Here is a 111788-nt window from a genome sequence, read left to right as displayed (position 1 = left end):
CAACGCCTTGTCCTGCGGGAGCGGCTCCAGCGGCCGTACGAACTCCCCCGGCACACCCAACGGCTCCCGGCTCGTCGCAAGCACCGTCACCCCCGGACACCGGGCGAGCAGCACCTCCACCAACTCCGCCGCCGCACCCACCACATGCTCACAGTTGTCCAGGAGCAGCAGCAGCCGACGCGACGCGCAGTGCTCCACCAGCCGGGTCAGCGCGTCGTCGGCGGTCCTGAGCCCTTCGGCGCCCGCGCCGCGCAGCACGGTCTCGCGCGCCCCGACGGCCCCGAGCACGGCCTCGGCGACGGCCTCGGGATCGGTGACGGGCGCGAGTTCGGCCAGCCACACCCCGTCGGGCCAGTCCGCCCCGGCGTCGGCGGCCCGCTCGGCCGCCTCCTGGGAGAGCCGGGTCTTGCCGGCTCCGCCGGGCCCGAGGAGGGTGACGAGCCGGCTGCCGCGCAGGTCCTGCTGCAGCCGGGCGATGTCCTGGTCGCGCCCAACGAAACTGGTCAGCCTGGCGCGCAGGTTGCCGGGGCGGACGGGCCGGGCGGGGGCCTGCGGCGGCGGGCCGGCCGGCGGTGGGCCGGCCGGCACGTCCGGCGCGTCCGGCTCCTGGGCGAGCAGCTCGCCGTGGAGGGCGCGCAGTTCCGGGGAGGGGTCGGTGCCGAGGCTGTCGGCGAGGGCGCGGCGGAAGGACTCGTACGCGGCGAGCGCCTCCGCCGCGCGGCCCGTGGCGCGCAGGGCCCGGATCCGCAGGGCCTGGAGCGGTTCGTCCAGGGGGTGGGCCTCGCAGAGGGCGGCCAGTTCGGGCAGTGCGGACGCGGCCTCCCCCAGCGCGAGCGCCGCGGTGTGGCGGGCTCGCCGGGCGTCGAGGCGGCGGGCCTCCCAGCGGGCGGCCTCCGCCGTGCGGTCGGGCAGGTCCGCGAGCGCGGGTCCGCGCCACAGGCCGAGGGCCTCGTCGAGCAGCCGCGCCGCCCGTGCCGGGTCGCCCGCTTCCAGGGCGCCTGCGCCCTCGGCCGCGAGCCGTTCGAAGCGGCGCGCGTCCACGTCGTCGTCGGCCGCCGCGAGCCGGTACCCGCCGGGCCCGGACACCACGGCCTCACGGCCGAGCACCCGGCGCAGCCGGCCGATCAGGGCCTGGAGCGCGGCGATCTCGTCGGCCGGCGGGTCGTCGGGCCAGACCTCCGCGACCAGGGAGCCGACCGGAACCGTACGGTCCGCGCGCAGGGCGAGCGCGGTCAGCAGGGACCGCAGCCGCGCGCCGCCGAGGGCGACGGGGCTGCCGTCGGCCGAGTGGACCTGGGTGGGGCCGAGGACGGAATAGCGCACAGGCCCTATTCTCCGTGAGCCGGGGATCTCCGCAGGAACTCACCCCCGCCCCGGCACGTTTCCCGCACACACGCCGCCGCGCCTTGAGGAGTCCCACCGATGACGACGGCCACCAGCCGTAGACACGAGCGCCGGATCAGCCCGGTCTTCCTGGCGATCCTCGCCGTCATGGCGGTCACCGGCTGGGCGGTGTGGAGCGGCTTCGCGTCCAACGCCGGCGTGGCGATCTTCCTCTTCGTCACCTCGGCCTGGATCGTCTCGCTCTGTCTCCACGAGTACGCGCACGCCCGCACGGCGCTGCACAGCGGGGACATCACGATCGGGGCGAAGGGCTATCTCACGCTCAACCCGCTCGCCTACACCCACGCCGTCCTGAGCGTCATCCTGCCGGTGCTCTTCGTGATCCTGGGCGGCATCGGTCTGCCGGGCGGCGCGGTCTTCATCGAGCAGGGCCGGATCCGGGGCCGCTGGAAGCACAGCCTGATCTCGGCGGCGGGCCCGCTGACGAACGTGCTGTTCGCGATCGTCTGCACGGCGCCGTTCTGGCTGGACGCGCTGGACGGTGTGCCGCTCGCCTTCCAGTACGCGCTGGCGTTCCTGGCGTTCCTCCAGGTGACGGCGGCGCTCCTGAACTTCCTGCCGGTACCCGGCCTGGACGGCTACGGAGTGATCGAGCCCTGGCTGTCGTACAAGATCAAGCGGCAGATCGAGCCGTACGCGCCGTACGGCTTCTTCGTGGTGATCGCGCTGCTCTTCGTCCCGGCGATCAACGGCGCGTTCTTCGACACGATCGACGCGCTGATGCGAGCCCTCGGCGTACCGGAGATCTCCCGCTACTGCGGCTCGAACCTCTACCGCTTCTGGCAGGAGACGCCAGAACTCTGCCAGGACTAGGGCCGGGCTCCGGGGCCGGGCTCAGGCGGTTTCGGCGGCCCGGGTCGCGGCCTCGGTCTTCGCGCGGCGGAAGTAGTACCAGGCCATGTTGGAGGAGAGGCCGGCGAGGAGGACCCAGACGATCCCGAGCCAGCTGCCCGCGGCGAAGGAGATGACGGCCGCGACGACGGCGAGGATGCAGACGGCGAGGGCGTACAGAGCGAGGCGGGGCATGGGGGTCGGCTCCTGTCCGGGTACGGCGATGGTGCCCGTCCAGTGTCCCCCATGCGCCGCCTCGCTCCGTCGCGGGTCGTCCGTCGGCTCGGACGTCGGCTCAGACGTCGGTGACCCGGAGCCCCGCGTGGGCCTTGTAGCGGCGGTTGACCGAGATCAGGTTGGCGACGAGCGCCTCGACCTGGTGGGCGTTGCGGAGGCGGCCCGCGAAGACCCCGCGCATGCCGGGGATGCGGCCGGCCAGGGCCTGCACGATCTCGACGTCGGCGCGCTCCTCGCCGAGGACCATCACGTCCGTGTCGATCTCGTCGATCGCGGGGTCCTGGAGCAGCACGGCGGACAGGTGGTGGAAGGCGGCGGCGACCCGGGAGTCGGGGAGCAGCGCGGCGGCCTGCTCGGCGGCGGAGCCCTCCTCGGGCTTGAGGGCGTAGGCGCCCTTCTTGTCGAAGCCGAGCGGGTTGACGCAGTCGACGACGAGCTTGCCCGCGAGTTCGGCGCGCAGCGACTCCAGGGTCTTGGCGTGGCCGTCCCAGGGCACGGCGACGATCACGATGTCGCTGCGGCGGGCGCACTCGGCGTTGTCGGCGCCCTCGACGCCGAGGCCCAGCTCGTCGGCGGCGGTCTGGGCGCGCTCGGCGGCCCGGGAGCCGATGATCACCTTCTGGCCGGCCTTGGCGAGGCGGTAGGCGAGGCCGCGGCCCTGGTCGCCGGTGCCGCCGAGGACGCCGACGACGAGACCGGAGACGTCCGGGAGGTCCCAGGGGTCCTTGGGGGCGGGCTTGCTGTCAGTCGTAGTCATGGCCTCGACATTACTGGCCGGTCGCCCCTTCCGATCCCGTACGGGTGGAACCTCCGCGACCGGCGCGCGGACCGCGCCCGGCTGGGGCAGGATGCGGCGCCATGGATGCCGTACGGGTCGCGCTGCTGCGCGAGGTGCTCGCGGGGACGGAGTGGCCGAGGGAGGCCCGCCGGTTCGCGGGTGCGCTCCGCTCCTCCGTCGTCCCTCGCGGGGGCGGGCTGTTGCTCGTGGGGACGGACGGCTACGAGCCCTGGCACCTGGCGGCGCACCTCGTCGACGAGGCCGCCTGGTCGGGCCAGCCGGAGCTGGCGCCGACGCTGGTACGGCACCGGGTGCGGCCGGGCGACCCGGCGCATCTGGCCGTCGGCCTCGGGCGCCTGGAGGCGGCACGCACGGGGGCGACGCTGCTGCTCGTGGCTCCGGAGCGGCCCGGCGCGGGGCTCCTGGAGCGGGTCCACGACGCGCGCCGGGCTGGGGCGACGGTGCTCTCGCTCGACGGCGGCGACCCGGAGGTGCACGGCCTGGCGCACGAGACGCTGACGGTGCGGGCGGGCGCGGAGGTCGACCTGGACACGGTCCAGCACCTGGTGAGCGCGGCGGCCGGGGAGAACAGCCTGCCGCCGCCGCGCGGCCGGCGTCGGTTCCGTGACCGCCTCTCGCTCCTGGCGGACCACCTGACGTCACCGCCGCCGACGGGCTGGTGACCCGAGTCACCTCCCCCTTAATTGGGTTGCCCCGCGCCGAGCGGCCGCCGGAGCATGGCCTTTCGTGACCTCCAAGCTCTCCGCCGTGCTGCCCGATCTCGCGCCCTGGCGCTCCTCCCGCGACTTCCGGCTGCTGTGGATCCAGGGCCTGGTGACCGTCTTCGCGAGCTTCATGGCGCTGATCGCGCTTCCGCTGCAGATCATGGAGCTGACGGGTTCGCCGCTCGCCGTCGGGCTGATGGGCGCCGTCGAGCTGGTCCCGCTGGTCGTGTTCGGGCTGTACGGCGGCGCGCTCGCGGACGCCGTGGACCGGCGGAAGGTGATCGTCGCGACGGAGGCGGGGCTCGGGCTGCTCGCCCTGGTCCTGCTGCTCAACTCGCTGCTCTCGGAGCCGCTGCTCTGGCCGCTCTACGTCGTCGCGGCCTTTGTCTCCGCGCTGTCCGGGCTCCAGCGGCCCGCGCTGGACTCGCTCCTGGCGCGGATCGTCCCGCACGACCAGATGACGGCCGCCGCCGCGCTCAACGGGCTGCGCTGGCAGATGGGCGCCATCGCGGGGCCGGCGCTCGCGGGCCTGGTCGTGGCGTACGCGGGGCAGGCGACGGCGTACGGCGTGACCCTCGCCGGTTTCGCGCTCTCCGTCCTGCTGTGCCGGCGCCTCTCCCCCGCCCCGCCCGCGCACGACGCCGAGAAGCCCTCCCTGCGCGGTATCGCGGAGGGCGCGCGGTTCGCCTGGTCGCGGCCGGTGCTCCTTGGTACGTACGCGATCGACCTGGCCGCGATGTTCTTCGCCTTCCCGAACGCGATCTTCCCGTTCCTGGCGGCCGAGCTGGACGCGGAGTGGTCGCTGGGCCTGATGTACGCGGCGGGCTCGGTCGGCTCGCTCGTGCTCGGCATGACCAGCGGCTGGACCGCGAGGATCCGCCAGCACGGTCTCCTCGTGGTGTTCGGGGCGGCGGGCTGGGGGCTCGCGATCGCGGCGGCCGGCTGGTTCGGGAACGTGTGGCTGGTGCTGCTCTGTCTGGCCTTCGCGGGCGCGGGCGACATGCTCAGCGGCCTGGGCCGTTCGACGATCTGGAACCAGACGATCCCGGAGGAGCTGCGGGGCCGGCTCGCCGGGATCGAGGTCCTGTCCTACAGCGTCGGCCCGCAGCTCGGCCAGGTCAGGGCGGGCGCGATGGCGGGCTGGACGGGCACGCGGGCGGCGGTCTGGAGCGGCGGTGTCGCGTGCGTCGCCGCGGTGGGGCTGCTGTGCCTGACACTGCCGAAGCTGCTCACGTACGACGCCGACACGGACGAGGACGCCCTGCGCCACAAGGCGGCGCAGGAGGAGCGCGAGGCGCGGGCGGCGGAGACGCGGGCCGACCGTGAGGGGGCCGGGGCCACGGGGGCCCCGGCCTGACCGGTCACCGGGCCCGACGTCTGACCGGTCACCGGGTCAATGCGTCACCGCGTCATCCCGTCACCGCGTCACACCGTCACGCCGTCACCCCGTCACCGCGTCACCGCGTCACCGGGTCACTGGCCGGAGGTCCCGTCCGTCTTCGGGTCGTCCTTGGGGGCGTCGTGCCACTTCGGGTCGGTCTCCCACTCCAGGTTGCGCTCCCGCGCGGTCTCCATGGCGTGGGCCGCCTCCTCGCGGCTGGCGTAGGGGCCGAATCGGTTCTTCGCCGGGCAGTCGGGCCCTTCCTCGACCTTCTTGTGCTCCAGGCAGTAGTACCACTCACCCGGCTTGCCCACCGTGCGCTTCTTGAACAGGGCCATCGTCGGCTCCTTCCTCTGGGGCCATGCTGCCCCACCTGCGGTCGTTAGACTCGCTGACATGTCTGGCCAGTCGCTGCTCGTACCGGGGGAGCTCTCTCCCCATCGCTCCGTTCCCGGAGCCATCCGCCGTCCCGAGTACGTCGGGAAGCCCGCGCCCACCCCCTACACCGGGCCCGAGGTGCAGGACTCCGACACCGTCGAGCGGATGCGGATCGCCGGCCGCATCGCCGCGCAGGCGATGGAGGAGGCCGCCAAGCACATCGCTCCCGGGGTCACCACGGACGAGCTCGACCGGGTCGCGCACGAGTTCATGTGCGACCACGGCGCGTACCCCTCGACCCTCGGCTACCGCGGCTTCCCGAAGTCGCTCTGCTCCTCGGTCAACGAGGTCATCTGCCACGGCATCCCCGACTCCACCGTCCTCAAGGACGGCGACATCGTGAACCTGGACGTCACGGCGTACATCAACGGCGTCCACGGCGACAACAACGCCACGTACCTCTGCGGCGACGTGGACGAGGAGTCCCGACTGCTCGTCGAGCGCACCCGTGAGTCGCTGAACCGCGCGATCAAGGCGGTCAAGCCGGGGCGGCAGATCAACATCATCGGCCGGGTCATCGAGTCGTACGCCAAGCGCTTCGGCTACGGCGTCGTGCGCGACTTCACCGGACACGGCATCAACTCGTCGTTCCATTCCGGGTTGATCATCCCCCACTACGACTCCCCGCACGCCACCACGGTCATCCAGCCCGGCATGACGTTCACCATCGAGCCGATGCTGACGCTGGGCACGCACGAGTACGACATGTGGGAGGACGGCTGGACGGTGGTGACCAAGGACCGCAAGCGGACGGCGCAGTTCGAGCACACGCTCGTGGTGACGGAGACCGGGGCCGAGATTCTCACGTTGCCCTGACCCTTCCACGGGGTACCTTTTTACCGACAGGACGTCGGGAACCAGTTGACTTAGGTAAGCCTAAGTAGCAGTATCTCAGCAGGTTCCCGTCCCCATCGGCCTCGGAGGCACGCCTTGGACACGCCCTTCTCGACGCTCATCCGCACGGCCTCGCACGAGCAGCACACCGAGGCCGAGACGTCGACGTTCATGAGCGACCTCCTGGGCGGCCGGCTCGCCGTCGACGCGTACACGCGGTACACGGAGCAGCTCTGGTTCGTGTACCGCGCCCTGGAGGACGGTGCGGAGGCGCTGCGCAACGACCCGGTGGCCGGGCCCTTCATACAGCCGGAGCTCTTCCGCACGACCGCCCTGGAGCAGGACCTCGCCCATCTGCGGGGCCCGGACTGGCGCGCCGGTCTCTCCCCGCTGCCGTCGACCGCCGCGTACGCCGCGCGGGTGGCCGAGTGCGCGCGGGAGTGGCCGGCCGGCTATGTGGCGCACCACTACACGCGCTACCTCGGCGACCTCTCGGGCGGCCAGATCATCCGGGACAAGGCGGAGCGCACCTGGGGCTTCACGCGCAAGGGCGACGGCGTCCGCTTCTACGTCTTCGAGGAGATCGCGAACCCGGCGGCCTTCAAGCGGGGTTACCGGGAGCTGCTCGACGGGGTGAACGCGGACGACCTGGAGAAGCAGCGGATCATCGACGAGTGCAAGCGCGCGTTCGACTTCAACGGCGCGGTGTTCCGGGAGCTGGGCGGCGAGTTCCCGCTCAGCGCGTAGGAGCGCTCAGCATGTAGGTGCTCTCCGCACATGGGGACGCTCGGCGCGTCGGGACCCCCAGCGCGTAGGGTCCTCAGCGCGCGAGGGTGGCGGTCCGCTCCAGGCGGACCCTGCCACCCAGCTCTATCACTCCACCGGGGCCGGGGGCGGTCAGGATCTGCGACCCCCGGCCCTGAGTGATGTTCAGGGCCCGGCCTAGCTCCGCGGTGAGCAGCAGGGCCGCCGCGCCGGTCGCCTCGTCCTCGTCGATGCCGTCCCCGCGCCCGGGGAAGGCGCGCGCCCGGATCCGCCCGGCGGCCTCGTCCTCCCAGGCCCAGGCGTAGATCCACTCCCCCGGCTCGGGCACGTCGAGCGCGTCGACCTCGGCGGCCGAGCCGTACCGCCGCACGGTGCGCGGCGGGGCCCACTCGGCACGGGCCTCGATCCAGGTGAACTCGCCGTCCCCGCGCACCCACACCTCGCCCGCGGGCGGCCGGACGACCTCCAGATCGAGCAGCCAGGCCGCGCCGACCAACGGGTGCCCGGCGAACGGCAGCCGCACACCGGGCGTGTAGATGTCGACGATCCCCCGCTCGGGATCGTCCACGAACACGGTCTCGCTGAACCCGAGTTCCTTGGCGACCATCTGCCGTGCCGCCTCGTCGGGGTGGAGACGCCCGTCCCGCACGACACCCAGGGCGTTGCCGTACCGTCCGTCGCCCGCGCAGAAGACGCGGAGGACGTCGATGTCGGCGGCGCTACTCGTCACGGTCGTGTTCATGGCCGCATTCAAGCATCCATGGGTCCCACTCCGCCGGTCCACCGGGAACGGTGGGTCGCATGTCCGGCACCGTAGCCGGGCATGCGGCAGGGCCGCGCCGCCGGTTTTCGGGGGTGCGGCCCTGCCTGTGGGGGGTGGCGGTTTCGGGGGTGCGGGTCAGGACTCCGTCGTGGTGCGGCGGCGGGCCGCGAAGACGACGGCCGCGCCCGCGAGGGCGGTGGCGCCGGCCAGGCCGAGGAGGATGCCGGTCGGGGTGTCGGAGCCCGTCGCGGCGAGGGAGCCGGAGCCGCCGACCGTGCCGCCGCCGGTGGTCGAACCGCCCGCGGTCGAGCCGCCGGTGGTCGAGGTGCCGCCGGTGGTGCCGCCGGTCGTGGACGGCAGCGTGGCGTCCTTGTCCACGGTGAGGGCGACCGTGACCGGGTCGATCGCGGTGCCGGCCTTGTAGAAGGCCTCGCCGTTCGGGCCCGCGAACTGGGCGGCGCCGTCCTTGGTCAGCTTGGCCGGGACGTTCAGAAGCGTGACGACGCCGTTCTTCGCGGAGTAGTCCGCCTTCGCCAGGTCGAGGTCGGCGAAGGTCACGTCGTTCCTGGTGCCCTTGGCGGTCGTGACGTCCACGACGACGGTGCCGGTGGAGCCGTTCGCCTTGACCTTGACGTCGCTGATCGCGAGGTCGATGGTGTGCGCCGCACACTCGAAGCGGACCGTGCCCTTGAAGACCGCGTCGGCCTTGCGGGCCTTCGCGTCCCACGTGGCCGAGCCGAGGCCGAAGTCGTACACCGAGCCGTTCTTCGCCGCGCCGCCGGTCGTGGTGACCTTGCCGCCGCAGGTGCCCCCGACGTACGAGCGCCAGGACTCCTTCACGCCCCAGGTCAGCTTGCCGCTCAGGACGGACGGCGTGCCGGTGGTGGGCGGCGCGGTCGTGGGCGGCGCGGTGGTGGGGGCGGTCGTCGGCGGGGCCGTGGTCTTCGTCGGGGTCGGAGTGGGCGTCGGGGTGGGAGTCGGGGTCGGGGTCGGCTTCGGGGCGCCTCCGGCCTTCACCGACAGAGTGGCCGGGTCGAGCGCGTCGCCCGCCTTGTAGAAGCCCGCGAAGGCCTCCGCGCCGCCCTTGGTCAGCTTCGCCGGTATGTCCTTGAAGACCATCGCGCCGCCCGCGCCCTGGCCGGGCCGCACCGCGCTCATGTCGAGCGCGGCGATCGCGATGTCGTTCCGGGTGACGAACTTCCCGTCGTTGCCCTTGGTGACCACGTCTGCCGTGATCTCGCCGGTCGGCGCCGCCGTGCCCCTGGTCGACAGCTTCACGTCGGAGAGCGTGATGTCGAGGACGCCGTGGTGGGCCTCGAAGTGGACGCTCCCCTTGAAGGAGTTGGCCGTGGCGTGCGTCCCGGTGTCGTACGTACCGGTGCCGTCGACGAAGGTGAACACCCCGTTCCCCGCCGCCTGCTTCGCGCCGTCCGCGACCGTGGTCTTCCCGGACGCCATCGGAGACGCGAGGTACTTGCGGAAGGACTCCTTGAAGCCCCAGTCCAGCGTGCCCTCCTTCAGCTCCGTCACGGGGGCGCCGGCCGCCTTGTCCGGTCCGTCCGCGGCGAGGGCGGGCAGGGCGAAGACGCTCGCCCCGAGGGCGGCGGCGGTGGCGACGGCCGCCGCGAGGGCGACGGAACGACGGGGTGTTGTGGCCATGGTGGGTGGTCTCCTACGGAAGACGGATCGGGGGTGAAGAGGGGGGAGGAAAGGGAGTAAGGGGAGGAATCGGGGTGAAACGCTGGCTTGAGGACGTGTTCGAGTAGAGAGGTGGCGCGGGTTCGTGAGGCCCTGGCTCAGGCCGAGGGGTCGGTCGTGGCGGTGCGGCGGCGCCTGACGGCGACGAACACGGCGATCGACGCCGCGAGGAGCACGCCCGCGCCGAGCGCGAGGTACGTGGCCGTCGGCGGGGAGTCCTCCGCCACCGCGGCCTTGGCGGGGGTGGCCGCGGCCGAGGAGGACGTCGAGGCCGAGGGCTTGGTGTCGCTGCCCAGGTCGGGCAGGGCGGGGAGCTGGGCCTTCGCGTCGACCGCGACCGCCAGCGAGACCGGGTCCATCTCCGTACCCGCCTTGTACATCCCGCCGAACGCCTTCGCGCCGCCCTCCGTGAGGGTCGCGGGCGCCTCGGTCAGGACGGCGAGGCCGTTCTTCGGGGCGAAGTCCCGGGCCGTGAAGGTGACCAGGGGGACGGCCTTCTCCGTCTTGCCGGCGCTGGTGACATCGGCGCTGAGCGTGCCCTTGCCGCCGGTCACCGTGACCGAGACCGCGCCCAGGGTGAGGTCGACGTGGGTGCCGGTGAAGCGGACGGAGCCCGCGAAGTCGGCGTCGAGGGTCTGCTTCCCCGGGTCGTACGTGCCCTTCCCGCCGGGGAAGCGGAACAGCGCGCCGCCGTCCTGGGCACCGGCGGACAGGCTCCACCCGCCCTGGGCGATCGAGCCGGTGACGTACTCGCGGAAGGTGCGCCGTACGCCCCAGTCGACGGCACCGTCACGGAAGCCGCCGGGGGCGGCGGAGTTCGCGGCGGAGGTCGTCGAGGACGGCTGGGCGGACGGGGTGGCGGTCGGCGTGGCCGCGGGCTTGGCGGCCGCCGCCCGCACGTCGACGGTGAGGCTGACCGGGTCGAGCGGGGTACCGGCCGTGTAGTAGCCGGCGAAGGCGCGCGCGCCCTGCGCGGTCAGCGCGGTGGGCACATTGGTCAGCGAGACCGGGCTGCCGCCGCCGCGCATGTCGATGCCGGACAGGTCGAGCAAGGCGAGCGGCACCTGGGAGGAGGTCGTGACCCGTCCCGAGCCCTTGGCCTTGCTCGCCATGTCGGCGTGGAGCGTGCCGCGCCCGCCCTCGATCCGCACCGTGGGCCGGCTGACCGTGAGGTCCAGCTCGTGGGTGCCGTCGCTCTTGCGGTGGCCGAGGAAGCGGACCCCGCCCGAGAAGCCGGCGCCGAGCGCCCCGCTCCGCGGGTCGTACGAGCCCTGCGCGGAGTGGAAGCGGAACTGGCTGCCTCCGACAGTGGCGGCGCCGCCCGTGAGGCTCCAACTGCCCTGGGCGATGGGTCCCGTGACATAGCTCTGGAACGAGGACTTGATGCCCCAGTCGAGCCTGCCGCCCTGCACGGTCCGGCCCTCGGCCCGGGCGGCGGTGGCCGGGAGCAGGGACCCGAGGATCGCCGCGAAGAGCAGGACGGCGAACGCCCGGGCGGGTCTGGACAGCAGCATGGAACCCCTCCGAGGGCTAGCAAGTGAGGTAAGGCTAACCTAAGGTACCCGCAGGCAAAGCGACAGACCGCTGCCCAGAACGAACAGGACGGTGCTTCCCCGTGCAGAGAACTCGCCTCGCGGGTGTGCTGATGTCCGCGCTCGCGCTCGCACTCCTGGCGACCGGCTGCGGCGACGGAAGCGCCCCACGACAGGCCGCTCCCCCGGCGGGCTCCTCCTCGCCGGCGAAGGCCGCCGCCGACCGGGTCGAACCCCTGCCCGGCGCCCCGAAGTCCACGCTCCCCGTGACCGTGGACTCGGCGGACGGCCGGAAGGTCACCGTCACGTCCACCGAGCGGATCGTCCCGCTCACCGGCTCCCTCAACGAGATCGTCTTCACCCTCGGCCTCGGCGACCGGGTCGTCGCCCGGGACATCACGGCCACCTTCGAACAGGCCGCGAAACTCCCGGTGGTGACCCGCGCCCACGACGTCTCCGCCGAGAGTGTGCTCTCCCTGCGGCCCACCCTCGTCCTCGCCGACACCTCCACAGGACCGGCCGAGGCGATCGCCCAGATCCGCGACGCCGGCATCCCGCTCGTCGTGGTGAAGCCCGCGAAGGCCCTCGCGGACGTGTCCGCCCGGATCGACACGGTCGCCGCCGCGCTCGGCGCACCGGAGGCGGGCACCGCGCTGAAGCGGCGCACGCAGGACCGGATCGACGCCGTCCGCAAGGACATTCCCGCCCGGAACGCCCAGGATGGCGCGAAGGGCAAGCCCCGGGTGGCCTTCCTCTACGTGCGCGGCTCGGCGGCCGTCTACCTGCTCGGCGGCGCCGAGTCCGGTGCCGCGTCGCTCCTGGAGGCGGCGGGAGCGGTCGACGCGGGCAAGGAGTCCGGCCTGACGAAGGACTTCACGCCCATCACCAGCGAGGCGCTCGCCGCCGCCGCGCCGGACGCGATCCTCGTCATGACCAAGGGGCTGCAGTCGGTCGGCGGGGTCGACGGTCTGGTGAAGGTCCCGGGCGTCGCGGAGACCCCGGCCGGGATGGACCGCCGGGTCGTCTCGATCGACGACGGCGTCCTGCTCAACTACGGCCCGCGCACCGACGAGGTGCTGCGGTCGCTGGTCGACCAGCTGTACGGGGGGACGAAGTGACCGCCGTCGACGACACGCGCCCCGGGGAGCACCAGGCCCAGGAGAGCACGAAGGCCTCGGGCACCCCGAGTCCGGACGCGCCGGACGCGCCGAGTCGGCGCGGGGCGCGGGGTGGTGCCGCCACGCTCACCCTCGTGCTGCTCGCCGCGCTGGGCGTCCTCGCGCTGCTCTCGGCCGGGATCGGGGCGTACGAGATCCCGCTCGGGGACGTCCTCGCCTCCGTGCAGCACCGCCTCGGCCTCGGCGGCCACGCGCTCGAGCGTTCCGCGGAGAGCGTGCTGTGGAACATCCGGTTCCCCCGGGTGGTGCTCGCCATCCTCGTCGGCGCCTCGCTCGGCTGCGCGGGCGCCCTGATGCAGGGCGTGTTCGGTAATCCGCTCGCCGAGCCCGGAGTGATCGGCATCTCGGCCGGCGCGGCCGTCGGCGCGGTCGGGGCGATCGCGCTCGGCCTCAGCTTCTTCGGCAACTGGACGGTGACGGTCTGCGCGTTCGTGGCCGGGCTCGCCACGGTCCTCCTCGTGTACGCGATGTCCCGCGCGGGCGGCCGTACGGAAGTGGTGACGCTGATCCTCACCGGTATCGCGGTGAACGCCTTCGCGGGCGCCCTGATCGGCCTGTTCATCTTCTTCGCCGACAACGCGCAGATCACCCAGATCACCTTCTGGCAGCTCGGCTCGCTCGCCCAGGCCACCTGGCCGAAGGTGCTCGCCGTCCTGCCGTGCGCGCTGATCGGGCTCGCCGTCGCCCCGTTCCACGCCCGCAAGCTGGACCTCCTCGCGCTCGGCGAACGGCCCGCACGGCATCTGGGCGTGGACGTCGAGCGGCTGCGGATCGCCCTCATCCTGGTCGTGGCGCTGCTCACGGCCGCCGCCGTCGCGGTGGCGGGGATCATCACCTTCGTGGGCCTGCTCGTTCCGCATCTGCTGCGGATGGCGAACGGCCCCGGCCACCGCTTCCTGGTCCCGGGCAGCGCGCTCGGCGGCGCGGTGGTCCTCGCGGCCGGCGACCTGGCGGCCCGTACGGTCGCGGCCCCCGCGGAACTCCCCCTGGGCGTCCTCACCGCCCTCTTCGGCAGCCCGTTCTTCTTCTGGTTGCTGCGCAGGACCCGTCGTAGGCAAGGTGGTTGGGCATGATCAGCGGTCTTCTGCGGTTCGCGGGCAGGTCCCGCGAGCTGCCTGTCCGGCCGGAGCACGGCGAGGTCGTCGCCGAGGCCCGGGGGCTCCGGGTCGACCTCGGTGGGCGGGAGGTCCTCGGTGGGGTGGACACCCTCGTACGGGCCGGTGAGGTGCTGGCTCTGGTGGGGCCCAACGGGGCCGGGAAGTCGACGCTGCTCGGCGCCCTCGCCGCCGACCTCGATCCGGCCGGCGGAGAGGTACGGATCTGCGGCCGGCCCGCCACCCGCTGGTCCGCCCCCGAACTGGCCCTGCGCCGGGCCGTGCTGCCGCAGGCGGCGGCGCTCGCCTTCCCGTTCCCGGTCGCCGAGGTGGTCCGGATGGGCCGGGCGCCGTGGGCCGGGACCGGGCACGAGGAGGAGGACGAGGCCGCCGTCGCCGAGGCGATGGCGGTCACGGAGGTCACGGAGTTCGCCGATCGCCCGTTCTCCGCGCTCTCCGGCGGTGAGAGGGCCCGGGTCGCCCTGGCCCGCGTGCTCGCCCAGCGCACCCCGCTGCTGCTGCTCGACGAGCCGACGGCCGCGCTCGACCTGCGCCACCAGGAACTGGTGCTGCGGGTCTGCCGCGAACGCGCCGCCGCCGGGGTCGCGGTGGTGGTCGTCCTGCACGACCTCGGTCTCGCCGCCGCCCACGCGGACCGGGTCGGGGTGCTGCACGCCGGGCGGATCGCCGCGGACGGCCCGCCGGCCGAGGTCTTCGACGAGGAGCTCCTGAGCCGGGTCTACCGGCAGCCGGTGGAGGTGCTCGCGCACCCGCGTACCGGCGTCCCGCTGGTCGTCCCCCGCCGCGCCGCCCCCACCACGGCGTCCGTCGACGACACCGCGCCCGAATCCGGCAAATCCGGCGCCTTGACCAGCACTTGACCCGGCCATGGCGCCGCGATGGGCGGGCCGTGACCCCTTCGCGACCGGGGCGGAAACGTGAGAGCGGAATCACTGGACGGCCCGTTTTGCGTGAGGTAAGCCTCGGTTAAGTTAGGCCCGCCTCACCCGTCCCCGTCCCATCTGGAGCCCCGTATGCGAGCCGTCCGCCTCTCCGTCGTCACCGCCGCCGTCACGGCCGCGGCACTGGCCGCCGTCACCGGCTGCACCGCGAAGAGCGACGCCAAGGGCGACGACGGTGCCGTCAAGGTCGTCGCCAAGGACGACTCCTGCGAGGTGTCGAAGAAGGAGTTCCCGGCCGGGCACGTGGAGCTCGCCGTCGAGAACCGGGGCACGAAGGTCACCGAGGTCTACATCCTGTACCCGGACGACCGGATCGTGACCGAGCGCGAGAACATCGGCCCCGGCACCAAGGCCACCATCACCGCCGAGGTGAAGGCCGGTGAGTACGAGATCGCCTGCAAGCCCGGCATGAAGGGCGACGGCATCCGCCAGAAGGTGACCGTCTCCGGTGGCGCCGCGGCCGCGAAGCGCTCGCCCGAGATGGACGCGGCCGTGGCCGCCTACCGCCAGTACGTGCAGGCGCAGGCCGACGAGACGCTGCCGAAGGTGAAGGTCTTCACCGACGCCGTGCGCGCAGGTGACGTCGAGGCCGCGAAGAAGGCCTACGCCGACTCCCGGATCGGCTGGGAGCGCACCGAGCCCGTCGCCGAGTCCTTCGGCGACATCGACCCGAAGGTCGACGTCCGCGAGGACGGCCTGGAGGCCGGCCAGGACCCGGCGAAGGACTGGACCGGCTGGCACCGCCTGGAGAAGGCGCTCTGGCAGGACAAGAAGATCGGCGACCGCGAGAAGGAGCTCGCCGACATCCTCGACAAGGACCTCGCGGACTGGGTGAAGCGGGTCGGCAAGGCCGACATCACCCCGACGTCGATGGCCAACGGCGCCAAGGAGCTGCTCGACGAGGTCGCCACCGGCAAGGTCACCGGCGAGGAGGAGCGTTACTCCCACACCGACCTCGTCGACTTCAAGGCGAACGTCGAAGGTGCGCAGAAGTCCTTCGAGCTGCTCAAGCCGGTCGCGTCGAAGAACGACCCGACGCTCGTCGCCGAACTCGACAAGCAGTTCGCGGCGCTGAACACGCTCCTGGACAAGTACCGCACGGACAAGGCGAGCTACGTCTTCACCTCGTACGACAAGGTCGGCCAGGCCGAGCGCAAGGAGCTGTCGGACGGCGTCAACGCGCTGGCCGAGCCGCTCTCCAAGCTCGCCGCCGCGGTCGTGAAGTAGGGGGCGCGGACATGTCCGAGGCCAACGAGAGCACTGTGCCGCAGAGCACCCCCGCCTCGCGGCGTACGGTCCTCGGCTGGGGAGGCGCCGGGCTCGCGCTCGGCGCCGCCGCGGCCGGCGGCGCCGTCGCCCTCGGCCGTACCGGGGACGCGCCCGTGCCCGCCGCCGACAGCGGCTCGGCCGTCCCCTTCCACGGCGCCCACCAGGCCGGGATCGCCACGGCCGTCCAGGACCGGCTGCACTTCGCCGCGTTCGACGTGAAGACGGACGACCGGGCCGAGCTCGTCCAGCTCCTGAAGGACTGGACGCGGGCCGCCGAGCGGATGACGGCAGGACACGAGGTCGGCGAGGGCGCCTACGGCGGTCTGCCGGAGGCCCCGCCGGACGACACGGGCGAGGCCCTCGGCCTCAAGCCGTCCCGGCTCACCCTCACCATCGGCTTCGGGCCCTCCCTCTTCGACGACCGGTTCGGGCTGAAGGACCGGCGGCCCGGTGCCCTGGTCGACCTGCCCGCGTTCCCCGGCGACAACCTGGACCGGGCCCGCAGCGGCGGCGACCTGTGCGTCCAGGCCTGCGCGGACGACCCTCAGGTGGCCGTGCACGCGATCCGGAACCTGGCCAGGATCGGCTTCGGCAAGGTCGCCGTCCGCTGGTCGCAGCTCGGCTTCGGCAAGACGTCCTCCACCACCCCCGACGCGCAGACCCCGCGCAACCTCTTCGGCTTCAAGGACGGCACCCGCAACATCGCGGGCACCGACACCGCCGGGCTCGACCGGCACGTCTGGGTCGCCGCCAAGGACGCCCCCGGCGCGGCCGCCTGGATGACGGGCGGCTCGTACCTGGTCGCCCGCCGGATCCGGATGAACGTCGAGACCTGGGACCGCACTCCGCTCCAGGAGCAGGAGGACATCTTCGGGCGCGACAAGAAGGAGGGCGCGCCCGTCGGCAAGGCCAAGGAGCACGACGAGCCGTTCCTGAAGGCGATGAAGCCGGAGGCCCATGTGCGCCTCGCGCACCCGGACTCCAACAACGGGGCGACGATCCTGCGCCGCGGCTACTCCTTCACGGACGGCACCGACGGCCTCGGCCGGCTGGAGGCGGGCCTGTTCTTCCTCGCGTACCAGCGGGACGTCCGTACCGGATTCATCCCGGTGCAGACCTCGCTGGCCCGCGCGGACGTCCTCAACGAGTACATCCAGCACGTGGGTTCGGCGCTCTTCGCCGTCCCGCCGGGCGTCCGGGACTCGGACGACTGGTGGGGCCGGGCGCTGTTCTCCTAGACGGGAAGGGACCGACGTGTTCGGCAACTATCTGATCGGGCTGCGCGAGGGCCTCGAAGCCGGTCTGGTCGTCTGCATCCTCATCGCCTATCTGGTGAAGACCGGGCGCCGGGACGCCCTGAGGCCGATCTGGATCGGCATCGGGGTGGCCGTGGCGATCGCGCTCGGCTTCGGCGCCGGCCTCGAGTTCGGCTCGCAGGAGCTGACGTTCGAGGCGCAGGAGCTGCTGGGCGGCTCGCTCTCCATCCTCGCGGTGGCCCTGGTCACCTGGATGGTGTTCTGGATGCGGCGCACGGCGCGGCATCTCAAGGCGGAGCTGCACGGCAGGCTGGACTCGGCGCTGCGGATGGGCACCGGCGCCCTGGTCGCGACCGCCTTCCTGGCGGTGGGCCGCGAGGGCCTGGAGACGGCGCTCTTCGTCTGGGCGTCCGTGCGGGCGTCCTCGGACGGCACGTCGGCGCCGCTCGTCGGGGTGCTGCTCGGCATCGCCACGGCGGTGCTCCTCGCCTGGCTGTTCTACCGCGGTGCGCTGCGGATCAACCTGGCGCGGTTCTTCACCTGGACCGGCGGCATGCTGGTCGTGGTGGCGGCCGGTGTCCTCGCGTACGGCGTGCACGACCTGCAGGAGGCGCGCTTCCTGGACGGTCTCGCGGACAAGGCCTTCGACGTCTCGGCGACGATCCCGCCGGACAGCTGGTACGGGACGCTCCTCAAGGGCGTCTTCAACTTCCAGCCGGACCCGACGGTCCTTCAGGTCACGGTGTGGGCGCTCTATCTGATCCCGACGCTCGCGCTGTTCCTGGCCCCGGTAGGGTCGGGTCCGTCCGTGCCGGTGGAGAAGCAGAAGGCGACCGATGAGAAGGCCGAGGCGCCCGTCGAGGGCACGAACTGAGCTGTCGACGGCACGCGCCGGTGCGGGGCAGCCGTCGAGGGTTCTCGTGGCGACGGCGGTCGCGGGCGCGCTCGCGCTGACGGCGAGCGGCTGTGTGACGGTGCACGGCGAGCGGGAGGTCGTCCCTGCGGCGACGAAGGCCGAGGCCGCGCAGGCGCTCGCGGACTTCATCGCCGCGTACAACAAGGCCGACAAGGAGCACGACCCCAAGCTGGACGCGGACCGGGTCACCGGTGCGTTCGGGGCGATCAACCAGGCCGCGATGAAGGCCCGTTCGGTCACCCAGCCGGACGGCAACCCGGAGCACCAGCCGCTGGAGCTCACCGACGCGACGTTCGTCGTGCCGAAGAAGGCGGGCTGGCCGCGCTGGTTCGTCGCGGACGCCGACTCCAACCGGGACACCGGCACGGAGAACAGCGACAACCGCTGGCTCATCGCCTTCGTGCGCAACGGCCCCGACCAGCTGTGGGAAGCCGCGTATCTGACGATCCTGACGCCCGACGAGCGCCCCGCGTTCAAGGCGGACGGCGGGTTCGCCGTCCCGGTCGCCGTGGACGCGACCGGCCTCGCGGTCGCGCCGAAGGACCTGGGCCGGAGCTACACCACGTTCCTCGGCGGCGGGGAGCTGGGCCCCTTCGCCTCCGGGCCGCACACCACCGGCTGGCGGGAGCAGCGGCAGAAGGAGGCGAAGCGGGTCGGCCTGGCGACGCAGTACGTCGACCAGCCGACGGACACCGGGGACTTCACGCCGCTGGCCCTGGCGACCGAGGACGGCGGGGCGCTTGTCTTCTTCGCGACGCGCTATTTCGAGCGGCAGACGGCGGCCCAGGGGTACCGGCCGAAGGTCGGCGACGAGGTGAAGGCGCTGATGACGGGCGAGGTGAAGAACACCGTCATGAAGGAGTGGGTGTCGAGCCAGTCGGTCCTGGTGAAGCCCGCGGGCACGACCGCGGACGCGGTCACGGTCGCGAGCCGGCTCCAGGGCGTCACGGCGGCGAAGGGCTCGTAGCCTCCGTACGTGTGTGCGTGTGCGTGCCTGGGCCGGGGCGACCCGCTCCCGCCCGGGGGCGGAACGGCGCGCCAGGCGGAACGGCCCTCGCGGAACCGCGCGCCCGGGCGGCGAACCGGTTCCTCAGCGGCGGCCCAGGGGCCAGGCGACCTCGGGTTCGGTGTGCTGGTCACCGCGCTCGGCCGCGTGCCGGGCGCAGGCGTCGGTGAGGGTCTCCAGGAGGTTCAGCGGGTCGGGCAGGGCGTGCTCGGGGCCGCGGACCCAGGTGACGGACGTCTGCTCGTCCTCGTCACCGATGAGCCGGGCCGGCGGTACGAGGACGTAGCTGCCGCGACAGTGCCAGCGCAGGCCCGGGTGCTCGTCCATGGTCTCGGGATGGCAGTCCAGCTCGCAGGGCCACCACTCGTCCTCGTCCTCGGGGGTGCCGCGGGTGGCGGTGAAGAAGAGCATCCGGCCGCCGTCGCCCGCGCTCTCGGCGGACTCGGCGACGGGTCCGACCTCCACGCCCTGGTCGAGGAGCCGCTCCAGGGCGGCCCGGCCGGCCGCGAGCGGCACGTCGAGGACGTCGTGGACCATGCCGGTGGCGGTGACGAAGTTCGCCTCGGGCTGGTTGCGGGCCCAGCGCTCGATCTGGGCGGCGTCGGTGGTCGACTGCGTCTGCCAGGCGAAGGAGACGGGGTGCCGGGCGGGGGTCGGACAGCCGATGCGCTCGCAGGAGCAGCGGTAGCCGACGGGGTACGCGGCGGGGGCGAGGGGAAGTCCGGCGGCGGCGATCTCCAGGAGCAGCGTCTCGCGGCGGTTCTCGTCCTCGGCCGCGGTGCGTTTCGGGCGCCTGCGCAGCCACTGCGCGAATCTGCTCTCCGTGCCGCGGTAGCGGCCGATACCGTCGCCCATCTATCCCCTCACACCTGTGCTCGCCCGTTCGGCTCTGCCCATCGTCGCATCTTCCCGTGGTCCAGGTGACCGGAGTACCCAACCGGGGTACGTGACGGGGTTACGCCCTGGGCGCGAGCCCGCGCAGCGCGTAGTCGACGACGGTGTCGGCGTAGGCGTGGGTGAGGGGCAGGGTGCGGTGGAGCCAGCGGTGGTTCAGGGGTCCGACGAGCAGTTCCACGGCGACGCGGGGGTCGACGGCCGGGTCGACGTCGCCGGCCGCCTGGGCGGCCTCGATGCGGCGTACGTAGTACTGGAGCTGGGGTTCGAGGAGTTGCTCGACGAACTGGGCGCCGAGTCCGGGGTTCACGACGCCCTCGGCGGCCAGCGCCCGGGAGGGCGCGTCGTAGGTGGGGTTGTTCAGCTCGTCGACGGTGGCGCGGAGCACGTACTTCAGGTCGGCGGCGAGGTCTCCTGTGTCGGGGATCTCACTGTCGGCGTCGCCACCGAGGGCCTCGTTCGCCTGCACGGCGAGGTCGAGGAAGGCGTCGAGGAGGACGGCTGCCTTGGAGGGCCACCAGCGGTAGATGGTCTGCTTGCCGACGCCGGCGCGGGCCGCGATGCCCTCGACGGTCGTCCTGGCGTACCCCACCTCGGAGACGAGGGCGAGGGCGGCGTCGAAGATGGCGCGGCGGGAGCGCTCGCTGCGCCGGGAGGCGTCGGGGGCCTTGGCGGTGGCCCCGGAGCTCTTGGCGCCGGGGCTCTTGGTGTCGGAGCTCTTGGCGCCGGGGCTCTTGGTGTCGGAGGTCTTGGCGCCGGAGCTCTTGGTGTCGGAGCTCTTGGTCGTGGGGATCCTGGAGTCGGGCATGGCCTCAATCTAGCAGCCAACGAGACGTTGCGTCTCGCCCAAGTGTTCCCTCCCGATGTTCCGTGGAACCACCCGAACGGTTCACTGCGCCCAGCCGGTCGAAGGCGGACCATAAGCACCGTCCGACGACCGACTCCCCGTCCGTGAGGAGCTCTCATTGCGCCAGACCCCGCGCGAGGCCTCGCCCCGCCGCTACCTCATGTGCCCACCCACGCACTTCGAGGTGACGTACTCCATCAACCCCTGGATGGACCCCACGAAACCGGTCGACCTGCCGCTCGCCCTCGCCCAGTGGGAGGACCTGACGGCCCGCTACCGCGCCCTCGGCCACACCGTGGAACTGCTCGACCCGCGCCCCGGCCTGCCGGACATGGTCTTCACCGCCAACGGCGCGACCGTGGTGGACGGCCGCGTGCTCGGCGCCCGCTTCGCCCACCCGCAGCGCACCGGGGAGGAGGCCGCGCACCTGGACTGGTTCCGCGCCAACGGCTACACCGAGGTGCGCGAGCCGGAGCACGTGAACGAGGCCGAGGGCGACTTCGCGGTGACCTCGTCGTGGATCCTGGCCGGCCGGGGCTTCCGCTCCACGCCGCTCTCGCACCTGGAGGCACAGGAGTTCTTCGGGCGCCCCGTCGTCGGCCTGGAGCTGGTGGACCCGCGCTACTACCACCTGGACACGGCGCTGTGCGTCCTGGACGCGGAGGCCGACGAGGTCATGTACTACCCCGGCGCCTTCTCCCCCGGCAGCCGGGAGGTGCTCGCGCGGCTCTACCCGGACGCCCTGCTCGCGACCGAGCGGGACGCCTCGGTGCTCGGCATGAACGCGGTGAGCGACGGCCACCACGTGCTGCTGCCACAGTCGGCGGTGGGGCTCTTCGAACCGCTCCGTGAGCGCGGCTTCGAACCCCTCGGCATGGACCTGTCGGAGCTGCTCAAGGGCGGCGGCAGCGTGAAGTGCTGCACCCAGGAGCTGCGCCCCTGAGCCGCCGGGCGACCCCTGCCCCCCCGGGGGCCGGCTACTCCGGGGGCCAGGGGTCGCCCCACTCGGCGTCCCTGGCCGCCTTGTACAGGGCGCCGTGCCGCTTCGTGACCGTCTCGCGGGTCAGCCCGGTCTCCTCGGCGCCGCAGAGGTCGAGCAGCACCTGGCCCTTGCGGATCTGCGGCTTCCGGGTCACCCGCGAGGCCGCGGGCGCGACGGGGAACCGGGTGGCCGCCACGTAGGCGAACTTCTCGTCCTCGTACGGCAGCGAGCCGCCCTTCACCTGCCGGTGCAGCGACGACCTGCTCACCCGGGCCGCGAAGTGGCACCAGTCCCTGCCCGGTTCGATCGGGCAGGCCCCGCTGTGCGGGCAGGGCGCGGCGACGGTGAAGCCCGCCTCGACGAGGAGGGAGCGCGCGGCGATGATCCGCTCGTAGCCGTCGGGGGTGCCGGGCTCGACGATCACGACCGCCTGCGCGACCCGCGCGGCCTCGGTCACGAGCGCCGTCCGGTCGGCCTCGGTCAGCTCCTTCAGGACGTACGAGACGGTCACCAGGTCCGTCGCGTCGAGCCGCAGCGCCCCGCCGATCCGGGCCCGGCGCCATTCCGCGGCGAAGACGCCGTCCGCGAGCTCCCGGCCGAGGGCGAGCGCGGGCTCGGCCCAGTCGAGCACGGCCGTGCGCGGGGCGCCGTCCCAGGCCTCCGCGACCGCCCAGCTCGCCGCGCCGGTGCCGCCGCCGACGTCGGTGTGGGTGGCCGGCTCCCAGTCGGGCGCCGCGTCCCGCAGGGCGTCGAGGCACGCCCGTACCGCCTCGAACGTCGCCGGCATCCGGTACGCGGCGTACGCGGCGACGTCGGAACGGTCGCGCAGCACCGGGGCGTCGGTCGGGGTGGTCCCCCGGTAGTTGGCGATCAGGCGGTCGACGGCCGAGGCCGCCTGGCGCGGCGGCAGACCGTCGAGGAGCCCGGCGAGCGCGGCGCGCAGCCCGTCGCCGGAGGCCCGGCCGGAGGAGAGGGAGGAGGCGTTCACCTCCACATTTTAGGCGGTCGGCGCGGGGCCTCGGGCGGCCTGCCGGGCGGCCTCGGGCGGGGGTGCTCAGGCGGCCTGCGCGGCCTGCGCGGGAGTGCTCAGGCGGGCGGTCGGGGGCTCCAGGGGCGGCAGAGGCCCAGGAAGCAGGCCAGTGCGCCGGCCGCGCAGACCAGCTGGACGACGGCCATCGGGACGGCGGTCGCCTCGCCGGCGATGCCGACGAGCGGCGACGCGATCGCGCCGATGAGGAAGGACGAGGTACCGAGGAGGGCGGAGGCCGAGCCCGCGGCGTGCGGGGTGCGCATGAGCGCCTGCGCGTTGGTGTTGGGCAGGACGAGACCCATCGCCGACATCAGGACGAAGAGCCCGGCTGCCACGGCGGCGAGCGAGGGCTTCCCGAAGACCCCGCTCGTCATGACGAGCAGCGCCGCCGCGGCGAGGACGATCACCCCGAGGCCCCAGGCGAGGACCTTGTCCAGGCTGACCCGGCCGACGAGCAGCTTGCCGTTGATCTGGCCGAGGGCGACGAGGCCGATGGAGTTGAGGCCGAAGAGCAGGCTGAAGGTCTGCGGCGAGGCGCCGTAGATCTCCTGCACGACGAACGGCGAGGCCGAGATGTACGCGAAGAGCGCGGCGAAACCGAGGCCGCCGGCCAGCGTGTAGCCGGTGAAGACCCGGTCGGCGAGCAGCGCGCGCATGGTCCGCAGCGCCTGGCCGACGCCACCCTCGTGGCGCCGCTCGGGCGGCAGCGTCTCGGCCAGCCACTTCCAGACCACCAGGGTGAGCAGGACGCCGATGACGGCGAGGACGTGGAAGACGCCCCGCCAGTCGGTGATCCGCAGGATCTGGCCGCCGATGAGCGGGGCGATGATCGGGGCGACGCCGGAGATCAGCATCAGGGTGGAGAAGAACCGGGCCATCGCGACGCCGTCGTACAGGTCGCGGACGACGGCCCGGGCGATGACGATGCCGGCCGCGCCGGCCAGGCCCTGGAGCAGCCGGAAGGCGATGAGCAGCTCGACGGTGGGCGCGAAGGCGCAGACCGCGGTGGCGGCGACGTAGACGAGCATGCCGATGAGGAGCGGACGGCGCCGTCCCCACTTGTCGCTCATGGGGCCGACGACGAGCTGGCCGAGCGCCATGCCGGCGAGGCAGGCGGTCAGGGTCAGCTGCACGGTCGCGGCGGGCGAGCGGAGCATCTCGGTGACCTCCGGCAGCGCCGGCAGGTACATGTCCATGGAGAGCGGCGGGAGGGCGGTGAGCCCGCCGAGGACGAGCGTGACGAGCAGGCTCGCGCGCCGGGTGGCGGCGGGACCGGCGGCGGTGCCGACGGGTATGTGTCCTGGGGTTTCCTGCTTCGTGTGCGGGCCGCTCTCCGGCATCGACTGCTCTCCATTTCGTTGAAACTTTCCCTATGCTCTCAGCTCGTCGGGGCGGGCCGGAACCTTTCGGGAGGGCGGGGCATGGGGAAGACCGTGCGGTGGGGCGTGGTGGCGACGGGCGGGATCGCCGCGAAGTTCGCCGAGGAGCTGCGGGCGGTGGACGGCGCGGAGGTGGTGGCCGTGGCCTCCCGTACGGAGGCGTCGGCGCGGGCCTTCGCCGACCGGCTCGGCATTCCGAGGGCGTACGGGGAGTGGTCCGCGCTCGTCGCCGACCCCGACGTCGACGTGGTGTACGTGGCGACCCCGCACCACGCGCACCGGAAGGCCGCCGGGCTCGCGCTGGAAGCGGGCAAGGCGGTCCTCTGCGAGAAGGCTCTCACCCTGAACGCGGGCGAGGCAGAGGAGTTGGTCGCGCTCGCCCGGGACCGAGGTCTCTTCCTGATGGAGGCCATGTGGATGTACTGCAACCCGCTGGTCCTGCGCCTCGCGGAGCTGGTCCGCGACGGGGCGATCGGTGAGGTCAGGACCGTCCAGGCGGACTTCGGTCTGGCCGGCCCGTTCGCCCCGGACCACCGGCTGCGCGACCCGGCGGTCGGCGGCGGGGCCCTCCTCGACCTCGGCGTCTACCCGGTCTCCTTCGCCCAGCTGCTGCTCGGCGAGCCCGACACCGTCCAGGCGCACGCGCTGCTCTCGCCCGAGGGCGTGGACCTGAACACGGGGATCCTCCTGGGCTGGTCGTCCGGGGCCTCGGCCCTGCTGTCCTGCTCGGTGGTGGCGGCCACCCCGATGACGGCGTCGGTGACGGGCTCGGCGGGCCGGATCGACCTGCCGCACGGCTTCTTCTTCCCGGACCGCTTCACGCTGCGGCGGGACGGCCGTGAGCCGGAGGAGTTCGTGCTCGACGGCGACGCCGACCGGCAGTCCCTCCGCCCGGAGGCGGAGGAGGTGATGCGCTGTCTGCGCGCGGGCCTGACCGAGTCCCCGCTGGTACCGCTGGACGGTTCGCTCGCGGTGATGCGGACGCTCGACGCGATACGGGACCGCGTCGGCGTCCGCTACCCGCAGGAACGGGCTACGCGGGCGTGAGCCCGGGGTTCCCCGCCTCCGTGACGTAGGACCCGGCCGTGGTGACCGGGGCGCCCGGGGTCGTCACGGCCGGGACCGTACGGAAGTCGGCGCGGGCGCTGTCCTCGCCGAGCGCGACCGTCACATAGCCGCGCCGCCCGTTGGTAGACCCTCCCTGGACGGATGGTGTCCGTGAGGCATTGGAGTGGCGCGGGACGGCGTGGGGTTGTCGCGTACAGAACATCCGCGTGTCGGACGGGTGAGTTCCCTGTGCATCGATCTCCCGTACGCTGCGCGCCCATGAGCACTGAGTCGCGGGTCGCGGTGGTGACGGGAGCGGGTTCGGGCATCGGCCGGGGGGTGGCCCTTGCCCTGGCCGAGGCGGGCTGGCGGGTGGCGCTCGCGGGCCGCAGGCGCGAGCCGCTGGAGGAGACGGCGGCGGGGTCCGACGCGCTCCTCGCCGTCCCGACGGACGTGACGTCACCGCAGGCGGTGTCGTCCCTCTTCGACTCCGTACGGGACCGGTGGGGCCGCGTGGACCTGCTGTTCAACAACGCGGGCACGTTCGCGGGCGGCGGGACCCCGGTCGAGGAGCTGTCCTACGAGACCTGGCGCTCGGTGGTGGACGTCAACCTGACGGGCGCGTTCCTGTGCGCGCAGGCGGCGTTCCGGACGATGAAGGAGCAGTCTCCGCAGGGCGGCCGGATCATCAACAACGGCTCGATCTCGGCGCACGTGCCACGCCCGCACTCGATCGCGTACACGGCGACGAAGCACGCGATGACGGGCCTGACGAAGTCCCTGTCCCTGGACGGCCGCCCGTACCGGATCGCCTGCGGCCAGATCGACATCGGCAACGCGGCGACGGACATGACGGCCCGGATGCAGTCGGGCATCCTGCAGGCCAACGGTCAGCTGGCGGTGGAGCCGGTGATGGACGCGGCGGACGTGGCGGCGACGGTGGTGCACATGGCGGCCCTGCCGCTGGAGGCGAACGTGCAGTTCGCGACGGTGATGGCGACGACGATGCCGTACATCGGCCGGGGGTGACGGGCGGAGGGGGCTCGCGCCCCCTCCTCTTCAGGCCTGTCCGGTCTCGAACCGCGCGACCTTCCCGCCCTCGACGACGAACCGCCAGGCGGTCCGCATCTCGCCCCAGGTGTCGTTGCGGTAGTTGGCGACGAGGGTGAGCCCACCGTCCTTCTCGGACTGGACGTCCATGTGGCCGCGCGAGGAGAAGATCTCCTTGTCGGTCCACTCGCGGACGTCCCGGTCCGAACCGTCGTCGGACATGGTCGCGTCGGGGGCGAGGGCCGCGAAGAAGGCCTGCTCGTCGTTGGCGTTGAGGGCGGCGACGAAGGTGCGCACGGCGGGGTCGCTGAGCTTGTCGACAGGAATCGTCATGGCCCTACCCGTACACCCCCCACCCCCGCACGGCACGGACCCGGGCCGCGGCTGTGCCGCGCGTCGGGAGGAGGACTCGGCCACCTGGCGGAGCTGGCAGGCTTCGGGCTCATGAGCGAGCACATGAGCGACCACACGGACGACGCGTGGCACACCGTCGAGCGCCTTGCCTCCTGGATCTCCGCGCATCACTCCCTGCCGCCGGAACAGGACGTCCTCCTGCGCGTCCTGAAGCTGTCGGAGGAGGTCGGGGAGGTGGCGCAGGCCCTCATCGGGGCCACGGGGCAGAACCCGCGCAAGGGGACGACGCACTCCTGGCAGGACGTCGAGGCCGAGCTGTGCGACGTGATCATCACGGCGATGGTGGCGCTCCGGACGCTGACCCCCGACGCGTCCGAGGTCTTCGCCGGGCACGTGCGGCGGGTGGCGGAGCGGTCGTTGGGGGAAGGAACCTAGGGACCTCGGGCTGCTGGGTCGCCCGGTTGTTTCCGTCGTGGACACCTCCGCGCAAGGCGCGGGCGGATAAAATCTTGCGGCGGGGGTGACGGTTTGGACGAGCGGGCCGTGTCGGCCGATGCCACACGCCGGGACGACGACGGGGTCCTCGACGCGGCCGTGACGCGTCGGGAGAGCGCCGGCGACTCCCCGGCTCTGCTGCGATTACCGGCAGCGCTCGCCGAACGGTTCGTGGTGGTACGGGAGTTACCGCACCAGGGCCGAGAGGCGGACGTGCTGCTCGTCCGCGACGCGGCGGGGAGCCGGTGCGTCGCGAAGGTGTACCGCAGCGGGGTCAGGGTCGCGCCCGAGGTCTGGGAGCGCCTGCGCGGCCTCGACACCCGCCACGTGGCGCGGGTGATCGAGACGGGGTTCTCGGACGGGCGGGACTACGAGGTCTCGGAGTACCTCTCCGCGGGGTCGCTGGACGAGTTGGTCGGCGACCGGGCCGCGGTGGCGCCCGAGGTCCTCGCCGGGGTCCTCGCCCAGCTGACGGACGCGGTGGCCCATCTGCACGACGCGGGGATCGTGCACGGCGACCTGAAGCCGTCGAACGTGCTCCTGCGCGGCAGGGAGCCCCTGGACCTGGCCCTCGCGGACTTCGGCGTGAGCAAGTCGCTCGACGCGACCTCGCGGTTCACCCAGCGCGTGTTCGGGACCCTGGCGTACTCGGCCCCGGAGTACGTGTTCGGGGCGGAGGTGTCCGGCTCGCAGGACTGGTGGGCCGTGGGGGTGATCGCCCGTCAACTCGCCACCGGGCGGGCACCGTTCGAAGGCCTGTCGGAACAGGCCGTCCGGCACCATCTGGCGACGCGTCCTGTGGACGTGTCGGACGTGCCGGACGAGCGGGTGCGGCTGCTGTGCGCCGGGCTGCTGGTCCGGGACCCGGAGCGCCGGTGGGGCGCCGCCGAGGTGCGCGACTGGCTGGCCGGCGGCACCCCCGACGTGGCCGAGGAGCCCCTGGAGCCCGCCTCGGGACCGGCGGGCGCGGGGGGCGGTCTCAGGCCCCTGCAGTTCCACGGCGTGCGGCACACGGGCCGGGCGGCGCTAGCCCGGGCCCTGGCCGCGGACTGGGAGACGGCCGCCAGCCGGTTCTTCGGCTCCATGGGGGAACGGGACGAACCCAGCCAGGCCTGGCGCCAACTGCGCGCCTATCTCGCCCAGTTCGACGATCCCGAGCGCGACGACCCGGAAGAGCTCCTGGAGCTGATCGACGTCCACCTCCCGGGCGACGACGAGCCCGACACGAAGCTGCTGCGGCTGCTGCGCTGGCTCGACCCGACGATGCCGCCGGTCTACCGCGGCACACGCATGCTCCCCGAGGACCTGCTCGCCCTCGCCGAACAGGCCTCGTCCACCCGGGACGACACCGAACGCCGGGCCGCGCGCGAGCTCGTCGACACGCTGTACGACCACGACCTCCTCGCCGCCCTCGCCGGCTTCGGCGACGGCGGCCGGCTGCTCGCCGACGTCGACCGGCGCTGGCGCGACCTGAACGCCCGCTGGGACGCGCTGCGGGAGTCGACCGTGCTGCCCCCCAGGATCCGACGGGAACTCGCCGACTCCGAGATCCGGGTCGAGGCGCTGGCCGTCGCCGTCGCCCCGGAGTGGGCGCGGGCACTGCGGCAGCGTGCCGAGGCGGGCGCGGCGGCCGTCCGGGGCGGGACCGGCTGGTTCGACGCGCTGCTGGCCGACGGCGGCGACCCCGTGCGCCACCTGGCGGCCGTACGGACCCTGCCTGCCGCCGAGGCCGAGGCCCGCCGCATGAACGAACTCCGGCGCGCGCACGCGGCGGCGGAGACCGCCGATCGGCAGGAGTGGCAGGTCGCGGAGGAACAGCGCCGGTCAGGCAGCGGAGAGGCGATGCGGCGCGCCGTCGGCGGAGTGGCTCTGCTGTTCGCCCTGCCGGTCGGTCTCCCGCTGGTCCTGGGACCGCTCATCGGCGACGGGGAGTTCCTGGGGCGGTTCCTGCCGGCGGCGATCGTGATCTTCGGGATCTCGCTCGTCTGCGAGCTGGTCCTGGCGGCGAAGCTCGGAGACATGTACCACCCGAGGTGGTCGGTCCGGTCCCGCCTCGCCGAGGGGATCCGCGGGCTGCCCGGCCGGCGGCGGGCGCTCGCGACCCAGCTGGCGCCCATGCGGAAGCGCACGATCGCCTGCGGCGGGGGGTGCCTGCTCTATCTGGCGCTCGCCACCGTGATCTGGGCGGTCGTCACGCTGGAGGTGTGGTCGCCGGTGCCCGTCGTGATCGCGGCGGGGTACGGAACATGGACGTTCGTCCGGTACCGGGACTGGCGCACGGCGCACCTGTCCCGGCGGACGCAGGCTCTGGGGGAGCGATGAGCGGGCCCAAATGCACGGCGTACCAGGTGGACGAGTCCCTCACCCCCGCGGAGTTGCGCGCGGCCGCGCGGGACGCCGCGGTGCGCGAGGCCACCCGTCGGCGGGCGGAGGCCGCCCGCGCGGCGGCCCTCCAGGCCGCGGCCGCCCGCGACGCGGCGGTGCGCGAGGTGAAGACGCGCAACGCGCGGATCACGGCGCTCGCCCGGTCCCGCGACGACCTGAGCGAGCGGTACGGAGCGGCCATCGCCGCCCGGCCACCCGCGCCGCTGCCGATCGGTACGCAGGCCACGTCCGAGCTGGAGGCCTGGTGCGCCCAGGTCGACCTCGAACTGGACGCGGTGGAGAGGGGGTTGCGGGAGCAGTCCGCACGGGCCTTCGCGACGGAGCTGTTCGCCGACGTGACCGGGGACCGCGCCGAGCGCCGCCCGGTCGACGCCGCCGCGCTGTTCGCGGACACCTCGGAGCCCTTGGAGCCCGCCGCGCCCGAGGACGTCGCGGCGACCCTGACCCGTGTCCTGGCGCGGCTCCTGCCGGACTGCTCCGAGGACCACCGGGCGCGGGCCCGGTCCGCCGCGGTGCGGGTGGCCGAGGCGCACACCCCCGACGAGGCGCGCACCTGGCTGACCGAGACCCGGCTGCGGGTCCAGCGCGCCAACGAGGCAGTGGAGGCCGGGCGGCGCGACGCGGACGAGGCGATCCGGCTCCTGCACGACCTGGAGGACCTCGGGAGCGCGACGGAGCCGGACGTGGACGCCGTCCGCGCCGGGCTCGCGGAGGTCGTGGCCGGACACCGTACCCTCGACGAAGCCCTGCGCAGGCGGGCGGCCGACTGCCGGGCCGCCGCCGAGGCGGAGGCGGAGCGGGCGTATGTGGTCACCACGGTGACCGACGCCCTCACAGACCTCGGCTACGAGGTCGGCGGGGCGTTCGAGACGCTCACCGTCGCCGACGGCGCCCTGCGCCTGTCGCGGGGCGAGTGGCCCGAGCACGCGGTCAACGTCGTCGTCGACCAGCGGAGCGGTCAGCTGCGGACCGCGCTGGTGCGCACCGCCCCGGGACGCGGCGACGACGACGCCCACCTCGACGTGGAGCGCGAGGAGCAGTGGTGCGCGGACTTCGACGCCCTGCGGGGCCGCCTCGCGCAGGCGGGTCTGACGACGGACGTCCAGGTCGCGGTCCCGCCCGGACAGGTGCCCGTGCCCCTGGCCGTCCCCGTGGCGGCGCCGCGACCGCAGGCCCGGCCCACCCACCGGGAGCGCGAGCGATGACCGGCCCGCAGGACGCCGAGGGCCCGCGCGGACAGGAAGCCCCGCGCGGCGAGGCCGGGCACGGACGGGAGGCCGCCCGGGCGGAGGGGCCGCCGTTCCTCCGGGAGTTCGAGGCGACGCTGCCCGTCCACGCGCAGTTCGTGCTGTGGGGCAACCGCCACGACAGTTTCCTCGTACGGGAGCCGGGGGGCGCCCGCCCCCGGCTGCTCTCCCTGCTCGACCTCCTCTGGGAGACGCTCCGTGCCGACGGGTACGCGTGCCTGCTCGTGCACGACCCCGTGGACGGGATCCAGCTGCATCTGCCGGCGGGTGCCACGGCCGAGGAGACCGAGCGGGCCGAGACGGCCGCCGGCCTGCTCCTCCCCCGGCTCCCGCGCCCCGGCACCCTTCCCTCGCTGGAGACCCTGCGCGGCCTGATGGCCGAACTGGCGCGTCCGGCACAGCAGATCCGGGCGGCGCTCGCGATCGAGGACGCCTCCCGCATCGCGCGGAGCGCGACGGAACTGGAGCCGAACGAACGGGACTTCTTCCGGTTCTGCGCGCGGCTCTCCCGGATCGCCGCCCCGGTGGGCGCGCCGAGCGGACGTACGACCCCGCTGTACAACCCGGTGATCTGGCTGGCGGACAGCGAGGGGGACCTGCCGGCCTGGTTCACCTCGGCCAACGACCAGATCCGGTCCATCGGCCTCCCGATGCCGGACCTGGGCGACCGGCAGGCGACCGCGCGGCTGCTGATGAAGCTCTTCGGTGTCACGGACCTCGACGCGGACGCGCGGGCGACCGAGGCGTGCGAGACGTTCGCGGCGCAGACGGACGGGCTGACGCTCCAGGCGATGATCGAGGTCACGCGGCTGGCCCGGGACCGCGGCCTGACGATGGCGGAACTCCCCGACGCGATCCGCGTCTACAAGCTGGGTGTCATGGACAACCCGTGGAAGCGGGAGTACGTCCGCCGGCGGATCACGGACGGCGAGCACTCGATCCCGCGGCGGGTCGTCGGCCAGCCGCAGGCGGTCACCAAGACCCTCGACATCCTGAAACGGGCCGCCCTCGGCCTGTCCGGGGCCCAGCAGTCCAGCTCCTCGGCCCGGCCGCGCGGCGTGCTGTTCTTCGCCGGTCCCACGGGCGTGGGCAAGACGGAACTCGCCAAGGCCATCTCGTCGTTGATCTTCGCGGACGAGTCCGCGTACCTGCGGTTCGACATGAGCGAGTTCTCCGCGGAGCACGCCGGTGACCGGTTGATCGGGGCGCCGCCGGGATACGTCGGTTTCGAGGCGGGCGGCGAACTGACCAGCGCGGTGCGTCAACAGCCGTTCCGGGTGATCCTCTTCGACGAGATCGAGAAGGCGCATCCGCGGATCCTGGACAAGTTCCTGCAGATCCTGGAGGACGGCCGGCTGACCGACGGACGGGGCTCGACGGTGCACTTCTCCGAGTCCGTCCTCGTGTTCACCTCGAACCTCGGGATGACCGCGGACGACGGCGCGGGGCGGCTCGTGCCCCATGTGCACCCCGAGATGCCGTACGAGGAGATCGAGGAGCGCGTGAAGGCCGCGATCGGCGACCACTTCACGCGCGTCCTCGGCCGCCCCGAGCTGCTCAACCGGTTCGGGGACAACATCGTGGTGTTCCACTTCATCGACGGCGAGGCCGCCGCCCGCATCTTCGATCTCCAGCTCGCCAACATCGTCTCCCGGGTCCACGAGGAGCAGGGCATCGTCCTGGACGTGGCCCCCGAGGCCCGGGCCGCCCTGCGAAAGTGGTGCACCGACAACCCGCGCATGGGCGGCAGGGGCATCGGCATGGCCCTGGAGTCACGGTTCGTCAACCCCCTCGCCCGGGCCCTGTTCGACCGCGACCCGGCGGCGGGCGCGCACGTCCGGGTCACCGGACTGCGGCGCGAGGGGGACATCGTCTCCGTGGAGCTGGCATGACGGCCGCCGCGGGCTCGGGCGGGCCCGTCGAGCTGATGCTGAACAAGGCGCACTATCCGGTGACGGCGCTCGGCCCCGGGACCCGGGCGGGCATCTGGACGCAGGGCTGCACCATCGGCTGCGTCGGGTGCGTGTCGCAGGACACCTGGGCGGCCGATCCCGCGATGCTCGTGGACGTCGCCGCGGTCCAGGCCTGGCTCGCGGGTCTGCCGGATCCCCTCGACGGGATCACGATCTCGGGCGGGGAGCCGTTCCAGCAGCCGGAGGCGCTCGCCGCGCTCCTGGAGTGGATCCGGGACTGGAGCCGGGAGCGGCCCGCTCCGCTGGACGTGCTCGTGTACAGCGGGTACTCCCTGGACCGGCTGAGGAGGGACCACGCGGCGCTCCTCGGCCTCTGCGACGCGGTGCTCACCGGCCCCTACGTCGAGCGGCTCAACAGCCCCGGCGGGCGCTGGCAGGGTTCGAGCAACCAGCGGCTGACCGCGCTGACCGAGCTGGGGCGCGCGCGGTACGAGGAGGAGTCCGGCACGGGCGCGTCGCCGCCCATGCAGGTCGCGGTGGCCGACGGCCGCGTCTGGTTCATCGGAGTTCCCCGGCGGGGCGACATGGACCGGCTCGGCGACCGGCTCCGGTCGGCCGGCATCACCCTGGACGAGGTGTCATGGCGCAGTTGAGCTGTGCGACGTGCGGTCTGGCCGCGGAGGACGACGATCTCGTCTGCCGGGGATGCTCGGGCAACCTCAGCCGTCCCGTCGTCGCCCGGCACACGGGCGCGGCGCGCGCGGACGGTCCGGCCGAGGAGCCGATGCTCTGCCCGCACTGCGGCGCACCGGTTCCGGTGCCGACCAACCAGGTGTGCGTGGCCTGTCAACGGCTGCTCCGCGAGGCGGGCGGGGGCACGGGCGCGGGCGCGCGGGCGGCCCGCCACGACGTGCCGGGCACCCTCCTGCGGATCCGGTTCGGCGCGGTGGAGCGCACGGTGACACCGGGCAGCACGCTGCTCCTCGGCCGCGACCCGGCCGCCCCCACCACACGCCCTCTGCTGCGGCGCTACGACAACGTCTCCCGCCGGCACGCGACCGTCGGTCTCGAACCGGACGGCACGGCGTGGGTACGGGACGAGCACTCCACCAACGGCACCTTCGTGAACGACAGTCCGGCGAGCGCCGGCGAGCGGACGCCCCTGCGGGACGGTGACGTCCTGAGGCTGGCCTCGGACTGCGTGCTCGGGATCTCCCTCGACCGGCCGAGGGGCGGGGAACGGCGCTGAACCGGACGCCGTTCCCCGCCCCCGTCTCATCCGTCACCCGTCCCCGTCAGTCGCATCCCTTGGTGCTGTGGGCGGTGATCGCCTCGGCCGTGTAGGGGCACTGGAAACCGATCCAGCGCAGTTCCTCCCACAGCTGCGACCACGGCTTCAGGGGGCCGCGGCAGACCATGAACTTCTGGCCGTCGTCGGAGACCGGGAGGGCGTTCTCGTACGCGCCGCGCGGCTCGCAGCTCTCGAAGAGCGCGCCGAACTGCTTCGGATCGGCGCCGATGGTGATGACGGTGGTCTTGTCGTCGCCGGGCCGGCCGAAGTCGGCGTACGAGTTGTGGCCGCTGTACGCCTTGGGCAGCCCGTACTCGGGGCCGTACTTGTCGATCGCGCCGGCCTGGCCGTAGTGGTTGCCGTAGATGACGGTGCGCGCCTGTTCGTCGGCCGGCAGCGAGCGGTACACGGTGCTCACCTGCTGCGTCATCGCGGGCCAGCCGACCTGGTCGAACTGGACGATGGCCATGCCGCTGAGGACGGGGTTGCTCGCGTAGACGTTGATCGGGAGCGTCGGCAGCAGCAGGATCGCGCAGCTCAGCGCGTTCAGTCCGGTCAGTCCGCCGACCACGCCGAGTCGGGTGGCGCTGCGGGCCCATCGGTCGGCGACCACGGCCCCGGCGGCGAGGAGGACGTACTGCAGGGAGGTCGTGTAGGCGCCCTGGCCGCCGACGACCAGGAGCACGACCACCATCAGGGGGTAGGCCCAGCCGACGAAGCGGTAGGGGCGCCACTCGGGGCGGCGCAGCAGCGCGACGAGTCCGGCGATCCACATCGGGCTCAGGAAGAGGCCGATGAGGAGGAGTTGCATGGGCAGGAAGGTGGTCCGGGAGAGGGACTCCAGTGCCTTGGAGAGCGCGGCGCTCATCTCCAGCTGCGGCATGCCGTGCGTCACCTGCCAGACCAGGACGGGCGAGGCGATGGCCACGGCCACGGCGACCGCGGCCGGGAAGCGCCAGGTCCTGAACACCCACCGCGGTCCGAACGCCAGCAGCCCGGCCCCGAGGCAGAGGAGCAGGAGGACCAGCAGGTACTTGGCGGTCAGGCCGACGCCGACCACGACGGCGATCGCCCACCACAGGCGGGTGTTCCGGGTGCGGACCATCCGGATCAGCAGCCAGGTCACCGTGATCCAGGACAGTTCGTCCCAGTTGTTCGTGCCCATGATGTGGCCGGTGTACATGACCAGGCCCGAGGCGAAGGCCATGAACCCGGCCAGGATCTGCGCGCGGGAGCCGCCGCCCAGTTCGCGGGCGATCAGCGGGGCGAGGACGACGGCGAGGGAGGCGAGGAGCGCGGGGACCAGGCGGAAGCCGATGAGGGTGTCCCCGAAGAGCGCCATCTCGACCTTGGCGACGAGCGCGACGAGCGGCGGCTGGTCGACGTAGCCCCAGTCGAGATGGCGGCTCGCGGCCCGGGTGTACAGCTCGTCCACGTGGTAGCCGTGCCGGCCCGCCAGGGCCAGCAGGCTCACCGTCATCGCGGCGGCGGTCAGCAGCACCGGCCGCCAGGGCACGGGGGTCAGCCCCGCCGGCGGCGGGGGCTCCTCGTGTGCCGAGGGAGCGGTCGGTTGTACGGTCGTCATCAGGGCTCCGTTCCGTTCCGTCATGGCTCGCCGCCGTGCCGGATGCGGACACGACTCAGCCCTCAAATATCGAGGCGCGCCTCCGGGTCCTCAACGAACTTGCCCCGTGCCGACATTGCGCAGGCCGTGGCCCGCGTCGGCGGGTGACGCGCGGCTGGCCTCGGAGTTTCGTCCTCGGGTCAACTTCGTGGCGGGGCCCGCCCCGCCGCCGGAAGACTTCGGGTCGCATCGGCGGACGTCACTCACGGAGGGCACGGCATGACCACACCCCTGCCGCGCAACCGGAACTACCGCATTCTCTGGTCCGGCATGCTCCTGTCCGAGCTGGCCGGCGAGGTCGCCTACATCGCGTTCCCGCTGCTCGTGCTGGCCGACGGCGGTTCGGCGGCCGCGGTCGCCGGAGTCGCCGCAGTCCTCGCCGGCGCCCGCACACTGGTCAGCCTGCCCGCCGGGGCGCTGGCCGACCGGGTGGACCGGAAGCGGGTGATGGTGGCGACCCAGGGCGTCCGTACGGTGGCGATGCTCGCCGTCGCCCTGGTCCTCCTGCTCGCCGACTGCCCGCCGTGGCTGATCCTGCTCGTGGCGGCCGTCGAGGGCGCCGCCGCCGGTGTCTTCGTGCCGGCCGAGCACGCGGCCCTGCCGCAGGTCGTGCCGGAGGCACAGCTGCCACAGGCACTGGCGCGCAACGCGGCGCGGCCGTTCGCCGCGCTGCTGATCGGCCCGGCGCTTGCCGGCTTCACTTTCGGGCTGCACGAGGTGCTGCCGTTCGCGCTGAACACCTCGGTGCTCGCGGTGTCGTTCGTGGCACTGGCCGCACTGCACCTGCCGCGCCGCGCCACGGCACCCCCGGCGGGCGAGGCGCCGAAGCCCGAGGCCGCCGCCGCGCCGCGCCTCGGCGGCTTCGGGCCGTTGCTGCGCATGCCGGTCATCCGGGCGACGATGGCCTGGATCGTCGGCGTCAACCTCGCGTTCCACAGCCTGGTCGTGCTCGTCCTGATCGTCTCGGGCGAGGACGGTGTCGCACCCGGGCAGATGGGCCTGATGATGACCTGCTTCGGCGCGGGCGGACTGATCGGCGCCCTGGTCGCCGACCGGCTGCACGCGGCGGCGCTCTCCCCCGCCGTGCTCGTCATCGCCTCGACCTGGGTCTTCGCCGCCGTCGCCGTGGCGATGGCGTACGCACCGCGCGGCATACCGCTCGGCATCCTGCTGGGCGTCGCCGCGATGGCGATGCCGATCGCCAACACGACCGTGATCACCTGCCAGCTGTCGGCCGTCCCCGACGGCCTGCGGGGACGGCTGTCCGGCCTGGTCGCGCTCGGCTCCGAACTGGCCGCCACGGCGGGCCCCGTCGCTGCGGGCGTCCTGGCCACGGCCTTCGGCGACGACGCCGTGAGCATGCTCGGCGCGGCCGCGCTGCTGGTGGTCGTCGCGGCCGGCGCCACCCTCAGCCCGACCCTGCGCCGCCTCGCGCTGCCCCGGCCGTCGGCCGCACCGCAGCCGGCGCACCCCTGACGACCGACAACGGAGGAACACGATGCTGAAGCTGCGGTTGCGCGACGAGGACATCGCCGCGATCGAGAAGATCACCGCGGAGGTGGTGGAGCGGTTCTCGTCCATCGAGGATCCCGAACTGCACCGGGCCGCCCAGGTCTACGCACACGAACTGCCGCGCGAACTGAGAGCGGGCCTGGTCGACTTCAGGCTGACCGAACCCTCGGGCGTGCTGGTCGTGTCCGGACTCCCGGTCGAGGACGCGGCGCTCGGCCCCACGCCGGCGGACTGGCGCGAGAAGCCCGCGCCCGACGCGACGCTCCGCCTCGACATCCCGTTCCTGCTCATCGGCTGCCTGCTCGGCGAGCCGATCGGCTGGGCCACCCAGCAGGACGGGCGGGTCATGCACGACATCTTCCCGATCCGGGCCCACGAGCACGGCCAGATCGGCTGGGGCAGCGCGGAGACCCTCGCCTGGCACACCGAGGACGCCTTCCATCCTCTGCGCACCGACTACCTGGGCCTCATGTGCCTGCGCAACCCCGACGGGGTGGAGACGACCTTCGCCGACATCGCCGACGTACGGCTCGACGACGCGACGCGCGCGGCCCTCGCCGAGGAGCGTTTCAAGATCCTGCCGGACGACTCGCACCGTCCGCAGAACCAGGTCGCGGGCGGCCAGGAGGATCCCGAGGTCGCCGAACTCATGAGGCGCAGCGCCGAGCGGGTGGACAGCGCCCTGAGCTCCCCCGAGCCCGTCGCGGTCCTCTTCGGCTCGCCGAAGGATCCGTACGTCCGGCTGGACCCTTATTACATGCAGGGTGTACAGGGGGAAAACGAGCAGCACGCTCTTGACAAGATTTCTGATGCCCTGGACAGCGCGATGGGCGGGGTGGCGCTCGAGCCCGGCGAGATTGCTTTCATAGACAACTACCGGGTGGTGCACGGACGGAAGCCCTTTCAGGCGCGTTTCGACGGCACCGACCGCTGGCTGCGCCGCCTGAATATCACTCGTGATCTTCGAAAGTCCCGGCACGCGCGTTTGTCGGCGGCCTCGCGCGTCATCTACTGACGAGTTGTCATTTTCCGCTGTCACCAAGGGATCTGCGCCCCACGACCACTGCTAGGGTACTGATCGCAATTGCCGTGGCAGGCCGTGGAATCTTCGACGAATCAACAACCTTGCCATCGCTGGCGACACACGCATAGGCTCCTGTGTGCGAATTGTGACTCGGGGGTGGCAATGTTGCGTATCAAAGTTTCCGGCGAAGACATCCAACGGCTAAGAATGGTCCATACTTTAGGGCCTGTGTCCGAAGCGGTCTTCGCACTTCATCACTTCGGACGTGAGCGGGCCCGCGGGAGTTTAGGCTGGCACAAGTTCGTGCGCGAGCGACTCGGCGACGACCTCCCCGCCGTGGGCGAGGTCGTCTCCCAGTACCAGGCCGTTCCCGACCTCCTGTGGTTACTCGAGCGGGAGGGGGCCGACGCCGAGTCGGTGCCGCCCGCCGTCCGCGCCCGGGCCCGCCGCCTGGCCCAGGTCGTCTTCCTCTTCTGCAGCGCCGCGATCCTGCCCTACTGGTCGCAGATGCGGGCCCGCCTCGAGACCGAGCGGGACGCTCGCGGGCGGATGGCCATCACGAACGGCGTCGAGTTCCTGCTCGCGGGCCTGCACCCCAAAGTGACCTGGGAGGCCTCGGAACTGCGCATCGCGTCCCACCTCGACCTGGAGATCACGCTCGACGGACGCGGACTGATCCTGAGCCCCTCGCTCTTCCTCCCCGACAAGACCGTCGTCCTCGTCCGCTCCGAGCGGCAGTCCAGCCTGCCGGCGCTCGTCTTCTCCGTGCCGCTCGATCTCCACGATCTGGAAGCACCCTCCGAGGAGTCGGAGAGCGACGGCGACCGGGCACTGGCCGCCCTGGTCGGAGCCACCCGCGCGGCGGCCCTGCGCGCACTGTCCGAGAGCGGCACCACCGGCGACCTCTCCGACCGGCTCGGCATCTCCCTCTCCGGCGCCAGCAAGCAGGCCACCGTGCTGCGCGAGGCGGGACTGATCACGACCCTGCGCAACCGTACGACCGCGATGCACACCCTCACCCCGCTCGGACTCGCGCTCCTGCAGCGGAAATTGCACGCGGAGGCCACCGGTTCGGCGGGCGACCCGGGCGGCCAGGGCAGCCCCGGGGCGGACGGGCCGAGGAGCGGCTCCAGGTTCCGCGGCTAAGGCATGACCCGTATCTCGGCCACGCGCCCCTCGGCGAGCAGCACCACCGTGTCGGCCCTCTCCAGCGAGGCCAGGTCCGACGCCGAGGCCACGACGCAGAGTCCCCGCCGGTCCACCGCGTCGCGCAGCAGATCCAGGACCGCCGCCGCGTCGACGGCGGCAAGTCCGCGGGTCAGATCGTCGGCCAGCAGCACATCGGGGGTGCCGGCGAGCGCGAGCACGACCTCCGCCGCGCGCGTCTGCGCCGGCCGCTCCGCCACCGGCACCAGACCCACATGCGCGAGCCGGAGCCCCTCGGCCAGCCGGACCTCGCCCGCCGTCAGCGGATCAAGACCCGCCGCGCACCGCAGAACACCCGTCTTTCCCGCGCCCTCAGGCCCCGCCAACGCCGTCCACGTACCGCTCGCGCACGCGAAGGAAACATTCTCGATCCCGTGTCCGGACTCGACGCCCCCGGCTCCGATCGTGCCGGCATGAGAGAGCTCGAGAGCCGGACGCTGTTCAGTCATGGTGGTCTCTTTCGACGCTCGGGAGGTCAATTGTGCAACCTGTCCGCCGTCCCCGTTCCCAACCGGCGGAGAGGGGCCGAGTTTCTCCACCTCTCGTTCCCGACACTCGGCCTGACCAGCATGTTAGGGCGTTCAAGGGTGCGGAGCCCATACATTCCACCGCCCGGAAAGAACTACAGCCAGCTGTAACGCGCGAAGCCTCGCGCTCTGCTCCGACACGTTCCCTGGCGCCGCCGTTGCACTCCATGCTCTATCTCCTCGGCGAATTCACCACGGCCAGCATGAGTTTGTTCTCCTTTCTGCTGCTCTGTCACCCGAGTATGCGTCAGTCGTGGGCCGAATGGCATCGACAGCGGGCTGCCCGGCTGCTGGACCGTCAGGTCCGCGCGGAAACCATCGACCTGCCCCGGTACCTGCGGTGGCTCGCCCTGCACATCACGCTCGGGGTCGCCAGCGGGATCGCCGCGGTCATCTGCGTCGGCAACGCGCTCCTGATCATGTGGACTCCCCTGCTGTCCTGGGTCCTTCCGGCGCGGGAGAACCCGCAGACGGTGCTGGACATCCCGGTGCTCGGCTGGCGCGACATCGTCGTCGGCCCGTCGGTCGGCAACGTGGTGTTCGCCGTCGGATGCCTGGCGCTGCCGCCGCTCGCCACGGTGTACGCCCGCCTCACGCTCGCCGCGCTCGCCTCGTCGCGTACGCAGGTGCTCGCCGACCGCGTGGCGACGCTCACCCGCACCCGTACCGACGCGCTAGAAGCGCACGCCGCGGAGCTTCGGCGGATCGAGCGCGACCTGCACGACGGCACCCAGGCCCGGCTGGTGGCCGTGGCCATGCGGCTCGCGGTGGCCCGGCGGTGCCTCGACCGGGACCCGGCCACCGTCGTCCGGATGCTGCGCGAGGCGACCGAGGTCACCGAGGAGGCGATGGTCGAACTCCGCGAGGTGCTCCGCGGTATCTATCCGCCCATCCTCGCCGACCGCGGACTGCCGGGGGCCCTGCGCACCGTCGCCGCCCGCGGCGGGGTCCCGGTCTCGATCGACATCGGCGAGCTGCACCGGATCCCGGCGGCCATCGAGGCGGTCGCCTACTTCGTGGTCGCGGAGGCGCTCACGAACGTGGCCAAGCACAGCGGGGCCACGGAGGCGGGGCTGCGCGTGTGGCGGGGCGAGGACCTGCTGACCGTCGTCGTCACCGACAACGGCGTGGGCGGCGCGCGGGAGGACAGCGGCGGCGGGCTGACCGGTCTGCGGGGCCGCGCGCAGGCCCTGGACGGCCGTGTCACGGTCGTCAGCCCGTCGGGCGGACCCACCACGATCACCGTGGAGCTGCCGTGCGGGTAGTCATCGCGGAGGACAACGTCCTGCTCTCCACCGGTCTGGAGCTGCTGCTGACCAGCTCCGGCTACGAGGTCGCCGAGGTCACCACCGACGCCGAGAGCTTCCTCGCCGCGGTGGACCGGCACCGGCCGGCCGTCACCCTCGTCGACGTACGGCTGCCGCCGTCGTTCCGTGACGAGGGGATCCGGGCCGCGATCGAGGCCAGGCGGCTCCATCCCGGCCTGCCGGTCCTGGTCCTGTCCCAGTACGTCGAGCAGCTGTACGCCTCCGAGCTGCTCTCCAGCAGCGGCGGCGGTGTCGGCTATCTGCTCAAGGACCGGATCAGCCGGATCGACGAGTTCCTGGCGGCGCTCGACCGGGTGGCCGCCGGCGGCACCGCGCTCGACCCCGACGTGGTGGCCCAGTTGCTCGCCCGGCGGACCCAGCCGCTGTCCACGCTGACCCGCCGGGAGCGACAGGTCCTGGCGCTCATGGCGGAGGGCCACGACAACGCCACGCTGGCCAGGAAGCTCTCCATCACGGACAACGCCGTGCACAAGCACATCGGCAACATCTTCGCGAAGTTCGAGCTCACCGAGAGCGACTCCGGCCATCGGCGGGTGCGGGCCGTGCTGACCTACCTGGAGGCCCGCTGACCGTGGACGGCTCGGCGGTGGACCCGTCCGACGACAGGGCCCACCGCCGTCCCCGCCTATCCCTGCCGGACGCAGAGCCGCCCGCTCAGCTGCAGCCGGTCGACCCGGCCGGTCGACGGGTCGCGCAGGAACCGCCCGAGGTACGGCAGCGCCGTGCGCGGGCCGCCGTCGGAGGGCGTACGGAAGGAGAGGTCCTCGCCGAGCAGGAGCGGGACCGGCTCCGCTCCGGCGACCGACAGCAGGAGTGCACCGTCCCGGGCCTCGGCCCGGCAGGACCAGTCGCCGTTCACGTACCGCCCCACGCATTCCGGCGGCGCCGGCGCCGGCGTCGCGGCGGCCGTGTCCCGGGGGTGGTCGCCGACCTCCTGGCCGGACGCGCCGAGCCGCGCGATGAGCGACTCCCACAGACGCGCGCCCGTGCTGCCGTTGGCGGTCAGCGCCACCACGGTCCGGGTCTCCGGGTTCACGCGCAGGTGGCTCCACGCGCCGTCGCCGGTGCCGTCGTGGCCGAACCAGGCGCCGTACCGGGACCATCCGGCGCCCCAGCCGCCCGCCAGGCCGTGGGCGCCGACGGCGAGCCCCGCCGTCACGTCCTCGCGCATCGCGCCCGCGGTCTCCGCGTCGAGCAGGGCCGCGCCGGGCCCGAGGCCCAGGTGCGCGGCGCCGAACACGGCGAGGTCGCGTGCGGAGGCGCGCAGTCCGGCGGCCGGGTCCTCCAGCGGCGGCACGGACTGCTCCTTGATCGGCCGGGGTGGGCCGTCCGGGCGGACGAGATGGCCCAGGGCGGTCCCCTCCGCGTCCTGCCCGAGCGGGCCGAGCAGCATCGTCCGCACGGCCTCGTCCCAGTCGAGCCCGGTGATCTCCTCGACCAGTCGGCCGGCGATCAGATACCCGGGGTTGGAGTAGGAGAAGACAGTGCCGGGCGCGTGCACGGCGAGATCGGGCGCGTGGCGGGCGAGCCAGCGGGCGCGGGAGGTGCCGGGCGGAAGCTCGGCGGTGTTGGCGGCGAGGCCCGCGGTGTGGCTGAGCACCTGGCGCAGCGTGCACTCCGGTCCCGCGCGCAGCTCGGCCAGTTGCTCCGCCAGGGGCTCGTCCAGGTCCACCTCGCCGTCGGCCACGAGCAGCGCGGCGAGGGTCGCTGTGAACGGCTTGGTGAGCGAGCCGAGCGGGAACGCCGTGGCCGCCGTCACCGGCCGTCCGGATCCGGCCTCCTCCTCCCCCGTCTCGGCGGTGCGCAGGTCGCCGTCCCGCCAGACCGCGACCTGGGCGCCGGGTACCCCGTGCCGGAGCGCGAACTCCGCGAGCAGCTCGTTCACCGGGCGTCCTCCGTCCCGAGGGCCGGGTCGCAGAGGAGGGCGATCGACCGCAGCGCCGCCGTGAGTTCGGCGCCGAGCCGCGCGATCGTGCCGGACTCGTGCAGGTTGACCGAGTAGTAGAGGTCGAAGCCGAGCCGGCCGTCCTCGACCGCACCCACGACTTCGAGGGCCTGCACGACCTTCTCCCGCTCGTCCTGTTCCTGGCCGATCGGGTCGTGGAAGGCGTGGAAGAGCGAGCGGTCGGCCGTGCGCGTGATCTCCTCCGTCTGGCTGTGGTAGTTGAACAGCACGGCCGGGGGGGTGTGTGGAGCGGGTGTGCCGGTTCCGGCGAGGTGCCGCAGGACGCCGTGGCCGAGCCCGTTGCCGGGGACGGCGCGCAGGCCGCGCCGGACCGAGCGGACGACGGCCGGCCAGTCGGCCTCGCCGTGGTTGCGTCCGGGGACGGTCAGCGCGACGGGGTAGGAGCTGGTGAACCAGCCGACGGTACGGGAGAGGTCGACGTCGTCGAAGATCTCCTCACGGCCGTGGCCCTCCATCTCAATCGCCGGCCGGTCCTCGCCCGACCAGCGGCACAGCGTCCACGCCAGTGCGGCGAGCAGCACGTCGCTGGCCCTGGCCCGGAACCTGCCCGGCGCCACGTGCAGCAGCGCCGAGGTCTCGGCCCGTTCGAGGCGCACCGGCAGGATCCGCCGGGACGACACGACGTTCGGCCCGGGGCCGTCCACCGGCAGCGGCGCCGGCTCGGGTACGGCCTCCCAGTGCGCGGCCTGGTCCGCGAAGCCGCCGTCGGCCGCGTGCGCCGCGAGCCGGGTGGCCCACTGCCGGAAGGAGGAGGTCTTGGCGCCGAGGTCGATCGGCTCGCCGTCGTGGGCCTGCCGGTAGGCGAGGTCCAGGTCGTGGTTGAGGATCCGCCACGACACCGCGTCGACCACGAGGTGGTGCACGGTCAGGTGCAGCCGCGCCCGCCGGTCGGGGCCGAGGTCGAACAGGACGGCGCGCAGCAGCGGTCCCGCGGCCAGGTCGAAGCCGCGGTCGGCGGCCGCCGCGATCCGGTTCATGACCGGGAGCAGCTCCTCGTCGGGCAGCCCCGAGAGGTCGTGCCGCTCGACGAGGTCGCCGGTCTCCTCGGCGGCGTTCCACTGCGCCCAGCGGCCCTCCTCGTCGCGCGTGTACCGCATCCGCAGCGCGTCGTGGTGGGCGACGACCGCGGCGAGCGCGGCCCGCAGCGCCGCCTCGTCGGTGTCCGCCGCGAGTTCGACGTGGACCGACTGGGCGAGGTGCTGCGGGGCGAGCGGCTCCCGGGCGAAGTACTCGTGCTGGATGGGGGTGAGCGGGACCGCGCCGACCTCGGCGTCCTGGACGGCGGCGACCTGCCGGGCCGAGCCCGCGGCGGCGACGAGCCGCTCGACGGTCGGGTGGCGGAACAGGTCGCTGGAGGAGACCTGCAGGCCCGCCCGGCGGCTCTTGAACACGACCTGGATGGAGAGGATCGAGTCGCCGCCGAGGTCGAAGAAGTCGTCGGTGACCCCGACCTCCGCCACGCCGAGCACCTCCGCCCAGATCGCGGCCATCGTGCGCTCGTCGGCGGTGCGGGGCGCCACCGTGGCCCGGCCGGTCGCGGCGGCGGCCGGCTCCGGAAGGGCACGGCGGTCGACCTTGCCGTGCGGGGTGAGCGGGATCCGCTCCAGCCGGACGAGCGCGGCGGGAACCATGTACTCGGGCAGCCGGGCGGTGAGGTACGCGGTCAGTTCGGCCGGGTCCTGCTCCGAGACGGCGTACCCGACGAGGCGTCGGCGGCCCGGCTGGTCCTCGCGGACGATCACGGCCGCCCGTGCCACGTCCGGGTGCTCGGCGAGCGCCTGCTCGATCTCGCCGAGCTCGATGCGGTAGCCGCGCAGCTTCACCTGGTCGTCCGTGCGGCCGACGAACTCCAGGCTGCCGTCGGCGCGTCGGCGCATCAGGTCGCCGGTGCGGTACATCCGGGAGCCGGGCCTCCCGAACGGGTCGGGCAGGAACCGTTCGGCGGTCATCGCCGGCCGGTCGCGGTAGCCGCGGCACACGCCGTCCCCGGCGAGGTACGCCTCCCCGGTCACGCCCACCGGCACCACGTGCAGGTCCCGGTCGAGGAGATAGACCCGGGTGTCCGCGGTCGGCCGGCCGACGGGCACGGTCCGGCCGGGGCGCCCGCCGCGCTCCACGGGGAAGCAGGTCGCGGTCACCGAGCATTCGGTGGGCCCGTACGCGTTGACGATCCGCAGGTCCGGCAGCCGGTCGAGGACGCGGGCGCAGTGCGGTGCGGAGAGCGCCTCGCCGCCGACGACGACCCTGCGCAGCCCGGCGAGGATGCCCGGGTCGGTGTCGGCGACCGCGTGGAAGAAGCCCGCCGAGAACGACATGGCCTCGACCTCGTGGTCGCGCAGGAACTTGTCGAGTTCGTCGACCGAGCGGAAGTCGCCCGGCCGTACGGCCAGGCAGGCGCCGCTCAGGAGGGTCTGCCACAGCTCGTTCTGCGCGGCGTCGAACGAGATCGAGTGGTGCTGGGCGACCGTGGCGGCGTCGCCGAAGGTGTGCTCGCCCGCGGCGCGCACGAGCCGGACGAGACCGCGGTGGGTGACCATGGAGGCCTTGGGCGTGCCGGTCGAGCCCGAGGTGTAGACGAGCACGGCGAGGTTGTCCTGGACCGTGCGCGCGAGCGGCGGTCCGGTGACGGCCGACGGCCGCAGCTCGTCGACCAGCAGGACCTGGGCGCCGGTGGGCGGCAGTCCTGGCGCGAGCGCGGAGCTGGTCAGCAGCACCGGCACGCCCGAGTCGCGGAAGAGGTAGGCGAGCCGTTCGGCCGGGTACCCGGGGTCGAGCGGCACGTACGCGCCGCCCGCCTTGAGGATCGCGAGCATGGCGGTGACCATCTCGGCGCCGCCCGGCAGGCAGATGCCCACGGGCACCTCGGGGCCGACGCCCCGGTCGGCGAGTTCGTGGGCGAGCCGGTCGGCGGCGGCGTCCAGTTCGGCGTAGGTGAGCCGGGTGTCGCCGGCGACGACCGCGGGCCGGTCGGGGTGCTCGCGCGCGACCTCCGCGAAGAGCTCGTGCAGGCACCGGTCGGGGTAACCGGACGGGGTGCCGTTGAACTCCTCGACCAGCAGCCGGTGTTCGTCGCCCCGGACCATGCGCAGCTGCCGCAGCGTGACGCCGGGCGCCGCCACCATCGCGTCGAGCATGCCGCGCAGATGACCGGCGAAGCGGTGCGCGGTGGCGTCGTCGAACAGGCGCGGGTCGTAGCCGACCCGCAGATGGAGTCCGTCGACGAGATGGGCGACGCAGGTGAGCGGGAAGTTCGAGGTCTCAAGACCGGCGAGGGACCGTACGGCGAGCCCGTGGCGCTCGGCGGCGTGTTCGTCGTACGGGAAGTTCTCGAAGACCACGCAGCTGTCGAAGAGGTCGGTGCCGGCCGGGACCGCGGCCCAGCGCCGGACCTGGGCGAGGGAGGCGTACTCGTACTGGCGGCTGTCGACCTGCTGCTCCTGGATCTCGCGGAGCCAGCCGCGCAGTTCGCTGTCGGGGGTGACGGTCACCCGGGCGGGCAGGGTGTTGATGAACAGGCCGACCATGTCCTCGGAGCCCGGCAGCTCGGCGGGTCTGCCGCCGACCGTGGTGCCGAAGCAGACCTGCCGGTCGCCGCTGTGCCGGGACAGCAGCAGGGCCCACGCGCCCTGGACGAGGGTGTTGACGGTGACCCGGGCCTCCCGCGCGAAGCCCTCCAGGCGTGCGGTCTCCTCCGCCGTGAGCGCGAGGTCGATGTGGCCGGTGTCGCGGGACTGGTGCGAGCGCAGCGGTGCGCGGTCGTAGGGCAGTTCGGTGGGCGCGGAGAACCCGGCGAGCAGGTCGGTCCAGTACGCCTGCGCGGCGGCGGTGTCCTGCTCGTCCAGCCAGCGCACGTACGCGCTGAACGGGGGGCGCGGGCGCGGTGGCGCGACCGCGCGTCCGCTGAGCGCGGCGTGCTCGGCGAACACGTCGCCGAGGACGTCGGCGAAGCTCCAGCCGTCGAGCAGGAGGTGGTGCGAGGAGCAGCGCAGGTGGACGGTGGACGCGGAGAGCCTGGCCAGGTGCAGCCGCAGCAGCGGAGGCCGGGCCAGGTCGAGCGGTTCGACCGGCGCCTCGGCCAGCAGGCGGATCCGCTCCTGCTGCTCGGGCTCGCTCAGCGCCGACCAGTCCTCGACGACCACGGGCAGCCGGACGTCCCGGTGGACCACCTGCAGGGGGCGTCCCCCGTCGGCGTCGACGATCGCGGTGCGCAGGACGGGCGTGCGGTCGACGACCCGCTGCCAGGCCTCGGCGAGGAGCGCGGGGTCGGTGACACCGTCGAGGACGAGCCCGAGGTGGGTGAGGTAGATGTCGTCCTCGTGCGCGTCGAGCGAGTGGAACAGCAGGCCGCTCTGCATCGGCGTGAGCGGGTAGACGTCCTCGACCGTGCGGCCGTCCCCGGCGATCCGGTCGACACCGGCCTGGTCGAGCCCGGCCAGCGGGAAGTCGGACGGGGTCCGTCCGCCTGCCGTGGCGCAGTGCGCCACGAGGGCGGCGAGCGCCTCGGTGAAGCGGGCCGCGAGGCCGGCGATCGTGGCCTCGTCGTGCAGCGCGGCGGAGTACTCCCAGGAGAACTCGAGCCGGCCGTCGCGGACCATGCCGGTGATCTCCAGGGCGTTCGGACGGGTCAGCTCCGCGCCGCGGTCGGGGGCGGGGCTGGGCCGCCAGGACCGCAGCAGTCCGTCGCCGCCGGCCACGTCGAAGTGGCCGTGGTAGTTGAAGCCGACCCGGCAACGGGCGCCGCCGAGGCCGGAGTTCTCCGTGAGGTGGCGCAGGGCGCCGTAGCCGATGCCGGCCTCGGGGACCGCGCGCAGGGTCTCCTTGACGGCCTTGAGGCGGCTGCCCCAGTCCTCGCCCGCCACCGGCAGCACGACCGGGAAGAGCGTGGTGAACCAGCCGGCCGTGCGGGACAGGTCGAGGTCCTCGAAGAGGTTCTCCCGGCCGTGGCCCTCCAGTTCGACCGCGACGGCCTCGCCGCCGGTCCAGTCGGCGAGCACGGCCGCGAGCGCGGTGAGCAGGACGTCGTTGACCTGGGTGCGGTACGCCGCCGGCACGTCCCGCAGCAGGGCGCGGGTCAACTCGACGTCCAGACCGGTCTCGACGGTGCGGGCGTGGGCGAGCGTGTCGGGCGCCGCGCCGTCGTCGCCCGGCAGGGGCGGGCAGGCGGCGGACGCGGCCTCCACGGCCCGCCAGTACGGCCGCTCGTCGTCGAAGCGTCCGGACGCGGCGGCCTCGGTCAGCCGCGTCGCCCACTCCCGGAAGCCGGTGGTCTTCTCCGGGAGGGAGACCGGCAGGCCGCGGGCGGCCTGTCCGTGGGCGAGTTCCAGGTCGGCGAGCAGGACCCGCCAGGTGACGCCGTCGACGACCAGGTGGTGCGCGGTGACGAACAGCCGGTCGGGCTCGGGCGCGCCGGAGAAGTGGACCGCGCTCAGCAGCGGTCCGGTGTCGAGCCGGAAGCCGGTCTGGGCCGCCGTGACCGCCTCCAGGACGGCCCGCTCCCTGGCGGGGGCGTCAAGTCCGGACAGGTCGACCGTGCGGAACGGCTCGCCGGTCTCGGTGTCCGCGCAGTGCTGGCGCCATGTGCCGTCGGCGGCGACCGCGCGCAGCCGCAGCGCGTCGTGGTGGCCGAGCAGCGCGGTGACCGCCGTGCGCAGGGCGGCCGGGTCGGTGCCGGGTGCGAGGTCGACGAACATCGACTGGTTGAAGTGGGCGGCGCCCTCGGGGTACTCCTCGAAGTACCAGCGTTGCACCGGGGTGAGGGGCACGTCGCCCACGGCCGCCGTGGCGGGCGCCCGCACCACCGCCGGCCGGTCCGCTTCCGCGTCCTCGACCTGGACGACGGCGGCGAGTTCGGCGACGGTCTGGTGCCGGAAGATGTGCTTGGCGGTCACCCGCAGGCCCGCCCGGCGTGCCCGGGAGACGACCTGCAGGCCGACGATCGAGTCGCCGCCGAGCTCGAAGAAGTTGTCGCCGATGCCGACCGTGCCGGCTTCGAGGCCGAGCACCTCGGCCCAGATCGCGACGAGTTCGGCCTCGGTGCGGTCGCGCGGGGGTACGGGGGCTCCCGCGGCCTGCTCGGTGGCCGTCGGGGCGGGCAGCGCCTTGCGGTCGAGGGTGCCGCTCGGGGTCATCGGCAGCTCGTCGAGGACGACGAGGGCGGAGGGTATCGCCGGGTCGGGGACGATCCCCGCGAGGAACTCCCGCAGTTCGGTGAGTGTGGGCGGGGTGCCGTCGGCGCGCACGTACCCGACGAGCCGGTCGCGTCCTGCCGCGTCGGCCCGTACGGCGGCGGCCGCGGCGGCGATGCCGGGGTGGCGCAGCAGCGCGGCCTCGACCTCGCCGAGCTCCACCCGGAAGCCGCGGATCTTGACCTGGTCGTCGGCGCGGCCGAGGTATTCGAGGTCGCCGTCGGGGCGCCAGCGTCCGATGTCGCCGGTGCGGTAGAGCCGCCCGCCGCCGAACGGGTCGTCGACGAACCGCTGCTCGGTCAGTTCGGTCCTGTTCCAGTAGCCCTGGGCCACCCCGCCGCCGCCGATGTGGATCTCGCCGGGCACCCCGACGGGTACCGGACGCAGCCGGCTGTCGAGCACGTACGTCCGGGTGTCGCCGAGCGGCCGGCCGACCGGCACGATCGCCGTGGGGACCGGCTCGCCGGCCCGGAGCCGGTACGTCGTGGAGTCCACGGTGGTCTCCGTGGCGCCGTAGTTGTTGGTGACGACGGCGTCGGGCGACAGCGCCTCCAGGACGGCGGCCGCGTCGTCGGCCAGCCAGGCCTCCGAGCCGACCGCGAGGACGCGCAGCGAGTCGGCGCGGCCCCCGGTCCAGGACAGCTCCTGGGCGACCGCCTTGGCCAGCGAGGGCGTGGTGACCAGGAGGTGGGGACGGGTCTCGGAGATCAGCGCGGCGAGGGCGGGCGGGTCGGTGACCACGTCCGCCGGGCAGATCACCATCTCGCCGCCGTACATCGCGGACATGAGGAAGTCGCCGAAGAACAGGTCCACGGCCAGGCTGGACACCGACAGGGAGCGGCCCTTCAGACCGGTCAGGTCGTAGCGCGCGTCCCAGGCGCGCATCATGTGGGCGACGTTGCGGTGGCTGACCATGACGCCCTTGGGGCGGCCGGTCGAGCCGGAGGTGTAGACGACGTAGGCGAGGTCGTCCGGTCCTGCGTCCGTCGTGGGCGGGGTGGCGGGCCGGCGGGCGATCAGCTCCTGGTCGGTGTCGATCCTGATCGTGGTCCAGGGTCCTTCACCCGCCGCGTCCGAGTCGGTGATCAGCACCGGGGCGGCGGCGTCGCCGAGCATCATGGCGAGCCGCTGCGCGGGGTGTTCGGGGTCGAGCGGCACGAACGCGCCACCGGCCTTGAGCACCGCCAGCAGGGCGACCATGGCGTCCACGCTCCGGCCGAGGCAGACGCCGGTCAGCACACCGGGGCGGACGCCCGCGGCGATCAGGTGGTGCGCGAGCCGGTCGGCGCGCGCGGCGAGCTCCGCGAACGTGAGCCGCCGGCTGCCGTCGCTCACGGCGACGGAGTCGGGCGTACGGGCCGCCTGCTCGTCGAACATCGCGTGCAGGGTCCGCGCGGGCGCCGCCGGGAGGGCCGGGCCCTGCCAGTCGGCCGTCAGGGTCCGCAGCTCGTCGGCGGTCAGCAGGGACAGTCCGGCGAGCGGGGCCGCGGGCTGCTCGGCCACCGCGCGCAGCAGGGTGACGAGGTGGCCGCCGAGCCGCTCCACGGTCTCCCGGTCGAAGAGGTCGGTGCTGTACTCCAGGTAGCAGACCAGCGAGGAGGCGTCCTCGTAGAAGTCGAAGGTGAGATCCAGCTTCGCGACCTCGACCGGCGGCTGGATCTCGGTGACGTCCAGGCCCTCGAAGGCGGGCAGCGTGTCGGCCATGTTCTGCAGGTTGACCATGACCTGCACCAGCGGCGGCCGGGACGCGTCCCGTTCGGGCCGCAGGGTGTCGACGAGGCGCTGGAAGGGGACCTCGTCGTGGGCGAACGCCTCCAGCAGGCCGGTGCGCACCTCGCCGAGCTGCTCCGCGAACGACCGCGCCTCGTCCACCTGGGAGCGCAGGACCACGGTGTTGATGAAGAAGCCGATCAGGTTCTCGAGTTCGGGCCGCTGCCGGCCGAGGGTGACCGTACCGACCGCGACATCGGGTTCACCGCAGTAGCGGGCGAGGAGCACCTTGGTGACGGTGACCAGGGCCATGAAGAGCGTCGCGTCCTTGCCGCGGCTCACCTCGCGCAGCCGGGCCAGCACGTCGGCGGGGATCTCCACCGGCAGGATCGCGCCCGCGGGTGTGCGGACGGGCGGCCGGGGCCGGTCGGTGGGCAGGTCGGCCGTGCGCATCCCGGCGAGCCGGTCGCGCCAGTAGCCGAGTTGCTCGTCGAGCGTGGCGGACCGCTCGCGCTCCCAGGCGGCGAAGTCGGCGAACTGCACGGGCACGGGCGGCAGGTCCGCCTCGCTGCCGCCGACCGCCGCGTCGTAGCCGGCGGCCAGCTCGGCCAGGAGCCGACCGGTCGACCAGCCGTCGCACACGATGTGGTGCATGGCCAGGACGAGGACGTGCTCGCGGGCGGCCACGCGCAGCAGCGCGGGCCGCAGCAGCGGCCCGGTGCGCAGGTCGAAGGGCGTGTTCATCTCGGTGGCGAGGAAGCGCTCGACGGCGGCCTGGGCGTCGGGCCCCGACACGTCGACGACGGGCAGCTCCCGGCCGGTGTGCGGGTGCACGACCTGGACGCCGCGGCCGTCGACCGCGTCGAACGTGGTCCGCAGCGTCTCGTGCCGCCGTACGACCCGGTCGAGCGCGCCGGCGAGCGCCGCCGTGTCGAGGTCGCCGCGCAGCCGCAGGGCGCGCAGCGTGTTGTACTCGGCGCTGTCCGGCTCCAGTTCGGCGAGGAACCAGAGCCGTTCCTGCGCCGACGACATCGGCAGCGGGCCGCCGTCGCGCGCGGTGGCCGGGATCGGCAGGTCCTCGGAGCCGGACTCGCCGGCGAGGCGACGCATCAGCTCCGCCCGCAGGTGCGCCGGTACCGACGCGAACATCTCGTCGTGCTGGGTCATCCGCTTTCCTCCCTGGGTCAGATCCGGCCGGGTACTTCGGGTCCCGCGACGGCCGCCAGGCTCGCGAGGACGCGCTCCTGGACCACCCCGGCGAGGTCGCTCACATGACGGTGTTCGAAGAGGTCCCGCGGGGAGATCTCCACGCCGAACGCGGCGCGCATCCGGACGGCCAGCCGGATCGCGTTGATCGAGTCGCCGCCGAGATCGAAGAAGCTGTCGCGGGTCCCCACCCGGGGCACGGCGAGGACCTCGCCCCAGATCCGGCAGAGCGCCTTCTCGGTCGGTCCCACCGGGGCGACGTACGTCCCCTCGTCGGGGCGGAGGTCCGCCGCGGGCAGCGCGGCCCGGTCGAGCTTGCCGTTGCGGTTGACCGGCAGGACCGTCAGGAACACCACGGCGGCCGGGACCATGTACGCGGGCACGTGCCGGGCGACATGGGCGCGCAGCTCCTCCGCGGCCGGGACGCCGGCGCGCGGCACGACGTACGCGACGAGTCGCTTGCCCGCCTCGTCGCTGCGGACGACGACCGCGGCCTCGGCGACCGCCTCGTGCCGCAGCAGGACGTTCTCGACCTCGCGCGGCTCGACCCGGAAGCCGCGGATCTTGACCTGGTCGTCCGCGCGGCCGGCGAACTCCAGGGTGCCGTCCTGGTTCCAGCGGACCAGGTCGCCCGTGCGGTAGAGCCGGGCGCCCGGCGCGCCGAACGGGTCGGCCACGAAGCGCTCGGCGGTCAGGCCGGGTCGGCCGATGTAGCCGCGGCCGACGCCTTCGCCGCCCAGGTAGAGCTCGGCCGTGACACCGGGGGGCACGGGGCGCAGCCGGTCGTCGAGGACGCGGACGCTGGTGTTGGGCAGGGGCCGGCCGATCGGGACGTTGTCGTACCGGACTCCCGGCTCGACCTCGAAGAGCGTGGCGGCGACGGCGCATTCGCTGGGGCCGTAGCCGTTGAGGAGGCGGCGTCCCGGTGACCACGCGGCGGCGAGGTCCGGGGTGAGGACCTCGCCCCCGCAGAGGATGGACTCGAGCTGCGGGAGCGCCGCCGGGTCGAGCACCGGCAGCACGGTCGGCGGTCCGGTGACCGCGCCGGCGTCGGCCTCGCGCAGCTGCTCGATGAGTTCGGCGCCGCTGTACGTGCCCGTGGTCACGGGGGCGACGAGCGTGCCGCCGCCCACGAGCGTGCTCAGCAGGACGAGCGAGGCGGCGTCGAAGCTCATCGGGGCGAGCTGGTAGACGCGGCTGCCCGGGCGCACGTGCAGCGGGACGACCGCTTCGACGGTGTTGACCATGGACCGGTGCTCGACCATGGCGCCCTTCGGCTTCCCGGTCGAGCCCGAGGTGTAGACGGTGAACAGCAGGTCGCGGGGGCTGCCGTGGTCGGCGGGCGCGGTCGCCGGCCGGCCTTCGATGGCGGGCCAGTCCCCGTCGAGCAGGACGAGCGGGGTCGTGGCGCCCGCGAAGACGTCGAGGTGGCGGCTGTGGGTGAGCACCACCGCCGGGCGGGCCTCCGCCAGGATCGCCGCGGTGCGCGCGGCCGGGTAGTCGGGGTCGATCGGCACGTACGCGCCACCGGCCTTGAGCGTGCCGAGGACGCCGACGACCAGGTCGGGGCCGCGTTCGACGGAGATCCCGACGATCGTGTCCGGGCCGATGCCGAGGTCGGTCAGATGGTGGGCGAGCCGGTTGGCGCGCTCCTCGACCTCGGCGTAGGTGAGCCGGGTCTCGCCGCGCTCGATCGCGACGGTGTCCGGGCACTGGGCGGCCCGCTCGGCGATGAGCTGGTGCATCCGCCGCTCGATGGGGTACGCGGAGGGCCCGCCCACGCCCCATGTGCCGAGGACGAGTTCCCGCTCGGTGTCGGTGAGCACGGTGACGTCGCCGACGCCGGCCGCGGTTCCGGCGGCCAGCCCGTCCAGGACCGTGATGAGCCGCTCGGCGAGCCGCTCCACGGTGGCCGCGTCGAAGATCTGCTCGTCGTAGAGCAGCCGCATGACGAGCTTCTCGTCGGGGAAGACGCTCAGCGCCAGGGGGTGGTTGGTGGCGAACTCGACGTCGAAGGCGCGGATCGCGGACCGGTCGAACGGATAGTTCTGGAAGACCACGGCGGTGTGGAACAGCGCCTCCCCAGGCGCCACGTCGGCGAAGGACTGCACCCGGTTGAGCGGTGCGTACCCGAACTCCCGTGCCGTGGCCAGCTCGCGCTGGAGCCGCTCCAGCCAGGCCAGGGTCCGCTCGTCGTCGTCCGCCAGGATCCGGACGGGGTGGGTGTTGATCATCATGCCGACCATCGACTCGACCCCGGGCAGCTCCGCCGGCCGCACCGCGGTACTCGTGCCGAAGCAGATGTCGCGCTCGCCGCTGAGGCGCGCGAGGAGGATCGCCCAGGCCCCCTGGACCAGGGTGTTGGCGGTGAGCCCGGTGCGCCGCGCGTACGCGGAGACCCGCGCGGCCGTCTCCGCCGGGACCGTCACCCCCACCGACCGTCTGGCCACGGGCCGGTGGCCCTCGGGCGGCTGCCGGTCGCCGGGCACGCTCACCGGGCTGGTGAACCCGGCCATCCGCTCGCGCCAGTAGGCGTCGGCGGCGTCCAGGTCCTGCCCGGCGAGCCAGGTCACGTAGTCCTGGAACGGCGGTCGCGTCCGCACCGGCTCGCCGCGGTAGCCGTCGAGCACGTCCCGCAGCAGCTCCGCGGAGCTCCAGCCGTCGGTGACCACGTGGTGCATCGTCCAGACGAGCTGGACGGAGTCCGCCCCGAGCCGCGCGATGGTGACCCGGCTGAGCGGCGCCCGGGTGAGGTCGATGCCGGCGGCGCGGTCCTTGTCGAGCAACTCCCGCAGCCGCGCGGGGTGTTCCGCCTCCGGTACGGCGCTCCAGTCGAGCTGGGTCACCGGCAGCGTGACCGCGTCACCGACGACCTGCACGGGCTCCTCGACATCGGCCCAGCGCAGTGCCGTGCGGAGCACCGCGTGCCGTTCCGTGGCCTCCTGCCAGGCCCGGCCGAGCCGCTCGGGGTCGGTGACCTCGCCGAGCCGGACGACGAACTGGATCAGGTGGAGCGACGGGTCGTCGAGCATGAGGGCGTCGAAGAGCATGCCGCTCTGCATGGGCGTCAGGGGGTACTCGGACGCCCGCGCCGCGCCGGGCGCCTCGGCGAGGTCCTCGTCGAGCCGCCGCGCCACACCGGCGAGCGCCTCGACCGTCGGGTGGGCGAAGACGTCGGCCGTGCGCACCGCGAGCCCCTTGGCCCGGGCCCGCGCGACGATCTTCATGGTCAGCACGGAGTCGCCGCCGAGGGCGAAGAAGTCGTCCCTGGTGCCGACCTGTTCGACGCCGAGCGCCTCGGCCCAGATCGCGGCGAGCGTGCGCTCGGTGTCCGTCGTCGGGGCGCGGTACGCCTCGGTGTCGTCGGCCGGGGGCTCGGGCAGCGCGGCCCGGTCGACCTTGCCGTTGGCGTTGACCGGCAGCCGGTCCGTCCAGACGACGCGCGCGGGCACCATGTACCCGGGCAGCCGCTCGGCCAGCCGGTCGAGCAGCGCCCGCTCGGTGAGCGGGCTCGGCCCCGTGGGGTAGGCGACGATCGTGCGGGTCGGCCCGTTCTCCCGTACGACCACGACGGCGTCGGTGACCCCGGCGCAGTCGCGCAACGCGGCCTCGATCTCGCCGAGTTCGATCCGGAAGCCGCGGATCTTGACCTGGTGGTCGGTGCGGCCGAGGAACTCGACGAGCCCCTCCTCGGTGAGCCGCACCCGGTCTCCGGTGCGGTAGAGGCGGCGGCCGGGCGTGACCGGGTCGGCCACGAACCGCTCGGCGGTCAGGGCGGGGCGCCCGAAGTAGCCCCGGCCGGTGCCGTCGCCCGCCAGGTACAGCTCGCCGATCACGCCCGCGCCGACGGGCCGCAGCCGCTCGTCGAGCACGTGCGCCTCGGTGTCGTCGAGGGCCGTGCCGATCAGCGAGGACCGGGTGCGGGGCGCGTCGGAGGTCATGCGGTGGCCGGTGGCGAAGACCGTGCACTCGGTGGGGCCGTACGCGTTGACGAAGACGGTGTCGGGGCAGGCGGCCCGCGCCCGGTCCAGGGCGGTGGCGGAGGGGGTTTCGCCGCCGGTCCACACCTCGCGCAGGCCGGCGAAGCAGTCGGGCCGCTCCTCGGCGAGGAGCCGGAAGAGCGCGGCGGTCAGGAAGACCCCGTCGACGCCGTGTTCGGCGACGAGCCCGGCGAGGCCGGTCGCGGTCAGCTCCGCGGGTCCGATGACGACGCGGCCTCCGTTGAGGAGCGGCAGCCAGATCTCGTACGTGGACGCGTCGAAGGCGAGCGGCGCGTTGAAGAGCGTGCACCGGCCGAAGGCGGCCCGCAGGTGGGGTTCCCGGGCGAGGGCCGTGATGTTCCGGTGGGTGATGGCCACGCCCTTGGGCCGGCCGGTCGAACCCGAGGTGTGGATGAGGTAGGCGAGTTGCTCCTCGTCGACGCGCACGCGCGGGGCGTCGGCGCGCCTCCGGGTGTCCGCGCCGTCCAGGACGACGACCGGCGGACCGGCGGTCGCCGCCCGGCTCGCGGTCGTCGGGTCGGCGAGCAGGACGGCCGCGCCGGTCTCGGCGAGGAGCAGGCGGATCCGGTCGTCGGGGTAGCTCTCGTGCAGCGGCACGTAGACCCCGCCCGCCTTGAGCACGGCGAGCAGCGCGACGACGGTCTCCGCCGAGTGGCCCGAGCGGCCGGTCAGCACGCCGACCCTCGACTCGGCGGTCACCCCGGCGTCGGCGAGCCGGTGGGCCAGGTGGTTGGCGCGCTCGTCCAGGTCGGCGTAACCGAGGGTGAGGCCGCCGTCCACGACGGCGGGCGCCTCGGGGGCGCGCCGGGCGTGGGCGGCGACGAGGTGGTGGACGGCCCGGTTCTCCGGGTCGGCCGGTGCGTGGTCAAAGACTCGGGACATGCTCGACCCTCCACGGGAGACACGCGGGGCGCGCGGATCTGTCGACGGTCGAGCTTGGCCCGCGGAGGCGTACCGGCTCCACGTTCTTGAGCGGTGAGGAAACTGCCCGCCCGGGGTGGGCGCCGTCGGGTCCCGCACGGGGTACGCGCGCCCACCGACGGGTGGGCCGCGCGGGTGTGCGCGCACACCGATGAGGCGTGGCCGGAGCCACGCCTCATCCGCGACGACCCTCCCGCGAGGGCCCCTGGGTCACTCGGTCCGCGCGATGGCGTCCACGGCCGGCGGGCGCAGGGCGAGCCTGGCGGGAAGCATCACGGCGGGCCAGGCGATGGCGGCGGCCGCGAGCACGATGCCGAGGTACATCAGGGGCGGGACGGTGGGGAACACCGAGTGGCGGATCGCGTAGCTCATGCCGATCAGCGAGGGCAGCGCGGCGATCGTGCCGACGACGACGGCGGAGAGCACGATGATGCCCGCCTCCTTGCGCATCATCGTCCGCACCTGGCCGGTGCGGGTGCCGACGAGGCGGAGCAGGGCGAACTCGCGGCGCCGCGAGATGGTCGCCATGACCAGGGTGTTGACGACGGCGATGGCGAGATAGCCGAGCAGGACGGCGTTGAGCACGAGGCTGATCCCGCCGCCCCCGCCGTCGGTGGGCGCGGCGGTGACCGCCCCGGCGTCGCGCACGCTCAGCGTCGGGTACGCCTTCAGCGCCGCGTTCAGGTCCGTGCCCGGCTCGGCGTTCACCATCAGCCACTGGTCGAGGTGGTCGCTGGTGTGGGCGACGACCACCTCGTGGGGCAGGGTGACGTCACCGAAGCCGAGCCCGTTCTCGTAGACCGCGACGACCTCGGCCTTCTGCACGGTGCCGTCGCCGAGGTGCACGTCGACGCGGTCGCCGACGTCGGCGCCGACCGTGCCGGCGACGAGGCGGCTGAGCGCGACCGTGGTTCCGGTGAGCCGGTTCAGGTCGCCGCGCAGCACGTCCAGGTTCATGGTCTCCGGTACGGCGGCGGGGTCGACGCCCTGCGCGTTGGAGACCCGGTACTGGATGCTGTCGCCGTCGGGCCAGGTGAGGATCGTCGAGGTCCTGGCGACCGGGCCGACGGTGCGGACGCCGGGGACGCGGCGCAGCTCCTCGGTCAGGCCGGGCGAGATGCCCGCGCTGTCGGAGGTCACCACATGGTCGGCGATCACTCCGTCGACGGCCTGATCGTGCGCGGTGGCGGCGAGCGTCGTACCGCTGAAGAGCTGCGCGGCCGCCATGGTCACGCCCATGATCAGCGGAGTGGTCGCGGAACTCAGCCGGCGCGCCCTGGCACGGGAGTTGGCGATGGCGAGGAAGCGGGTGACGTCGCCGGGCCGGCGGGCGAGCAGCGCCGCGACGCCGCCGAAGAGCTTCGGCCCGAGCAGGCCGACGGCGATCACCAGGACGAGGGCGGAGCTGGCGGCGCCTTCGATGGCGGCCTCGCCGGGCAGCACGATCGGCAGCACGATCGCGACGGCGAGACCGGCGGGCACGAGGAGCACGCCGAGCGAGAGCCGGAACCAGCCGAGCTTCTTCGGCTCCACGGCCACGTCGCCGAGCGCCTCGACGGCGCTGACCTTCGCGGCGCGCCGGGCCGCGAGCCAGCCGCCGATCCGGGCCGCGAGGACGCAGATCAGCAGGGCGAACAGCACCGGAGTCGGGGTGATCACCAGGGAGAACCCGGGCGGCAGCGCGCCGGCCGCCGTGAACACCGAGTGCAACAGCATGGCGAGCAGGATGCCGGGGATCGCGCCGAGCACGGCGCCGATGCCGCCGACGAGCACGGCCTCGCCGCCGATCATGCGCAGCACCTGGCGGGGTGTGGCGCCGACGGCCCGCAGCAGGGCGAGTTCGCGGCGGCGCTGCTGCACCGACAGGGCCAGGGTGCCGGCGACCACGATGATCACAAGGAGGATCATGGTGGCGCCGAAGGCGCTGGCCACCTCGATGACGAACGACCGCATCTGTCCGACGTCGAGCGTCTCGACGTCGCTGCGGTCGTCGCCGGTGTACGTGACCGCGCCGGGCACGGCCTTCTCGATCCGGTCGGCGAGTTCGCCCGGGTCGGTCCCCTTGGCCGCGACGACGCCGACCGCGTCGACCTTGCCGGGTGTGGCGTACAGCTGTGCCGCCCGGTCGTCGGTGAAGAAGACGGCGGACTGCCGGTCGAAGGAGACGGCGGGCTGGGCGACGCCACTGACGCGGTACGTCCCCGGTTCCGATCCGATCACCAGCGTGACCGTGTCCCCCGGTGCCGCCCCGGCCCGCCGGGCGAGGTCGCTGTCGAGGACGACGTCCTCGGCGGCGCGCGGCTCGGTGCCCGCGCGCAGGGTGAACGGCGCGAGGACCGAGGCGGACCAGCCGTGTCCGTAGACGGGCGGGCCGCCGAGCACGGAGCCGTTCCGCACGACGGTCGTCCGGACGCTGATGTCGCCGACGGCGGACTCGACGCCCGGGACGGCGGCGACCTTCCCGACGGTGTCGGCGGGCAGCCTGACCCGTTCGGAGAGCCGCGGGTCGGTGTCGCCCTCGACGGACATGGCCTGGTAGCCGCCGACGACCACGGCCGCCCGGTGGTACCGCTCGGCCGGGACACCCGAGCTGACCCCGGTCTCCAGGAGCACACCGCAGGCGCTGATCACGGCGGAGCCGACCCCGACGGCGATGAGCACCGCCGCGAAGCCGCCCTTGCGGCCGCGGATCGTGCTCCAGGCCAGGGAGAGGTTCTGGCGCGAGAGCGTGCGGATCTTCCGCTTGGCCTTGGCCGCCTTCTTCGCCGCCTTCTCGGCCGCTTTCGCGGCCGCCTTGTCGGCCTTCCTGGCGGCCTTCCCCGGCTTCCCGGTCGGCCCGGTCGGCCCCGGCACCGGCGGGTCGACCTGCTCGGCCGCGCTGCCGCGGCTCACCAGTCACCCAGCCGGGTCATCCGGTCGGCCACCTGCTCGGGCGTCGGCCGGGCCAGTTCGCCGGCGAGACGGCCGTCGGCGAGGAAGGTCACCGAGTCCGCGTGCGAGGCGGCGACCGGGTCGTGGGTCACCATCACCACGGTCTGTCCGGTCCGGTCGACGACCCCCCGCAGCAGCTGCAGGACCTGCTTGCCCGTACGGGTGTCGAGCGCGCCGGTCGGCTCGTCGGCGAAGATCACGTCCGGTCCCGTGATGAGGGCCCGGGCGATGGCCACGCGCTGCCGCTGACCGCCGGAGAGCTGTCCGGGGTAGCGGTCGCCCATGTCGTCGAGCCCGACGTTCGCCAGCTCCGCGCGCACCCGGTCGGTGGGGACCGGGGCGCCGGCGAGGCGGAACGGCACGCCCACGTTGTCGGCGACGGTGAGCGAGTCGAGCAGGTTGTACGCCTGGAAGACGAACCCGACCCGTTCCCTGCGGAGTTCGGTGAGCTGCTCCTCGTTCAGGCCGGTCAGGTGGGTGTCGCCGAGGGTCACACCGCCCTGCGAGGGTTTGTCGAGCCCCGCCGCGCAGTGCAGGAACGTGCTCTTGCCCGAGCCGGACGGACCCATGATCGCGACGAACGTGCCGCGGGCGACGCCCATCGACACGCCGTTCAAGGCTGTGACGGCGTTACGGCCGGAACCGTAGATTTTCGTCACGGATTCCAATAAGAGAGCATACCCGCCAGTCACTGCACACCCTTTCCCGTTTTACCGGGACGGTATCGTTCGGCGGCTTCCCCGATCAACCCGATGCGACGGAAAAGCGATTTCGGGCCGCGTTCGAACACCTACGAATACCGTCCGACCTGCGATGTCACCTTTCGGAACGAGGCACTCCGGCCGCCCGCACGGCTGGAATTCGACGTCCGTCACCCGGCCGGATCCTGACGTTCACCGCCCGTCCCACCAGCGGCCACCACCTGGTGAACCACCGCGCCGGCGGCGGCGAACCGGCCGATACCCGCTCCCTTGAGGGTGTGCCGACCGGACAGCGCCCCCGACCTCGGGGTTTCACTCTGCGGGCAACAAGATGGCCGATCCCGAGCGCCGACCGAAATACTTCTCGACGTCCCGCCGGATTCTTACCGCCGGGTAAAGGGTGGACCACACCCCGAGGTATCAGCGGTGGCGTCGACGATTCACCGCGCCGGAAAAGCCTGACAATTCCCTTGCATCGATGGGCAGCGAAAACAATGATTCCTGCGAATCTGGAACGCGCCGTCTACGGAATGTACGCCACCCACGCTCTGCGCGTCGCGGACAGGCACGGCGTCTTCGCGCATCTGACACGGCACAGCGGCGACAGCGCCCCGACGATCGCGGCGGCCCTGGCCGTCGACGAGGACACCCTCGAACGGCTCCTGCTCGTACTGTCCTCCTTCGGTGTCCTCGACGCCGAGGGCGGGCGGTACGCGCTCGCGGCGGGCGTGCGGCCCTACGTCGACCGCGAGGACCCGCGCTGTCTGATGGGCTTCGTCGACCACCTGGTCGACGACACCGCGGGCCAGTTCGGCCGGCTCGGCGGCTATCTGCGGGTCGGCAAGGCGGAGACCGACCGGGACAGGCCGGCTCCGTTCGACTCCCTCTACCGCGACGACGAGTCGGTGGGCCGCTTCCTGGACGCGATGTGGAGCCTCAGCCACCACGTCTCGCACGAGCTCGCCGCCCTCGCCGACCTCGGCGACCGCCGGCAGCTGATCGATGTGGGCGGGGCGAGCGGACCCTTCTCCGTCGCCGCCCTGCGCGCCTTCCCCGATCTGCGCGCCACCGTGTTCGACCTGCCCCAGGTCGGCCCGCACCTGGCCACCCGGGCCACCGAGCAGAAGCTGAGCGACCGGCTGGACTTCGCGGCCGGCGACTTCTTCCGCGACCCGCTGCCGGCCGGCGACTGCTACGCCTTCGGCTACATCCTCTCCGACTGGGACGACGAGACCTGCGTGGCGCTGCTGCGCAAGGCCCACGAGGCCTGCCTCCCCGGCGGCCGCGTCCTCATCATGGAGCGGCTCTTCGACGACGACCGCGGCGGTCCGCTCGCCACCTCCGTCATGAACCTCTCCATGCACGTCGAGACGGAGGGCCGGCACCGCTCCGCGGGCGAGTACCTGGAGCTGCTGCGCCGGGCGGGCTTCGCGGACGGCACGGTCCGGCGCTCCACCGGCGACAAGCACCTGGTCATCGGCGTACGGCGGGCCGAGAGCGGGTCGGGGCGATGAACGCCGTACGCTTCGCCGGCGCCACCCGTACGCGGGAACTGCCCGCGGCCTGCGCCGAGTTGGCCGACCGGCTGCACGCGACCGCGCTCGCCGAACTGCCCGAGGACGAGGTCCGCGGGCTGTCCGAGCGCTACGACGCGGCCGTGGCCGGTGCCGACACCGACGAGAACGAGATCCTGCGGCTGCTGACCCGGCCGTTCAGCCTGCGCCTCGACACCCCCGAGTACTACCGCTACACCGGAATGCACGTGACCGGCTGGTACCTCGCCCGACGGGAGGACCCGTACGAGGCGAGTCTGCTCCTCGTGCACGCCCTCGTGACGGACCTGATCGCGCTGGAGGAACGCGAGGCCGGGCTGCACGAGACGACCGTCGAGGAGGGCGCCGAACGCGTCAGCCGGCTGCGGGCCGTGCTCGACCACCTGGGCGGGTCCCCGCTCGGACCGGACCGCACCATGGCGAGCGCCGAGTCGGTCCGGCTCGCCGGCCACGACGACACGCTCGTCCGCGACCTCCTCGTGGTCAACCGCTGCTCGGGGTTCCGCCGTTCGGACAAGCACGACGAGCACATGTTCATGCGCTCCGTGCAGGCCTGCGAGGTCGCCTTCTTCCTCGTCCGCTGGACCGCCCGGCGCGCGACCGAGGCCGTCGGCCGCGCCCCCGCCGAGTACGCCCTGCGGATACGCCAGTTCGCGTCGGCGGCCGAACTCCTGAACGTCGTCTTCCACGCGCTGCGGACGCTGACCCCGGAGCTGTTCATGGGCTTCCGCGACGCGACCGGGAGCGCGAGCGCCGTCCAGTCGCTCAACTACCACCTGATGGAGCTGGTGGTGTACGGCTACGACGAGCGCAAGAGCGAGACCTACGGGCGCTTCGCGCACCTGGCGCCGGTCAACAGCCTCCGGCTCCGCCGGTTCACCTCCCTGCGGGACGCCGCGGCCGGCTCCGCGGACGCCGACGTCCGCGAGGCGTTCGCCGCGAGCGAGGCACCGCTGCACGTCTGGCGCGGCCGGCACTACGGATTCGGCCGCCGCTACCTGCCGGAGATGACGGGGTCCGGCGGCACCGAGGGCGCCGGCTATCTCAAACGCTTTGTCGGAAAAGCCGGATTGCCTTCCGGTGACTCCATCGACGACACGGAGCAATTGCTCACCCGGTTCGCCTTCTGCTGACGGAGGTCACACCAATTCCTATCCCGGCGCCCGGGCGCCGGTGAGTCCCGGCATCCGCCGTGGCTCCAAGCACGCTACGCCCGACACTCCTTGAGAGGTGCTTGTGAACAGAATTCCGCAGTCGGTCTCCGCAGAGAACCTGACCCAGTTCGAGACCCTCGCACTGGCAAGTTCGATGAATCTCGCCGACGGACACGCCCGCCAGCAACTCACCGCCCCCCAGGCCAAGATCATCGCCGAGCTGCCCAGCCTCTGGGACGAGGCCGTCCTGCGGCCGGTGGACGAGATCGAGCGGGAGGCCGCCGACGCGTTCTTCGGCATGCTCGGCCAGCACACCCACCCGTTCGCCGAGGGCCGCACGCTGAGCTGCTACTCGTCCTCGCTGGCCATGGAGATCCTGGCCCGCTCGCTGGTCACCAGCTCCGACGCGGTGGCCCTGATCCACCCCACCTTCGACAACATCCCCGACATCCTGCGCGGGGTCGGCCTGCGGCTCGTACCGGTCGAGGAGGAGCAGGCCCACGACGACGACCTGCCGGCCGAGCTGCTCGAAGAGGTCGGGTGCGTCTTCATCACCACCCCGAACAACCCCACCGGCCGGGTGATGACCGAGGCGCGGCTGCGCAGGCTCGCCGAGCAGTGCGCCGAGCACGACGTGGTGCTGGCCCTCGACACCTGCTTCCGGGGCTTCGACCCGACGGCGCAGTTCGACCACTACGCCGTGCTCGACGCGAGCGGCTGCCGCTGGGTGGTCATCGAGGACACCGGCAAGCTGTGGCCGACCCTCGAACTCAAGATCGGCTGGCTGGTCCGCTCGGCCAACATCGATCTGCCGATCGAGAAGATCCACTCGGACATCCTGCTCGGCACCTCGCCGCTGATCATGCTGATGGTGAAGCGGTTCTCCGACGACGGCGCGGACGGCGGCCTCGCCGAGCTGCAGCGCACGATCGCCGACCACCGGGCCCTCGTCAGGTCCGCGTTCGACGGCGTGCCCGACATCCACTTCGTCGACGAGCACGCCCGGGTCAGCGTCGACCGGCTGCACGTCGGCTCACGCCTCGGCATGGACGTCTGGTCGGCGGTCAGCTCGCAGAACCTGTACGTGCTGCCCTGCCAGAAGTTCCACTGGGCGCGGCCGAACGAGGGCGAGCGGATGCTGCGCCTGGCCCTGTCCCGCAACCCCTCCACCCTGCTCGCGGGTGCGCGGGTGCTGCGCTCGGCCCTGCTGGACATCCAGGGACCGCAGCGCTGATGCTCCGACCGGCCACGACCACCGCGCCGCTCCCGCACGCCCGTTGGTGGCGTGCGGGAGTGGTGCAGGCGGTCTCCCCGCCCGGCGTCGTCGACCTGGGGCCCGGCTATCTCGAACCGGAGCTCCTTGCCGTGGACGAGGTGCTTCCGCTGTACCGGGAGGCGCTCTCCGAGTACGGCCCCGCGGCGCTCAGTTACGGCGCCAACGCCGGGCCCGAGCCGCTGCGCGCCCTGCTCGCGGCCCGGCACGGCTGCGCCCCCGAGGAGGTCATGGTCACCGCCGGCACCTCACAGGCGCTGGCCCTGCTGTGCACCGTCCTCGGCCGGCCCGGCGCCTCCGTCGTGGCCGAGAGCACCTGCTACGACCTGGCCCGGGCCATCATGACCGACCACGGGCTGCGGCTGCGCGAGACGGCGGCCGACGGGGAGGGCGTACGCCCCGAGGCCCTGGACCGCGCGCTGTCGGCGGGCGAGGACGTGGCGTTCGTGTACCTGACCCCGACCTTCCACAACCCGACCGGCACCGTCGCGGGCGAACCGCGCCGCCGGGAGCTGCTCGCCGTCGCCGCCCGGCACGGCGTGCCGATCGTGGAGGACGACGCGTACGGGGAGTTGGGCCTGGATCCGGTGACGCCGCCGCCCCCGCTGGCCGCGCTCGCCGGACGGCGCGGGGTGATCCGGCTCGGCTCCTTCGCCAAGACGCTCGGCCCCGGTCTGCGGCTCGGCTGGCTGGAGGCCGATCCGGAGCTGGTCCGTACGCTGACCGGCCGCGGCCAGCTGGTCAGCGGGGGCGGGCTCAACCATCTGACCTCGCTGGCCGTCTCCGGGCTGCTCGCGGACGGCCGCTACGACCGGCGCCTGGCGTGGCTGCGTGAGCGGCTCAGGCCGCGGCGCGACGCGCTCGTGGCCGCCCTGCGGGACGGCCTCGGGGACGAGGTGACTGTCGCAGACCCGTCCGGCGGCTTCTTCGTCTGGGTGATCTTCCGCCCCGGCCAAGACGAGGCGGCGCTGCTCGCCGCGGCCGACCGGGCGGGTGTCGCGGTCGCGCCGGGCTCCCGCTTCGGCGGCGCGCCCGGCACCCATCTCCGGCTCGCGTACAGCTTCAACCCGCCCGACCGTCTGGCGGAGGCCGCCGCGCGGCTCGCCGCCGTATGGAGAAACGAGGACCTCCTGCCATGACCGATTCCGCTGCCCTCGTCAACGGCCCGCACGGCTACAGCCTTCCGCTCTCCCCCTCGGGCACCTCCGCCACGCTGACGCCCCCGCCGTGGCACTTCGCCGGCGAGGTCGTCATGGTCGACTACCACGTGGACCCGGCGGCCGCGGCGCGCTTCCTGCCGCCCGAGCTCGACCTCGGCGCCGACCCCGGGCAGGCCGCCGCGGTCTTCGCGCGCTGGCAGTGGTGCTCGGAGTCGGGCGCCGAACTGGCCGACCCCGGTGCCAGCCAGTTCCACGAGTTCCTGATCCTCCTCGGCTGCGAGTACCGCGGCCGACGCCTGGCCCGCTGCCCGTACGCCTGGGTCGACCAGCCCGTACCGCTGCTGCGCGGCTGGGTGCAGGGCATGCCGAAGCAGTTCGGCGACGTGCGCCAGACCTGGCCGATGCGCGTCGGCCGGGCGGGGCCCCTGGACTCCGCCGCCGGCACCTACCACGGCACCGCCTCCGCGGGCGGCCGGCGGATCGTCCAGGCCTCGGTGAACGTGACCGCCAAGGCCGCCGAACCCCCACTGCTGCACACCGTGCCGCTGGTGCACAGCCGGGTCCAGCCGCAGTGGCTCCCGGACGAGAAGCCTCCGGCCGAGCTGGTGACCTCGACCGTCACCGGGGTCGAGTTCTCCGAGGTGTGGTCGGGCGACGCGCACCTGGAGCTGTTCGACGCGCTCGACGCGGACTTCGCCTCGCTGCGGCCGGTCTCGGTCGAGCGCGGCCATGTCTTCGGCTACGCCGAGACCCTCGTCTCGGGCGCCCCCCTCACCTGACCCGCCTCCCTCCCCCTCCCCAGGAGCAGAAGATGACGAACCCGTTCGACGACCCCGACGCGGCCTACAAGGTGCTGGTCAACGACGAGGGCCAGCACTCGCTCTGGCCCGCCTTCGCCGCCGTTCCCGACGGCTGGCAGGTCGCGCTGGCCGACACGGACCGGGCGGCCTGCCTCGCGTACGTCGAGGAGCACTGGACCGACATGCGCCCGAAGAGCCTGGCCGACCGCATGGCCGACCACTGATGGCCGTCGCGACCGTCGGTGGAAGACGGCTGCAGTACGACGACGTCGCGCCGGACGGCCCGGCGGACCGGGAGCCGGTGATCCTGGTCATGGGCGCGGGCGGGCGCGGCAGGGCCTGGCACCTGCACCAGGTACCGGCGCTTCTCGACGCGGGCTGGCGGGTGATCACGTACAACTCCCGGGGCGTGCCGCCCAGCGACCCCGGCGAGGCGGGCATGACGGCCGGGGACCTCGCGGCCGACCTCGCCGGGCTCGTCGAGCACCTGGGGGCCGGGCCGTGCCGGCTGGTGGGGACCTCCCTCGGCGCGCAGGTCGTGCAGGAGCTGCTGGTGACCCGGCCCGAACTGGCCACCGCGGCCGTCCTGATGGCCACCCGCGGCCGCGACGACCAGCTGCGCGCGGCCGCCGCCCGGGCCGAGCTCGAACTCCTCGACAGCGGCATCGCACTGCCGCGCCGCTACCACGCGGCGATGCAGGCGATCCAGAACCTCTCCCCGCACACGCTCGACGACGAGACCGAGATATCCGACTGGCTGTCGGTCTTCGAGCAGTCGTGGGCCGCGGGCCCGGGCCTGCGCCACCAGCTCGCGATCACCCCGGACCCGGCCCGCCTCGCGGACTACGCCGCGATCACCACGCCCTGCCTGGTCCTCGGCTTCGCGGACGACCTGGTCACGCCGCCGCACCTGGTCGCCGAGGTGGCCAGGGCGATCCCCGGCGCCGCCCACCACCTGATCCCGCACGCGGGCCACTACGGGTACCTGGAGCGGCCGGAGGAGGTGAACCGGCACATCCTCGACTTCTTCGAGACGGTCCCGCCCCGCTCTCCCGCCGCCGCGGGCCGACCGGCGCTCCGTACCCCCTGACCTCCCTCCCCTTGCCGACCTTGCCGATCGAGGAACCGCCGATGGCCGTCGTGCCCCCGAAGACCGTTGTCGTCGTGCCGACCTACAACGAGCGGGACAACCTGCCCGTGCTCGCCGGTCTGCTCGCGGACCTGCCCGTACCGAACCTCCACCTGCTCGTGGTCGACGACAACTCGCCCGACGGCACCGGCGAGGTCGCCGACAAACTCGTCGCCGACGCACCGGAGTCCATCGGCGTCCTGCACCGCACCACCAAGGACGGCCTGGGCCGCGCCTACCTCGCGGGCATGACCCGGGCGCTCGACGAGGGCGCCGACATCGTGCTCCAGATGGACGCCGACCTCTCCCACCCGGCCTCGGCGATCCCGGCCCTGCTCGACACGTTGCGGACGCGGAACGCCGACGTCGTGATCGGCTCGCGCTATGTGCCGGGCGGCTCCACGGCCGCGGAATGGCACTGGTCCCGCCGGGCCCTGTCGGCCTGGGCCAACGCCTACGTCAACGCGATCCTGCGGCTGCGCCTGAAGGACGCGACGGCCGGCTTCAAGGCCTGGCGGGCGGACACCCTGCGCGCCCTCGACCTGCCTTCCGTACGCAGCAACGGGTACGCGTTCCAGGTCGAGATGAACTACCGCGCCGCCCGACGGGGCTTCACCCTCGCGGAAGTACCGATCCGCTTCGAGGAACGCGACCACGGCACGTCGAAGATGAGCCTGGCCGTCCAGCTCGAATCCGCCCTGCTCCCATGGCGGCTGCGCTTCGGCCGGAACCTCTGAGGAGCGGACGAGTCGGGCATCTGAACACCAAAGAGCAGCGGGAGCCGGCGCTGGGGGCGTGGGAACGGCAAGTCGGGACGCTGCGGGACGAGATCGGCGAGGTGCGGCGTACGTGTGGGGCTCCCCGCCGGTGGCTGGTTCGGCGGGGAGCCCTGTTGTCGGCGCGCGGGCTAGGCGCAGCCGGTGCACCATGCTCCGCGTCCCTGCCTGCGCAGGGGGCGGACGTCGATCATGGTGGGGACGATCGTGTGCGTGTGGTGGATCGGGCAGGAGATCGCGTTCACGGTGTCCGCGCCTTCGCCCTTCCGGATCATCACGTACGGGTCGCGCTGGCCGGAGTGGTCGTGCGTGATGTCCCAGTCGGGCAGCCACGGGCACGAGCCGAGGGGGATGACGCGCTTCCTGCCGTCGGACTCGATCCGGGTGGGTCGCGTGCTCACGAGGCCGCCTCCGGCTTCGGCTCGTTGCGAGTGTCCTTCAGGTTGCCCCAGTCCCAGCGGAAGAGCTTCAGGCCGAGCTTGCCGAGCAGGTCGTAGGCCTCGCGGCCGTCGATCGGGGGTGCGCCGGTGACTTCGGCGATCAGGTCGGGTCCGTAGTAGAGCCCGGAGCCGATCAGGATGTGCAGCTCGCGGCTGGCGAGTTCGCTCTCGTGCAGGGGGCGGAGGCGAGCCGCGGCGGCCTGTATGTCCTGGCGGCTGATGGTGTAGGTCTTCCCGCCGATGGCGCGGGAGACGGTCTCGGGGTACTTGCCGGTGGCCATGGAGCCTTCCTGTGGGTGGGCCGGTGGACGGACCGGTGAAGTGGTGCCCCCGCGCATCGTGCGGCAAGGGGCGGCGTTCTCAGGCGCCGTACTGGGCGCCCGGGTTCAGTGCGACGTCGGCGCCGCCGGGCTCGATGGGCGGTCGCAGCGTTGGCAGGCTTCGAGGCCGCGGGCCACGGCGTCGCGCTCGGGCTCGGCCGCCCACGATTCGACGGTGGAGCGGCGCCCGGTGAGGCCGGGGCAGTCGGCGCGCACGTGGAAGCGCTCGCGGTGCTCGCCGACGCGATAGGTGACGATGCGTTCGGGTCGTTGATCAGGCATGGCTCAGTGTCCCCTCCGGAGGCAGGGATGCGCCCCGCCGGCCATGCCCGGTTCGAGGAGGCGTAGGAGTATGGCGACGGCGCGGACTTCCGGAGACCCTGATTCGGCCCCACAAGGGTCCGGCGAGTCAGACACCCCCTCCGACCAGGGTCGGGAGGTGAGGGGCAGACGAGTCGGGCTGTACGCCGGGGACTGTCGGCGCAACGCTATGACCTGCGTAAACGTGCAGGGATGGTGCTTCCGTGGCTACTTTGATGGCTACGTAACAAGACGTCCCCGCCCGGATCAACCCGGACAGGGACGTCGTCGCTCCTGAGATCAGACGATCCCTTCGACGCGTTCGAAGATGTCCGCGTCCGTCTCCCGCTGCCAGTCCGGCAGGTCGGACCAGTCGGCAACATATCCGGGCTTCGGGTCTTCGAAGTGCCTGAACATCTGGGCGGTCCAGCAGATCGCAACGAAGCGGCCCTTCTGCTCGCGAGTGAGCCGGGCCGCATGCCCGCCGCTGACCTCGATGAAGTCGCGCACTTGCCCGTACACGGCGGTGGCGGCTTCGCGCTCCCACGCGGGCGTCTCGTCCCACGGTGTGACGTAGCCGGGCTTGGGCTCGCCGGGGTAGTGCTTGTTCACACCGTCGATCCACGCCTCGCGGAAGATCCGGCCGTCATTCATGCGCGTGTCCCTCTCGTCATGCGGTGCGCGGAAGCGCCGCGATTCGGTGATCAAGAGTCGAGACTCGGTCATCGGACATGAGCGGGGCAAGACGCCCCCGAAGCCCGTCCAGCTTCCTGCCGATGAATCCCGAATTCGACCGGTCGGCCAGTCCGAGTGCTTGCTCCGCGTAGTGCACGACCTGGTCGATGTCCCGCCTGTGCGCCCCGAGCACGGCGAGGTCGCTCAGGACGGCAGCGCGGCGTCGCAGGGACAGAGGCTGGGCAAGGGCCGCGGTGAGCGCTTCCTCGGCGAGATCAGGGCGGCCCAGCTGGAGGTAACAGGCCCCCCTCTCCTCTGCCAGGCGGGAGCCGTCGAAGCGGAGCCAGCCGCCGTTGTGGGAGCGAGCGCCGTCGAGGGCGTGTACTTTCTCGGCTTCGTCAAGCGCCCGGTTGCACGCGTCGAGATCGCCCACGGCCGCGTACGCCTGCGCCTGGACGGCCGCGACCCAGTGACGGGTGGAGAGACTGTCGTCGCCCCTCCGGGCGATGCGGAAAGCCGCCGCGAGCAGGGGCTGGGCAGCGTGCGCGCGGCGCGCGTACAGCTCGACGTACGCGTGGCGCGTCATGGCACAGGCCCACAGGTCGTGGTCGCCACCGGCGTAGGCCGCGTTGGCGGCCAATGTGTAGCACTGCGCGGCATCGGTGTACCGGTTGGCGTCGAAGAACAGCTCGCCGACGAGCTGGTAGAGGTCGGCTGTCATCCGACACAACCGGGACCGATCCGCAGTAGTACGGGTCTCGGTCAGCCCCTTCGCCATCACATCGAGCTGCGCGCGTACCGCGGGGAAGAGGACCTGCTTGGAGTCCGACAGCGCGTAGACCTGCCAGAGGCTGCGGTGCAGGGCGTCCCCCGTCTCCAGGAGTGTCGACGCCGCCCGTCCTCGGACGGCCTCGCCGGAATCGGGAAGAGCGACCAGTGCACCCGTAACGGCGAGCAGACCCAGGACTTCGCGGCGCTTCATGTCGTCATCATCACCATGGAGGAGGGGTGGAGCAGCGGAGAGCCCGGCTGTCTCAGCCGGCTGTTCGTCGGAGAGAAGGGCTTCCAGCTCGGGGAGGGTCACTCCCAACAGCGCTGCGATCTTCGGCCGTTGATGAGGACGCGGGGTGGCACGACCACTTTCCCAACGGACCACGGTGGACGCGGCCACCGAGAGCACTTCTGCGAATTCCTCCTGAGAGTAACCCCGGGCCGCGCGTCGTTCCGCAAAGTGCCTTCGCCTCGACGTCATAGGTCTCCCCTCACGAGAACCCTTTCACGCACTCATACCCGCCACGCGCCAACGCCTGGAAAGCGCCCGGATATTGCGCGAGGTCCGCTCTGGGAGAAGGTAACGGATCGTCGTTGACTGGTCACACGCCGCTCGGAGGTCGAAGGACCCTCCGCGGCTCCCACCACGGAGAGGAGCGACCGAGTGACAACCTCCGGACTGCCCCGCAGGAACTCTGGCGCCAGTGGCCGTACGTACACGCCGCCGGAGCCCCGGCCGGGTGCGCCGAGCCGGGCTCTTCGGGTGCGAGCGGCCGGCGGCTGGGAGAAGTTCATGCGCCGGGTCGAGGCCCGGCAGGAGCCGGAGGAGTGAACCCGGTCGGTTCCGACGGCTACGAGCACCACCCGCTCCTGGACACGCTTGTCCGTGACATCGCCTCGCGTGGGGAGGGCGTGCTCGTCGCCGTCACACACGAGCTCCACAGCCACGGCACGGTCCGCATCGCGCACATCCGGCCCGCGTCCGGAGTCGAGTGGACGACCGCCGCCGACAACATCCAGGCCGCTCGCCCCTGAGCCGCGGCCCGCAGATCGCCGTCCGCGCCCCCTGGCGCAGACGGATTCCCGCACCACACCCTTCAACACAAGGAGTCTCATGACCACCTCTGTCGCACTCCCCTCCCCCACGCGGCCGTGGGGTGCGGGCCGACTCGCGCCCTACCCGACGGTCGTCCGCCGACCCCACGCCACGGTCGCCATCGACCCCACGACGCAGCTCGGGGTGTTCCGCGACCGCGTCGGGCAGGTGGTCGAGATGGGCAAGCACGGCACCAGCTCCGGCACCGAGACCTCCACGACGACGAACTCGGACTCCCGGAACGACCAGGGTCACGATCAGGACAGCACGCAGGACTGATGAACATGACCGAGGAGAGGCCGGTTCTGGTGGCCACCGAGGCGGACGACATCACCGCCGACATGGTGATCACCGAACTCAACCGGCGCGATGTGCCAGTGGTCCGGTTCAACCTCGCCGACATCGGCGAAAACCTCACGGTCTCGGCTCGGTTCGGCACCTGCCCGGCCCCGGTGGTCGGGCAGGTACGCACCCCGTCGAGAACCGCTGACGTGTCCCACGTCCGGTCGGTGTACTGGCGCCGCCCGGAATGGCCCACGTTTCCCCACCTGTCCGCTGACGACTCCCGGTTCGCGGCGGCGCAGGTCCGCTACGGACTCGGTGGCACCCTCTTCGCCCTGGGCGGCCCTCTCTGGGGCAACCACCCCCTGCGTGTTACCGCAGCCGACTACAAGCCCGCGCAGCTCGTTCTCGCCCAGCAACTCGGCTTCACCATCCCTCCCACCCTTGTCACCAACGACCCGGACGAGGCCCGCGAGTTCGTCCGTGCTCAGGGGCAGGCGATCTTCAAGACGCTGCGATGGACCCCCTACACCCGTGACAGCGTGCCGATGACGGGATGGACCGCCCCCGTCACCCCCAACGAGATCGACGACAGCGTTCGGGTCGCGCCCCACCTGTTCCAGGCCCGCGTGGACAAAGCCGCCGACGTTCGCGTACTGCTCGTAGGCCGGCACACGTTCGCCGTACGCATCGACTCCGACCTCCTGGACTGGCGCAACGACTACAGCGCCCTGACTTACACCGTAGAGCACCTTCCCGACCGGGTGGCCAAGGGACTGCATGCCTACCTGGACCGGCTGGATCTGGTATCGGGAAGCTTCGACCTCGCGGTCGACCGGGCGGGGGGCTACTGGTGGCTGGAACTGAATCCCAACGGACAGTGGGGGTGGCTGGAGACCGAGACTGGCCTCCCGATGTCCGCTGCCTTCGCCGACCTGCTCGCACAAGGAGACCGCCGATGACCGACCCGGCATCCGAGCGACGCCGTATGGCGACCGTTCTCATGAATGAAGGGGTCCTGAAATCCCCCCTGGCTGCGTGAGGCCATCGAGTCCGTCCCCCGCGAGCGGTTCCTCCGCCCGGGAGTCTTCCTGAACGAGGGGCGGACCTGGCGGCCCATAACCGCCACCGACACGAATCCGGACGAGTGGCTGAAGATCGCATACAGCGTCGACACCCTCACCACCCAGCTCGACGGCCACCTCACTGCCGACCAGGTCGGCGGACCCGTCGTGGGCGTGCCCACGTCCTCCTCGACCGACCCGGCCACCGTCGTCGGCATGATCGAGACCCTGGACCTCGCGACGGGCCACCGAGTCCTGGAGATCGGAACGGGCACCGGCTACTCCACAGCCCTGATGTGCCACTACCTCAGCGAGGACAACGTCGCCACGGTCGAGGTCGACGCACAGGTGGCCGCACGCGCCGATGCCGCTCTCGAAGCCGTCGGCTTCTCGACGTGGACGGTGACGGGCGACGGGCTCCTCGGCCACCCGCACCGGGCACCGTACGACCGGGTCATCGCCACCTGCGCGGTTCGCCGCATCCCATACACCTGGATCAGGCAGACGAACCCTGGAGGTATCGTCCTCGGCACGGTCGGCTCGTGGCCGTGGGGAACCGGCCTCGCGAAACTGACCGTCGGCGATGACGGCACCGCCGAGGGCTCGTTCGTCGGGCGCTCCTCCTTCATGCAGGCACGTGCCCAGGCAGTGGCCCCCGCGGCTGGCGATCTCTCCGCCCGGACCGCGTACGCGGACAGTGAGCGGCGTACTCAGGCATCTCCTCTTGTCCTGGAGGAGTGGATGCCCGCCTTGCTTGCGCAGTTGGCGGCGCCCTGCGTTCAGTTCGTCCGCGCGACGGGCGGTGACGGCTCGCCCTTGCGATACCTGTTCGATCCGGAGAAGGAGTCGTTCGCCGAGTTCCTCGCAGACGGCGAGAACTGGACCGTCCGCCAAGGCGGTCCGGTGGCCCTGTGGGACGACGTGGAACGTTCCCTCGTCGCCTGGCAGGACGCCGGAGCGCCGGAGATCGACTCCGTACGGCTCCGCGTGACGCCCATGTCCCACCAGTACTGGATCGACCATGCCCCCTCCCTACGCTGGGAGCACCGGATCGCCTGACCCACTACGCTCCGGACATGGACGACGAACCGCTCTCCCAGTGGGCCGAGCGTCGCGACGCGAGGATCGGGCAGCTCCGCGCCGTCCCCCTCGTGACCGGCAACGGCCCGAGGGCATCGCATCTGAACCCCGATGCGCCGCGCGCGATCCAGCGGTGGAACGGCCATCTGTGGGAACCGCACGGCTTCGCGGCGAACCTCGCGGAAGCACGACGCATCCTGTTTCCCCACACCGAGGCTGCCTCCACCCGTGAGGCAACACCGAAGCTCGGCCCCGGGACCGGCAGACATCGGAAGCCTCCGACTTCCTCATGATTCTCTGGCGTCCAAGCCATACCTCTGAAACCGGCCCCCAGCCGGTAGACCACCTGCGGCACACTGGCGCCCGTGAGCAACGACATATCCGATGGTCCATGGGCACAGCGGGTGTATTTGACGTGGCTGGCCCGCGATACTCGCTACGCTCTGGCAGCCCTGAACGCCCTCATTGGCTATGCGCAGACCACTCCGGTGCCACCAGCCGCCTGGGGCTGCTTCGAGGACTTCCATTCCTTCGTGGGAAAGGTCTTCCGGGCTCTGTGGCCTGCCACAGGAAAGAGCCCGAAAGGGACCCATGAGGGCCTGGAGTGGCGGACGAAGCGAGGTCCGTTTCTACGAAGGATTCTTGAGGTGGAGGACTCGTCCCCTCTGAAGGCCCGCGAAGTCCGTAACGGAAGCGAACACTTCGACGAGCGCCTTGACGAGTGGATCGTCAGCCTGCCTCGCCCCACCGTCGAGGAGTGGCAGGCGGGCACCAAGCCCACATTCCCGGCTCCCCCCATGCGCCTCATCGACGTAGAGGCGGGAACGATCCAAGTCGCCGGCGCGGACCTGGATCTGCGTTTCATGGCTGCGGAACTTCAGCGACTCCTGACCAAGATCGAGGAGCCTGAGCCCTCGGTGGCCGCACTCCCCGCTGACATGGCGGCTCTGCTGTCCACCTCGCCCCCGTTTCCGATCATCCCGTTCGACGCACCCGCACAGAACCCTGGCGGCATTCAAGCCTGGCTTGACGAGCAGAATTCGACCGGCCCCAGGACCGCAACAGAGGACACCTAGGCGTAGACGCATCACGCGGAGGGCCCCGGCCCAGCCAACACCCACACCAAGCCGCCCAACGTGGCTACCTTCATGGCTACCTTCGTAGCGGCGAGGTTCGGTCTGAACCGGTACCGAACGGGGTGAGGCGACGCCCACGATTCCACGAGAAAAGGCTCCTGACCTGCGATATCGCAGGCCAGGGGCCTGAGGGGCAGACGAGTCGGGCTGTACGCCGGGTTCTGTTCCCCGGGACCTCGCGGTCGTCGGGGCGACGGCCATCCATCTAGGGCCGGCGTTGCCGCCGGCCTCGTGCGGTCTACCCGCGAACTCGGGCGGGCAGCCCTCGGTCGTTCGCGCAGAGTCGTCCGGGGACGACCCCTCTTGACCTTGCTCCTGGTGGGGTTTACCTAGCCGCCTGAGTCACCTCAGGCGCTGGTGGTCTCTTACACCACCGTTTCACCCTTACCGAGGACCGAGGTCCCCGGCGGTCTGTTTTCTGTGGCACTGTCCCGCGGGTCACCCCGGGTGGCCGTTAGCCACCACCTTGCCCTGTGGAGCCCGGACGTTCCTCGGGAGGATCCGAGGATCCCCACGCGGCCGTCCGCCCGGCTCGTCTGCCGTGCCGACCATGCTACCCGCCGCGCCCCGCCCGCCCGACCCTCGGGGACCCGCGTCGCGTCCGGTTCACGGGGCCCCGCGCCGCGTCCGCTTGACCTTGTCGCAGCGTCAGGGTTTGTACTGGGCTCATGCGAATCGGAGAGATCGCCGCCCTCGTCGGGATCACCCCGCGGGCCGTGCGCCACTACCACCACCTCGGGCTGCTGCCCGAGCCCGTCCGGCGGGCCAACGGATACCGCGAGTACGGCATCCGCGACGCCGTCCTGCTCGCCCGGATCCGGCGCCTGGCCGAGCTCGGTCTGGGCCTGGACGAGGTGCGGGACGTGCTCGCCGACGACGAGGGGCGCGAGCTGGTCGAGGTCCTGGAAGAGCTGGACGCCGATCTCGGGCGGCAGGAGGCGGTGATCCGGGCCCGCCGGGTGCGGCTCACCGAGCTGCTCGGGGAGGCGCGGGCCGGGCGGCTGACCGCCGAGGGACCGGTCTCGCCGGAGCTGGCCGAGCTGTTCTCGGGCCTCGGCGAGGTGCCGTCGGAGTCCCCGATGGCCGCCAAGGACCGGGAGATCCTCACCCTGCTCGACACCGTCGCGCCCGACGAGGAGCGCGCGCGGCTCATCGGCGCCATGCGCACCATGACCGAGGACCCGGAGGCCGTGGCACGCGCCCACGACGTGTACGCACGGCTCGACGCCCTGGCCGACGCCACGCCCGACGACCCGCGCGTGGCGGAGACGGGTCAGGCCCTCGCCGACCTGCTGCCGGACGCCCTGGCGGACCAGCTCGGCGAGCAGGGCGGCGTACCGGGCGGGCGGCTCGCGGAGGCCTTCTTCGGCGACTTCTCCCCCGCCCAGTCGGCCGCCGTCCACCACGCCCTCCGACTGGTCGCGGAGCGCGCGCGATGACCGCCCTGATCCGACTCGTGCGCGCCGTCTCCTACGTCTTCCTCCCCGCCGAGGTCGTCCTCCTCGTCCTGCTGGTCTCCGGGGTACGGATACCCCCGGCCGCCCTCGCCGCGGCCGAGCTGGTCGGCCTGGTCCTGTTCGCCGTCGGCGCCGGCGTCTTCGTACGGCTCTGGCGACGCGCGGGCTCCGCCCGCCAGGCCCTCGGGGAGCTGGTGCCCGAGCCCGTGCTCCGGATCATCGGGCACGAGCTGCGCCTGATGACGAGCCTGGCCCTCTGGGTGGGCCGACGGCGCGTCGGCGTACGCGCCGGCGACCGGGCGTTCGGGCACGCCCGCGACCAGGCGGCCCTGATGTACGGCTTCGCCTTCGTCTGCCTCGTCGAGACCGTCGGGATGTCGTACCTGCTGGCCGACTGGCCCGTCGTCCACGCGATCGTGCTCGTCCTGGACGTGTACACCATCCTGTTCGTCCTCGGGCTGCACGGCGCCTCCGCCGTCCGCCCGCACGTCCTCACCCCCGACACGCTCCGGCTGCGGCAGGCGGCGCACGTCGACATCAGCCTTCCGCTCGACCGCATCGCCTCCGTACGGCACGAGCTGGTCTTCACGCACGAGAAGAAGAAGGAGGGGGAGCTGAACCTCGCCGTCGCCTCGCAGACCTCCCTCACGATCGAGCTGACCGAGCCCTTCGACGCGCCCAGGTTCTTCGGCGGCACCCGGCCGGTTCGGATCGTGCGCTGCCACGCCGACGACGCCCGGGCGCTCCACCGGGAGCTGACGCGCGCCGTCGCGCCCATCACGTGACCCGCGCGGGGCCGACTACGGGCCGGTTCCACCCGGGCTCACTCCGGCACGTGCTCGAAGAGGACCTTGTCCCTGTCCGGGTCCGCCGGGTCGGCCTTCGTCAGCTTCGCCTTCACCGGCATCCCCTGTCGCATCGTCTGCGTGCTCTTCACGGTGCCGACCACGGCCGGGTCCTTCAGGTGCACGACGCCTCTCCGGCCCGCGCTGTCCCTCACGTCGATCACGAACCCGTCGAATACCTGGCCGACCCGGTCCTTCAGGAGCGCCGCCTCGACCACGTCCATGCTCTGCCGGTCGGCGTCCTTGCCGCGCCCCCTCGCCATGTCGGCCGGCAGCGTCGCCAGCGCGTCCTCGACCCACGCGGGTGGCGCCTGGCCCGCGGCGGCCGCGAGGCATAGTTCGCCCACGTAGCGGTCGACCAGGCGGCGCAGGGGCGCGGTGCAGTGGCTGTACTCGTCCGCGATGGCGGAGTGGACCAGGGAGTCCGGGAGATGGCCGCCCTCGAAGTGGAGGTACGCGGAGTTCTCGAACAGGCCGGTGGAGGCGTCCATGAGGAAGGCGGCGTGGCGGGGGTTCGCCGGATCGAGCGAGCGGATGAGCTGCGCGTACGAGACGTGGTGCGGCCAGTCGATCTCCAGTGCCTGCGCGGAGCGGCGCAGCTTGTCGACGCCGTCCGGCGTGGCGCCGAGGGTGCGCAGGATCCCCGTGCCCGCGGCGATCATCAGATCGGCCGCGGCCATACCGGTGAGCAGGGAGATCTGCTCGTTCCAGCCGTCGACCCGGCGCGGGGCCCGGTAGACGAGGGTGTACGAGTCGCCGGTCTCGACGACCTCCTGTTCGGGGAGGTCTAGGGAGACCCCGCCGCGTTCGACCTCCAGGGTCTCGCGGAGCGTGCCCACCGTCTTGAGCAGGGCGAGCGGTTCCTCCGCCGTGCCCGCGTCGATCATCTGCTGGGCGCCGGCGTAGTCGAGCCTGCGGATGCTGCGGACGAGGGCACGGCGTACGTCGACGGCGACCTGGTGGCCGGCGGCGTCCAGGTCGAAGCGCCAGAGCAGGGCGGGCGCGGTGTGGTCGGGCAGCAGGCTGGCGGCGCCCTCGGAGAGGACCGGGGGGTGCAGCGGGATCTTCTCGTCGGGGAAGTAGAGGGTCTCGACGCGCTGGTGGGCCTCCTTGTCCACTGCGCCGCCGGCGGTGACGAAGGCGGCGACATCGGCGATGGCGTAGTGGACGCGGTAGCCGCCGCCCGGCCGACGGGCGAGGTGCATGGCCTGATCGAGGTCGCGGGAGTCCGGCGGGTCGATGGTGAAGAAGGGGATGTCGGTGGCGTCGTACTCCGGCAGCCGCGGGGCGGCAGCGGCCGCCTCCGCCTCTGCGAGGACGGCCGGCGGGAAGTTCTTCGGGACCTGCATCCGGTCCCTCAGTTTGCGCAGCGCGGCCCTCAGGTCCTCGGCTGCGCCGGTCACGTGAAGGTGGCGGCGGGGCATGGACCGAGCGTATGGCGCGGGGCGCGGCCCGGCACTTTGTAGGCTGAACGCTCTGGGGCCGCACCCCCAACCCTGGACGTATCTGAAGGAGAACCACCGTGCTCGTGCTGTTGCCGCCGTCGGAGGGTAAGGCCGCGTCGGGGCGTGGGGCGCCGCTCAAGCCGGAGTCCCTGTCGCTGCCGGGGCTCGCCGGGGCGCGGGCGGCGGTCGTGGACGAGCTGGTCGAGCTGTGCGCCGCCGACGAGGAGAAGGCGCGTGAGGTGCTCGGGCTGAGCGAGGGGCTGCGCGGCGAGATCGCCAAGAACGTCGAGCTGCGGACGGCGGGTGCCCGGCCGGCGGGCGAGATCTACACAGGCGTGCTGTACGACGCGCTCGGCCTGGCGACGCTGGACCCGGAGGCCCGCAAGCGGGCGCGGGCCTCGCTGCTCGTGTTCTCGGGGCTTTGGGGCGCGGTCCGGGTGGACGACCGGATCCCGTCGTACCGCTGCTCGATGGGTGTGAAGCTGCCGGGTCTCGGTGCGCTGGTCGCGCACTGGCGGCAGGCGATGGCGACGGTCATGCCGGAGGCCGCCGGGGACGGGCTGGTCCTCGACCTGCGGTCCTCGGCCTATGTGTCGGCGTGGAAGCCGAAGGGCGAGGTGGCGGCCCGGACCGCGACCGTACGGGTGCTGCACGCGCCGACCCGGAAGGTGGTCAGCCACTTCAACAAGGCGACGAAGGGCCGCATCGTCCGCAGCCTCCTGGAGGCGGGCGCGAGCCCGAAGGACCCGGCGGAACTGGTGGAGACCCTGCGGGACCTGAAGTACGTGGTGGAGGAGGGGAAGACGGGGGCGCTGGACGTGCTGGTGGACGAGATCCACTAGGGCCGGTCGGGTCGGCCGGGCCGGTCGGATCCGACAGGCCCTGTCCGGCCGGTCGAGTCGGTCGGGCCGGACGACGTCGCCCGTTCGGCCCGATTCCTCCCCCGTGCGAGGCGGGTACAGCACGCCCGTCCCTCCCACCTCACGACCGTGGAGAACCCCGTGCCCGACATGAACCTCCCGTACAAGCCCGGCACCCCGTGCTGGATCGACCTCATGGTCCCGGACCAGCAGGCCGCGCTCGACTTCTACTGCGATCTGTTCGGCTGGCAGGGCGAGATCGGCCCGGCGGAGACGGGCGGCTACTCGGTCTGCACCCTCAAGGGCAAGCCGGTCGCCGGGATCATGAAGGCGATGAACCCGGACGGGACGGTGCCCGACCCGCTGCCGCCGACGGTGTGGACCACCTACCTGTCGACGAACGACCTCGACGCCACCGTCACGTCCGTCACGGACGCCGGCGGCACGGTGATGGTCCCCGCGATGGACGTGATGGACCTCGGGCGGATGGCCGTGATCACGGACCCGACCGGCGCCGTCGTCGGCCTGTGGCAGCCCGTCGGCTTCCCGGGCGCGACCCTCGTCAACGAGCACGGCGCGCTCACCTGGAACGAACTCGTCACCGCCGACGTCGCGGCCGCCGCCGCGTTCTACTCCGCCGTCCTGCCGGTCACCACGGCGCGGTCCGAGATGCCCGGCGCCGAGGGGTACGTCGAGTACCAGGTCGACGGCCGCGCGGTGGGCGGGATGATGGACCTCGGCAGCCTCCCGAAGGGCGTTCCGCCGCACTGGCAGGCGTACTTCAGCGTGGACGACGTGGACTCCGTCCAGGCCGCCGCGGTCCGCGCCGGAGGCAGCGTCCTCGCCCCCGCCTTCGACATGGCGGCGGGCCGGATGGCCGTCCTCGCCGACCCGCAGGGCGGGGCCTTCTCCGTCATCAAGGGGTCCGCGCCGAGCGAGTGAGTCGGTGGCGCGTTCCTCTGCCACGACGTGAGGACGCGTGCGAGACACAGGCAGGACGCGCACGCGTTGCACAACATGCAACGCTCGTTGCATAGGTTGTCGCCGGCGGGCAGGATGGGGGCCATGACCTCCGCGCTGCCCGCCTCCGCCTCCGTACTCGACCTCGCCCCCGTCGTCCCGGTCGTGGTGATCGAGGACGCCGCCGACGCCGTCCCGCTGGCCCACGCGCTGGTCGCGGGTGGGCTGCCCGCGATCGAGGTGACCCTGCGGACGCCCGCCGCGCTCGACGCGATCCGGGCCATCGCCGCGGAGGTCCCGGACGCCGTCGTCGGCGCCGGCACCGTCATCTCGCCGGCCGGCGTCGCGGACGCGGTCGACGCCGGGGCCCGCTTCCTGGTCAGCCCCGGCTGGACCGACAGCCTGCTGGACGCGATGCGGGCCTCCGGGGTGCCGTTTCTGCCGGGGGTCTCGACCACATCGGAGGTCGTGGCCCTCCTCGAACGCGGGGTGAACGAGATGAAGTTCTTCCCGGCCGAGGCGGCGGGCGGCGTCCCGTACCTGAAGTCGCTCGCGGGCCCCCTCCCCCAGGCCCGCTTCTGCCCGACCGGCGGCGTCTCCCTGAACTCCGCCCCCGCCTACCTGGCCCTGCCCAACGTCGGCTGCGTCGGCGGTACCTGGATGCTCCCCACCGACGCCCTCGCGGCCCGCGACTGGCCCCGCGTCGAGACCCTCGCCCGCGAGGCGGCGGGGCTGCGCGCCCGCTGACCGGCGGTCAGGTGAGCGTCAGGCCCACGTGGTCGATCACCGGACGGTAACCCAGCCGTTGGTACAACGCGTTGCTCGTGGGGTTGGCCAGGTCCGTGAAGAGCAGGACCTGGGCCGCGCCCGCGTCCAGGGCCGACCGGGTGACCGCCGTGGTGACGGCGCCCGCGTAGCCGCGTCCGCGTCGGACGGCCGGAGTGAAGACGAGTGAGACCCGGGCCTGGCCCGCGACGATCCCCGAGACGCTCGCCATCGACACCGGTCCGGCTCCGTCCGTCTCCCAGAGGTGGAGGCGGCCCTCGGCGACGCGGGGCGCGATGTTCGGGGTGAAGTCGACGTCGGCGTCCTCCCCGATGTCGCGGGCGAAGTGCCGCATCCACGCGACCGCGAGGGGGATGTCGTCCGCGCCCGCCACCCTCGCCCGGCCCGTCGGCGCCGGGTCCGGTGGGGTGAGGTCGGCGAGCCGGTGCAGCCGCATCCGGCGCGTGGTCGTCCACGTCCGGCCCGACACCCGGCACAGCTCCCGCGCGAACGCCTCCGCCGTCTCCTGCTCGCCCCGCACACCCGTCAACCCGGCCGCGTCCGGCAGGACATGGGCGAGGGCGCGCGCCGCCACGGCGGGCATCGGCCCGAGCACCGGCTGGTGGGGCAGGGTGAACAGGAAGGCTCCGGTGACCCGGCCGTCCGGCTCGGTCCACCAGCCGTAGCGACCGGACTCCAGGGGCCGTCGCCGCGCGCCCTCGCCGACGGTGAGGAGCATGGTGTTGCGCGCGGGATCGGCGGCGAAGTGGTCCCCGGCCGCGGCCAGGAAGGTCTCTGCGTCCTCGGTGATGTGCCAGGTCATGGGAACGATGGTGGTACAGCGCCAGGGGGCGGGGCCACGGATTTCCGTGACCCCGCCCCCTGTTCGCGTCTCAGGTCACCTCAGGTGCGAGGTGTCGTTCAGGAGCCGCACGGACGCGTTGCCGTCCGCGTAGTACGCCACCGCCGACAGCGAGGCCGCCGACAGCTCCATCCGGAACAGCGACTCCGGCGGGGCACCGAGGGCCAGCCGGACCAGGGTCTTGATGGGCGTGACGTGCGTGACGAGCAGGACCGTACGGCCCGCGTAGGCGGCGGTCAGCCGGTCCCGCGTCGCCGAGACGCGCCGGGCGACCGTCGCGAAGCTCTCGCCGCCGCCGGTCGGGGCGGCCTTGGGCGAGGCGAGCCAGGCGTCGAGGTCCTCCGCGTACCGCTCGCGCACCTCGGCGAAGGTCAGCCCCTCCCAGGCGCCGAAGTCGGTCTCGCGCAGCCCGGCCTCGACCCGTACGTCGAGCCCCAGGCGGGCCGCGACCGCCTCGGCGGTCTGGCGGCACCGCTTCAGCGGCGAGCTGACGATCTCCTGGATCGTGCCGCGCGCGGCGAGCGCGGCGGCGACGGCGTCGGCCTGCCGCAGCCCGGCGGCGGACAGCTCGGGGTCGGTGCCCCCGCTCCCGGAGAACCGCTTCTCGGGCGTGAGCGCCGTCTCCCCGTGCCGCAGCAGGACGAACGTGGCCGGAGCCCCCATGTCGGCGGCCCCCCAGCCGGGAGCGGCGGCGGCCGGCGGGGAGGCCTGCGCCGACGCCTCCGCCTCGAAGTCGCCGCTCGACGCGGACGCGCGCTCCGCCGCCCCGGCCGCCGCCAGGGCGGCCCGGGCCTGCGCCGCGACGGTCTCGTCGGCGGGGAAGAGGCCCTCGTCGGAGCCGACACCGACTCCCGCGCCCGAGCCCGTACGCGTAACCGCCCCCGAGTCCGTGCGCATACCCGCGCCGGAGCCGGTACCCGCGCCCGCCAGTGCGGCCCTCGCGCGGGCCGCGCCCGCCGTCGCGTCACCGGGCGGACCCGAGGGGGCGGACACGGCGCTCCGGGCCGCCGCGGAGTCGAGGGCGGCCGTGGACGCCGAGGGCTCCCACTGCTTGCCGCGCTTGCCCGCGTCCATCGCCTCGTTGGCCAGCCGGTCCGCGTGCTTGTTCTTCTCGCGCGGGATCCACTCGTAGCGGACCTGGCTCGCCGGGAAGACCCGGGCCGCCTCCGCCGCCAGCGGCTTCATGTCCGGGTGCTTGATCTTCCAGCGGCCCGACATCTGCTCGACGACCAGCTTGGAGTCCATCCGGACGTGCACCTTGGCGTCCGGGAACAGCTCGCGCGCCGCCTTGAGTCCGGCCACCAGGCCCTTGTACTCGGCCACGTTGTTCGTCGCAACGCCGATGTACTCGGCGCGCTCGGCGAGCGTCTCGCCCGAGACCGGGTCCAGGACCACGGCTCCGTAGCCGGCGGGGCCCGGGTTGCCCCGGGAGCCTCCGTCGGCCTCGACGACGACTTCCGTGATGGCCGTCATTACAGGCCGGACTCCGACGTGCGGACCAGGATCCGGCGGCAGTTCTCGCAGCGCACCACGGTGTCGGCCGCGGCCGCGCGGACCTCGTTCAGCTCGGTGATGTTCAGCTCGATGTGGCAGCCCTCGCACTTGCGCTGGTACAGCCGGGCCGCGCCGACGCCGCCCTGCTGCTCGCGCAGCTTCTCGTAGAGCTTCATGAGGTCCGCGGGGACCGAACCGGCCACCAGCTCGCGCTCCTTGCCGACCGAGGCGGACTCGCCGTCGAGTTCGCCCTGCGCCGCGTCGCGGCGGGCGGTGGCGTCGTCGGCCTTGGCCTGGACGGCGGCGGACCGCTCGGTCAGCTCCGCGACCCGCTCGGCGGCGGACTCACGGCGCTCCATGACCTCCAGGACAATGTCCTCCAGGTCGCCCTGGCGCTTGGCGAGCGAGGTGATCTCGCGCTGCAGGTTCTCCAGGTCCTTCGGGGAGGAGACGGCGCCCGAGTCGAGGCGCTGCTGGTCCCGGACGGCGCGCTGGCGGACCTGGTCGACGTCCTGCTCGGCCTTGGTCTGCTCGCGGGCGCAGTCGCTCTCCTCGGTCTGCGCGGCGACGAGCAGGTCGCGCAGCTGCGTGAGGTCCTTGGTCAGCGACTCGATCTCGGCGTGCTCGGGCAGGGACTTGCGCTTGTGGGCGAGCTGTTGGAGACGGACGTCCAGGGCCTGGACGTCGAGGAGTCGGATCTGGTCGGCGGGCGCGGCGTTCAGTTGGGGGCTCCAGGGGAGGTGTGATGGGAGGACCAGGGGTCGGTGACCGCCTTCGAGACGTGGACGCGCAGGTCCCAGCCGTGGCGGTCGGAAATCTCGTCGAGCTGGGCGGCCGCCTGCTCGCACCAGGGCCACTCGGTGGCCCAGTGGGCGGCGTCGACCAGGCCGATCGGGGCGTGCTGCGTGGCCTCGGATACCGGGTGGTGGCGCAGGTCGGCGGTGAGGAAGGCGTCCACGCCCGCGGCCCGTACGGCGTCGAAGAGGCTGTCGCCCGAGCCGCCGCTGACGGCGACCCGGCGCACGGTCATCCCCGGGTCGCCGGCGACCCGGATGCCCTGCGCGGTGGCGGGCAGCCGCTTCGCGGCGCGGGCCGCGAACTCGGCCAGCGTCTCGGGGTGGTCCAGCTCGCAGATCCGGCCGAGGTTGCTCTCGGGGACCAGGGGGCCGGTGATCCGCAGGTCGAGGGCGCCGGCGAGGGCGTCGGAGACGCCGGGGTCGGCGGTGTCGGCGTTGGTGTGCGCCACGTGCAGGGCGATGTCGTGCTTGATCAGCGTGTGCACGACGCGGCCCTTGAAGTGGGAGGCCGCGACCGTCGTCGTACCGCGCAGATAGAGCGGGTGGTGGGTGACGATCAGGTCGGCGCCGAGGGCGATGGCCTCGTCGGCGATCTCCTGGACGGGGTCGACGGCGAAGAGGACACGGCCGATCTCGGCGTCGGGGTCGCCGCAGACGGTGCCGACGGCGTCCCACTGCTCGGCCCGCTCGGGGGGCCAGAGGGCGTCGAGCGCGGCGATGACTTCGGACAGACGGGGACGAGGCACGAGGGAAAGGCTACCTGGCCCCCGCGCCCCGCCGTCCTGCCTGTGGACAACCCGGGAGAGCGCCGCCCGCCGCCCCCTTCCCCTACTTCTTCACGAGGTCCGCGCGCAGGTCGTCGAGGACGCTGTTCGCGGCGGTCACGCCGAGGCCCAGGTACCAGGTCTCGTCCGGGACGTCCTTGGCCCGGCCGGCCTTGACCGCCTTCAGGTTCTTCCACAGCGGGTTGGCCTGGGCGGTGTCGCGCTTGGTGGCCTTCGGGTCGCCGTAGACGCCGGTGAAGATCCAGTCGGCGTCGGCCTGGTCGATCTTCTCGGGGCTGATCTCGGCGGCGAGCTCGTTCACCTGCTGGTTCTTGGGCCGGGGCAGGCCGGCGTCCTCGAGGATCGTGCCGATGAAGGAGGCCTTGGCGTAGAGCCGGATCTTGCCCGGGAGGTAGCGGACCATGGAGATGGTCGGCTTGTTCGGGCCGATGTCCGCGCCGAGCTGCCTCGCCTTGGTCTCGTACGCGGCGAGCTTCGCCTTCGCGTCGGCGGTCCGGTCGAGGGCCGCGGCGTTGAGGAGGTAGTTCTCCTTCCAGGTGAAGCCGGGGCGGATGGAGAAGACGGTGGGGGCGATCTTGGAGAGCTCGTCGTACTTGTCCGCGGCGCGCAGCTGGCTGCCGAGGATCAGATCGGGCTCCAGGTTGGCGATCGCCTCCAGGTTGAGGTTGTTGATCGTGCCGACGGACTTGGGGGCGCCCGCGTCCTTCTGCAGATACGTGGGGATGCCATCGTCCCCCTCCGCGGGGGCGTAGCCGACGGGCTTGATCCCGAGCGAGACGACGTTGTCGAGCTCGCCGACGTCGAGGACGACGACCCGCTTCGGGGCGGCGGTGATCTCCGTCTTCCCGAGCGCGTGGGTGAGGGTGCGCGGGAACTGGCCGGGCGCCGCGTCCGTCCCCATCGCCGCCGTCTTGGCCGCCGCGTCGCCGAAGTCCTTGCCGCCCGTGGCGACGTCCTTCTTGGCGGCGCCGTCCTTCTTCTCCGAGGTGGCGGCCGGTGCGTCGGCGCCGCCTCCGCAGGCCGCGAGGGAGAGCGCGGCGGCGAGGGCGACGGCTGCGGCGGTGCCGCGGCAGCGGAGGGACATGGGGCGACTCCTGTACGGAAGGCGGTGGCGGCGGCCCTGGAAGCCGCCGCGCGGCCGGCGCGGCACGGGGCCGCCACCGGAGTCAGGGGCTCCACTTAGGACCGCCTTACCTTACGCACCACTGATCTCGCCAGCACACCGGGCCCCCTCCCCTCAGCAGAATCGATTCACGGCCACCCTTATGTGTGAAGTGACCGGGCTCGTGTTGTTCGGCAGGAAGTGCGAAAACTAGCTTCGGTGGCCGGAGGTGACGAGTCGATGACAGCCTGTGCCATCGAGACAACGACGGACGACGGCGGCGCGGTGCGGCCGGCGCGCTTCACGATCACGGCGAACGGCGCGTACGCGGCGCGGCTCGCCGGCACGGGGGACGCCCTGTACGCCGAGCGCTGGACGCTGGACGGACCGGAGCCGTACGCCGTACCGCTCCCGCTCGACCAGCCCGAGGAGGCCCAGACCCCGCTGCTTCCGCTCGCGGACGGACGGGTGCTGATCGGCCGCCGCGTGGACGGCCACCGGCACACGTTCTCCCTGCTCTACCCGACGGGCCCGGGCACCGGCCAACTCCCCCTGGGCGCCGTCGAGGCCGAGGAGCTCGTCCTCCTGCCGCCCTCCCCCGACGGCATCTGCGGCTACGCGATGTGCGTCGGCGCCGACACCACCACGATCTGGCTGGTGGCGGGCGGCGCGTTCGGCCCCGAGCAGGTCGCGGAGGTCAAGGGCCGCTGCACGGGCGGCGTCTGGCTGGACCGGACGGGACGGATGCTGGCCCTCGACCGCTGCCTGGACGGCGGTCCGGTGAAGGCGGTCGCCGTCGACCTGGAGCGCGGTGGCGAGGTGACGCCGCTCCTCCAGATCACCGAGGAGAGCGACGACCGGCTACTGCTCGCCGACCCGGACAGCGGACTGCTCCTGATCCGCTCCGACGCCCCCTCGCCGGGCCACGAGCGGCTCGGGTGGGGTGTGCTCGGCAGCCTGCTGCCGATCCGCTTCCCCGAGTGCTTGCGGCTCGACGACGCGGCGGTGACCCCCTTCGCCGTACAGCCGGGGCAGGTACTGCTGCCGGAGAGCTGCGCGGTCGCGCTGCGGATCGACGCGGCGGCCGGGAGCTGGGTCGGCATGTGGCAGCCGGCCGGCCGGCGCATGCACCAACTCGCCGCACCTGCGGGCTGGGTGGCCGGTGCGGGCGTCTGGACGCCGGAGGGGGTGCTGCACCTGCCGTACGCTACGGAGGACACGGCCTGCGGCCTCGCGGGCCTCACGGTCCCGCCGGACCCCGAGCCGGTCGCGGTCACGGTCGAGCCGCGCGTCTGCCGCCCCGTACCGCTCCAGCAGGCTCCGCTCGCCGACCGCAAAGTCGCTGGCTAGACTCTCGGCCGCACGGCAACAGCGATCAATACGGGGTGAGTTCCACCATGTCGGAAGCGCGTACGGACGGCACGGAGCCCGAGGGCTCCGGAAAGCACCGCGGCGAGGCGGCGCCCGGGGAGGACTCCACATCCTCCCCCCACGGCCGCCACCGCCGCGACGCGGAGCAGTGACGAGCGCCGCGCACCACGAGAACGGCCCCGGGGCGAACCCCGGGGCCGTTTCCCTTCTCCGCACGCCGCGATCGCCGGACCCCCAAGGCGGACCACTCGCGCGCCGGACGTCCGACGGCCCGCACGCACGCCGGACGTCCGACGGCCCGCACGCCCCGCTACCCCCGCTTCAGACCGAGCACCTCCGCCGCCGCGAACGTCTCCCCCGCCGGCCGCCCCGCGTAGTGCGGGGACAGCAGCCCGTCCAGTTCCTCGTACGTGAACGCGTCCTTCGCCGTGTCGAACTTCGCCGACACCCTCGGCCGTTCCACGATCGCGACCATCCCGCCGTGGACGACGAGCAGTTGGCCGTTGACGCCGGCCGCCGCGGGGGACGCCAGGTAGCCCACGAGCGGTGCCACGTGCTCCGGCGCCAGGGCGTCCAGCTCACCGTCCCCCGGCTCCGCGAAGCCCGCGAAGACGTCCTCCGTCATCCGGGTCCTGGCCCGCGGGCAGATCGCGTTCGCGGTGACGCCGTACTTGGCGAGCGCGAGCGCCGTCGACGTCGTCAGGCCGACGATCCCGCCCTTGGCCGCCGCGTAGTTCGGCTGACCCGCCGAGCCGGCCAGAAACGCCTCCGAGGAGGTGTTGACGATCCGGCCGTACACGCCGGACTCCCCCGCCTTCGCCCGCCCGCGCCAGTGCACCGCCGCGAAGTGCGTGGTGTTGAAGTGGCCCTTCAGATGGACCCGGATCACCGAGTCCCACTCCTCCTCGCTCATCGAGAAGACCATCCGGTCCCGCAGGATGCCCGCGTTGTTGACCAGGATGTCCAGCTTCCCGAACTCGCCGACCGCCAGGTCCACCAGGCCCCGCGCGGTCTCGAAGTCGGCGACGTCGCCCAGGTGCGCGACCGCCCGGCCGCCCGCCGCCCTGATCTCGGCGGCGACCTCTTCGGCGGGGGCCGCCGACGCCTCGCCTGAGCCGTCCCGCCCCGGCTGGCCGTAGTCGTTGACGACCACGGCGGCGCCCAGGCGGGCGAGTTCCAGCGCCTCGGCCCGGCCGAGGCCCCGGCCGGCTCCGGTGACGATCGCGGACAGCCCCTCAAGAGGGAGTGACATCGATTCGCGTCCTCTCGGATTCAGATCGGATTCGGAACGGGTTCAGATCTCGATACAGGTGCGCAGCGCGACACCCGTACGCATCTGCTCCAGCGCTTCGTTGATCCCGGCCAGCGGCACCCGGTGGGTGATCAGGGACTCCAGGTCGATCCGGCCGGCCCGCCAGAGCGCGATGGCCCGCTCGTACGAGCGGAGCACGTCACCGCCTCCGTACATCGACGGCAGGATCCGCTTCTCGTCGAAGAACAGCTCGAACATGTTGAGCTGCAGGAAGTCGTCGAGCGCGCCCGCGCCGACGACGCAGAGGGTGCCGCCGCGCCGGGTCGTCTCGTACGCGGTACGGGCGGTGGCGGACTTGCCGACCACCTCGAAGACGTAGTCGAAGCCCTCGCCCGCGGTGACGCGCTGCTTGGCGTCCGCGAGCGCGTCGGGGGCGACGGCCTCGGTCGCGCCGAACCGGAGGGCGGCCTCGCGCCGGGACTCGACGGGGTCGACGGCGATGATCTGGGCGGCCCCCTGGAGCTTGGCGCCCTGGATCGCGGAGATGCCGACACCGCCGCAGCCGATGACGGCGACCGAGGAACCGGCCTCCACCTTGGCGGTGTTGATGGCCGCGCCGAGCCCGGTGGTCACGCCGCAGCCGATGAGCGCCGCGATGTCGAAGGGGACGTCGTCGGGGATCGGGACGGCGCAGCCCGCGTCGACGACGACCTCCTCCGTGAAGGTGCCGGTCCCCGCGAACCCGAAGACCTCCCCTCCGGGCCTCCGGAAGTTGGGGGTACCGGCGTTCATGAAGCCGGCCAGGCAGAGCTGGGTCTGGCCGCGCTTGCAGGCGGGACAGACCCCGCACGCGGGCAGCCAGCACAGCAGCACCCGCTGGCCCTCGCTCAGCCCGGTGACGCCGTCGCCGACGTCGATGATCTCGCCCGCGCCCTCGTGGCCGGGGATGAACGGGGCGGGCTGCGGGAGCACACCGCTCATGGCGGAGACGTCGGAGTGGCACAGGCCGGTCGCCCTGACCCGTATCTTGACCTTGCCGGGGCCGAATCCCACGGCCTCGACGTCGTCGAGGACCTCCAGCTTGTCCTGGCCGATCTCGTGCAGTACGGCTGCGCGCATGGTGCGGCTCCAATCGCCCGATCAGGAATACTCGACGAGGGTGTCGGCGAGCACGGGAGCGTCGGCGCGCTCCGCGGCCGTGACCGACACCTGGACGCGGCCGTCCCCGGTCCACATCCGGATACGCAGGGTCTCGCCGGGGAAGACGATCCCGGCGAAGCGGGTGCGGTACGAGCGGACCCGGGCGACGTCCCCGCCGAGCACCGTGTCCACCACCGCCTTGAGGGTCATTCCGTAGGTGCACAGGCCGTGCAGGATGGGCCGGTCGAAGCCGGCGAGCGCGGCGAACTCGGGGTCGGCGTGCAGCGGGTTCCAGTCGCCGGAGAGCCGGTAGAGCAGCGCCTGGTCCTCGCGTACGGGCCGCTCGACGGTCTTCTCGGGCTCGCGGTCCGGGAGTTCGAGCCGTTCGGAGGGCCCGCGGTCACCGCCCCAGCCGCCTTCGCCGCGGACGAAGATCTGCGCGTCGCTGGTCCACAGCGGGCCGTCGTCGTCGGCGACCTCGGAGCGCAGTACCAGGACGGCCGCCTTGCCCTTGTCGTACACGGCGGCGACGCGCGAGGTGGTGGTGGCCCGGCCCCTGACGGGGACCGGCCGGTGCAGCGTGATCGTCTGGCCACCGTGCAGGACGGCGGCCAGGTCGATGTCGATGCCCGGCGCGGAGAGCCCGCCGACGACCCCCATGCCGGCGCCGGCGACGGTGGCGAAGCTGGGCAGGACGTGGAGCCTGGATTCGAGCGTGTAACGCAGCTCTCCCGGGTCGGTCGCCGGGGTGCCGGCGCCCAGTCCGAGGTGGTAGAGCTGGACGTCCTTGTGGTCCCAGCTGATCTCGGCGCTGCGGGGCTCGGCGGCGACGGCCTTGGCGGCATCAATGGGCATGGGGATGCTGCTCCTTGGGGATCCGTGAGGATCGTCAGTGTGGAAGACCTCGGTGCGACCGTCCGCACCGTCGGCCGCACCGAGGCCGTGCGGGGACCGTCCCGTACGCGCCCTTCCTTCCGTTCTAGAACGCGTTCTAGGTCGGTGATCCTCATGTATAGCCGAGCGGGGGTGAGTTGAGAAGACCTCGGGCGATGCGACCTGACGCCACGTCAGTTTCATCGTCGGACGCGAGCGGGGCAGGACATTTGTCCCGTGCGACTGCGTACATTCCCTCCTGCCGCGCGGAGGGCCGTGCTTCCTAGCGTGGACGGCATGACGAACGAACCGGCGGTGGCCTTCGAGGCCGCCACGAAGAGATACGGCGCCGTCCGCGCCGTGGACCGCGTCGACCTGACCGTCCGCCGTGGCGAGACGGTGGCCCTGCTCGGCCGCAACGGCGCCGGGAAGTCGACCACGATCGCCCTGCTGCTCGGTCTCGCCGAACCCGACGAGGGCCGGGTCTCGCTCTTCGGCGGGGCACCCGGCCGCGCGGTCGCGGCGGGCCGGGTCGGCGCGATGCTCCAGGAGGGCCGGCCGGTCCCCCGGGTCACCGTCGGCGAACTGGTCGGCTTCGTCGCCCGCACCTACCCGGCCCCGCTGCCGGTGGCGGAGGCCCTGGAGCTCGCGGGCCTGACCGAGCTGGCGGGCCGCCGCGTCGACCGGCTCTCCGGCGGCCAGGCCCAGCGGGTCCGGTTCGCCCTGGCGCTGGTCGGCGCACCCGAACTGATCGTCCTCGACGAGCCGACCGCGGCCCTGGACGTGGAGGCCCGCCAGCAGTTCTGGGACTCCATGCGCGGCTACGCGCGCCGGGGCAACACGGTCCTGTTCTCCACCCACTACCTGGAGGAGGCCGACGCCCACGCCGACCGGATCGTCGTGGTCGACCGGGGCCGCGTCGTCGCCGACGGCACGAGCGAACAGCTCAAGCGGGCGGCCGGCGGCAGCCTGGTCTCCTTCGACCTGGCGGGCGCCGCGACGGACGGGCTCGCGGGACTGCCCGGCGTGACGTCGGTGGAGATCCGCGGCGACCGGGCCCACCTGCGCACCGAGGACTCGGACGGCACGGTCCGCGCCCTGGCCGCGCGGGACGCGATCCGGCGCCTGGAGGTCGCCCCGGTCTCCCTCGACGACGCGTTCCTGACCCTCACCGCAACGGCCCTCACCTCCGCCACCGCCAACTCCTCCGACCGCGAACCGGAGACCGTCCGATGATCGCCGCTTACGTACGTCTCGAAGTGCGCCGCACCCTGCGCGACACCGGCTTCGCCCTCGGGACCGTCGGCGTCCCGGTGATGATGTACCTGCTCTTCACCAACCTCGGAACGGAGGACCGGACGTTCAGGACGGCCGCCATGGTGGGCATGGCCGCGTACGGGGCGCTGGGCGCCGCGCTCTCCCTGGGCACCGGGGTCGCCGAGGACCGCGCCCACGGCTGGCTGCGGCAGCTGCGGATCACGCCCATGACGCCCCGCCAGGCGGTAGCGGGCCGCGCCCTGACCGGTTCGGTGATCGTCCTGCCGGCTCTCGCGGGGGTCTTCCTCGCGGGCGGGCTCGTCAACGGCGTCCGGATGGCGGCCTGGCAGTGGCTCGCGGTCGCCCTCGCGCTCTGGCTCGGCTCCCTCCCGTTCACCCTGCTCGGCCTCGGCAACGGATACCGGCTCTCGGCCCAGACCACCGGCGTCGTCAACGTCGCCTGCAACCTCGGCCTCGCGGTCGTCGGCGGTCTCTGGTTCCCGGTCGCGCTCTTCCCCGACTGGCTGGCCACGATCTCCCGGTTCACCCCGTCGCACGGCGTCGCGGAGCTGGGCGTGGCGATGGCGGAGGGAACGGCTCCGGGGGCGACGGCGCTGCTGGTGCCGGCCGCGTGGACGGCACTGTTCGGCACGTACGCGACGATCTCGTACCGTCGTTCGGCGGAGCAGGGATAGGAGCGGCGCATGGGCACGGGCACGGGAAAAGGCACGGGAACAGGCACGGGCACGGGCACGGGCACAGGCATCGAGGTGACCCGGCGGTGGAGGGCGAGGGCGAGGGCCCGGGCCCGGGCCAGATCGGAGCGCGGGCCGAGCGGGCTCAGCCTGCTGCCGTGGCTGCTCATGGGCGTGGGCGCGCTCTCCCACCTCATCCAGGGCGACGCGCCGAACCCGTGGATCGGCGGCCTCGGCCTGTTCACCTTCAACACGCTCTACATCGCGATCGTCGTCCGCGCCTTCTCACCGTGCCACCGCGAGACCAGGCTGACCTGGGGCCTCCTGGCCGCCCTCGGGGCACTCACCTTCGCGCTCGCCGCCGGGTACGGCCGCGAGTGGCTGCTCCTCTTCCCGCTCCTGGGCCTCGCGCTGGGGGCCGTGGTGCGGCGCGGGAAGCTGCTGACGCGGTTCACCCTCCCGCTGGTACTCGCGGTCGGTGTGGTGACGTTCTGGCGGGACGGCTGGAACTCCTTCGGTGTCGTGTACGGCACGTTCATCTCGGTCATGGTGACGGCGGCGATCCTCGCCCTGGACGACACGGTGCGCCAACTGCGGGCGACCCGGCAGGAGCTGGCCAGGGCGGCGGTGGAGAAGGAACGTCTCCGCTTCTCCCGGGACCTGCACGACCTGCTCGGCCACACCCTGTCCGTGATCGTGGTCAAGTCGGAGGCGGCGCGACGGCTGGCCCCGCGGGACGTCGACGCCGCGCTCGCCCAGGTCGCCGACATCGAGGCGGTCGGGCGCCAGGCGCTCGCCGAGATCCGCGAGGCGGTGACCGGCTACCGCGAGGGCAGCCTCGCCACGGAGCTGGACCGGGCCCGCTCCGCGCTGACCTCGGCGGACATCGAGCCGGTGGTCCGGCAGTCCGGCCCGCCCCTGGAGCCTCCGACGGAGGCGCTCCTGAGCTGGGTCGTACGGGAGTCGGTGACGAACGCGGTACGCCACAGCGGGGCGACCCGCTGCACGATCGACCTGAGCGGCACGCCGGATCGCGTCCACCTCACGGTCACGGACGACGGCGCGGGCCCCGCGGGCCCGCCCGGCAGCGGCCTGAAGGGCCTGCGTGAACGCCTGGCTGCCGCCGGCGGCACCTTGGACGCCGGTCCCGCCCCGCAGGGCGGTTTCCGGGTGGCCGCGGAACTCCCCGGCGTGATCCGGCCGATCCGGCCTATCGGTCCTTGACGGGAATGCTGATGCCGAGATTCCGGATGACGACGGTGTCCACCTCCGGGCTGACGGGGAAGTAGTCGGACACCTCTGTCTCGGTCAGGACCGGTAGCACCGTTCCGGTCGGTTCCTCCTCGACCACCTTCAGTACGAGTTCGTTCGGCTGCGGATTGATACCCGGGTTTTCGGGCTCCAGGCGCAGCCTGAAGTCGGTGCTCGGGCAGGTGAGCCGGCCCGTGACGGTGACTCGCCGTCTACCACCACTGTGCAGGCTCGCGACAGCCGTGAAGTTCTCCTCTTTCAGCGTGCATTGAAGTGAGGTCTCTTCTGTGGCGCTCATGGAAACTCCCTGAGTGGCCCTGGGTACTGAGTTCATTCCACTGCGCGGGCGATGACCCCCATCCCTTCCAGTGTGTGCCCGTGTCCTGCGCATTTCTACTTGTGACCCGCCGCGCTGCGCGGAGACAGGACCCGCTGCGACGGCCCTCCCGGCCTACCCTTTTCCTCATGAGCGAGATGCCGCAGGACCACCGCCCGCTGTCGCGCACCCGGGTTCTCCTCGCCGAGGACCAGGGCATGATGCGGGGCGCGCTCGCGCTGCTGCTGGGGATGGAGCCGGACATCGAGGTCGTCGCTCAGGTGGGGCGGGGGAACGAGATCGTGGACGCGGCTCTCCTCAGCCGGCCCGAGGTGGCGCTGCTCGACATCGAGCTGCCGGGACGGTCCGGCCTCGACGCCGCCGCCGACCTGCGCGCGGAGGTGCCTGACTGCCGGGTCCTGATCCTCACCACGTTCGGCCGCCCCGGCTACCTCCGGCGTGCGATGGAGGCGGGCGCGGCCGGATTCCTCGTGAAGGACGGCCCGGTCGAGGAGTTGGCCTCGGCGATCCGGCAGGTCCTGCGGGGCGAGACGGTCATCGACCCGGCCCTCGCCGCGGCGGCGCTCAGCGCGGGGCCGAACCCCTTGTCCGCCCGGGAGCGGGAGGCTCTGGGCGCGGCGGTGGACGGCGCGACGATCGCCGACATCGCGACGCGCCTGCACCTGTCCGAGTCGACGGTACGGAACTACCTCTCGTCCGCCATCGGCAAGACGGGCACCCGCAACCGCATGGAGGCCGTCCGGGAGGCGAGGCAGCAGGGCTGGCTCTAGGCGGCGCGAGCCGGTGCCGTCAGTCCTGGCGCGTCGGCCTCGGCAGCCAGAGGAGCATCAGGAGCGCGGCCGCCAGGAGCACGCCCGTCGCCGTGCGGAAGGCCGTGGCGTAGCCGTCCGTCAGGGCTTCGGGGGTCGTGCCGCCGGCCGTGCGGGCGGCGGCCACCGTCGAGAGGACGGCGAGGCCCAGTGCGCCGCCCATCGTGCGGGAGGTGTTGACGAGGCCCGAGACCAGGCCCGCGTCGCCGGGCGCGGCGCTCGACGTGGCGAGGGTGGCGAGCGGGGTCGTCAGCAGGCCGATGCCCGCCATCATCAGGATGCCGGGGCCCAGGATGGTCGTCAGGAACGAGCCGTCGGCGGTCATCGTCGACTGCCAGCCGAACCCGGCCGCGGCCACGAGCACCCCGATGACCGCGAGGTTGCGCGCCCCCGTCGTCGGCATCAGGCGCGGCGCCAGCTTGGAGCCCACGATGACGCTGACCGAACTGGGGACCAGGGCCAGGCCCGCCTGGAGCGGCGTGTAGCCGAGGACGTTCTGGGCGTAGACGGTCATGAAGAACCACATGCCGAACGAGGTCGAACCGGCGAGCAGGATCGACACGTTGGCCGCCGAGACCGCCCGCGAGCGGAAGAGCTTCAGCGGCATCAGCGGGGCCGCCGTCCGGGCCTCGACGGCGACGAAGACCCCGAGCAGAGCCAGGCCGCCGAGCAGCGGCACCAGGGTGGACGGGGCGCCCCAACCGCCTTCTTCCGTCTGCACGATGCCGTACGCGACGGACGCCAGGCCGCCGGTGACGAGGACGGCGCCAGGCAGGTCGAGCCGCCGGCCCCCGCCCGTACGGCTCTCGCTCAGCCAGAGCGCCGCACCGGCCAGGACCAGCACGCCGACGGGCACGTTGATCAGGAGCACCCAGCGCCAGGAGAGCAGGTCGACCAGGACGCCGCCGACGAACCCGCCCGCCGCGCCACCGGCCGCGCCGACCGCCGTCCACGTCCCGATGGCCCGGGTCCGCGCGGGCCCCGCGGGCACGGCGGCGGTCACGATCGTGAGCGTCGCGGGCGCGAGGACCGCGGCGCCGAGGCCCTGCACGGCCCGCGCCGCCACCAGCTGCCAGCCCTCCTGCGCGAGCCCGCCCGCGACGGAGGCCGCGGTGAACAGCCCGAGCCCGAGCAGGAACATCCGCTTCCGGCCGAAGAGGTCCGCCGCCCGCCCGCCGAGCAGCATGAACCCGGCGAACGCGATGGAGTACGCGTTGAGGACCCACTGCAGCCCGATCGCCGAGAGACCGAGGTCGGCCCGCATCGACGGCAGAGCGACGTTCACCACCGAGACGTCGAGGACCACCAGGAACTGCCCCGCGCACGCGGCGAGGACGACGAGCCAGGCGCGCGGGGTGGGGCGGCGGGCGGACGGGGACGGGGCGGTTGCGGCCGGCTCGGCGGCGGACTCGGTTCGGGCCATGCGTGTGATGGTCGCAGACGCTGATTGCCCCGTACATCGGCAATCGGACCTACGACCTCCGCAAGCCCCGCCTACGACCGTCGCAGGCCCTGCCCCGCCCCCGACCGTCGCACGCCGCCCGCCTACGACCTCCGCAGCATCGTCACCACCGCCGCCCCGCCCAGACCGATGTTGTGCGCGAGCCCCACGCGTGCCCCCGTGACCTGCCTCGGTCCCGCCTCGCCGCGCAGCTGCCAGACCAGCTCGGCGGCCTGGGCGAGCCCGGTGGCGCCCAGCGGGTGCCCCTTGGAGATCAGCCCGCCCGACGGGTTCACCACCCACCGCCCGCCGTACGTCGTCGCCCCCGACTCGACGAGCTTCCCGGAAGCACCGTCCTCGCACATGCCGAGGGCCTCGTAGGTCAGCAGCTCGTTGATGGAGAAGCAGTCGTGGAGTTCGACGACGTCCACGTCCTCGATGCCGAGGCCGGAGCGCTCGTAGACCTGGCGGGCCGCCGCACGGGACATGGGGCGGCCGACCGCGTCGATGCAGGAGCCCGACGCGAAGGAGTCCTCGGTGTCCGTGGTCATGGCCTGCGCCGCGATCTCCACGGCCCTGTCGTGCAGCCCGTGCTCGACCACGAACCGCTCCGACACCACGACCGCCGCCGCCGAACCGTCCGACGTGGGCGAGCACTGGAGCTTGGTCAGCGGCCGGTGGATGGTCTTGGCGGCGAGGATCTCCTCGACCGTGTACACGTCCTGGAACTGGGCGTTGGGATTGTTCGCCGAGTGCTGGTGGTTCTTGGCACCGACGGCCGCGAGCTGGACCTCCGTCGTCCCGTACCGCTCCATGTGCTCCCGGGCCGCGTTGCCGAAGATCTGCGCGGTCGGAGGGGACATCTCGAAGCCGTGGGCGGCGGCCATGATCCCGTAGTGGCGGGCGACGGGCGAGGTCTTGAAGTCGCCGCCGTCGGAGCCGCCCCCGAGCGCCCCGCGCGCCATCTTCTCGAAGCCGAGCGCGAGGACGCAGTCGCTGATCCCGCCCTCGACGAACTGCCGGGCCATCATCAGCGCGGTCGACGCCGTCGCGCAGTTGTTGTTGACGTTGTAGACCGGCACCCCGGTCAGGCCGAGCTCGTACGCGGCGCGCTGCCCGGCCGTGGAGGCCTGGAAGCAGTAGCCGACCGGTACCTGCTGGACCTGGTCGTAGGAGACGCCGGCGTCGGCGAGCGCCGCCGTGCCCGCCTCCTTCGCCATGTCCCAGTAGTTCCAGTCGCGCGTCTCGGGCTTCTCGAACTTCGTCATCCCGACGCCGACGATGTACGCCTTCCCCATCTTCGTTGCCTCTCAGTCTCTCGGCAGGCCGAGCAGGCGCTCGGCGACGACGTTGAGCTGGACCTGCGTGGTGCCGCCCGCGATGGTGAGGCAGCGGGACATCAGCAGCCCGTGCACGGCCCGCTCCCCCGCCCCCTCCCGCACGGCGCCCTCCGGGCCGAGCAGTTCGAGCGTCAGCTCGGCCACCTTCTGCTGATGCACGGTCTGGACGAGCTTGCGAACCGACGCACCGGCGCCCGGTTCGAGGCCCGAGACCTGGAGCATCGTGGTCCGCAGCCCGATGCAGGCGAGCGCGTGCGCCTCGGCGGCCAGGGCTCCGATCCGTACGCGTACGGAGCTGTCGAGGACGGAGCTGTCGGCACCGGCCGCCCGCTCGATCAGCGCTTCGAGGCCGGAGTCGAAGGCGACCTGGTCGGCCATGTGGACGCGCTCGTTGCCGAGGGTGTTGCGGGCCACGCGCCAGCCGTCGTTCACCTCGCCGACGACGGCGTCGGCCGGGAGCACGGCACCGTCGAAGAAGACCTCGTTGAAGAGCGAGTCCCCAGTGATCTCCTTCAGCGGCCGGATGTCGATCCCCGAGGTGTTCTTCATGTCGACGAGGAAGTACGTGAGCCCCTTGTGCTTGGGGGCGTCGGGGTCGGTCCGGGCGAGCAGGATGCCGTGGTCGGCCCACTGTGCCGCGCTCGTCCACACCTTCTGCCCGGTGATCCGCCAGCCGCCGTCCTCGGCCCGTTCCGCCTTCGTGCGGAGCGAGGCGAGGTCGGACCCGGCGCCGGGCTCGGAGAAGAGCTGGCACCAGAGCAGCTCGCCCCGGAGGGTGGGCGCGAGGTACCGCTCCTGCTGGGCTGCCGTGCCGTACGCGAGGAGGGAGGGGACAACCCAGGTGGCGATCCCGAGGCCGCTCGGCGCGACGCCGGCCGCGTCGAGTTCCCGCTGGACGGCGAGCTGCTGCAGCGGCCCGGCGCCGAGGCCGTACGGGGCCGGCAGGTGCGGAGCCGCGTACCCGGTGGCGGCGAGCGCGCGGCGCGCGGCGCCCGGGTCGAGGCCGACGGCGGGCGCGACCGCCTCGCGCGCGGCGGCGCGGAACGCGTCGGCCTCGGGCGGCAGTTCAAGTCGCAGCTCACGCCGTACGCCGTCGGCGGCGAGCCGGACGGCCTGGGCCCGATGGGTGTCGCCGGCGCCGAGGAGCTGGCGGGCGACGAGGGCGCGGCGCAGCGCGAGATGGGCGTCGTGCTCCCAGGTGAAGCCGATGCCGCCGAGGATCTGGATGCAGTCCTTCGCGCAGCTGTAGGCGGCGTCGAGGGCGGTGGCCGCGGCGAGGGCGGAGACGAGGGGCCGCGCGGTCGACCCGGTGGCCCTGGCGGCGTCCCACGCGAGCGCGCGGGCCTGCTCGACCCGGACGAGCATGTCGGCGCAGAGGTGCTTGACCCCTTGGAACTGCCCGATGGGCCGCCCGAACTGCTCACGTGTCTTCGCGTACTCGGCGGCCGTCTCCAGGGCCCGGGCGGCGGTCCCGCACGCGTCGGCGGCGAAGAGCACGGCGGCGAGATCCGGTACGAGGGTGGGGTCGAGATCCAGGATCCGCTGGGCGGGCACGTGGGTGCCGTCGGCGGTGACCTGGGCGGTCGGCCGGGTCGGGTCGGCGCTCTCGTGCGGGCGGACGGCGAGGGTCGCGGCGTCCACGGCGGCCCAGACGACGCCCCGCGCGGTGCTCGCGGCCAGGACCAGCAGGTCGGCCTGGGCGCCCCCGAGGACGGGCGGCGCGACCCCGTCGAGGACCACGCCTCCTTCGACCTCGACCCCGGTCATCCCCCCGGCCCCGAGCGCGACGGCCCCGACGCGCGCACCGGTGGCGAGGCCCGTGACGAGTTCGCCCGCCCCGGGGGCCCGTCTCAGCACCTCCCCGGCGAGCACGGAGGGCAGATACGGCCCCGGCACGAGCGCCCGCGCGGCCTCTTCGAGCACGACGGTCAGATCGACGAGATCGCCGCCCCCGCCCCCGTACTCCTCGGGGAGATGGATCCCCAGGAGCCCCTGCTCGGCGAGCCCGTCCCAGTGGGCGGGCCGCCCGACGCCGCCGCTCTCGGCGGGCGCGTCGAGGAGCTTCCGTACGTCTTCGGACGGCACGGCCCGAGCGAACCACCCGCGCACGGACCGGGCCAACTCCCGCTGCTCTTGCGTGATTCCGATGCCCATGGGCGGCAGACTAGAACACGTTCCAATCTGACGGAAGGTCAGAAACCCCACGGGTTCGCCCGGACCTGTAACGTGTCCCTCTTCGGCCGGAGTCGGCGAGACCCGGCCGGAGTCCTGTGAGGCTGTGCCCGATGACCCTGGCTCCCGACGATTCCCGCAAGACATCCGCGCGACTCCGGCTCGATCACGCTCTGGAGCGGGTGGAGATCACCTTCCGGGGGATGACCGCCCAAGCCGACGAGGTCCAGTGCGACTGCCACTGGGGCAGCGACGAGGAGCTGGCGCTCCTGAAGCGCCCGGACATCGCGCTCGATCCCGACCTCCTGCGTCGCACGTGGAGCGCCCCCGACTGGCGGGACCACGGCGCGGTGCTCCGCCGCGTCCTGCCGCAGCTCGCCCGGTCACTGGCCCAGGGGATGGACACGCCAGCGCGCGACATGGAAGACATCGGACGCTCCTTCGCCCGTGGCGGCTGGCGGGAGTGGCCCGAGCCCCAGAGTGCGGCGGTGTGGGAGTTCCTGCACGCCTGGTGGGCGTACAGCCTGACGACTCCCGAGCCGGCGGTCGCCGTGCACGACCTGATCATTCTGTGCGTGGAGGCGTCCGAGACGCTCACGCCGTGGCTGGCGGCCTGGGAAGCGCTCGACGACCGGCACGCCGACCGGCACCTGGCCGAGGCGGCCGACGCCTGGGAGTACGACCTCCTGGCCGACGAACTCCCCTGGAGCCCCTGGCGCGACGAGGCGGAAGCCCTGTGCGCCGAACTCTCCTCCTGGCTCGCCCGCCACGCCCCGACACGGCTGCGCACCCCGGACGTCTCCGAGGAACTGCTCCACCGGATACGCCTCATCGGCCTGACGGGCCCCGCCCGCTGGGAGGACCCGCACTGGCCGAACCACCGCTACTGAACGATCCCGAGGAGCCGACGGAGCCAGCGGGTGCGGGTGGTGCGGGCGTCCTGGCTGACGGTGGCGTCCGGGGCGAAGCCGTCGAAGGAGTGGTACGCGCCGGGCCAGACGTGCAGTTCGGCCCGGCCACCCGCCCGCCAGATCGCGTCGGCGTAGGCCACGTTCTCGTCCCGGAACATCTCGGCCGAGCCGACGTCGACGTAGGCCGGAGGCAGTCCGGAGAGGTCGGTCGCGCGGATGGGCGCCGCGTAGGGCGGGACGTCGGCGGAACCCGGACGGAGGTCGCCGAGGTACGCCTGCCAGAAGGTCGTGTGCGAGGTGAGGTCCCCGATGTCGATGCCCGACATCTGGTGGGAGGAGAAGCCCTCCATCCGGTCGTCGAGCATCGGGCAGAGCAGCACCTGCCCGAGCACCGCCGGACCGCCCCGGTCACGGGCGAGCAGCGCGAGCCCGGCGGCGAGCCCACCGCCCGCGCTCTTGCCGCCGACGACGACCCTGTCGGAATCGATCCCCAGCTCGGCGGCGTGCTCGACGGCCCACACCAGAGCCGCGTAACAGTCCTCCAGCGGCCCCGGGTACGGCGTCTGCGGCGCGAGCCGGTACTCGACGGAGAGGACGGCCATGCCGAGCGGCTCCGCCCAGTCGTTCAGGACACGCGGCAGCACGGACCACGCGTTGCCCATGACCATGCCGCCGCCGTGCATGTAGATCATCAGCGGGAGCGGCCGCCCCGCGAGCCCGGCGGGCCGCGCGCTCACGAGCGTGACCTCGGGTGCACCCGGAGGCCCCGGCACGCTCAGCTCCGCCACCTCGAACCGCCCACCGTCGCCCAGCTCCTCGACGGTCGGCCGGGGCCGGGCGGTGACGTCACGGGCCTGCACGGCGAGCAGGTTCTCCGGCGTGACGGACGCGAACATCTCGGGGTCGAGCGCCGCGAGCACGGCGGCCAGCTCCGGATCGAAGGGCGGTACGGGCATCCCCAGGGCCCCTCAGCCGATCCGGCCCTCGGCGGCGGCCACCACGAACGCGGTGAACGCCGCCGGGGTGGCCAGGAACGCGGGCCCCTCGGGGTTCTTGGAGTCCCGGACGGCGACGTGGGCGACCTCGATGCACTCGCCGCCGGTGTCGCTGCTGTAGGAGGACTTTCGCCATGCGGCGGCGCCGAGGGGGGCGCATTCGACGCACTGGCCACCCGTGTCGCTGCTGTACGACGACTTACGCCAACGCGCGCCCGTCAGGTGCTGGTTGGTCCCCATAGCGCTCCTCCATTACGCGGGCGATCAGCACCGCCGACTCCTCCACGGAGAACGCGGCAGCCTGAAGGTGATCGTAACGGAGCGACCCCTCCCTGATGGCTGCCGGATCGGCAGTCATGTGCCCTTGGACGAAGTCCTCCGTGTACACGATGTCGGGGTCGTCCTCGAAGCGCAGCAGGTTGAACGAGCCTGGCAATCCGGCATGCGCCCCAGCCGCGAACGGAAGGATCTGGATCTTCAGCCATTCCCGCTCCTGCATCGCCAACAGGTGGGCCAGTTGGTTTCGCATCACCGCCCGCCCGCCGATCTCCTGATGCAGGACAGCCTCGCTCATGACCACCCAGACCAACGGCGGGGACGCCCGATCCAGGATGCGTTGCCGCTCCATGCGAGCTGCGACCTTGGTGTCGAGGTCGTCCACGGTCCGGGCCCCGAGAACAGCCCGCGCGTAGTCGGGCGTCTGGAGCAGGCCGTCAACCAACTGCGCCTGGAAAGAGTAGATGCAGGCTGCCTTCGCCTCCATCTCCGCGTACGGCTGGAACCACGCAGGCAGCTGACTCTTGAGAACCAACCCCACCAAGCGTGTGAACGCCCCGCCCGTCATCAGGGCCGCATCCAACTGCTCCGAGAACTTCCGTGTGGGGACCTTCTTCGCCGTCTCTATCTGGCCGATCAGCGAAGCCGAGCAGAAGACGATGTCGCCCACTTGCTGCTGACTGAGGCCCGCCTCCTCCCTCAAACGGCGAAGTTCCCAGCCGTAGTAGTCCAGCGGCGAGGCGCTGGGGTCGAGGCTGCGGATGTTGACCACGACGAGGTCACCCCCAAGCTCACGCTTCACTGCGTTCGTTTCGGTCCGTAGCCGAGCGTAACCAGACCGCTCCACCCTGGTGGCATGAATCACGCAACTGACCTCTATCCGGCGGAACTTCAGAACAGCTACCGCATGGGCTTCACCGTCGGTGAGCACTCCGCCGGTCACATGCGCCGCATCCTGCGCATGTCCCTCGGCCGCTGGGGGCTCGACCACCTCGCCGACGCCGGTGGGCTCGCGCTGACCGAGCTGGTCGCCAATGTCGTGCGGCACGTGCCCGGGCGGCGGTGCACGGTGCTGTTCCTGCGGGAGCCGCACGGGCTGCGGGTGGAGGTCGCGGACGACGTGCCGGGGGCGCTGCACGCGAAGGTCGCCGAGCCGCTCGCGGAGGGTGGGCGGGGGCTCGCGCTGGTGGAGGGGGTGACGGACCGGTGGGGGGTGTCGGAGGGGGCCGCGGGGAAGACGGTGTGGTTCGAGTGCGACGCGTAGGGCACGATGGGCGCTCGCACGTGCCGTACCCGCCAGTAGGAGGCCCCATGCCCGCGCCCGAGATCGTCGCCGCCTTCGAGGCCGCCAAGGGCTTCATGCCGCTCGACGAGGGGCTTGCCCTGCACGCCGCCGCCACGGAGGCCGCGAAGCTCGGGCTGCCGCTGCTTGAGGTCGGGACGTACTGCGGGCGCTCCACGATCCTGCTGGCCGACGTGGCCCGGGAGGCCGGGACGGTCGCGGTGACCGTGGACCACCACCGGGGCAGCGAGGAGCAGCAGCCGGGGTGGGAGTACCACGACCCGACCGTCGTGGACCCCGAGGTGGGCCTCATGGACACGCTGCCGACCTTCCGGCGGACCCTGCGCAAGGCGGGCCTCGAGGAGCACGTGATCGCGGTCGTGGGGCGCTCCCCGCAGGTCGCCAGGGTCTGGGCGGGCGAGCTTGGCCTCGTCTTCATCGACGGCGGTCACACCGACGAGCACGCCGGCAACGACTACGAGGGCTGGGCGCCCAAGGTCGCGGTCGGCGGCCTGCTCGTGATCCACGACGTCTTCCCGAACCCGGAGGACGGTGGCCAGGCCCCGTACCGGATCTACCTCCGCGCCCTGGAGTCGGGCGACTTCGAGGAGGTCTCGGTCACCGACTCCCTCCGGGTCCTGCGCCGCCGCTGACTCCGTACCGCGGTCAGACGAACGACGGCCACCGGTCGACGGCCCACTCCCGCCAGGTCCGCCATCCGACGGGTGGGCCGTCGTTCGCCCGTCCGTCGAGTTCCGCCGGGTCGGGCTCCTCGAACAGAGCCCGACCGTGCCGGAGGTCGGCCTCGGTCAGCGGAAACGTCTCCTCCGGGGCGGTCGCCCAGCGGTGGGCGATCCTGGTCCTCTGGGTCTCCTCGTCCACGGGCACGTAGACCATGCGGAAGCGCGCGCCCGCGGTCTCCGCCAGCGAGCGGACGGCGGACCGTTCGTCCCTGGACCAGCAGCCGTAGTCGACGACCACGTCGGTGCCGAGCCGCACCGCTTCCAGAGCCAGCCAGAGCATCCGCCCCTCCAGCACGTCACGCTTCCCGTCCGCGTCCGACTCCCCGAACAGCGGGATCATCCAGTCGTCGGGCGTCAGGCGGAGCGCGCCGTGCTCGTGCGCGAGCTGCCGGGCACGTGTCGTCTTGCCGGAGCCGGGCAGGCCGACCATCAGGAACAAGGTGGTCACGGTCCGATCGTGGCAGTGCGGCCGGGCGGTCGACCACCGCTTTTTCGTCCGCCGCCCGGTCACGCTGCCCGGCCTCCCCCCTAGAGGCCGAAGCCGTACCCCTTCGTCACGTACAGGCAGTTCGTGTACGCGTACCCCGACTGGATCTTCGCCGTGCTCGACTTGTCCGCCGCCGAGAGGGAGCTCGCGCTCGGCCGCTTCTGAAGGAAGTGGTAGTCGCCCGCGGGCAGCCAGAGCGTCGCCTTCGGGTACTTGGACGAGGGTCCGGAGCACACCTTGGGCTTCGGTGCGCCCAGCCGCTGCGCGAGGCCGCCGGTCTCGTACGTCGTGCACGTCCCGCAGGACTTCAGCGTGACGCGTCCGGTCACCGGGCCGGTGTAGAGCAGCTCGACCTCACCGGGGCCGTCGTTGGAGACCACCATGACCATCCGGGAGCCGCCGGGGGCCGTGGCGGACGGCAGCCGCTTGCCCGCGTCCGGCGTCTCGTCGGCTATCTCGGCGGCGATGGCGATGGAGCGCGCGTGGGCGACCTGCGGGCTGTCCGGGTAGTCCTTGACGTAGTCGTTCATCGTCTGGAGGGCCTCGCCGAAGTCCTTGTCCTCGAACTGCTCGACCCCACAGGCGAAGTCGCCCTTCTGGATCTCCTTGCCCGTGTCGGTGGAGACGGCGGCGAAGGTGTCCTTGGGAAGCAGGTCGACGGTGGTGCGGAAGCGCTCCAGTTCGAGGACGGCGTCGCAGGGGTTCGTGCTGCCGCCGGCTATCGCCGCCGCCCGGGTCCGCAGGCTCTCGCGGACCGTCGGCTCGACCTTCTTCGCGTACGAGGACTCCGGGAACGTCGACAGCAGCGCGTTCAGGTTGTCCCCCGCCGCCGCCTCCGTACCCGCGCCGGCGAGTCCGGTGATCCCGCACTCGTACCAGGAGTGCGCGAGCGGGTCGTCCGCCTTCCCCGTGAGCCCGTCGAGGAGCGCGCGGTCCACCCGCTCGGGCAGGGCGCGCAGATGCTGGAGCCCCGGGACGGCCTCGCAGTACTTCTTCTGCTGGTACGGGGCCGAGACGGACGTGTAGTAGTCGGTCAGCCGGTCGGGGACGAGCCGGCCGGCGCGGGAGTCCTTGTGCTTCGTTCCGAGCTCCTGGTAGACGTCGAGCGCCTTGCGGTACGTGTGCTCCGCCCCGCCGAAGCTCTGTCCCTCGACCGACTTCACCTGCTCGTCCGCCGTCGCGAGCCGGGCGAGCAGCGACTGCTCCACGGCCTCGTCCCGCGCCGCGCCATAGGCCACGGAGCCGCCGACGGGCACCGCGAGAAGCACGAGCCCGAGGGCGATCGGGAGCGCGAGCCGCCCCGCCGTTGCGCCTGCCCCCGCCCCGGCGCCCCCGGGCAGGGCGAGCGGGGCGCGCAGTCCGCGCCTGGCCCCGTCGGCGGCCGCGGCCAGCAGGAAGACTCCGTACCCGACGAGGACGCCGGTGGGCACGCCGTCCACGTCGGCGGGCAGCGCGACGAGCAGCAGGACGGCCGTCGCGAGCACGCAGACGGCGGCCTGGATCCACTGCTTGAGCAGGGCGTATCCGAGGCCCAGGCAGGAGAGGTTCAGTAACCCGACGAGGACCGCCTGCGCCGGGTTCGATGCGACCGGCGCGACCGGCACGGCGGGCGGCTCGGGCGGCGGTACCGGCATCCCGGGCGGCTGGTCCGGAGGCGGCGGGGGCGGAAACCCGGGCACCCCCGGCGCCCCGTACGCCCCAGTCGCCCCCACGGTCCCCGGCGCCCCGTACGCCCAAGGCGTCTCCGACACCCCTTGCGACTCTTGTGACCCTCGCGGGTCCGGCTCTCCCCCTGGACGCGCGTCGTTCGGCTCTTCCCCCGTCACAGTTCCCCCCGTGGTCCGTGTACGTGTTCTCTGCATACCCCCCACGCGGCCTTCACAGTCACGACGCGTCGGCCGAACGCACACCGGAACCTCCCACTAGAGTCGCAAGGTGCCGTACGACCAACGAAAGATCCGCGCCAGCGCCCGCGCCCTCGCCGCCTGCGCGGCCCTCGCCGCGCTCGCTACCGGCTGCGGCGGCGGCTCACCCTCCGCCGCCCCGAGGTCCACCGACGCCAAGGCGACCACGAGCGCCGACGCCCCCACGCCCGGGGCCGCCTCCCCCACGGCCCCCGGCGCGCGCCCGCTCGCAGGCCGGACGATCGTGATCGACCCCGGCCACAATCCCGGCAATTTCCGTCACACCCGGGAAATCAATCAAAAGGTTGATATCGGCACAGGCCGCAAGGAATGCGACACCACCGGCACCTCCACGAACACCGATTACACCGAAGCCGCATTCACCCTCGATGTTTCACACCGTCTACGTGATCTCCTCGCGGCCCAGGGCGCGAAGGTCCTGCTCACGCACGACGCCGACCGCCCCTTCGGCCCCTGTATCGACGAGCGGGCACGGACCGGCAACGCCGCCCGCGCCGACGCCGTCGTCTCCGTGCACGCCGACGGTTCGGGCACCGGGAACCGCGGTTTCCACGTGATCCTGCCCGCTCGGGTCAGCTCCGGCGCCGCCGACACCACGAAGATCGTCGGCCCCTCCCGTAAGCTCGGCGAGGCCATCGCCGCCCACTTCGCGCGTGCGACCGGCACAGCGCCCGCCAACTACCTAGGCGGCGGAACGGGGTTGGACGTGCGCGACGATCTCGGCGGACTCAACCTCTCGACCGTGCCCAAAGTCTTCGTCGAGTGCGGCAACATGCGCGACCCGAAGGACGCCGCACTCCTCACGAATGCGGCATGGCGCCAGAAAGCGGCTCAGGGAATGGCGGACGGCATCGGGACCTACCTCAAGGGGTAGTACCGACGGGCGATAGATTCCCTCCGTACGATTGGGGGCCGTGCGGCCCCACCCCCGTGCTTCGCACCACCCGACGAGACAGACCGACGAAGGACTCTTTACGTGAATATCCGCTCCCTCACCCGAGGCGATGGCGTTCTGATCGGTGCAGCGGTGGTGCTGTTCATCGCCTCATTCCTCAGCATCAACGGATGTGACGCCTCCCCCGAGATCTGCGAGCAGGTCCCGAGCACGAACGCCTGGGAGGTCTCCCCGCTCGGCTGGGGCGCCATCATCCTCGGCATCGCGGGCGCCGCACTCGTCGTCCTGTCGCGCGGGCTCCCGCAGCTGCAGAACCGCAAGGTCGCGGGCCTGGAGCTCGGCCAGGTCGGCGTCGCGTTCGCCGTGGCCTCGGCCTGGAACATGCTGATGTGGATGTTCGAGTCGGTGAACGCAGGCGCCGGCCTCATCCTCGGCCTCATCGGCTCCCTGATCCTGGCCGGTGCCGCCGTCGCCGGCCCGCTGGTCCCCGCCCTCAAGGCCCCGCTCGTGAGCGCCCCGGCGCCGCAGACCCAGCAGCCCTACGGCATGCAGCCGGGCCAGCCGGGCGTCCCCGGCGGCTACGGCTACCCGGGCGCCGCCCAGCAGCCCTACGGCGCCCAGCCGCAGCCGTACGGCGCCCAGGACCCGAACGCCCACGCCGCCGCCCCGCAGCCGACCCCGGCGCCCGCGCAGGGCGGACAGGGCCAGCCCGCCGGTGACTTCGCCCCGTTCTGGTTCGCGGTCCCCGTCGCCCGCCCGCTGTACGCGGAGGACGGCTCGCCGACCCCGATCGCCGAACTGGCCCCCGGTACCTGGTACCTGGCGGTCGAGCAGCGCGGCCCGGGCCTGATCGCCCAGACCCAGGACGGCCGCCGTGGCGTCCTCCAGGACACCACCGGCATCCAGCGCGGCTGACGCACCGCGACACGACCGCATCGACGGCCCCTCGCCCGGAACCTCTTCCGGGCGAGGGGCCGTTGTCGTACAGTCCCCGAAACTGATCTGACGGATCGTCAGGAAGGTACGGGCCCATGCGTCTCGGACTCACTCTCGGCTACTGGGGGCGCGGACCCTCGCCCGCGCACCTCGAACTCGCCCGGGAGGCCGAGCGGCTCGGGTACGGGTCGGTGTGGACGGCCGAGGCGTGGGGGTCGGACGCGTTCACCGCGTTGACGTGGATCGCCGCGCACACCTCGCGCATCCGGCTCGGGACCGCCGTCGCGCAGATGGCCGCGCGGACGCCCACCGCGACCGCCATGCACGCGCTCACGCTCGACCATCTGTCCGGCGGGCGGATGATGCTCGGGCTCGGGCTTTCCGGGCCGCAGGTCGTCGAGGGGTGGTACGGCCGGCCGTTCCCGCGCAGTCCGCTGACCGCGACCCGCGAGTACGTGGACGTGATCCGCCAGGTCCTGCGCCGCGAGGGGCCCGTCGCGCTCGACGGGCGGTTCCACTCCCATCCGTACGCCGGAGCCGACGGCACCGGGCTCGGGAAGGCGCTCAAGCCGATCACCCATCCCCTCCGGGCCGATCTGCCCGTGCTGCTGGGGGCCGAGGGCCCCAAGAACATCGCGCAGACCCTGCGGATCGCCGACGGCTGGCTGCCGCTCTACTGGTCGCCCTCGCGTTACGCGGAGGTGTACGCGCTCCCGGACCGGCTGCCCGAGGGGTTCCTCGTCGCGCCGATGGTGCGCGCGCAGCTCTGCGACGATCCCGCCGAGGGGCTGCTGCCGGTCAAGGCGATGCTCGGCTTCTACATCGGCGGCATGGGCCACGCCGCCCGGAACTTCCACGCCGATCTGATGGGGCGTATGGGGTACGAGGCGGAAGCGGCGCGCATCCAGGAGCTGTTCGCGGCCGGGCGGCGCGAGGAGGCCGTGCTGGCCGTGCCCGACGCCTTCGCCGACGAGATCTCGCTCGTCGGCCCGAAGGAGCGGATCGCCGAGAGGCTCGCGGAGTGGCGGAAGGGCCCGGTGACGGACCTGCTGGTCACGGCACCGGACCCGGCCACGCTGCGGCTGCTCGCCGAACTCAGTACGTGATCTCAGCCGCCTAGTTGGGACGTGCTCGGCACCTGGTCCGTCACCGTGGCGCCCGCGCTCGCGCCCGCGTCCTTGACGTTCTGGATGACGTCCTCGAACGAGCCGACGTCCGCCTCGCTCGCCTCGCCCTTGCGGAGCTTCGTGCCGAGGTCCTTGAGCTTCTCGATGCCCGCCGTGAGCGGTGCGACCGCCTTGGAGAGGGTCTCGTCGCCCTTGGCGTTGTTCACCGCCGCCTTGAGCCTGTTGTACGCGAACGCTCCGGCGAGGCCCGCCTTCACCAGGGCGAACTTCTGGCCGTCCGCGCCCTTCTTGAACTTGCCCGCGCGGTACGGCTTGACGATCCACTGGTAGGTGGCGCCCGCCGCCAGGCCCGCGTTGGCGACGAACCGGGTCTTGGCGAGCCGCTGCTGCTCGGCCGTCGTGCTCGCGGTGGCGCTCGCGCTCTGCGCGTCGTCACCGCCGCAGGCGGCCGTCGTCAGGAGCAGGGCGCAGGACAGCAGAAGCGCCACGACTCCGCGGCGTATCGGACCGGACGGAACACCTGACGGAGTACCGGAACTGGGCACGGCTCGACCTCCCTGAGGGCTTTGGCCACAGCCTCGCCCCGCGCCCACCGCTCCGCCACCCGGGCGACTCCGAACGGGTTTCAGCCCACCGGGAAGCGGCAAAACGACACCCATGACTGAACACAGAGGTACGACGCAGGCGGCCAAGGTCATCGCCCTCGCCGCCGACATCGCCGCCGGCCTGATAGGCCTGTGGATCCTCATGTACCTGCTGGAGGCCAACCGGGCCAACGCCCTGGTGAGTTTCGTCCAGGACGCGGCCCGCTGGCTGGCCGCGTGGTCCTACGACCTGTTCACGTTCGACGACGCCTGGGCGCGGGTCGTCGCGGGCTACGGCCTCGCCGCCGTCGTCTACCTCGCCATCGGCCACACGGTGGCCGGCAAGCTCCGCAGCCGCTAGCCGGGGCCGCGCCGGCCGGGACGAAAGGCCCTAGTAGTGCTTCGTTAGGTTCTGAGTCTGGTTGTGTTGCGCGGCAGGGGTCGGCCGCAGGTGGTGCAGGTGCCGGTCCAGCACTGCAGCAGGT

102 protein-coding genes, 1 other RNA gene and 1 pseudogene (1 of these 104 running past the window's edge) are annotated in these 111788 nt (G+C 72.8%); 59 read left to right on the top strand and 45 right to left on the bottom strand.

All coding sequences use genetic code 11. The features are described from left to right. On the bottom strand, window positions 1–1323 hold the 5' portion of the coding sequence (locus tag ACF09C_RS13020; RefSeq protein ID WP_392091555.1) for a BTAD domain-containing putative transcriptional regulator. 2010 nt of this gene lie to the left of the window's left edge; only the first 1323 of its 3333 coding nucleotides appear in the window; its start codon is at window positions 1321–1323; its stop codon lies beyond the left edge, outside the window. A 99-nt stretch (window positions 1324–1422) separates the two neighbouring features. Here ACF09C_RS13020 and ACF09C_RS13015 point away from each other — a divergent pair, with 99 nt between their 5' ends. Continuing rightward, window positions 1423–2217 carry a site-2 protease family protein gene (locus ACF09C_RS13015; RefSeq protein WP_392091553.1) on the top strand — a complete coding sequence of 265 codons (795 nt, stop codon included), beginning with the start codon at window positions 1423–1425 and terminating at the stop codon, window positions 2215–2217. A gap of 21 nt (window positions 2218–2238) precedes the next feature. Here ACF09C_RS13015 and ACF09C_RS13010 read toward each other — a convergent pair whose 3' ends face one another. Further along, window positions 2239–2430 carry a hypothetical protein gene (locus ACF09C_RS13010; protein ID WP_392091552.1) on the bottom strand — a complete coding sequence of 64 codons (192 nt, stop codon included), beginning with the start codon at window positions 2428–2430 and terminating at the stop codon, window positions 2239–2241. A gap of 100 nt (window positions 2431–2530) precedes the next feature. Then, entirely contained in the window at window positions 2531–3229 is a 699-nt protein-coding gene (npdG, locus tag ACF09C_RS13005) for an NADPH-dependent F420 reductase (protein ID WP_362423256.1), read from the bottom strand. Window positions 3230–3330: 101 nt separating this feature from the next. On the opposite strand from npdG, the gene ACF09C_RS13000 reads away from it, so the two are divergent. Further along, complete coding sequence (locus ACF09C_RS13000; protein ID WP_392091551.1) at window positions 3331–3933, top strand: hypothetical protein; 603 nt, start codon at window positions 3331–3333, stop codon at window positions 3931–3933. 64 nt (window positions 3934–3997) lie between these two features. After that, window positions 3998–5332, top strand: coding sequence for an MFS transporter (locus tag ACF09C_RS12995; protein ID WP_392091549.1), 1335 nt, complete (start codon window positions 3998–4000; stop codon window positions 5330–5332). 116 nt (window positions 5333–5448) lie between these two features. Here ACF09C_RS12995 and ACF09C_RS12990 read toward each other — a convergent pair whose 3' ends face one another. Further along, the gene (locus ACF09C_RS12990) at window positions 5449–5694 is read right to left on the bottom strand and encodes a hypothetical protein (protein ID WP_392091548.1); all 246 of its coding nucleotides are present in this window, start codon (window positions 5692–5694) and stop codon (window positions 5449–5451) included. 58 nt (window positions 5695–5752) lie between these two features. Between ACF09C_RS12990 and map the strand changes: the two genes are divergently transcribed. Both map and ACF09C_RS12980 read left to right on the top strand, forming a co-directional pair. Next, window positions 5753–6610: a type I methionyl aminopeptidase gene (map, locus tag ACF09C_RS12985; RefSeq protein ID WP_392091547.1), complete on the top strand. Its 858-nt coding sequence runs from the start codon at window positions 5753–5755 to the stop codon at window positions 6608–6610. A gap of 114 nt (window positions 6611–6724) precedes the next feature. Next, the gene (locus ACF09C_RS12980) at window positions 6725–7375 is read left to right on the top strand and encodes a heme oxygenase (biliverdin-producing) (protein ID WP_392091545.1); all 651 of its coding nucleotides are present in this window, start codon (window positions 6725–6727) and stop codon (window positions 7373–7375) included. A 73-nt stretch (window positions 7376–7448) separates the two neighbouring features. Here the strand turns inward: ACF09C_RS12980 and ACF09C_RS12975 are convergent, their stop codons facing one another. From ACF09C_RS12975 to ACF09C_RS12965, 3 genes are all read right to left on the bottom strand, one after another. After that, window positions 7449–8135 (bottom strand): PhzF family phenazine biosynthesis protein, encoded by a 687-nt coding sequence (locus ACF09C_RS12975; RefSeq protein WP_392091543.1) that lies wholly within the window; start codon window positions 8133–8135, stop codon window positions 7449–7451. A 156-nt stretch (window positions 8136–8291) separates the two neighbouring features. Continuing rightward, a complete protein-coding gene (locus ACF09C_RS12970) occupies window positions 8292–9815 on the bottom strand; it encodes an HtaA domain-containing protein (protein ID WP_392091542.1) in 1524 nt (507 codons plus the stop codon). Window positions 9816–9952: 137 nt separating this feature from the next. After that, window positions 9953–11368: an HtaA domain-containing protein gene (locus ACF09C_RS12965; RefSeq protein WP_392091540.1), complete on the bottom strand. Its 1416-nt coding sequence runs from the start codon at window positions 11366–11368 to the stop codon at window positions 9953–9955. 131 nt (window positions 11369–11499) lie between these two features. Between ACF09C_RS12965 and ACF09C_RS12960 the strand changes: the two genes are divergently transcribed. The 7 genes from ACF09C_RS12960 (at window position 11500) to ACF09C_RS12930 (ending at window position 19028) form a co-directional block, all read left to right on the top strand. Next, window positions 11500–12504 (top strand): hemin ABC transporter substrate-binding protein, encoded by a 1005-nt coding sequence (locus tag ACF09C_RS12960; protein ID WP_392091995.1) that lies wholly within the window; start codon window positions 11500–11502, stop codon window positions 12502–12504. Beyond that, window positions 12501–13637 (top strand): FecCD family ABC transporter permease, encoded by a 1137-nt coding sequence (locus ACF09C_RS12955; protein WP_392091538.1) that lies wholly within the window; start codon window positions 12501–12503, stop codon window positions 13635–13637. The genes ACF09C_RS12960 and ACF09C_RS12955 overlap by 4 nt, the downstream gene beginning before the upstream one ends. Beyond that, window positions 13634–14539, top strand: a complete 906-nt coding sequence (locus tag ACF09C_RS12950) for a heme ABC transporter ATP-binding protein (protein WP_392091537.1) — start codon at window positions 13634–13636, stop codon at window positions 14537–14539. Before ACF09C_RS12955 ends, ACF09C_RS12950 begins: the two co-directional genes overlap by 4 nt. A gap of 153 nt (window positions 14540–14692) precedes the next feature. Then, entirely contained in the window at window positions 14693–15847 is a 1155-nt protein-coding gene (gene efeO / locus ACF09C_RS12945) for an iron uptake system protein EfeO (RefSeq protein ID WP_392091535.1), read from the top strand. 11 nt (window positions 15848–15858) lie between these two features. Further along, window positions 15859–17127, top strand: coding sequence for an iron uptake transporter deferrochelatase/peroxidase subunit (gene efeB / locus ACF09C_RS12940; protein WP_392091533.1), 1269 nt, complete (start codon window positions 15859–15861; stop codon window positions 17125–17127). A 16-nt stretch (window positions 17128–17143) separates the two neighbouring features. Continuing rightward, window positions 17144–18019: an iron uptake transporter permease EfeU gene (efeU, locus tag ACF09C_RS12935; RefSeq protein WP_392091531.1), complete on the top strand. Its 876-nt coding sequence runs from the start codon at window positions 17144–17146 to the stop codon at window positions 18017–18019. 46 nt (window positions 18020–18065) lie between these two features. Beyond that, a complete protein-coding gene (locus tag ACF09C_RS12930) occupies window positions 18066–19028 on the top strand; it encodes a hypothetical protein (RefSeq protein ID WP_392091530.1) in 963 nt (320 codons plus the stop codon). Window positions 19029–19151: 123 nt separating this feature from the next. Here ACF09C_RS12930 and ACF09C_RS12925 read toward each other — a convergent pair whose 3' ends face one another. Both ACF09C_RS12925 and ACF09C_RS12920 read right to left on the bottom strand, forming a co-directional pair. Next, window positions 19152–19922 (bottom strand): bifunctional DNA primase/polymerase, encoded by a 771-nt coding sequence (locus tag ACF09C_RS12925; protein WP_392091529.1) that lies wholly within the window; start codon window positions 19920–19922, stop codon window positions 19152–19154. 100 nt (window positions 19923–20022) lie between these two features. Next, on the bottom strand, window positions 20023–20769 hold the full coding sequence (locus ACF09C_RS12920) for a TetR/AcrR family transcriptional regulator (RefSeq protein ID WP_392091527.1): 747 nt from the start codon (window positions 20767–20769) through the stop codon (window positions 20023–20025). A 157-nt stretch (window positions 20770–20926) separates the two neighbouring features. Between ACF09C_RS12920 and ddaH the strand changes: the two genes are divergently transcribed. Next, window positions 20927–21751 (top strand): dimethylargininase, encoded by an 825-nt coding sequence (gene ddaH / locus ACF09C_RS12915; RefSeq protein ID WP_392091525.1) that lies wholly within the window; start codon window positions 20927–20929, stop codon window positions 21749–21751. Window positions 21752–21785: 34 nt separating this feature from the next. Here ddaH and ACF09C_RS12910 read toward each other — a convergent pair whose 3' ends face one another. Further along, entirely contained in the window at window positions 21786–22778 is a 993-nt protein-coding gene (locus tag ACF09C_RS12910) for a small ribosomal subunit Rsm22 family protein (RefSeq protein WP_392091524.1), read from the bottom strand. 98 nt (window positions 22779–22876) lie between these two features. Then, complete coding sequence (locus tag ACF09C_RS12905; RefSeq protein WP_392091523.1) at window positions 22877–24160, bottom strand: Bcr/CflA family multidrug efflux MFS transporter; 1284 nt, start codon at window positions 24158–24160, stop codon at window positions 22877–22879. Window positions 24161–24241: 81 nt separating this feature from the next. On the opposite strand from ACF09C_RS12905, the gene ACF09C_RS12900 reads away from it, so the two are divergent. Beyond that, a complete protein-coding gene (locus ACF09C_RS12900) occupies window positions 24242–25246 on the top strand; it encodes a Gfo/Idh/MocA family protein (RefSeq protein WP_392091521.1) in 1005 nt (334 codons plus the stop codon). Here the strand turns inward: ACF09C_RS12900 and ACF09C_RS12895 are convergent. After that, complete coding sequence (locus ACF09C_RS12895; RefSeq protein ID WP_392092017.1) at window positions 25233–25370, bottom strand: hypothetical protein; 138 nt, start codon at window positions 25368–25370, stop codon at window positions 25233–25235. The two genes, ACF09C_RS12900 and ACF09C_RS12895, sit on opposite strands and share 14 nt — an antisense overlap. 155 nt (window positions 25371–25525) lie before the next feature. Here ACF09C_RS12895 and ACF09C_RS12890 point away from each other — a divergent pair, with 155 nt between their 5' ends. After that, on the top strand, window positions 25526–26275 hold the full coding sequence (locus ACF09C_RS12890) for an SDR family oxidoreductase (RefSeq protein ID WP_392091520.1): 750 nt from the start codon (window positions 25526–25528) through the stop codon (window positions 26273–26275). Window positions 26276–26305: 30 nt separating this feature from the next. Here ACF09C_RS12890 and ACF09C_RS12885 read toward each other — a convergent pair whose 3' ends face one another. After that, on the bottom strand, window positions 26306–26629 hold the full coding sequence (locus ACF09C_RS12885) for a nuclear transport factor 2 family protein (RefSeq protein ID WP_392091519.1): 324 nt from the start codon (window positions 26627–26629) through the stop codon (window positions 26306–26308). Between the two features lie 111 nt (window positions 26630–26740). Between ACF09C_RS12885 and ACF09C_RS12880 the strand changes: the two genes are divergently transcribed. From ACF09C_RS12880 to ACF09C_RS12855, 6 genes are all read left to right on the top strand, one after another. Further along, complete coding sequence (locus tag ACF09C_RS12880; protein ID WP_392091517.1) at window positions 26741–27085, top strand: MazG-like family protein; 345 nt, start codon at window positions 26741–26743, stop codon at window positions 27083–27085. Window positions 27086–27193: 108 nt separating this feature from the next. Next, window positions 27194–29467 (top strand): protein kinase, encoded by a 2274-nt coding sequence (locus tag ACF09C_RS12875; RefSeq protein WP_392091515.1) that lies wholly within the window; start codon window positions 27194–27196, stop codon window positions 29465–29467. Continuing rightward, window positions 29464–30735, top strand: a complete 1272-nt coding sequence (locus tag ACF09C_RS12870; RefSeq protein WP_392091514.1) for a hypothetical protein — start codon at window positions 29464–29466, stop codon at window positions 30733–30735. Before ACF09C_RS12875 ends, ACF09C_RS12870 begins: the two co-directional genes overlap by 4 nt. After that, window positions 30732–32669, top strand: a complete 1938-nt coding sequence (locus tag ACF09C_RS12865; protein WP_392091512.1) for an AAA family ATPase — start codon at window positions 30732–30734, stop codon at window positions 32667–32669. The genes ACF09C_RS12870 and ACF09C_RS12865 overlap by 4 nt, the downstream gene beginning before the upstream one ends. After that, the gene (locus ACF09C_RS12860) at window positions 32666–33343 is read left to right on the top strand and encodes a 4Fe-4S single cluster domain-containing protein (protein WP_392091511.1); all 678 of its coding nucleotides are present in this window, start codon (window positions 32666–32668) and stop codon (window positions 33341–33343) included. Before ACF09C_RS12865 ends, ACF09C_RS12860 begins: the two co-directional genes overlap by 4 nt. Further along, window positions 33331–33939 carry an FHA domain-containing protein gene (locus ACF09C_RS12855; protein ID WP_392091509.1) on the top strand — a complete coding sequence of 203 codons (609 nt, stop codon included), beginning with the start codon at window positions 33331–33333 and terminating at the stop codon, window positions 33937–33939. Before ACF09C_RS12860 ends, ACF09C_RS12855 begins: the two co-directional genes overlap by 13 nt. A gap of 46 nt (window positions 33940–33985) precedes the next feature. On the opposite strand, the gene ACF09C_RS12850 is transcribed toward ACF09C_RS12855, so the two are convergent. Next, a complete protein-coding gene (locus tag ACF09C_RS12850; protein WP_392091508.1) occupies window positions 33986–35566 on the bottom strand; it encodes an ArnT family glycosyltransferase in 1581 nt (526 codons plus the stop codon). Between the two features lie 258 nt (window positions 35567–35824). On the opposite strand from ACF09C_RS12850, the gene ACF09C_RS12845 reads away from it, so the two are divergent. The 3 genes from ACF09C_RS12845 (at window position 35825) to ACF09C_RS12835 (ending at window position 39287) form a co-directional block, all read left to right on the top strand. Further along, window positions 35825–37081, top strand: a complete 1257-nt coding sequence (locus ACF09C_RS12845; RefSeq protein WP_392091507.1) for an MFS transporter — start codon at window positions 35825–35827, stop codon at window positions 37079–37081. Window positions 37082–37103: 22 nt separating this feature from the next. Further along, window positions 37104–38132: a guanitoxin biosynthesis L-enduracididine beta-hydroxylase GntD gene (gntD, locus tag ACF09C_RS12840; protein ID WP_392091506.1), complete on the top strand. Its 1029-nt coding sequence runs from the start codon at window positions 37104–37106 to the stop codon at window positions 38130–38132. Between the two features lie 312 nt (window positions 38133–38444). Then, window positions 38445–39287: an ArsR/SmtB family transcription factor gene (locus ACF09C_RS12835; RefSeq protein WP_392091505.1), complete on the top strand. Its 843-nt coding sequence runs from the start codon at window positions 38445–38447 to the stop codon at window positions 39285–39287. On the opposite strand, the gene ACF09C_RS12830 is transcribed toward ACF09C_RS12835, so the two are convergent. Beyond that, window positions 39284–39796 (bottom strand): ABC transporter ATP-binding protein, encoded by a 513-nt coding sequence (locus tag ACF09C_RS12830; RefSeq protein ID WP_392091504.1) that lies wholly within the window; start codon window positions 39794–39796, stop codon window positions 39284–39286. The two genes, ACF09C_RS12835 and ACF09C_RS12830, sit on opposite strands and share 4 nt — an antisense overlap. Before the next feature lie 281 nt (window positions 39797–40077). Here ACF09C_RS12830 and ACF09C_RS12825 point away from each other — a divergent pair, with 281 nt between their 5' ends. After that, complete coding sequence (locus ACF09C_RS12825) at window positions 40078–41139, top strand: sensor histidine kinase (protein WP_392091503.1); 1062 nt, start codon at window positions 40078–40080, stop codon at window positions 41137–41139. After that, the gene (locus ACF09C_RS12820) at window positions 41130–41771 is read left to right on the top strand and encodes a LuxR C-terminal-related transcriptional regulator (protein WP_392091501.1); all 642 of its coding nucleotides are present in this window, start codon (window positions 41130–41132) and stop codon (window positions 41769–41771) included. The genes ACF09C_RS12825 and ACF09C_RS12820 overlap by 10 nt, the downstream gene beginning before the upstream one ends. A gap of 56 nt (window positions 41772–41827) precedes the next feature. On the opposite strand, the gene ACF09C_RS12815 is transcribed toward ACF09C_RS12820, so the two are convergent. The 5 genes from ACF09C_RS12815 to ACF09C_RS12795 form a co-directional block, all read right to left on the bottom strand. Then, a complete protein-coding gene (locus ACF09C_RS12815) occupies window positions 41828–43087 on the bottom strand; it encodes a serine hydrolase domain-containing protein (protein ID WP_392091500.1) in 1260 nt (419 codons plus the stop codon). Next, on the bottom strand, window positions 43084–52230 hold the full coding sequence (locus tag ACF09C_RS12810; protein WP_392091499.1) for an amino acid adenylation domain-containing protein: 9147 nt from the start codon (window positions 52228–52230) through the stop codon (window positions 43084–43086). The genes ACF09C_RS12815 and ACF09C_RS12810 overlap by 4 nt, the downstream gene beginning before the upstream one ends. A gap of 17 nt (window positions 52231–52247) precedes the next feature. Continuing rightward, entirely contained in the window at window positions 52248–57152 is a 4905-nt protein-coding gene (locus tag ACF09C_RS12805; RefSeq protein ID WP_392091498.1) for an amino acid adenylation domain-containing protein, read from the bottom strand. Between the two features lie 249 nt (window positions 57153–57401). Then, complete coding sequence (locus tag ACF09C_RS12800) at window positions 57402–60083, bottom strand: FtsX-like permease family protein (RefSeq protein WP_392091497.1); 2682 nt, start codon at window positions 60081–60083, stop codon at window positions 57402–57404. Then, window positions 60080–60814: an ABC transporter ATP-binding protein gene (locus ACF09C_RS12795; RefSeq protein ID WP_392091496.1), complete on the bottom strand. Its 735-nt coding sequence runs from the start codon at window positions 60812–60814 to the stop codon at window positions 60080–60082. The genes ACF09C_RS12800 and ACF09C_RS12795 overlap by 4 nt, the downstream gene beginning before the upstream one ends. Before the next feature lie 503 nt (window positions 60815–61317). Between ACF09C_RS12795 and ACF09C_RS12790 the strand changes: the two genes are divergently transcribed. From ACF09C_RS12790 to ACF09C_RS12755, 8 genes are all read left to right on the top strand, one after another. Beyond that, complete coding sequence (locus tag ACF09C_RS12790) at window positions 61318–62337, top strand: methyltransferase (RefSeq protein WP_392091494.1); 1020 nt, start codon at window positions 61318–61320, stop codon at window positions 62335–62337. Next, a complete protein-coding gene (locus tag ACF09C_RS12785) occupies window positions 62334–63509 on the top strand; it encodes a tryptophan 2,3-dioxygenase family protein (protein ID WP_392091493.1) in 1176 nt (391 codons plus the stop codon). Before ACF09C_RS12790 ends, ACF09C_RS12785 begins: the two co-directional genes overlap by 4 nt. A 103-nt stretch (window positions 63510–63612) precedes the next feature. Next, window positions 63613–64764: an enduracididine biosynthesis enzyme MppP gene (gene mppP, locus ACF09C_RS12780; RefSeq protein ID WP_392091492.1), complete on the top strand. Its 1152-nt coding sequence runs from the start codon at window positions 63613–63615 to the stop codon at window positions 64762–64764. Beyond that, window positions 64764–65942 carry an aminotransferase class I/II-fold pyridoxal phosphate-dependent enzyme gene (locus ACF09C_RS12775; RefSeq protein ID WP_392091491.1) on the top strand — a complete coding sequence of 393 codons (1179 nt, stop codon included), beginning with the start codon at window positions 64764–64766 and terminating at the stop codon, window positions 65940–65942. Before mppP ends, ACF09C_RS12775 begins: the two co-directional genes overlap by 1 nt. Next, the gene (gene mppR, locus ACF09C_RS12770) at window positions 65939–66742 is read left to right on the top strand and encodes an enduracididine biosynthesis enzyme MppR (protein ID WP_392091490.1); all 804 of its coding nucleotides are present in this window, start codon (window positions 65939–65941) and stop codon (window positions 66740–66742) included. Before ACF09C_RS12775 ends, mppR begins: the two co-directional genes overlap by 4 nt. Window positions 66743–66774: 32 nt before the next feature. Next, window positions 66775–66987, top strand: a complete 213-nt coding sequence (locus tag ACF09C_RS12765; RefSeq protein WP_392091488.1) for an MbtH family protein — start codon at window positions 66775–66777, stop codon at window positions 66985–66987. Further along, window positions 66987–67853, top strand: a complete 867-nt coding sequence (locus ACF09C_RS12760; protein ID WP_392091486.1) for an alpha/beta fold hydrolase — start codon at window positions 66987–66989, stop codon at window positions 67851–67853. Before ACF09C_RS12765 ends, ACF09C_RS12760 begins: the two co-directional genes overlap by 1 nt. Before the next feature lie 41 nt (window positions 67854–67894). Next, entirely contained in the window at window positions 67895–68629 is a 735-nt protein-coding gene (locus ACF09C_RS12755) for a polyprenol monophosphomannose synthase (protein ID WP_392091485.1), read from the top strand. Window positions 68630–68799: 170 nt separating this feature from the next. Here ACF09C_RS12755 and ACF09C_RS12750 read toward each other — a convergent pair whose 3' ends face one another. The 5 genes from ACF09C_RS12750 to ACF09C_RS12730 form a co-directional block, all read right to left on the bottom strand. Then, complete coding sequence (locus tag ACF09C_RS12750) at window positions 68800–69069, bottom strand: hypothetical protein (RefSeq protein WP_392091483.1); 270 nt, start codon at window positions 69067–69069, stop codon at window positions 68800–68802. Beyond that, window positions 69066–69389, bottom strand: a complete 324-nt coding sequence (locus ACF09C_RS12745; RefSeq protein WP_392091482.1) for a hypothetical protein — start codon at window positions 69387–69389, stop codon at window positions 69066–69068. Before ACF09C_RS12745 ends, ACF09C_RS12750 begins: the two co-directional genes overlap by 4 nt. Before the next feature lie 105 nt (window positions 69390–69494). Beyond that, window positions 69495–69710, bottom strand: coding sequence for a hypothetical protein (locus ACF09C_RS12740; protein WP_392091480.1), 216 nt, complete (start codon window positions 69708–69710; stop codon window positions 69495–69497). Window positions 69711–70028: 318 nt separating this feature from the next. Beyond that, the gene (locus tag ACF09C_RS12735; RefSeq protein WP_392091994.1) at window positions 70029–70382 is read right to left on the bottom strand and encodes a hypothetical protein; all 354 of its coding nucleotides are present in this window, start codon (window positions 70380–70382) and stop codon (window positions 70029–70031) included. A gap of 16 nt (window positions 70383–70398) precedes the next feature. Next, complete coding sequence (locus ACF09C_RS12730; RefSeq protein ID WP_392091478.1) at window positions 70399–71655, bottom strand: multiprotein-bridging factor 1 family protein; 1257 nt, start codon at window positions 71653–71655, stop codon at window positions 70399–70401. A gap of 183 nt (window positions 71656–71838) precedes the next feature. Between ACF09C_RS12730 and ACF09C_RS12725 the strand changes: the two genes are divergently transcribed. The 7 genes and pseudogenes from ACF09C_RS12725 to ACF09C_RS12695 all read left to right on the top strand — a co-directional run bounded on the left by ACF09C_RS12725 (window position 71839) and on the right by ACF09C_RS12695 (window position 75772). Next, window positions 71839–72006, top strand: coding sequence for a hypothetical protein (locus ACF09C_RS12725; RefSeq protein ID WP_392091477.1), 168 nt, complete (start codon window positions 71839–71841; stop codon window positions 72004–72006). Beyond that, a complete protein-coding gene (locus tag ACF09C_RS12720; protein ID WP_128983417.1) occupies window positions 72003–72209 on the top strand; it encodes a hypothetical protein in 207 nt (68 codons plus the stop codon). The genes ACF09C_RS12725 and ACF09C_RS12720 overlap by 4 nt, the downstream gene beginning before the upstream one ends. Window positions 72210–72288: 79 nt before the next feature. Next, entirely contained in the window at window positions 72289–72549 is a 261-nt protein-coding gene (gene tgmA, locus ACF09C_RS12715; RefSeq protein WP_250735069.1) for a putative ATP-grasp-modified RiPP, read from the top strand. A gap of 5 nt (window positions 72550–72554) precedes the next feature. Further along, a complete protein-coding gene (gene tgmB, locus ACF09C_RS12710) occupies window positions 72555–73514 on the top strand; it encodes an ATP-grasp ribosomal peptide maturase (protein WP_392091993.1) in 960 nt (319 codons plus the stop codon). Beyond that, window positions 73511–74675, top strand: a pseudogene (tgmC, locus tag ACF09C_RS12705) (ATP-grasp peptide maturase system methyltransferase). Before tgmB ends, tgmC begins: the two are co-directional and overlap by 4 nt. Before the next feature lie 17 nt (window positions 74676–74692). After that, complete coding sequence (locus ACF09C_RS12700; protein ID WP_392091475.1) at window positions 74693–74989, top strand: DUF6087 family protein; 297 nt, start codon at window positions 74693–74695, stop codon at window positions 74987–74989. Between the two features lie 72 nt (window positions 74990–75061). Next, the gene (locus ACF09C_RS12695; RefSeq protein WP_392091473.1) at window positions 75062–75772 is read left to right on the top strand and encodes a hypothetical protein; all 711 of its coding nucleotides are present in this window, start codon (window positions 75062–75064) and stop codon (window positions 75770–75772) included. 194 nt (window positions 75773–75966) lie between these two features. Here the strand turns inward: ACF09C_RS12695 and rnpB are convergent. Continuing rightward, window positions 75967–76367, bottom strand: an RNA gene (gene rnpB / locus ACF09C_RS12690) — RNase P RNA component class A. A 133-nt stretch (window positions 76368–76500) separates the two neighbouring features. Between rnpB and ACF09C_RS12685 the strand changes: the two genes are divergently transcribed. Both ACF09C_RS12685 and ACF09C_RS12680 read left to right on the top strand, forming a co-directional pair. Next, entirely contained in the window at window positions 76501–77271 is a 771-nt protein-coding gene (locus ACF09C_RS12685) for a MerR family transcriptional regulator (protein WP_392091471.1), read from the top strand. After that, a complete protein-coding gene (locus ACF09C_RS12680; protein WP_392091470.1) occupies window positions 77268–78074 on the top strand; it encodes a hypothetical protein in 807 nt (268 codons plus the stop codon). Before ACF09C_RS12685 ends, ACF09C_RS12680 begins: the two co-directional genes overlap by 4 nt. Before the next feature lie 38 nt (window positions 78075–78112). Here the strand turns inward: ACF09C_RS12680 and ACF09C_RS12675 are convergent, their stop codons facing one another. Then, window positions 78113–79558, bottom strand: a complete 1446-nt coding sequence (locus ACF09C_RS12675) for an RNB domain-containing ribonuclease (protein WP_392091468.1) — start codon at window positions 79556–79558, stop codon at window positions 78113–78115. Between the two features lie 98 nt (window positions 79559–79656). Between ACF09C_RS12675 and yaaA the strand changes: the two genes are divergently transcribed. The 3 genes from yaaA (at window position 79657) to ACF09C_RS12660 (ending at window position 82146) form a co-directional block, all read left to right on the top strand. After that, the gene (gene yaaA, locus ACF09C_RS12670) at window positions 79657–80421 is read left to right on the top strand and encodes a peroxide stress protein YaaA (RefSeq protein ID WP_392091466.1); all 765 of its coding nucleotides are present in this window, start codon (window positions 79657–79659) and stop codon (window positions 80419–80421) included. Between the two features lie 168 nt (window positions 80422–80589). Next, window positions 80590–81381, top strand: a complete 792-nt coding sequence (locus tag ACF09C_RS12665; RefSeq protein ID WP_392091992.1) for a VOC family protein — start codon at window positions 80590–80592, stop codon at window positions 81379–81381. Between the two features lie 123 nt (window positions 81382–81504). Further along, window positions 81505–82146: a bifunctional 4-hydroxy-2-oxoglutarate aldolase/2-dehydro-3-deoxy-phosphogluconate aldolase gene (locus tag ACF09C_RS12660; RefSeq protein WP_392091464.1), complete on the top strand. Its 642-nt coding sequence runs from the start codon at window positions 81505–81507 to the stop codon at window positions 82144–82146. A 7-nt stretch (window positions 82147–82153) separates the two neighbouring features. Here ACF09C_RS12660 and ACF09C_RS12655 read toward each other — a convergent pair whose 3' ends face one another. The 5 genes from ACF09C_RS12655 to ACF09C_RS12635 form a co-directional block, all read right to left on the bottom strand. Beyond that, window positions 82154–82987 carry a GNAT family N-acetyltransferase gene (locus tag ACF09C_RS12655; RefSeq protein WP_392091462.1) on the bottom strand — a complete coding sequence of 278 codons (834 nt, stop codon included), beginning with the start codon at window positions 82985–82987 and terminating at the stop codon, window positions 82154–82156. Window positions 82988–83062: 75 nt separating this feature from the next. Next, a complete protein-coding gene (locus ACF09C_RS12650) occupies window positions 83063–84499 on the bottom strand; it encodes a bifunctional RNase H/acid phosphatase (RefSeq protein ID WP_392091461.1) in 1437 nt (478 codons plus the stop codon). Then, window positions 84499–85242, bottom strand: coding sequence for a zinc ribbon domain-containing protein (locus ACF09C_RS12645; protein WP_392091991.1), 744 nt, complete (start codon window positions 85240–85242; stop codon window positions 84499–84501). Before ACF09C_RS12645 ends, ACF09C_RS12650 begins: the two co-directional genes overlap by 1 nt. Continuing rightward, a complete protein-coding gene (locus tag ACF09C_RS12640; RefSeq protein ID WP_392091460.1) occupies window positions 85239–86063 on the bottom strand; it encodes a Nif3-like dinuclear metal center hexameric protein in 825 nt (274 codons plus the stop codon). The genes ACF09C_RS12645 and ACF09C_RS12640 overlap by 4 nt, the downstream gene beginning before the upstream one ends. A gap of 82 nt (window positions 86064–86145) precedes the next feature. Then, window positions 86146–87186: an ABC transporter substrate-binding protein gene (locus tag ACF09C_RS12635; RefSeq protein WP_392091459.1), complete on the bottom strand. Its 1041-nt coding sequence runs from the start codon at window positions 87184–87186 to the stop codon at window positions 86146–86148. A 258-nt stretch (window positions 87187–87444) separates the two neighbouring features. On the opposite strand from ACF09C_RS12635, the gene ACF09C_RS12630 reads away from it, so the two are divergent. Continuing rightward, the gene (locus ACF09C_RS12630) at window positions 87445–88554 is read left to right on the top strand and encodes a hypothetical protein (protein WP_392091458.1); all 1110 of its coding nucleotides are present in this window, start codon (window positions 87445–87447) and stop codon (window positions 88552–88554) included. 47 nt (window positions 88555–88601) lie between these two features. Then, window positions 88602–88727: a hypothetical protein gene (locus ACF09C_RS12625; RefSeq protein WP_362420998.1), complete on the top strand. Its 126-nt coding sequence runs from the start codon at window positions 88602–88604 to the stop codon at window positions 88725–88727. 158 nt (window positions 88728–88885) lie between these two features. Here the strand turns inward: ACF09C_RS12625 and ACF09C_RS12620 are convergent, their stop codons facing one another. The 3 genes from ACF09C_RS12620 to ACF09C_RS12610 are packed head-to-tail and all read right to left on the bottom strand — an operon-like array spanning window position 88886 to window position 91822. Next, window positions 88886–89827, bottom strand: coding sequence for a 3-oxoacyl-ACP reductase (locus ACF09C_RS12620; protein WP_392091457.1), 942 nt, complete (start codon window positions 89825–89827; stop codon window positions 88886–88888). Window positions 89828–89869: 42 nt separating this feature from the next. After that, complete coding sequence (locus ACF09C_RS12615) at window positions 89870–90946, bottom strand: Zn-dependent alcohol dehydrogenase (RefSeq protein WP_392091456.1); 1077 nt, start codon at window positions 90944–90946, stop codon at window positions 89870–89872. A gap of 21 nt (window positions 90947–90967) precedes the next feature. Further along, window positions 90968–91822 carry a MaoC/PaaZ C-terminal domain-containing protein gene (locus ACF09C_RS12610; RefSeq protein WP_392091455.1) on the bottom strand — a complete coding sequence of 285 codons (855 nt, stop codon included), beginning with the start codon at window positions 91820–91822 and terminating at the stop codon, window positions 90968–90970. A 315-nt stretch (window positions 91823–92137) separates the two neighbouring features. On the opposite strand from ACF09C_RS12610, the gene ACF09C_RS12605 reads away from it, so the two are divergent. From ACF09C_RS12605 to ACF09C_RS12595, 3 genes are read left to right on the top strand one after another with little or no spacing between them, the layout of a single operon-like run. Further along, window positions 92138–93076: an ATP-binding cassette domain-containing protein gene (locus tag ACF09C_RS12605; protein ID WP_392091453.1), complete on the top strand. Its 939-nt coding sequence runs from the start codon at window positions 92138–92140 to the stop codon at window positions 93074–93076. Further along, window positions 93073–93792 (top strand): ABC transporter permease, encoded by a 720-nt coding sequence (locus tag ACF09C_RS12600; protein WP_392091452.1) that lies wholly within the window; start codon window positions 93073–93075, stop codon window positions 93790–93792. Before ACF09C_RS12605 ends, ACF09C_RS12600 begins: the two co-directional genes overlap by 4 nt. Before the next feature lie 9 nt (window positions 93793–93801). Then, entirely contained in the window at window positions 93802–95016 is a 1215-nt protein-coding gene (locus ACF09C_RS12595) for a sensor histidine kinase (protein ID WP_392091451.1), read from the top strand. Here the strand turns inward: ACF09C_RS12595 and ACF09C_RS12590 are convergent. Continuing rightward, window positions 95003–95341 (bottom strand): hypothetical protein, encoded by a 339-nt coding sequence (locus ACF09C_RS12590; protein WP_392091450.1) that lies wholly within the window; start codon window positions 95339–95341, stop codon window positions 95003–95005. The genes ACF09C_RS12595 and ACF09C_RS12590 overlap by 14 nt on opposite strands. A gap of 167 nt (window positions 95342–95508) precedes the next feature. On the opposite strand from ACF09C_RS12590, the gene ACF09C_RS12585 reads away from it, so the two are divergent. Next, complete coding sequence (locus ACF09C_RS12585) at window positions 95509–96150, top strand: response regulator (protein WP_392091449.1); 642 nt, start codon at window positions 95509–95511, stop codon at window positions 96148–96150. Window positions 96151–96169: 19 nt separating this feature from the next. On the opposite strand, the gene ACF09C_RS12580 is transcribed toward ACF09C_RS12585, so the two are convergent. From ACF09C_RS12580 to ACF09C_RS12570, 3 genes are all read right to left on the bottom strand, one after another. Next, window positions 96170–97612 carry an MFS transporter gene (locus ACF09C_RS12580; RefSeq protein ID WP_392091448.1) on the bottom strand — a complete coding sequence of 481 codons (1443 nt, stop codon included), beginning with the start codon at window positions 97610–97612 and terminating at the stop codon, window positions 96170–96172. A gap of 122 nt (window positions 97613–97734) precedes the next feature. Beyond that, complete coding sequence (locus ACF09C_RS12575; RefSeq protein ID WP_392091447.1) at window positions 97735–98928, bottom strand: lipid-transfer protein; 1194 nt, start codon at window positions 98926–98928, stop codon at window positions 97735–97737. A 12-nt stretch (window positions 98929–98940) separates the two neighbouring features. Further along, entirely contained in the window at window positions 98941–101124 is a 2184-nt protein-coding gene (locus ACF09C_RS12570; RefSeq protein WP_392091446.1) for an acyl-CoA dehydrogenase, read from the bottom strand. 131 nt (window positions 101125–101255) lie between these two features. Between ACF09C_RS12570 and ACF09C_RS12565 the strand changes: the two genes are divergently transcribed. Further along, complete coding sequence (locus ACF09C_RS12565; protein WP_392091445.1) at window positions 101256–102032, top strand: hypothetical protein; 777 nt, start codon at window positions 101256–101258, stop codon at window positions 102030–102032. Here the strand turns inward: ACF09C_RS12565 and ACF09C_RS12560 are convergent. The 3 genes from ACF09C_RS12560 to ACF09C_RS12550 are packed head-to-tail and all read right to left on the bottom strand — an operon-like array spanning window position 102026 to window position 104096. After that, window positions 102026–103009, bottom strand: coding sequence for an alpha/beta hydrolase (locus tag ACF09C_RS12560; RefSeq protein ID WP_392091443.1), 984 nt, complete (start codon window positions 103007–103009; stop codon window positions 102026–102028). The two genes, ACF09C_RS12565 and ACF09C_RS12560, sit on opposite strands and share 7 nt — an antisense overlap. A gap of 12 nt (window positions 103010–103021) precedes the next feature. Further along, window positions 103022–103288 carry a DUF397 domain-containing protein gene (locus ACF09C_RS12555; protein ID WP_392091442.1) on the bottom strand — a complete coding sequence of 89 codons (267 nt, stop codon included), beginning with the start codon at window positions 103286–103288 and terminating at the stop codon, window positions 103022–103024. Then, a complete protein-coding gene (locus tag ACF09C_RS12550; protein WP_392091440.1) occupies window positions 103248–104096 on the bottom strand; it encodes a Scr1 family TA system antitoxin-like transcriptional regulator in 849 nt (282 codons plus the stop codon). Before ACF09C_RS12550 ends, ACF09C_RS12555 begins: the two co-directional genes overlap by 41 nt. Window positions 104097–104180: 84 nt before the next feature. Between ACF09C_RS12550 and ACF09C_RS12545 the strand changes: the two genes are divergently transcribed. Both ACF09C_RS12545 and ACF09C_RS12540 read left to right on the top strand, forming a co-directional pair. Next, on the top strand, window positions 104181–104588 hold the full coding sequence (locus ACF09C_RS12545; protein WP_392091439.1) for an ATP-binding protein: 408 nt from the start codon (window positions 104181–104183) through the stop codon (window positions 104586–104588). A 47-nt stretch (window positions 104589–104635) separates the two neighbouring features. Continuing rightward, window positions 104636–105259: a class I SAM-dependent methyltransferase gene (locus ACF09C_RS12540; protein ID WP_392091438.1), complete on the top strand. Its 624-nt coding sequence runs from the start codon at window positions 104636–104638 to the stop codon at window positions 105257–105259. A gap of 13 nt (window positions 105260–105272) precedes the next feature. Here the strand turns inward: ACF09C_RS12540 and ACF09C_RS12535 are convergent, their stop codons facing one another. Together ACF09C_RS12535 and ACF09C_RS12530 are read right to left on the bottom strand one after the other, a co-directional pair. Then, window positions 105273–105860 carry an AAA family ATPase gene (locus tag ACF09C_RS12535; RefSeq protein WP_392091436.1) on the bottom strand — a complete coding sequence of 196 codons (588 nt, stop codon included), beginning with the start codon at window positions 105858–105860 and terminating at the stop codon, window positions 105273–105275. Window positions 105861–105877: 17 nt separating this feature from the next. After that, window positions 105878–107470, bottom strand: a complete 1593-nt coding sequence (locus tag ACF09C_RS12530) for a hypothetical protein (protein WP_392091435.1) — start codon at window positions 107468–107470, stop codon at window positions 105878–105880. Window positions 107471–107771: 301 nt separating this feature from the next. Here ACF09C_RS12530 and ACF09C_RS12525 point away from each other — a divergent pair, with 301 nt between their 5' ends. The 3 genes from ACF09C_RS12525 (at window position 107772) to ACF09C_RS12515 (ending at window position 110698) form a co-directional block, all read left to right on the top strand. Further along, a complete protein-coding gene (locus ACF09C_RS12525; protein WP_392091433.1) occupies window positions 107772–108635 on the top strand; it encodes an N-acetylmuramoyl-L-alanine amidase in 864 nt (287 codons plus the stop codon). A 102-nt stretch (window positions 108636–108737) separates the two neighbouring features. Continuing rightward, window positions 108738–109571 (top strand): DUF5336 domain-containing protein, encoded by an 834-nt coding sequence (locus ACF09C_RS12520; RefSeq protein WP_392091432.1) that lies wholly within the window; start codon window positions 108738–108740, stop codon window positions 109569–109571. A gap of 116 nt (window positions 109572–109687) precedes the next feature. Further along, window positions 109688–110698, top strand: coding sequence for an LLM class F420-dependent oxidoreductase (locus ACF09C_RS12515; protein ID WP_392091431.1), 1011 nt, complete (start codon window positions 109688–109690; stop codon window positions 110696–110698). A gap of 2 nt (window positions 110699–110700) precedes the next feature. On the opposite strand, the gene ACF09C_RS12510 is transcribed toward ACF09C_RS12515, so the two are convergent. Further along, window positions 110701–111207 carry a hypothetical protein gene (locus ACF09C_RS12510; RefSeq protein ID WP_392091430.1) on the bottom strand — a complete coding sequence of 169 codons (507 nt, stop codon included), beginning with the start codon at window positions 111205–111207 and terminating at the stop codon, window positions 110701–110703. 169 nt (window positions 111208–111376) lie between these two features. Here ACF09C_RS12510 and ACF09C_RS12505 point away from each other — a divergent pair, with 169 nt between their 5' ends. Then, the gene (locus tag ACF09C_RS12505) at window positions 111377–111664 is read left to right on the top strand and encodes a hypothetical protein (RefSeq protein ID WP_362420934.1); all 288 of its coding nucleotides are present in this window, start codon (window positions 111377–111379) and stop codon (window positions 111662–111664) included. The last annotated feature ends 124 nt before the right edge of the window (window positions 111665–111788 follow it).

It is taken from the genome of Streptomyces sp. NPDC014870 (genome assembly GCF_043081505.1).
Classification (GTDB): domain Bacteria; phylum Actinomycetota; class Actinomycetes; order Streptomycetales; family Streptomycetaceae; genus Streptomyces.
The sequence above is the reverse complement of the archived record's forward strand: the minus strand, read 5'-3'. Positions and strand labels throughout refer to the sequence as shown.

Bases quoted from the DNA above. Each gene is read 5' to 3' on its own strand.
- ACF09C_RS12755 (WP_392091485.1), top strand. From the start codon at position 67,895: ATGGCCGTCGTGCCCCCGAAGACCGTTGTCGTCGTGCCGACCTACAAC.
- ACF09C_RS12790 (WP_392091494.1), top strand. From the start codon at position 61,318: ATGATTCCTGCGAATCTGGAACGCGCCGTCTACGGAATGTACGCCACC.
- ACF09C_RS12700 (WP_392091475.1), top strand. From the start codon at position 74,693: ATGGACGACGAACCGCTCTCCCAGTGGGCCGAGCGTCGCGACGCGAGG.
- map (WP_392091547.1), top strand. From the start codon at position 5,753: ATGTCTGGCCAGTCGCTGCTCGTACCGGGGGAGCTCTCTCCCCATCGC.
- ACF09C_RS12970 (WP_392091542.1), bottom strand. From the start codon at position 9,815: ATGGCCACAACACCCCGTCGTTCCGTCGCCCTCGCGGCGGCCGTCGCC.
- ACF09C_RS12775 (WP_392091491.1), top strand. From the start codon at position 64,764: ATGCTCCGACCGGCCACGACCACCGCGCCGCTCCCGCACGCCCGTTGG.
- efeO (WP_392091535.1), top strand. From the start codon at position 14,693: ATGCGAGCCGTCCGCCTCTCCGTCGTCACCGCCGCCGTCACGGCCGCG.
- ACF09C_RS12630 (WP_392091458.1), top strand. From the start codon at position 87,445: ATGACAGCCTGTGCCATCGAGACAACGACGGACGACGGCGGCGCGGTG.
- ACF09C_RS12855 (WP_392091509.1), top strand. From the start codon at position 33,331: ATGGCGCAGTTGAGCTGTGCGACGTGCGGTCTGGCCGCGGAGGACGAC.
- ACF09C_RS12810 (WP_392091499.1), bottom strand. From the start codon at position 52,230: ATGACCCAGCACGACGAGATGTTCGCGTCGGTACCGGCGCACCTGCGG.
- ACF09C_RS12870 (WP_392091514.1), top strand. From the start codon at position 29,464: ATGAGCGGGCCCAAATGCACGGCGTACCAGGTGGACGAGTCCCTCACC.
- gntD (WP_392091506.1), top strand. From the start codon at position 37,104: ATGCTGAAGCTGCGGTTGCGCGACGAGGACATCGCCGCGATCGAGAAG.
- ACF09C_RS12570 (WP_392091446.1), bottom strand. From the start codon at position 101,124: ATGGGCATCGGAATCACGCAAGAGCAGCGGGAGTTGGCCCGGTCCGTG.
- mppR (WP_392091490.1), top strand. From the start codon at position 65,939: ATGACCGATTCCGCTGCCCTCGTCAACGGCCCGCACGGCTACAGCCTT.
- ACF09C_RS12610 (WP_392091455.1), bottom strand. From the start codon at position 91,822: ATGCCCATTGATGCCGCCAAGGCCGTCGCCGCCGAGCCCCGCAGCGCC.
- ACF09C_RS12830 (WP_392091504.1), bottom strand. From the start codon at position 39,796: ATGACTGAACAGCGTCCGGCTCTCGAGCTCTCTCATGCCGGCACGATC.
- tgmB (WP_392091993.1), top strand. From the start codon at position 72,555: ATGACCGAGGAGAGGCCGGTTCTGGTGGCCACCGAGGCGGACGACATC.
- npdG (WP_362423256.1), bottom strand. From the start codon at position 3,229: ATGACTACGACTGACAGCAAGCCCGCCCCCAAGGACCCCTGGGACCTC.
- ACF09C_RS12665 (WP_392091992.1), top strand. From the start codon at position 80,590: ATGAACCTCCCGTACAAGCCCGGCACCCCGTGCTGGATCGACCTCATG.
- ACF09C_RS12540 (WP_392091438.1), top strand. From the start codon at position 104,636: ATGCCCGCGCCCGAGATCGTCGCCGCCTTCGAGGCCGCCAAGGGCTTC.
- ACF09C_RS12735 (WP_392091994.1), bottom strand. From the start codon at position 70,382: ATGAATGACGGCCGGATCTTCCGCGAGGCGTGGATCGACGGTGTGAAC.
- ACF09C_RS12845 (WP_392091507.1), top strand. From the start codon at position 35,825: ATGACCACACCCCTGCCGCGCAACCGGAACTACCGCATTCTCTGGTCC.
- ACF09C_RS12505 (WP_362420934.1), top strand. From the start codon at position 111,377: ATGACTGAACACAGAGGTACGACGCAGGCGGCCAAGGTCATCGCCCTC.
- ACF09C_RS12740 (WP_392091480.1), bottom strand. From the start codon at position 69,710: ATGCCTGATCAACGACCCGAACGCATCGTCACCTATCGCGTCGGCGAG.
- ACF09C_RS12745 (WP_392091482.1), bottom strand. From the start codon at position 69,389: ATGGCCACCGGCAAGTACCCCGAGACCGTCTCCCGCGCCATCGGCGGG.
- ACF09C_RS12880 (WP_392091517.1), top strand. From the start codon at position 26,741: ATGAGCGAGCACATGAGCGACCACACGGACGACGCGTGGCACACCGTC.
- ACF09C_RS12765 (WP_392091488.1), top strand. From the start codon at position 66,775: ATGACGAACCCGTTCGACGACCCCGACGCGGCCTACAAGGTGCTGGTC.
- ACF09C_RS12860 (WP_392091511.1), top strand. From the start codon at position 32,666: ATGACGGCCGCCGCGGGCTCGGGCGGGCCCGTCGAGCTGATGCTGAAC.
- ACF09C_RS12825 (WP_392091503.1), top strand. From the start codon at position 40,078: ATGAGTTTGTTCTCCTTTCTGCTGCTCTGTCACCCGAGTATGCGTCAG.
- efeB (WP_392091533.1), top strand. From the start codon at position 15,859: ATGTCCGAGGCCAACGAGAGCACTGTGCCGCAGAGCACCCCCGCCTCG.
- ACF09C_RS12900 (WP_392091521.1), top strand. From the start codon at position 24,242: ATGGGGAAGACCGTGCGGTGGGGCGTGGTGGCGACGGGCGGGATCGCC.
- ACF09C_RS12625 (WP_362420998.1), top strand. From the start codon at position 88,602: ATGTCGGAAGCGCGTACGGACGGCACGGAGCCCGAGGGCTCCGGAAAG.
- ACF09C_RS12950 (WP_392091537.1), top strand. From the start codon at position 13,634: ATGATCAGCGGTCTTCTGCGGTTCGCGGGCAGGTCCCGCGAGCTGCCT.
- ACF09C_RS12560 (WP_392091443.1), bottom strand. From the start codon at position 103,009: ATGCCCGTACCGCCCTTCGATCCGGAGCTGGCCGCCGTGCTCGCGGCG.
- ACF09C_RS12575 (WP_392091447.1), bottom strand. From the start codon at position 98,928: ATGGGGAAGGCGTACATCGTCGGCGTCGGGATGACGAAGTTCGAGAAG.
- ACF09C_RS12530 (WP_392091435.1), bottom strand. From the start codon at position 107,470: ATGCCGGTACCGCCGCCCGAGCCGCCCGCCGTGCCGGTCGCGCCGGTC.
- ACF09C_RS12605 (WP_392091453.1), top strand. From the start codon at position 92,138: ATGACGAACGAACCGGCGGTGGCCTTCGAGGCCGCCACGAAGAGATAC.
- ACF09C_RS13010 (WP_392091552.1), bottom strand. From the start codon at position 2,430: ATGCCCCGCCTCGCTCTGTACGCCCTCGCCGTCTGCATCCTCGCCGTC.
- ACF09C_RS12635 (WP_392091459.1), bottom strand. From the start codon at position 87,186: ATGTCCCTCCGCTGCCGCGGCACCGCCGCAGCCGTCGCCCTCGCCGCC.
- ACF09C_RS12730 (WP_392091478.1), bottom strand. From the start codon at position 71,655: ATGACGTCGAGGCGAAGGCACTTTGCGGAACGACGCGCGGCCCGGGGT.
- ACF09C_RS12675 (WP_392091468.1), bottom strand. From the start codon at position 79,558: ATGCCCCGCCGCCACCTTCACGTGACCGGCGCAGCCGAGGACCTGAGG.
- ACF09C_RS12850 (WP_392091508.1), bottom strand. From the start codon at position 35,566: ATGACGACCGTACAACCGACCGCTCCCTCGGCACACGAGGAGCCCCCG.
- ACF09C_RS12655 (WP_392091462.1), bottom strand. From the start codon at position 82,987: ATGACCTGGCACATCACCGAGGACGCAGAGACCTTCCTGGCCGCGGCC.
- ACF09C_RS12515 (WP_392091431.1), top strand. From the start codon at position 109,688: ATGCGTCTCGGACTCACTCTCGGCTACTGGGGGCGCGGACCCTCGCCC.
- ACF09C_RS12920 (WP_392091527.1), bottom strand. From the start codon at position 20,769: ATGCCCGACTCCAGGATCCCCACGACCAAGAGCTCCGACACCAAGAGC.
- ACF09C_RS12990 (WP_392091548.1), bottom strand. From the start codon at position 5,694: ATGGCCCTGTTCAAGAAGCGCACGGTGGGCAAGCCGGGTGAGTGGTAC.
- ACF09C_RS12600 (WP_392091452.1), top strand. From the start codon at position 93,073: ATGATCGCCGCTTACGTACGTCTCGAAGTGCGCCGCACCCTGCGCGAC.
- ACF09C_RS12660 (WP_392091464.1), top strand. From the start codon at position 81,505: ATGACCTCCGCGCTGCCCGCCTCCGCCTCCGTACTCGACCTCGCCCCC.
- ACF09C_RS12685 (WP_392091471.1), top strand. From the start codon at position 76,501: ATGCGAATCGGAGAGATCGCCGCCCTCGTCGGGATCACCCCGCGGGCC.
- ACF09C_RS12595 (WP_392091451.1), top strand. From the start codon at position 93,802: ATGGGCACGGGCACGGGAAAAGGCACGGGAACAGGCACGGGCACGGGC.
- ACF09C_RS12885 (WP_392091519.1), bottom strand. From the start codon at position 26,629: ATGACGATTCCTGTCGACAAGCTCAGCGACCCCGCCGTGCGCACCTTC.
- ACF09C_RS12925 (WP_392091529.1), bottom strand. From the start codon at position 19,922: ATGGGCGACGGTATCGGCCGCTACCGCGGCACGGAGAGCAGATTCGCG.
- ACF09C_RS13000 (WP_392091551.1), top strand. From the start codon at position 3,331: ATGGATGCCGTACGGGTCGCGCTGCTGCGCGAGGTGCTCGCGGGGACG.
- ACF09C_RS12960 (WP_392091995.1), top strand. From the start codon at position 11,500: ATGTCCGCGCTCGCGCTCGCACTCCTGGCGACCGGCTGCGGCGACGGA.
- ACF09C_RS12580 (WP_392091448.1), bottom strand. From the start codon at position 97,612: ATGGCCCGAACCGAGTCCGCCGCCGAGCCGGCCGCAACCGCCCCGTCC.
- ACF09C_RS12965 (WP_392091540.1), bottom strand. From the start codon at position 11,368: ATGCTGCTGTCCAGACCCGCCCGGGCGTTCGCCGTCCTGCTCTTCGCG.
- ACF09C_RS12615 (WP_392091456.1), bottom strand. From the start codon at position 90,946: ATGCGCGCAGCCGTACTGCACGAGATCGGCCAGGACAAGCTGGAGGTC.
- ACF09C_RS12785 (WP_392091493.1), top strand. From the start codon at position 62,334: ATGAACGCCGTACGCTTCGCCGGCGCCACCCGTACGCGGGAACTGCCC.
- tgmA (WP_250735069.1), top strand. From the start codon at position 72,289: ATGACCACCTCTGTCGCACTCCCCTCCCCCACGCGGCCGTGGGGTGCG.
- ACF09C_RS12890 (WP_392091520.1), top strand. From the start codon at position 25,526: ATGAGCACTGAGTCGCGGGTCGCGGTGGTGACGGGAGCGGGTTCGGGC.
- ACF09C_RS12650 (WP_392091461.1), bottom strand. From the start codon at position 84,499: ATGACGGCCATCACGGAAGTCGTCGTCGAGGCCGACGGAGGCTCCCGG.
- ACF09C_RS12905 (WP_392091523.1), bottom strand. From the start codon at position 24,160: ATGCCGGAGAGCGGCCCGCACACGAAGCAGGAAACCCCAGGACACATA.
- ACF09C_RS12585 (WP_392091449.1), top strand. From the start codon at position 95,509: ATGAGCGAGATGCCGCAGGACCACCGCCCGCTGTCGCGCACCCGGGTT.
- ACF09C_RS12805 (WP_392091498.1), bottom strand. From the start codon at position 57,152: ATGTCCCGAGTCTTTGACCACGCACCGGCCGACCCGGAGAACCGGGCC.
- ACF09C_RS12555 (WP_392091442.1), bottom strand. From the start codon at position 103,288: ATGGGGACCAACCAGCACCTGACGGGCGCGCGTTGGCGTAAGTCGTCG.
- ACF09C_RS12590 (WP_392091450.1), bottom strand. From the start codon at position 95,341: ATGAGCGCCACAGAAGAGACCTCACTTCAATGCACGCTGAAAGAGGAG.
- ACF09C_RS12620 (WP_392091457.1), bottom strand. From the start codon at position 89,827: ATGTCACTCCCTCTTGAGGGGCTGTCCGCGATCGTCACCGGAGCCGGC.
- ACF09C_RS12760 (WP_392091486.1), top strand. From the start codon at position 66,987: ATGGCCGTCGCGACCGTCGGTGGAAGACGGCTGCAGTACGACGACGTC.
- ACF09C_RS12865 (WP_392091512.1), top strand. From the start codon at position 30,732: ATGACCGGCCCGCAGGACGCCGAGGGCCCGCGCGGACAGGAAGCCCCG.
- ACF09C_RS12680 (WP_392091470.1), top strand. From the start codon at position 77,268: ATGACCGCCCTGATCCGACTCGTGCGCGCCGTCTCCTACGTCTTCCTC.
- ACF09C_RS13015 (WP_392091553.1), top strand. From the start codon at position 1,423: ATGACGACGGCCACCAGCCGTAGACACGAGCGCCGGATCAGCCCGGTC.
- ACF09C_RS12545 (WP_392091439.1), top strand. From the start codon at position 104,181: ATGAATCACGCAACTGACCTCTATCCGGCGGAACTTCAGAACAGCTAC.
- ACF09C_RS12975 (WP_392091543.1), bottom strand. From the start codon at position 8,135: ATGAACACGACCGTGACGAGTAGCGCCGCCGACATCGACGTCCTCCGC.
- ACF09C_RS12565 (WP_392091445.1), top strand. From the start codon at position 101,256: ATGACCCTGGCTCCCGACGATTCCCGCAAGACATCCGCGCGACTCCGG.